The organism is Rhabdobacter roseus (assembly GCF_014202275.1).
Lineage (GTDB): Bacteria > Bacteroidota > Bacteroidia > Cytophagales > Spirosomataceae > Rhabdobacter > Rhabdobacter roseus.
Genome location: NZ_JACHGF010000009.1, coordinates 1 through 115,343, shown reverse-complemented (window position 1 = coordinate 115,343; position 115,343 = coordinate 1). Strand labels below are relative to the sequence as shown.

93 protein-coding genes, 1 tRNA gene and 1 pseudogene (1 of these 95 running past the window's edge) are annotated in these 115,343 nt (G+C 54.1%); 56 read left to right on the top strand and 39 right to left on the bottom strand.

Annotated elements, in window-relative coordinates; genetic code table 11:
* From HNQ92_RS22055 to HNQ92_RS22045, 3 genes are all read right to left on the bottom strand, one after another.
* On the bottom strand, positions 1 to 189 hold the 5' end (the start) of the coding sequence (locus tag HNQ92_RS22055; protein ID WP_184177408.1) for a GMC oxidoreductase. It extends 1,527 nt beyond the left edge of the window; the window shows 189 of its 1,716 coding nt (coding positions 1-189); its start codon is at positions 187 to 189; the stop codon falls past the left edge of the window.
* 53 nt (positions 190 to 242) lie between these two features.
* Positions 243 to 776, bottom strand: a complete 534-nt coding sequence (locus tag HNQ92_RS22050) for a gluconate 2-dehydrogenase subunit 3 family protein (RefSeq protein WP_184177406.1) — start codon at positions 774 to 776, stop codon at positions 243 to 245.
* 273 nt (positions 777 to 1,049) lie between these two features.
* Positions 1,050 to 2,192: a winged helix-turn-helix domain-containing protein gene (locus HNQ92_RS22045; RefSeq protein ID WP_184177404.1), complete on the bottom strand. Its 1,143-nt coding sequence runs from the start codon at positions 2,190 to 2,192 to the stop codon at positions 1,050 to 1,052.
* 112 nt (positions 2,193 to 2,304) lie between these two features.
* On the opposite strand from HNQ92_RS22045, the gene HNQ92_RS22040 reads away from it, so the two are divergent.
* Both HNQ92_RS22040 and HNQ92_RS22035 read left to right on the top strand, forming a co-directional pair.
* Positions 2,305 to 3,318: a WD40/YVTN/BNR-like repeat-containing protein gene (locus HNQ92_RS22040; protein ID WP_184177402.1), complete on the top strand. Its 1,014-nt coding sequence runs from the start codon at positions 2,305 to 2,307 to the stop codon at positions 3,316 to 3,318.
* 61 nt (positions 3,319 to 3,379) lie between these two features.
* Complete coding sequence (locus HNQ92_RS22035) at positions 3,380 to 3,934, top strand: hypothetical protein (protein WP_184177400.1); 555 nt, start codon at positions 3,380 to 3,382, stop codon at positions 3,932 to 3,934.
* A 133-nt stretch (positions 3,935 to 4,067) separates the two neighbouring features.
* On the opposite strand, the gene HNQ92_RS22030 is transcribed toward HNQ92_RS22035, so the two are convergent.
* Positions 4,068 to 4,805 (bottom strand): LytR/AlgR family response regulator transcription factor, encoded by a 738-nt coding sequence (locus tag HNQ92_RS22030; RefSeq protein WP_184177398.1) that lies wholly within the window; start codon positions 4,803 to 4,805, stop codon positions 4,068 to 4,070.
* On the bottom strand, positions 4,802 to 5,845 hold the full coding sequence (locus HNQ92_RS22025) for a sensor histidine kinase (RefSeq protein ID WP_184177396.1): 1,044 nt from the start codon (positions 5,843 to 5,845) through the stop codon (positions 4,802 to 4,804). Before HNQ92_RS22025 ends, HNQ92_RS22030 begins: the two co-directional genes overlap by 4 nt.
* A gap of 351 nt (positions 5,846 to 6,196) precedes the next feature.
* Here HNQ92_RS22025 and HNQ92_RS22020 point away from each other — a divergent pair, with 351 nt between their 5' ends.
* Complete coding sequence (locus tag HNQ92_RS22020) at positions 6,197 to 8,746, top strand: TonB-dependent receptor (RefSeq protein WP_184177394.1); 2,550 nt, start codon at positions 6,197 to 6,199, stop codon at positions 8,744 to 8,746.
* Between the two features lie 203 nt (positions 8,747 to 8,949).
* Here HNQ92_RS22020 and HNQ92_RS22015 read toward each other — a convergent pair whose 3' ends face one another.
* The 4 genes from HNQ92_RS22015 to corA form a co-directional block, all read right to left on the bottom strand.
* Positions 8,950 to 9,498, bottom strand: a complete 549-nt coding sequence (locus tag HNQ92_RS22015) for an REP-associated tyrosine transposase (RefSeq protein ID WP_246440624.1) — start codon at positions 9,496 to 9,498, stop codon at positions 8,950 to 8,952.
* 98 nt (positions 9,499 to 9,596) lie between these two features.
* The gene (locus HNQ92_RS22010) at positions 9,597 to 9,995 is read right to left on the bottom strand and encodes a DUF6157 family protein (RefSeq protein ID WP_184177392.1); all 399 of its coding nucleotides are present in this window, start codon (positions 9,993 to 9,995) and stop codon (positions 9,597 to 9,599) included.
* A gap of 65 nt (positions 9,996 to 10,060) precedes the next feature.
* Positions 10,061 to 12,532, bottom strand: a complete 2,472-nt coding sequence (locus tag HNQ92_RS22005; protein WP_184177390.1) for a bifunctional UDP-N-acetylmuramoyl-tripeptide:D-alanyl-D-alanine ligase/alanine racemase — start codon at positions 12,530 to 12,532, stop codon at positions 10,061 to 10,063.
* Positions 12,533 to 12,588: 56 nt separating this feature from the next.
* Entirely contained in the window at positions 12,589 to 13,677 is a 1,089-nt protein-coding gene (gene corA, locus HNQ92_RS22000; protein ID WP_184177388.1) for a magnesium/cobalt transporter CorA, read from the bottom strand.
* A 122-nt stretch (positions 13,678 to 13,799) separates the two neighbouring features.
* On the opposite strand from corA, the gene HNQ92_RS21995 reads away from it, so the two are divergent.
* On the top strand, positions 13,800 to 15,065 hold the full coding sequence (locus HNQ92_RS21995) for an SGNH/GDSL hydrolase family protein (RefSeq protein ID WP_184177386.1): 1,266 nt from the start codon (positions 13,800 to 13,802) through the stop codon (positions 15,063 to 15,065).
* 199 nt (positions 15,066 to 15,264) lie between these two features.
* On the top strand, positions 15,265 to 15,561 hold the full coding sequence (locus tag HNQ92_RS21990; protein WP_221307519.1) for a hypothetical protein: 297 nt from the start codon (positions 15,265 to 15,267) through the stop codon (positions 15,559 to 15,561).
* Between the two features lie 78 nt (positions 15,562 to 15,639).
* On the opposite strand, the gene HNQ92_RS21985 is transcribed toward HNQ92_RS21990, so the two are convergent.
* The 3 genes from HNQ92_RS21985 to queG all read right to left on the bottom strand — a co-directional run bounded on the left by HNQ92_RS21985 (position 15,640) and on the right by queG (position 18,078).
* Entirely contained in the window at positions 15,640 to 16,470 is an 831-nt protein-coding gene (locus tag HNQ92_RS21985; RefSeq protein ID WP_184177384.1) for a universal stress protein, read from the bottom strand.
* 150 nt (positions 16,471 to 16,620) lie between these two features.
* Complete coding sequence (locus HNQ92_RS21980; protein ID WP_184177382.1) at positions 16,621 to 17,040, bottom strand: DUF1761 domain-containing protein; 420 nt, start codon at positions 17,038 to 17,040, stop codon at positions 16,621 to 16,623.
* Between the two features lie 93 nt (positions 17,041 to 17,133).
* A complete protein-coding gene (queG, locus tag HNQ92_RS21975) occupies positions 17,134 to 18,078 on the bottom strand; it encodes a tRNA epoxyqueuosine(34) reductase QueG (RefSeq protein ID WP_184177380.1) in 945 nt (314 codons plus the stop codon).
* A 137-nt stretch (positions 18,079 to 18,215) separates the two neighbouring features.
* On the opposite strand from queG, the gene HNQ92_RS21970 reads away from it, so the two are divergent.
* From HNQ92_RS21970 to dnaJ, 3 genes are all read left to right on the top strand, one after another.
* Positions 18,216 to 19,586 carry a sensor histidine kinase gene (locus tag HNQ92_RS21970; RefSeq protein ID WP_184177378.1) on the top strand — a complete coding sequence of 457 codons (1,371 nt, stop codon included), beginning with the start codon at positions 18,216 to 18,218 and terminating at the stop codon, positions 19,584 to 19,586.
* Between the two features lie 140 nt (positions 19,587 to 19,726).
* Positions 19,727 to 20,302, top strand: a complete 576-nt coding sequence (locus tag HNQ92_RS21965) for a nucleotide exchange factor GrpE (RefSeq protein ID WP_184177376.1) — start codon at positions 19,727 to 19,729, stop codon at positions 20,300 to 20,302.
* A gap of 82 nt (positions 20,303 to 20,384) precedes the next feature.
* The gene (dnaJ, locus tag HNQ92_RS21960) at positions 20,385 to 21,551 is read left to right on the top strand and encodes a molecular chaperone DnaJ (RefSeq protein ID WP_184177375.1); all 1,167 of its coding nucleotides are present in this window, start codon (positions 20,385 to 20,387) and stop codon (positions 21,549 to 21,551) included.
* Positions 21,552 to 21,635: 84 nt separating this feature from the next.
* On the opposite strand, the gene HNQ92_RS21955 is transcribed toward dnaJ, so the two are convergent.
* On the bottom strand, positions 21,636 to 23,111 hold the full coding sequence (locus tag HNQ92_RS21955) for a S41 family peptidase (protein WP_184177374.1): 1,476 nt from the start codon (positions 23,109 to 23,111) through the stop codon (positions 21,636 to 21,638).
* A gap of 598 nt (positions 23,112 to 23,709) precedes the next feature.
* Between HNQ92_RS21955 and HNQ92_RS21950 the strand changes: the two genes are divergently transcribed.
* From HNQ92_RS21950 to HNQ92_RS21940, 3 genes are all read left to right on the top strand, one after another.
* Positions 23,710 to 25,737 carry an FAD-dependent oxidoreductase gene (locus HNQ92_RS21950; RefSeq protein ID WP_221307518.1) on the top strand — a complete coding sequence of 676 codons (2,028 nt, stop codon included), beginning with the start codon at positions 23,710 to 23,712 and terminating at the stop codon, positions 25,735 to 25,737.
* A 358-nt stretch (positions 25,738 to 26,095) separates the two neighbouring features.
* Positions 26,096 to 27,049: a DUF808 domain-containing protein gene (locus HNQ92_RS21945; protein WP_184177373.1), complete on the top strand. Its 954-nt coding sequence runs from the start codon at positions 26,096 to 26,098 to the stop codon at positions 27,047 to 27,049.
* Positions 27,050 to 27,188: 139 nt separating this feature from the next.
* The gene (locus HNQ92_RS21940) at positions 27,189 to 27,755 is read left to right on the top strand and encodes a dihydrofolate reductase family protein (protein ID WP_184177372.1); all 567 of its coding nucleotides are present in this window, start codon (positions 27,189 to 27,191) and stop codon (positions 27,753 to 27,755) included.
* Positions 27,756 to 28,406: 651 nt separating this feature from the next.
* Here HNQ92_RS21940 and HNQ92_RS21935 read toward each other — a convergent pair.
* The 7 genes from HNQ92_RS21935 to HNQ92_RS21905 all read right to left on the bottom strand — a co-directional run bounded on the left by HNQ92_RS21935 (position 28,407) and on the right by HNQ92_RS21905 (position 38,148).
* Positions 28,407 to 28,982 (bottom strand): hypothetical protein, encoded by a 576-nt coding sequence (locus tag HNQ92_RS21935; protein WP_184177371.1) that lies wholly within the window; start codon positions 28,980 to 28,982, stop codon positions 28,407 to 28,409.
* Positions 28,983 to 29,159: 177 nt separating this feature from the next.
* Positions 29,160 to 29,948 carry a DUF3223 domain-containing protein gene (locus tag HNQ92_RS21930; protein WP_184177370.1) on the bottom strand — a complete coding sequence of 263 codons (789 nt, stop codon included), beginning with the start codon at positions 29,946 to 29,948 and terminating at the stop codon, positions 29,160 to 29,162.
* Positions 29,949 to 30,008: 60 nt separating this feature from the next.
* Positions 30,009 to 31,625 carry a DUF4435 domain-containing protein gene (locus HNQ92_RS21925; protein ID WP_184177369.1) on the bottom strand — a complete coding sequence of 539 codons (1,617 nt, stop codon included), beginning with the start codon at positions 31,623 to 31,625 and terminating at the stop codon, positions 30,009 to 30,011.
* A gap of 368 nt (positions 31,626 to 31,993) precedes the next feature.
* Positions 31,994 to 34,963 carry a glycosyltransferase family 117 protein gene (locus HNQ92_RS21920; protein WP_184177367.1) on the bottom strand — a complete coding sequence of 990 codons (2,970 nt, stop codon included), beginning with the start codon at positions 34,961 to 34,963 and terminating at the stop codon, positions 31,994 to 31,996.
* Between the two features lie 221 nt (positions 34,964 to 35,184).
* A complete protein-coding gene (locus HNQ92_RS21915; RefSeq protein WP_184177365.1) occupies positions 35,185 to 36,516 on the bottom strand; it encodes an ABC transporter permease in 1,332 nt (443 codons plus the stop codon).
* Between the two features lie 60 nt (positions 36,517 to 36,576).
* Positions 36,577 to 37,491 carry an ABC transporter ATP-binding protein gene (locus HNQ92_RS21910; protein ID WP_184177363.1) on the bottom strand — a complete coding sequence of 305 codons (915 nt, stop codon included), beginning with the start codon at positions 37,489 to 37,491 and terminating at the stop codon, positions 36,577 to 36,579.
* A gap of 207 nt (positions 37,492 to 37,698) precedes the next feature.
* Positions 37,699 to 38,148, bottom strand: coding sequence for a hypothetical protein (locus HNQ92_RS21905; protein WP_184177361.1), 450 nt, complete (start codon positions 38,146 to 38,148; stop codon positions 37,699 to 37,701).
* A gap of 272 nt (positions 38,149 to 38,420) precedes the next feature.
* On the opposite strand from HNQ92_RS21905, the gene HNQ92_RS21900 reads away from it, so the two are divergent.
* Together HNQ92_RS21900 and HNQ92_RS21895 are read left to right on the top strand one after the other, a co-directional pair.
* Positions 38,421 to 39,716, top strand: coding sequence for a dicarboxylate/amino acid:cation symporter (locus HNQ92_RS21900; protein WP_184177359.1), 1,296 nt, complete (start codon positions 38,421 to 38,423; stop codon positions 39,714 to 39,716).
* Between the two features lie 160 nt (positions 39,717 to 39,876).
* The gene (locus tag HNQ92_RS21895) at positions 39,877 to 41,331 is read left to right on the top strand and encodes a dicarboxylate/amino acid:cation symporter (protein ID WP_184177357.1); all 1,455 of its coding nucleotides are present in this window, start codon (positions 39,877 to 39,879) and stop codon (positions 41,329 to 41,331) included.
* Here HNQ92_RS21895 and HNQ92_RS21890 read toward each other — a convergent pair.
* Positions 41,301 to 41,744 (bottom strand): SRPBCC family protein, encoded by a 444-nt coding sequence (locus HNQ92_RS21890; protein WP_184177355.1) that lies wholly within the window; start codon positions 41,742 to 41,744, stop codon positions 41,301 to 41,303. The two genes, HNQ92_RS21895 and HNQ92_RS21890, sit on opposite strands and share 31 nt — an antisense overlap.
* Before the next feature lie 53 nt (positions 41,745 to 41,797).
* Positions 41,798 to 42,130, bottom strand: a complete 333-nt coding sequence (locus HNQ92_RS21885; protein WP_184177353.1) for a hypothetical protein — start codon at positions 42,128 to 42,130, stop codon at positions 41,798 to 41,800.
* Positions 42,131 to 42,300: 170 nt separating this feature from the next.
* Between HNQ92_RS21885 and HNQ92_RS21880 the strand changes: the two genes are divergently transcribed.
* Together HNQ92_RS21880 and HNQ92_RS21875 are read left to right on the top strand one after the other, a co-directional pair.
* The gene (locus tag HNQ92_RS21880) at positions 42,301 to 42,660 is read left to right on the top strand and encodes an ArsC family reductase (RefSeq protein WP_184177351.1); all 360 of its coding nucleotides are present in this window, start codon (positions 42,301 to 42,303) and stop codon (positions 42,658 to 42,660) included.
* A gap of 65 nt (positions 42,661 to 42,725) precedes the next feature.
* The gene (locus tag HNQ92_RS21875) at positions 42,726 to 43,727 is read left to right on the top strand and encodes a glycosyl hydrolase family 18 protein (RefSeq protein ID WP_184177349.1); all 1,002 of its coding nucleotides are present in this window, start codon (positions 42,726 to 42,728) and stop codon (positions 43,725 to 43,727) included.
* Between the two features lie 45 nt (positions 43,728 to 43,772).
* Here the strand turns inward: HNQ92_RS21875 and HNQ92_RS21870 are convergent, their stop codons facing one another.
* The gene (locus tag HNQ92_RS21870) at positions 43,773 to 44,972 is read right to left on the bottom strand and encodes a THUMP-like domain-containing protein (protein WP_246440621.1); all 1,200 of its coding nucleotides are present in this window, start codon (positions 44,970 to 44,972) and stop codon (positions 43,773 to 43,775) included.
* A 116-nt stretch (positions 44,973 to 45,088) separates the two neighbouring features.
* Here HNQ92_RS21870 and HNQ92_RS21865 point away from each other — a divergent pair, with 116 nt between their 5' ends.
* The 3 genes from HNQ92_RS21865 to acs all read left to right on the top strand — a co-directional run bounded on the left by HNQ92_RS21865 (position 45,089) and on the right by acs (position 49,074).
* The gene (locus HNQ92_RS21865; protein ID WP_184177347.1) at positions 45,089 to 45,349 is read left to right on the top strand and encodes a DUF4212 domain-containing protein; all 261 of its coding nucleotides are present in this window, start codon (positions 45,089 to 45,091) and stop codon (positions 45,347 to 45,349) included.
* 51 nt (positions 45,350 to 45,400) lie between these two features.
* On the top strand, positions 45,401 to 47,101 hold the full coding sequence (locus HNQ92_RS21860) for a sodium:solute symporter family protein (RefSeq protein ID WP_184177345.1): 1,701 nt from the start codon (positions 45,401 to 45,403) through the stop codon (positions 47,099 to 47,101).
* Between the two features lie 83 nt (positions 47,102 to 47,184).
* On the top strand, positions 47,185 to 49,074 hold the full coding sequence (acs, locus tag HNQ92_RS21855; protein ID WP_184177343.1) for an acetate--CoA ligase: 1,890 nt from the start codon (positions 47,185 to 47,187) through the stop codon (positions 49,072 to 49,074).
* Positions 49,075 to 49,159: 85 nt separating this feature from the next.
* Here acs and HNQ92_RS21850 read toward each other — a convergent pair whose 3' ends face one another.
* The gene (locus HNQ92_RS21850; RefSeq protein ID WP_184177341.1) at positions 49,160 to 49,837 is read right to left on the bottom strand and encodes a hypothetical protein; all 678 of its coding nucleotides are present in this window, start codon (positions 49,835 to 49,837) and stop codon (positions 49,160 to 49,162) included.
* 227 nt (positions 49,838 to 50,064) lie between these two features.
* Here HNQ92_RS21850 and HNQ92_RS21845 point away from each other — a divergent pair.
* The 12 genes and pseudogenes from HNQ92_RS21845 to HNQ92_RS21790 all read left to right on the top strand — a co-directional run.
* Positions 50,065 to 50,442, top strand: a pseudogene (locus HNQ92_RS21845) (AMP-binding enzyme); the annotation flags it as partial.
* A 413-nt stretch (positions 50,443 to 50,855) separates the two neighbouring features.
* Positions 50,856 to 51,377, top strand: a complete 522-nt coding sequence (locus HNQ92_RS21840; protein WP_184177339.1) for a hypothetical protein — start codon at positions 50,856 to 50,858, stop codon at positions 51,375 to 51,377.
* A gap of 191 nt (positions 51,378 to 51,568) precedes the next feature.
* Positions 51,569 to 52,144: an ATPase gene (locus tag HNQ92_RS21835; protein WP_184177337.1), complete on the top strand. Its 576-nt coding sequence runs from the start codon at positions 51,569 to 51,571 to the stop codon at positions 52,142 to 52,144.
* Positions 52,137 to 52,289 (top strand): hypothetical protein, encoded by a 153-nt coding sequence (locus HNQ92_RS21830; RefSeq protein ID WP_184177335.1) that lies wholly within the window; start codon positions 52,137 to 52,139, stop codon positions 52,287 to 52,289. Before HNQ92_RS21835 ends, HNQ92_RS21830 begins: the two co-directional genes overlap by 8 nt.
* Positions 52,290 to 52,519: 230 nt before the next feature.
* Positions 52,520 to 53,281: a hypothetical protein gene (locus HNQ92_RS21825; RefSeq protein WP_246440613.1), complete on the top strand. Its 762-nt coding sequence runs from the start codon at positions 52,520 to 52,522 to the stop codon at positions 53,279 to 53,281.
* Positions 53,282 to 54,061: 780 nt separating this feature from the next.
* The gene (locus HNQ92_RS21820; protein WP_184177331.1) at positions 54,062 to 55,915 is read left to right on the top strand and encodes a mechanosensitive ion channel family protein; all 1,854 of its coding nucleotides are present in this window, start codon (positions 54,062 to 54,064) and stop codon (positions 55,913 to 55,915) included.
* Between the two features lie 238 nt (positions 55,916 to 56,153).
* Positions 56,154 to 57,524 carry a vanadium-dependent haloperoxidase gene (locus HNQ92_RS21815; protein ID WP_184177329.1) on the top strand — a complete coding sequence of 457 codons (1,371 nt, stop codon included), beginning with the start codon at positions 56,154 to 56,156 and terminating at the stop codon, positions 57,522 to 57,524.
* A 92-nt stretch (positions 57,525 to 57,616) separates the two neighbouring features.
* On the top strand, positions 57,617 to 58,153 hold the full coding sequence (locus HNQ92_RS21810) for a GNAT family N-acetyltransferase (RefSeq protein WP_184177327.1): 537 nt from the start codon (positions 57,617 to 57,619) through the stop codon (positions 58,151 to 58,153).
* Positions 58,154 to 58,231: 78 nt separating this feature from the next.
* Entirely contained in the window at positions 58,232 to 58,621 is a 390-nt protein-coding gene (locus tag HNQ92_RS21805; RefSeq protein ID WP_184177325.1) for a hypothetical protein, read from the top strand.
* A 339-nt stretch (positions 58,622 to 58,960) separates the two neighbouring features.
* Entirely contained in the window at positions 58,961 to 60,178 is a 1,218-nt protein-coding gene (locus tag HNQ92_RS21800; protein WP_184177324.1) for a dipeptidase, read from the top strand.
* Positions 60,179 to 60,320: 142 nt separating this feature from the next.
* Entirely contained in the window at positions 60,321 to 62,321 is a 2,001-nt protein-coding gene (gene glgB, locus HNQ92_RS21795) for a 1,4-alpha-glucan branching protein GlgB (RefSeq protein WP_184177322.1), read from the top strand.
* Positions 62,322 to 62,440: 119 nt separating this feature from the next.
* Positions 62,441 to 63,106, top strand: coding sequence for a hypothetical protein (locus HNQ92_RS21790; RefSeq protein ID WP_184177320.1), 666 nt, complete (start codon positions 62,441 to 62,443; stop codon positions 63,104 to 63,106).
* Here HNQ92_RS21790 and HNQ92_RS21785 read toward each other — a convergent pair.
* Positions 63,096 to 63,566, bottom strand: a complete 471-nt coding sequence (locus tag HNQ92_RS21785; RefSeq protein WP_184177318.1) for a DUF2721 domain-containing protein — start codon at positions 63,564 to 63,566, stop codon at positions 63,096 to 63,098. The two genes, HNQ92_RS21790 and HNQ92_RS21785, sit on opposite strands and share 11 nt — an antisense overlap.
* An 84-nt stretch (positions 63,567 to 63,650) precedes the next feature.
* On the opposite strand from HNQ92_RS21785, the gene HNQ92_RS21780 reads away from it, so the two are divergent.
* From HNQ92_RS21780 to HNQ92_RS21770, 3 genes are all read left to right on the top strand, one after another.
* Positions 63,651 to 64,322 (top strand): NUDIX hydrolase, encoded by a 672-nt coding sequence (locus tag HNQ92_RS21780; protein WP_184177316.1) that lies wholly within the window; start codon positions 63,651 to 63,653, stop codon positions 64,320 to 64,322.
* A 107-nt stretch (positions 64,323 to 64,429) separates the two neighbouring features.
* Positions 64,430 to 64,501: transfer RNA gene (locus HNQ92_RS21775), tRNA-Arg, on the top strand.
* A 287-nt stretch (positions 64,502 to 64,788) separates the two neighbouring features.
* A complete protein-coding gene (locus tag HNQ92_RS21770; RefSeq protein ID WP_184177314.1) occupies positions 64,789 to 65,229 on the top strand; it encodes a hypothetical protein in 441 nt (146 codons plus the stop codon).
* A gap of 51 nt (positions 65,230 to 65,280) precedes the next feature.
* Here the strand turns inward: HNQ92_RS21770 and HNQ92_RS21765 are convergent, their stop codons facing one another.
* The gene (locus tag HNQ92_RS21765; RefSeq protein ID WP_184177312.1) at positions 65,281 to 66,552 is read right to left on the bottom strand and encodes a replication-associated recombination protein A; all 1,272 of its coding nucleotides are present in this window, start codon (positions 66,550 to 66,552) and stop codon (positions 65,281 to 65,283) included.
* A gap of 189 nt (positions 66,553 to 66,741) precedes the next feature.
* Between HNQ92_RS21765 and HNQ92_RS21760 the strand changes: the two genes are divergently transcribed.
* Positions 66,742 to 66,969, top strand: coding sequence for a hypothetical protein (locus HNQ92_RS21760; protein ID WP_184177309.1), 228 nt, complete (start codon positions 66,742 to 66,744; stop codon positions 66,967 to 66,969).
* Between the two features lie 87 nt (positions 66,970 to 67,056).
* Here the strand turns inward: HNQ92_RS21760 and HNQ92_RS21755 are convergent, their stop codons facing one another.
* The gene (locus HNQ92_RS21755) at positions 67,057 to 68,781 is read right to left on the bottom strand and encodes a thiamine pyrophosphate-dependent enzyme (protein WP_184177307.1); all 1,725 of its coding nucleotides are present in this window, start codon (positions 68,779 to 68,781) and stop codon (positions 67,057 to 67,059) included.
* Positions 68,782 to 68,911: 130 nt separating this feature from the next.
* Here HNQ92_RS21755 and HNQ92_RS21750 point away from each other — a divergent pair, with 130 nt between their 5' ends.
* Positions 68,912 to 69,799, top strand: coding sequence for an SDR family oxidoreductase (locus tag HNQ92_RS21750; protein WP_184177304.1), 888 nt, complete (start codon positions 68,912 to 68,914; stop codon positions 69,797 to 69,799).
* Positions 69,800 to 69,908: 109 nt separating this feature from the next.
* Here the strand turns inward: HNQ92_RS21750 and HNQ92_RS21745 are convergent, their stop codons facing one another.
* The 3 genes from HNQ92_RS21745 to HNQ92_RS21735 form a co-directional block, all read right to left on the bottom strand.
* Entirely contained in the window at positions 69,909 to 70,490 is a 582-nt protein-coding gene (locus HNQ92_RS21745; protein WP_184177302.1) for an RNA polymerase sigma factor, read from the bottom strand.
* 158 nt (positions 70,491 to 70,648) lie between these two features.
* A complete protein-coding gene (gene ade, locus HNQ92_RS21740) occupies positions 70,649 to 72,280 on the bottom strand; it encodes an adenine deaminase (RefSeq protein WP_184177300.1) in 1,632 nt (543 codons plus the stop codon).
* A 109-nt stretch (positions 72,281 to 72,389) separates the two neighbouring features.
* The gene (locus HNQ92_RS21735) at positions 72,390 to 73,580 is read right to left on the bottom strand and encodes a PQQ-dependent sugar dehydrogenase (RefSeq protein WP_184177298.1); all 1,191 of its coding nucleotides are present in this window, start codon (positions 73,578 to 73,580) and stop codon (positions 72,390 to 72,392) included.
* A 215-nt stretch (positions 73,581 to 73,795) separates the two neighbouring features.
* On the opposite strand from HNQ92_RS21735, the gene HNQ92_RS21730 reads away from it, so the two are divergent.
* Together HNQ92_RS21730 and HNQ92_RS21725 are read left to right on the top strand one after the other, a co-directional pair.
* On the top strand, positions 73,796 to 74,569 hold the full coding sequence (locus HNQ92_RS21730; RefSeq protein WP_184177296.1) for an SDR family NAD(P)-dependent oxidoreductase: 774 nt from the start codon (positions 73,796 to 73,798) through the stop codon (positions 74,567 to 74,569).
* A gap of 79 nt (positions 74,570 to 74,648) precedes the next feature.
* Complete coding sequence (locus HNQ92_RS21725) at positions 74,649 to 75,506, top strand: fumarylacetoacetate hydrolase family protein (protein ID WP_184177294.1); 858 nt, start codon at positions 74,649 to 74,651, stop codon at positions 75,504 to 75,506.
* Positions 75,507 to 75,605: 99 nt separating this feature from the next.
* Here the strand turns inward: HNQ92_RS21725 and HNQ92_RS21720 are convergent, their stop codons facing one another.
* From HNQ92_RS21720 to HNQ92_RS21710, 3 genes are all read right to left on the bottom strand, one after another.
* The gene (locus HNQ92_RS21720) at positions 75,606 to 76,022 is read right to left on the bottom strand and encodes a lipocalin family protein (RefSeq protein ID WP_184177292.1); all 417 of its coding nucleotides are present in this window, start codon (positions 76,020 to 76,022) and stop codon (positions 75,606 to 75,608) included.
* A 564-nt stretch (positions 76,023 to 76,586) separates the two neighbouring features.
* On the bottom strand, positions 76,587 to 77,465 hold the full coding sequence (locus HNQ92_RS21715; RefSeq protein ID WP_184177290.1) for a hypothetical protein: 879 nt from the start codon (positions 77,463 to 77,465) through the stop codon (positions 76,587 to 76,589).
* Between the two features lie 46 nt (positions 77,466 to 77,511).
* Entirely contained in the window at positions 77,512 to 78,942 is a 1,431-nt protein-coding gene (locus tag HNQ92_RS21710; protein ID WP_184177288.1) for an MBOAT family O-acyltransferase, read from the bottom strand.
* 141 nt (positions 78,943 to 79,083) lie between these two features.
* Here HNQ92_RS21710 and HNQ92_RS21705 point away from each other — a divergent pair, with 141 nt between their 5' ends.
* The 6 genes from HNQ92_RS21705 to HNQ92_RS21680 all read left to right on the top strand — a co-directional run bounded on the left by HNQ92_RS21705 (position 79,084) and on the right by HNQ92_RS21680 (position 84,186).
* Positions 79,084 to 79,917: an amidohydrolase family protein gene (locus HNQ92_RS21705; RefSeq protein WP_184177286.1), complete on the top strand. Its 834-nt coding sequence runs from the start codon at positions 79,084 to 79,086 to the stop codon at positions 79,915 to 79,917.
* 102 nt (positions 79,918 to 80,019) lie between these two features.
* Positions 80,020 to 80,787: an L-fucose dehydrogenase gene (locus HNQ92_RS21700; RefSeq protein ID WP_184177284.1), complete on the top strand. Its 768-nt coding sequence runs from the start codon at positions 80,020 to 80,022 to the stop codon at positions 80,785 to 80,787.
* Positions 80,788 to 80,882: 95 nt separating this feature from the next.
* Positions 80,883 to 82,247 carry an L-fucose:H+ symporter permease gene (gene fucP, locus HNQ92_RS21695; RefSeq protein ID WP_184177282.1) on the top strand — a complete coding sequence of 455 codons (1,365 nt, stop codon included), beginning with the start codon at positions 80,883 to 80,885 and terminating at the stop codon, positions 82,245 to 82,247.
* Positions 82,248 to 82,256: 9 nt separating this feature from the next.
* Complete coding sequence (locus tag HNQ92_RS21690) at positions 82,257 to 82,598, top strand: L-rhamnose mutarotase (RefSeq protein ID WP_184177280.1); 342 nt, start codon at positions 82,257 to 82,259, stop codon at positions 82,596 to 82,598.
* Positions 82,599 to 82,625: 27 nt separating this feature from the next.
* Positions 82,626 to 83,408, top strand: a complete 783-nt coding sequence (locus HNQ92_RS21685) for an endonuclease/exonuclease/phosphatase family protein (protein ID WP_246440610.1) — start codon at positions 82,626 to 82,628, stop codon at positions 83,406 to 83,408.
* Between the two features lie 43 nt (positions 83,409 to 83,451).
* The gene (locus HNQ92_RS21680; protein WP_184177278.1) at positions 83,452 to 84,186 is read left to right on the top strand and encodes a (Fe-S)-binding protein; all 735 of its coding nucleotides are present in this window, start codon (positions 83,452 to 83,454) and stop codon (positions 84,184 to 84,186) included.
* 86 nt (positions 84,187 to 84,272) lie between these two features.
* On the opposite strand, the gene HNQ92_RS21675 is transcribed toward HNQ92_RS21680, so the two are convergent.
* Positions 84,273 to 84,674: a T9SS type A sorting domain-containing protein gene (locus HNQ92_RS21675; RefSeq protein ID WP_184177276.1), complete on the bottom strand. Its 402-nt coding sequence runs from the start codon at positions 84,672 to 84,674 to the stop codon at positions 84,273 to 84,275.
* A gap of 244 nt (positions 84,675 to 84,918) precedes the next feature.
* On the opposite strand from HNQ92_RS21675, the gene HNQ92_RS21670 reads away from it, so the two are divergent.
* From HNQ92_RS21670 to HNQ92_RS21610, 13 genes are all read left to right on the top strand, one after another.
* Positions 84,919 to 86,310 (top strand): lactate utilization protein B, encoded by a 1,392-nt coding sequence (locus HNQ92_RS21670; RefSeq protein ID WP_184177274.1) that lies wholly within the window; start codon positions 84,919 to 84,921, stop codon positions 86,308 to 86,310.
* A gap of 37 nt (positions 86,311 to 86,347) precedes the next feature.
* Positions 86,348 to 86,776, top strand: a complete 429-nt coding sequence (locus HNQ92_RS21665; RefSeq protein ID WP_184177272.1) for a nuclear transport factor 2 family protein — start codon at positions 86,348 to 86,350, stop codon at positions 86,774 to 86,776.
* Between the two features lie 6 nt (positions 86,777 to 86,782).
* Positions 86,783 to 87,388, top strand: a complete 606-nt coding sequence (locus tag HNQ92_RS21660) for a LutC/YkgG family protein (RefSeq protein ID WP_184177270.1) — start codon at positions 86,783 to 86,785, stop codon at positions 87,386 to 87,388.
* Entirely contained in the window at positions 87,389 to 87,901 is a 513-nt protein-coding gene (locus tag HNQ92_RS21655; protein ID WP_184177268.1) for a GNAT family N-acetyltransferase, read from the top strand. It begins immediately after the preceding gene.
* A 62-nt stretch (positions 87,902 to 87,963) separates the two neighbouring features.
* Positions 87,964 to 88,695, top strand: a complete 732-nt coding sequence (cmk, locus tag HNQ92_RS21650) for a (d)CMP kinase (protein WP_184177266.1) — start codon at positions 87,964 to 87,966, stop codon at positions 88,693 to 88,695.
* Positions 88,696 to 88,707: 12 nt separating this feature from the next.
* Entirely contained in the window at positions 88,708 to 89,769 is a 1,062-nt protein-coding gene (locus tag HNQ92_RS21645) for an NAD(P)/FAD-dependent oxidoreductase (RefSeq protein WP_184177264.1), read from the top strand.
* Between the two features lie 18 nt (positions 89,770 to 89,787).
* Positions 89,788 to 93,003 carry a hypothetical protein gene (locus tag HNQ92_RS21640; protein ID WP_221307517.1) on the top strand — a complete coding sequence of 1,072 codons (3,216 nt, stop codon included), beginning with the start codon at positions 89,788 to 89,790 and terminating at the stop codon, positions 93,001 to 93,003.
* A gap of 864 nt (positions 93,004 to 93,867) precedes the next feature.
* Positions 93,868 to 104,382 carry an SdrD B-like domain-containing protein gene (locus tag HNQ92_RS21635; RefSeq protein ID WP_184177262.1) on the top strand — a complete coding sequence of 3,505 codons (10,515 nt, stop codon included), beginning with the start codon at positions 93,868 to 93,870 and terminating at the stop codon, positions 104,380 to 104,382.
* A 4-nt stretch (positions 104,383 to 104,386) separates the two neighbouring features.
* Entirely contained in the window at positions 104,387 to 105,391 is a 1,005-nt protein-coding gene (locus HNQ92_RS21630) for a PorP/SprF family type IX secretion system membrane protein (RefSeq protein WP_184177260.1), read from the top strand.
* 138 nt (positions 105,392 to 105,529) lie between these two features.
* Positions 105,530 to 106,426 carry a PorP/SprF family type IX secretion system membrane protein gene (locus tag HNQ92_RS21625; RefSeq protein ID WP_184177258.1) on the top strand — a complete coding sequence of 299 codons (897 nt, stop codon included), beginning with the start codon at positions 105,530 to 105,532 and terminating at the stop codon, positions 106,424 to 106,426.
* Positions 106,427 to 106,545: 119 nt separating this feature from the next.
* Positions 106,546 to 109,305: a 2-oxoglutarate dehydrogenase E1 component gene (locus HNQ92_RS21620; RefSeq protein WP_184177256.1), complete on the top strand. Its 2,760-nt coding sequence runs from the start codon at positions 106,546 to 106,548 to the stop codon at positions 109,303 to 109,305.
* Positions 109,306 to 109,374: 69 nt separating this feature from the next.
* The gene (odhB, locus tag HNQ92_RS21615) at positions 109,375 to 110,982 is read left to right on the top strand and encodes a 2-oxoglutarate dehydrogenase complex dihydrolipoyllysine-residue succinyltransferase (protein WP_184177253.1); all 1,608 of its coding nucleotides are present in this window, start codon (positions 109,375 to 109,377) and stop codon (positions 110,980 to 110,982) included.
* A gap of 151 nt (positions 110,983 to 111,133) precedes the next feature.
* Positions 111,134 to 111,931: a hypothetical protein gene (locus tag HNQ92_RS21610; protein WP_184177251.1), complete on the top strand. Its 798-nt coding sequence runs from the start codon at positions 111,134 to 111,136 to the stop codon at positions 111,929 to 111,931.
* A gap of 12 nt (positions 111,932 to 111,943) precedes the next feature.
* Here the strand turns inward: HNQ92_RS21610 and HNQ92_RS21605 are convergent, their stop codons facing one another.
* The 5 genes from HNQ92_RS21605 to HNQ92_RS21585 all read right to left on the bottom strand — a co-directional run bounded on the left by HNQ92_RS21605 (position 111,944) and on the right by HNQ92_RS21585 (position 115,115).
* The gene (locus HNQ92_RS21605; RefSeq protein ID WP_184177249.1) at positions 111,944 to 112,774 is read right to left on the bottom strand and encodes a mechanosensitive ion channel family protein; all 831 of its coding nucleotides are present in this window, start codon (positions 112,772 to 112,774) and stop codon (positions 111,944 to 111,946) included.
* Positions 112,775 to 112,793: 19 nt separating this feature from the next.
* Positions 112,794 to 113,120 carry a nucleotide pyrophosphohydrolase gene (locus tag HNQ92_RS21600; protein WP_184177604.1) on the bottom strand — a complete coding sequence of 109 codons (327 nt, stop codon included), beginning with the start codon at positions 113,118 to 113,120 and terminating at the stop codon, positions 112,794 to 112,796.
* Between the two features lie 26 nt (positions 113,121 to 113,146).
* Positions 113,147 to 113,599 (bottom strand): D-aminoacyl-tRNA deacylase, encoded by a 453-nt coding sequence (gene dtd, locus HNQ92_RS21595; protein WP_184177247.1) that lies wholly within the window; start codon positions 113,597 to 113,599, stop codon positions 113,147 to 113,149.
* 97 nt (positions 113,600 to 113,696) lie between these two features.
* Positions 113,697 to 114,065 (bottom strand): hypothetical protein, encoded by a 369-nt coding sequence (locus HNQ92_RS21590; RefSeq protein WP_184177245.1) that lies wholly within the window; start codon positions 114,063 to 114,065, stop codon positions 113,697 to 113,699.
* 495 nt (positions 114,066 to 114,560) lie between these two features.
* A complete protein-coding gene (locus tag HNQ92_RS21585; protein WP_184177243.1) occupies positions 114,561 to 115,115 on the bottom strand; it encodes an alpha/beta fold hydrolase in 555 nt (184 codons plus the stop codon).
* Between the last annotated feature and the right edge of the window lie 228 nt (positions 115,116 to 115,343).

Genomic DNA, 115,343 nt, shown 5'->3' with positions numbered 1-115,343 from the left:
TTGCCAGGGCGCTTTCAGGGCATTTTCGTAGCCCGTGACGTGTTCGAGCTGCTTGCCGCGCTCCAGCATAAGTACCTTGAGGCCCTTTTCGGTGAGTTCCTTGGCGGCCCAGCCACCCGACACGCCCGAGCCCACCACGATGGCGTCGTAGGTCATGTCCTTGACGGCATCAATATTTAAATACGACATAATGCTTGGGAATCTTTAAATGACAGATAGAGAGAGAATAAGTAGGGGTACTTTTAGCCCAGCGCCCAGGCTTTCTGGCCGGGTTTGTACGGAATACACGCCTCGAACCGGCCGGGCACGGGCAGGTACTCCAGCGCCTGCGTAGCACCGATCTCGGAGGTAAAGTAGCCCGTCACAGTGAGCTCCTTGAGGCGGCGGAAAAAGGCCGTGTCTTTGGTGGTGAGTTGTTTTACCAGCTGGTTTTTCTGGGCGGCGTCGAGCTCCGTGAAGCTTTTCCCAAAGGTACCTTTGCTGTCGGTGTTGAGCTGGGTTAGGCTCGTGTAGAATTTTTCCTGGTCGGCCAGGGGGTAGCAGTCGCGCAGGACGCGGATGATGAACTGCTCGGCCCCGGCGGCCTTGGCTCCGGGGGTACTGGTAGTAGGGATAATGACGTCGGCCACTTCAGCCAGCAGGGCTTCCTGCTCGGCCGTAATCTGGAGGCTGGGACCGGCGTTGAGCTTTTCGCCCAAGATACCCGCCATGACGGGGGCCGAAAGCATACCTCCCATCAGGAAGGTGATTTTCTGAACGGCTTCTCTACGGTTCATTCGTTATTGTTTTAGAAGAGGTTAATTACGTAGTTTGATAAACGCTGCCAACGGACGGATATTTTTAAAGTAAGTACCTCCCCGCCGGAATCTACTCACTCTCATAGACGAGCCTACGGCCAAGTACCCCGAACGACGTGTAGCCTGGGGTACTTTGTCGCTGTGCATTCGCGTTGGAAACGCGAGTGGAGGCAACCGCCGATTGGAAATCGGGGTTAGCTTGAAAAAAAACGCACGAGCCAAGACAAGGGGCAGCGACAAACGCTTTGGATTTTAAATAATCTGTTTTTCAGGTATTTCCAACTTATACCCCTTCCCGTGAATATTCGTGATTCTGAGCTCAGGATCAAGGCTTAATTTCTTTCGAAGTTTCGATACAAACATGTCTAGGCTGCGACCGGTGATGACCCCCTCGTTGATCCAGACTTCCTGCATCAGCGTTTCGCGGGGGATCAGTTCCCCGAAGTTTTGGTGAAGCAATCGCAGAACCTGGCATTCTTTGTCGGTGAGACTTATCATCTCGCTTCCCAAAAGCAAGCGCTGCCCCTTTACATTGAATAAAAATTTTCCGAGCGCAGCCAATTCCGGAGCCGACTCCTTTGTGATGGTGTGGTTGTGATTCTGCTCGGGCGCGGGTTTTACAATTTTCCCAAAACGCCCAATCAGCAAGGTAACACCCAGCAACACCAGAATACCGCTAAAAACCACATTGATGAATGGGTAGCCAAAAGCTGTCGGTTTTAATGCTTCAGGAGTTGGATTGACTTCCTCAGTGTCCGCTCTAACTGATTTAAGCTCCTTAGCCCGCTGGCTGTTGGTATAGTTAAAGGTTGTCGTTTTTGCTTCTTCTAGTGTTGGATTGGCTCCCTGAGAATCTACCTTCACTGATTCCATCAGCGGGTCGCTGTCAGCTTTTTTCTGTTTTGTATTCTCATAAAAATCCGGAAAGGCAAATTCAATGGTGTAACAACCTGGGGGCTGGCTTCTGCCCGTGCAAGCCAGGATGTCTGGTGAGGTATTATTTACCTGAAAGCCATAAACGATGCCGCCTTTCAGGCAATCATGTACCGTAACGGTGTAACCCGAAGGGAACTGTGTTTTGGGAAGTAAGCCCTGGGACAGCGCCAGGAGGGAGTCGTGGTTAAAAACGAATTCTTTTTCGAACCGGAGCAGAAAGGTACCTTCCTTACTCTCGGTAACGGGCAATACCCGGGAGGTTGAGTCACCGGCCTGTAGCAGCAACCGATGGCCCGTTTGGCGGATGATGAGGTTCACTTGCTTCGCCCGTACGTCGCGGTCGGGTAGTTCAGTGAACGATGAGGCGCTAAAAACAACCGCAAGCAACACCATCACAAGGCCAGACCCCACCGCCAACCGGTTGGTGAAAAAGCCAGTAAAAGCAGAATTTACACGCATTTACATTTCTTTTTACGATTGATTTACAAAGAGTGGCCACGCAGGCACCTACATTTGGCTATGTGAAGTTAAAACAATTTTACGCTATTATTTCACCAAACCAATTTTAGTCATGAAAATCCATAACCTTGCTTTTTTGCTCTTTTTTCAGTTCCCATTGGCCAGCGATCACGCTTTAGAAAGTCTACAGTCAGCTCCTCTCCCGGATAGTCAGCAAAAGCAAAAAAGTGATAAGACCGTAGCTGCAAACATCATTTTTAAGTCCACCGATGGCGGACAGACCTGGCAGGACATCAGCGAAGGGCTGCCCGTACATTTGCAGGCGGATGGTATTCAGAGGGATGGTTTCGTTGAAAAAGACAATGAGCTCTATGTACGTGCTGAAAATGGGATCTATCGCAGTAAACCCAATTCCACAACTCCTTTTTGGGAAAAAGAAATTTCCCCTGAGGTACCTAGCAGCCTCGCTCCGGGTAAAACTGGGCTATTTGCCTACAATTACGGAGGGTACTTCTTACAAAAAATAAACGCAACAAGTGCCTGGTTGCCCATGTTCACGAATTTACAGGAGACACAGGTACGTACCGTTTTTGAAACGTTTAAAGGTACCGTTTTCGTCGGCTCCGACCGGGGCCTTTTTAAATCCACAAACCGTGGAAAAGATTGGAAGCAAGTCCATACCGGAGGCTGGGTCATGAAAGTGGTAGAGTCAAACGGGGTACTTCTGGCGACGAGCCAGGAGGGAATCATCCGATCGACCGATGCGGGAGAAAACTGGAATTTGGTGATTAGTGAGGGCGGGGTAGGCATTGCTATTGAACGCATCAAGGGCGGATTCGCGGCCATCACTTGTAATACCGAGTCAGAAACCAGAAGGGTGCGGACTTCCTACGACGGCGGTAAAACGTGGCAGTCCATTGACGAGGACCTTCCGGCAAGCCTTTTCATTGCCTCCATTGTTCAGAGTGGTGAGTACCTCTTTTGTGGTCATCCTACCGGCATTTTTAGATCATCCGACCAGGGAAAAACGTGGAAACTGATCCTTCCTTCCCTAGAAGAGAAGGTCTTTAATTTATATGTTTCGGGCAACGTGATTTATGCCATACCCAGATATGGAGGATGTTGAAAAATTGGGATTAACCGATCAAGTAAAAAGTTGAAATATTAAACCTTTAAAGCCATTATTTATGAGCTACGGCCAAAAAATTGTTACAAAATTTGCAGGTATGAAGTCGGTGCTCTTGTTGACCGCTGCGTTCTTTACATTATCAAGCATGACCGCAGATCGGGCCAACTTTTCCGGTGAGTGGAAGTTGAATGCGTTGAAAAGTGAAATTACACAGTTTCCTGTTTGTATTTTCGCAGAGGAAGATCATGTATTGTCTGAAACAATGAAAATAGCCGGACATGCGGATTTTCTAACTGTAGAAGTCGCAAGCGCGTTTCATGACGGTACGCTGGTTGCAAGACAAGAAAAACTAACCTTCGACGGTAAGGCGAGTGAAGTAACTCTTGTCGGGACCCCAAGGGAGAAGTCTGCCGCAAGGTGGTCAGACGATGGCGAAACGATGACTGTTAAATCGGTTAAAAGATTTGATATGAATGATGGGGAAGAAACAGAAATAAAAATAACAGAGGTTTGGAAGTTGATCAATGAGGGAAAGTCTATTTCTGTCCAGGTCAATTTGAACTCAATCTCCGGCGAGCATACGATGAAGCTCGTATATGATAAAATCAATTAGTACTCAAAAACGTTTTTTGATAAAGCCTGACCTAAGTCGGGCTTTATCATTTTAATAGGAATATAGGTTGGAAAGAAAGAACAACGGGGCTTACTAAAAAGTACCTCCAAACTACCCCCTGCTCAAGTACCCCTCAGTAGCTGCTGCCCAGGTGGTGACGGTCGATAAATTCCTTGAAGGACTTGCGGTAGGTGTCGCTGATGGGCAAAAAGATACTCCCGATCTGGACTTTCTCTTTGTCAATGGCGTCGATGGCATCGAAGGCCACGATGTACGAATTATGAATCCGGATAAACTGCTCCTCGGGCAGCTGCGTTTCCAGCGCTTTGAGGGTTTGCAGGGTCACGATTTTCTTCTCTTTCGTGTAAATCCCCACGTAGTCTTTCAGGCCTTCGATGTAGCGGATGTCGCTAAGCCGTACCTTCACGAGCTTGGTACCGTCTTTGACAAAAATAAAAGCTGACGCGCCGTTTTCAGGCTTGGTACTTTTGTCGGGGGCGGGGCCGCGTGAGCTACTTAGCCGCTGCGTCACTTTCTCAATGGCCTTCAGGAAGCGCTCAAACGTAATGGGCTTAAGGAGGTAGTCGGCCACGTCGAGCTCGTAGCCTTCCAGGGCGTAGTCGGAGTAGGCGGTAGTGAGTACCACGAGCGGCTTTTTTTGCAGGATTTTGAGCAGCGTAATCCCCGTAATCTCGGGCATGTTGATGTCCAGAAACAGCATGTCAACGGGCGTTTGCCGAAGTACCTCGATGGCTACCAGGGGGCTGGCGCAGGCCTGCACTAGGCGCAGGTCGGGTACTTTCTGCACGTACTGCTCCATGAGGCTCCGCGCCAGCGGCTCGTCTTCCACAATCAGGCAGGTGTAGCTCATTCCAGGCTTAAGGTCAGTTGTACGCTATAAAGCTCGGGCGTGTCTTCGATCCGGAGCTCGTGCTGGTGCGGGTAGCTCAGCTGCAGGCGCCGCTCCAGGTTTTGCAGGCCAATGCCCGATTTTTCCCCCAGGGCGTCGGCGGCGGGTAGTTTGCTGTTCTCGACCCGGTAGGTACATTGGGTACCTTCGATCTCGATCCGGACGTTTACCCAGGCTTCGGCAAAGTTATTACTCACGCCGTGTTTAAACGCATTTTCCAGAAAGGTAATAAAAATAAACGGTACGATGAGTACCTGGCTGGGGTTGCCCAGTACCTCAAAGCCAATCGGGATTTGGTTGTTGAGCCGGAGCTGCTCAAGGCTGATGTAGTTTTGCATGTACTCGATTTCCTTGCTCAAAGGTACCTTGGGGTGGTTGGAGTCGTGAATCATGTAGCGCATCATCTGCGAGAGCTTGGCGATGACCTCCGTGGTATTGGGCGACTGCGTAAAGGCCAGGTAGTAAAGGTTGTTGAGGGTATTGAACAAAAAATGCGGATTGATCTGGGCTTTCAGGAAGCGCAGCTCGGCGTTCAGTCGCTCGTTTTCGATTTCTTTTTTGTTGGCTTCCAACTCAAACCAGCCCTCAGCGAGCTTCAGGGTACTTATAAAAGCCACAATAAACAGGGTACTGATGACGTGCTGCACCACAAAACGACTGGTATAAAGAAAGCTCGCCGCGGGCAGCGAGGTACCTCCGTAAATGAGCCGTTTCACCGCGATATTTAACCCAATGAGCAGCACCAGCGGCCCGATGAATTCGAGCAGGTACCTGCCTGCCTTTTTGTGGGCCAAAAAACGCGGCAGAAAGTAGAAGTAGTTGACGTAGGCAATGAGTGCCATGAAAAGCACGTGCGTGAGGGCGTCCCAGAAAGCGCGTTGGAGGTCTACGACGTGGCCGGGCCGCACGGAGGTGATCTGGTACAAAAAGAACGAGAAGTACAGGCACCAGAACGAAAGGTGCAGCAGGAAGATACGTTTGCGCTGCGTGGGCAAGGCCATAGCGGTAGTGAGTCAGGTCGCGAAGGTACCTGGGTTGGTCAGGGAGGTACTTTCGATAAAGGTACCAAATCTCCGCAATGTCGGGGGTACTTTGCAAGTCTTTCTCCGCCAAAGTACCCCAGCGGGGCGGCCTTTTCGACAACTCGGCCCATGGGCTCTTTCAGTTGGCTGGTTTTTTCTATACGTCCGGAAAGTCGAGTACTTGGGCGAATCGTCGAGCCAAAGCGCCGGACGGTCTATTTCCTGAAAAAAGAATAAAAAGGGAGTGTTGCTTTGGGGTACTTTTTCGGCTGTCCGCCCGACCGCCGATACAAGGGAAAAACTCTAGAACACCAACATCGAATCAATACCATGAAAAAAAACGGATACCTCCTCAGCTTGCTACTCCTCGTAGTGGCAGCGCCGCTGGCCCTGGCGCAGTTTCCTGGTGGCCCCGGCGGCCCCCCTCGCTCGGGCGACGGCAACGGGCGGCCTTCGCGGGCCGCTGACCCAGCGCCCACGAACTTCGAAATGACGACGCCCAAGGGCAACTCCAAGATCACGGGCTACGTGGTAGACTCGTCCCTGACCCAAGCCGTTGAGTACGCTACCATTGCGCTCGTGGATCTTGCTACCAGCAAGCCCATCGACGGTACCGTGGCCGACGAGAAGGGGAAATTCTCCCTAACCCGCGTACCGGAAGGTACCTACCGTCTGCTGATCACCTTCATTGGCTACCACGACAAGGTACTTGGTCCCATCAAAATTGAAAAAGGCAAAGACCTGGATGTGGGCGTGGTGAAGCTGTCGGTGAACGAAATCCAGCTGGAGGCCGTCACCGTGACGGGCGAAAAACCGCTGATCGAGGAAAAGGTGGACCGCCTGGTGTACAACGCCGAAAAGGACATGACCTCGCAGGGTGGCGACGCGGCCGACATCCTGCGCAAAGTACCCATGCTGTCGGTGGATCTCGACGGCAACGTGAGCCTGCGGGGTACTTCCAACGTCCGGGTACTCATCAACAACAAGCCGTCTACCATCGTGGCCAGCAGCATCGCCGACGCGCTCCGGATGATCCCGGCCGACCTGATCAAATCCGTGGAGGTAATCACCTCGCCCTCGGCCAAGTACGACGCCGAAGGCTCGGGCGGTATTATCAATATCATTACCAAGAAATCGACGCTCCAGGGCCTGACGCTCAGCCTGGATACGGGCGTGGGCTTGCGCGGCTCCAACCTGGGCCTGAACGGTAGCTACCGTAAGGGGAAGCTCGGCATTACGCTGGGGGGTAATGGACGCGCTTTTTACAACAAAGCCTTCGTAACGCTGGACCAAACAACCTTGCAGGAGGGTACTTCGGTCCTGACGCGCCAAACCGCCGACGCCTTCGACAACGGCCTTTTTGGTCGGTATAACCTGGGCTTCGATTATGATTTGGGGAAAAACCAGTCGATCACGGCGGGTGTCAACTTCGGCAAGCGCAACTTCTCCCGCGACCAGGATTTTACAACGAATATTTTCCGCAATAACGTGCTGAGCGGTACTTCCTACCGCAACGTAGACAGCCGCGATTTGTCCAATTCCGTGGACTTCAACCTCGACTACCTCCGTACCTACAAACCGGGGCAGGAGTGGTCGGTGTCGACGCTCTACAGCGTGAGTAACCTTACCAATAACTTCGACGCCGACATCCTGAGCGAAGGCGGGAGCCTCTCCAGCCGCCAGCGCAACATCAACGGCAACCTGAACCAGGAAGTAACACTCCAGACCGACTACGTGCACCCCATCGGCAAGCGGCAGCAGCTGGAGGTGGGCGTGAAGGGGATTTTTCGCCAGGTCAATAGCGATTTTGAGTACCAAACCGCCGGACCAACGGGCCTCTTTGCTTCGGACGTGACCAACCCTTCGGGCTTTCTGAATTACAGCCAGAATATCGGCGCAGGGTACTTGTCGTACACCTACGCCACGGCCAATAAGTACACTTTTAAGCTGGGCTCGCGCTACGAGTACACGAGCATCAGCGCCTACGACCAGAACGCCGACATCGCCATTCCGGCCTACGCCAACCTGGTACCCAGCTTGAATATTTCCAAAAGCCTGAGCCAAAGCTCAACCATCAAGCTGGCTTACAACAAGCGGATTCAGCGGCCGGGACTACAGCAGCTCAACCCGAATTTCAACGCGGCCAACACGCAGAATATCAACATCGGGAACCCGAGCCTGCGCCCCGAACTGACCGACAACCTGGAGCTGAGCCTGAGCACCAATTTCAAGAAAACGTACCTGAACGTGTCGCTCTTTGGCCGCCAGACCAACAACGGCATCACGCGCATCGCCATGCCGTCGGACACGCTGCTGGGCGCCATCGTCACGACCTGGGAGAACATCGGGCAGGAGCAGGCCGTGGGCGCCAACGTATTCGGGAACGTGTACTTGACCTCCAAGTGGACGCTCAACGGGGGCGTAGATATCTTCTACAACTACCTCGAAGGCCTGCAGCAGGACCTGAGCGGGTTGTCGGTACCCGTCAGCAACGCGGGCTGGGTAGTAGGAGGACGCCTCCAGTCGCAGCTGCAGCTACCCAACGGCTGGGGGATTCAGGCTTTTGGTGGCTACCGCGGCAACCGCGTGCAACTACAGGGCTCGCAAAGTGGTATGGGTATGTACTCGCTGGGCTTCCGCAAGGAGTTTAATAACAAAAAAGGTAGCCTGGGGCTGGCGGCGGAGAACTTCTTCGGCGGCATGAAAATGCAAAGTACCCTGACGTCGCCGCTGTTTACGCAGGTGAGTGTCAATAACATCTATAACCAGAACATCAAGGCTACCTTTAGCTACAAGATTGGTAAAATGAGCTTCGTGGAGAAAAAACGGACGAAGTCGGTGCGGAACGATGACGTCAAGAGCGGTGGCGAGGCTAACTAAGGTACTTGACGGAGATTGACTAATAGGTTGGATATTGGAAGCAAAGTACGGGTAAATTTATCCGTACTTTCTTTATTGAAGGAGAGGCTGGTTTGCGTTTGAAATTGATAGTTCGCGTTTGCAATCGATAGTTGACCGATCGTTCGCGTTTGCAACGCGAACTCCCCCGAGCCAAGCGATTGCATCGCGCAGTATAAAAAAGCTCAAATCAGCTCGACTTGTACCAACCCTTTTCGCCCGGCGTAGTCCGGGGCACTGCTGTAAAGGTACTCTTCGGGATTGGCCACCAGCTCCTGCCGTACCGGATTGTCGTGCAGATAGTGTAGTTTTTGCAAGAGGAATTTTTGGCTTTCCAGCAGGATGGCGTGGTTCCCGTCCTGCCATACTTTGAACTGCTCAGCCCGGTGGGTACGTCGGGCTTCAAATGAAAATTTGTCCAGCAACCAGAGCCGACGGCTTTCGGGGGTACTTTCGATGGCCGCTACGATGGCTTTGGAAGTAAATTTCTTAAAATCCCGCAGAAAGGCCGTCATCGTGTGCGGCTCATCCACGCGGGCAATCAGATGCAGGTGGTTGCTCATAAGTACCCAGCCGAAAAGTACCAGGCCTTTTTCCCGAACGCAGTAGTTCAACGAATCACAAATGATGTGCTTGTAAACGGGTCGCGTAAACACATCAATCCAATGGATGACGGTCATGGTGAGAAAATGTACCATGTGCTGATCCTGGACTACGTAGCGGTCTTGGGACATCTATCTGGTTTTGTTTGGTTTTAGCGCGTTAAAAACGCCGCGCTCGGGAACGATCGGTCAAACGCGAACTAGCACAACTACCACAAAACGAGCCCGTACTACCGTTTGGTCTTCATGCCGTTGAGTTTCTTCACCGCCGGGTCGTTTACAAAATCCTGATACGCGGTTGATTCCCTGGGGTAAAGCGCGATTTTTCCCGCATCGTTGTAGTGCGCGCCGAAGCCGTAGCGCTTGACCAGGGCCGAGGCCCGCAGGCAGGGTTGGCCTTTGGATAAAAGTACCCGGCGGGCTTCTTCCCGCTCCGGCTCGGCGACGTCTTTCTGGATGGCGAATACCTCGAACACGAGGTCGTCATGATCGTAGTGGTAGGGCTGCTGCGTCAGAAGCTCGTACTGAACCAAGTGCGCGGGCTTTTTATCGCCTTTGGTGGCAGGTACTTCACTTTCCAGCACGGGGCAGTCTTCGGAAACTTTGATGAAGGTGTTGAGGTAGCTCATGGTCGTAAAGTTAGTTCGCGTTTCAAACGCGAATTCCGGGAGTATCGCGTTTCAAACGCGAACCATCATTCTTTAAAAAACACCCGCTTGACGCGCTCGCTGAGGCCGGTCAGGAGCTCGTAGGGGATGGTTTGGAGGCGCTGAGCCATGTCGGTGATAGGTACCTGCGGGCCAAAGACTACCACCTCGTCGCCCTCCTGGGCGGTAGCCCCGGTCAGGTCCACCATCGTCATGTCCATGCACACATTGCCCACGGTGGGGCACAAAGTACCGTTTACCCATACCTGCCCCGTGCCGTTGCCCAGGCGGCGGTCGTAGCCGTCGGCGTAGCCAATGGCCAAAGTACCTATCACCGAGTCGCGTTCGAGGCGGCCCCGCCGACTGTAGCCGATCGTCTCGCCCGCGGGTACCTGCTTGATCTGGGAAATAACCGTTTTCAAGGTACCTACGTTTTGCAAAAACCGCTGCTCCGTGCCGGTAGCTTCGACGCCGTAGAGGCCAATGCCCAGCCGCACCAGGTCGAGGCGGTGTTCGGGAAAACGTACGATCCCCGCCGAATTCAGGATGTGCTTGATCACCGGGTACCCCAGCGCCTGCTCGATGAGTTGGGTACCTTCCAGAAAGCGCTGGTACTGCAGGCGCGAAAAAGCGTTGTGCTCGCCTTCGTCGGCCCCAGCCAGGTGACTAAACGCCGACGCCACGCGTGGAGCCGATGGGCTACTTAGCTGCCCGATGAGCCAGGAGTAGTCGGTGGGTACGAAGCCGAGGCGGTGCATGCCCGTATCCAGCTTTAGGTGCACGGCGGGTACTTTATCGGGCTTGCTTTGCGTCGCCACGAACTCCAGCCAGTCGGTAAAGATCCGCGGACTGTACAGCTCGGGCTCCAGGTTGTACTGAACGAGCGTCTCGAAGGCCGGCCGCGTGGGGTTCATGACCATGATGGGCAGCGTAATGCCGTTTTGCCGCAGGCTCACGCCCTCGTCGGCGTAGGCCACGGCCAGGTAGTCTACCCGATGAAACTGCAGCAGGTTGGCTACCTCGGCGCTGCCGCTGCCGTAGGCAAAGGCCTTCACCATCGCCATGATTTTGGTGCCGGTACCGGCCTTTTGCCGGTAGTAGTTGAGGTTATGCGTAAGGGCATCCAGGTTTATTTCCAGCACCGTTTTGTGTACTTTTTGCTGCAGCCGGTTCACGATCTGCTCGAACGAAAACGGGCGTGCTCCTTTGACCAGAATGACGCTGTCGGTGAGGGTGGAAAAGGGAAATTCGCGCAGCAGCGTGGCCGTGTCGGGGTAGAAGGTACTTTGCAAATCCCCAAAACGCGCCGCCTGACGCGTCAGCTCCGGCCCCACGCCAATGAGCCGTTGCACGCCCTTTTCGCGCAGCAGCTCAGCCAGGGTTTGGTACAGGACGTCCTGCGACTGCCCCGTTTGCAGCACATCCGAAAGCACCACCACTTTGCGGCTGCGTTGCTCCTGCTGGGCCAGGAAGTTCAGCGCCATGGTGAGGCCTTGCAGGTCGTTGTTGTAAGTGTCGTCGATGACGTAGCTGCGGTAGGTACCTTCTTTGAGCTCCAGCCGCATGGAGACAGGCCGTAGCCGGGCGATCCGCCGCTGAATTTCGTCGGGCGCCAGGCCGTGGTTGAGCAGAAATACCAGCCCGTGCGTCAGGTTTTCGAGCGAGGCTTCGTCGCGGAAGTGGGTCTCGAAGGTATGCTCGCCCAAGGTACCTGCCAGCACGATGGAAGTACCCGCCGCCTGCGGGAGGTACTTTACCGCTACCTCGGCGGGCGCGGAAGTACCCCAGGTGAGCAGCCGCAAAGCCGGGTTGACGGGCCGCAGAATGAGCCGTACTTCTTCGTCGATCTCGGGGTAGTCGGTGCGGTAGATGAGCGTTTCCACTTTCGTGAAAAGGCGCAGTTTTTCGGTAATTTTTTGTTTCAAACTCCGAAAACCCTCGGCGTGCGCCGTACCGATGTTAGTAAAAATACCCACCGTGGGCCGAATGATGGGCTGGAGGTACTCCATCTCGTGCGGGCGCGAAATCCCCGCCTCGAAGAGCGCCACGGTGTGCTGCTCGCTCAGCGTCCAGACCGACAAAGGTACCCCCACCTGCGAGTTGTAGCTTTTGGGGCTGGCCGCCACACGCTCGCTGGGGGCGAGCAGCTGCGCCAGCCACTCCTTCACGATGGTTTTGCCGTTGCTGCCCGTGATGCCCACCACCGGCAGGTCAAAGCGTTTTCGATGCTGCGTAGCAACCTGCTGCAGGGCGCGCAGGCTGCTGGGTACTACCCACACGCGGGCGTGGGGCCAGGCGGCGATCTGCGCTTCGAGCTCGGGCGTGAGGGCGCTTTCTTCCACCACAAATTCCCGCAGGCCGCGCTGGTAGAGCTCGGGCAGGTAGTGGTGGCCGTCGTGCCGCTCGCCCCGGATGGCAAAAAAAATACTTTGCTCGGGGAAGGTCAGCTGGCGGCTGTCGGTGAGTAAGTACCGGGCGGTGGTGGCGAGGTGGGAAGGGGGTGTTTCGATCAGACTCATGGGGGTACTTGATGAATGTCTTTCTGAGGACAAAAGTAGGAAATTATATACCTTTCCTACATCCATTTTTTCCACTTAAAGTACCTGGCCAGCCCAATGGTGATGGCCACCATCACGCCCCAAACCACAAAGTACCCGTAGCGGGCGCGCAGCTCGGGCATGTAGTCGAAGTTCATGCCGTAGACGCCCACGATGAAGGTAAGCGGCATGAAAATGGCCGAGAAGATCGTGAGCGTTTTCATGACCTCGTTCATGCGGTTGCTGAGGGTGGAGAGATGTACCTCCACGAGGCTGGCCACGAGCTCGCGGTAGGCGTCGATGGTTTCGATGGCCTGCATGGAGTGGTCGTAGAGGTCGCGGAAGTAGGGAAGTACCTGCGGAGAAATGAGCGGACTATCGTCGCGGATGAGCTGGTTGATGATGTCGCGCAGGGGCCAGATCAGCCGCCGGGCAAAGGTAAGCTCGCGCTTGAGGGTATAAAGCTCGCTGAGCGATTCCTGGCCCGCGCCGCTGATGATGCTATCTTCGAGGGCGTCGAGCTGCTCGCCAAATTTTTCCAGAATCAGAAAGTAATTATCCACCACTACGTCCATCAGCGCAAAGAGCAAGTAGTCGGCACCGTGGCGGCGGGTTTTGCCCACGGACGCTTTCAGTCGCTCGATCACGGGCACGAAGATGTCGCCGGTGCGCTCTTCCTGAAACGACAGCAGGTACCTGGGCCCCAGCACAAAGCTCACGTGCTCGAAGTTCAGATCCAGCGTATTCGGGTTATCCAGGTGCAGCATCTTGAGCGTTACGAAGAGCCGCTGGTCGTCGTAGGCTTCTACCTTCGGTTTTTGTTCGGTGTTCATGATGTCCTCGAGCAGCAGGGGGTGAAGCCGGTAGTACTGCCCCACCTGCTCGATGACCTTCGGCTCGTGAATGCCGTCCACGTCGAGCCAGGTGACGTGGGGCTGCTTACCGCTGGGGTGATCCGGCTCGGTGAAGGCGGTTAGGTTATGGATGATTTTCTCTTCCTGAAAATGCTCGTTGTACCGCACCCGCTTGAGGTGGGTGTGGAGCTCAATTTCGGGCCCTACGTAGGTGAGGGTACCGGGTGAAGTCAGCAGGTTTTTACGTTTACTACGATTTCGGCGTCGCGACATGAGGTAGTTTGAGCTAGGTACTCTTGGGAAAGTAATAAAAAAAGATAGTATTGTGTTTTTTTTATATATTTGATTGCCTTTTGTTAACAAAAGCACGTATCCACTTTAAAAATAAGAGTAGCATGAAATCTACGTGTAAAAAGTCCTATTTGTTTCTGCTGGCAGGGTATTTCCTGTTAGTAGCCTGTCATCGCAGCAAACACGTAGATGACATAGCGCCCCAGCTGGCCGAGCAACTGGCCGATACATCATCAAACGCACCGCTGGGCATGGCGATGGATCAATCCCTGTACGGCCTCCTTTTTAATCAACTGCTGGTGAGTGAAGAAGCCTTGGCTCCCAAGTCCGATCCTCACTTGCCCGGGATTGAGGCATCACCCACCCGCTGGGGTACCCTTCCGGTCAGCAATGGCCGGGAGCCGATTTTATTGACAATAGGTACTTCTATTTCAGCCGGTTTTCGCGACGGTGGGCTCTTTCGCCAAGGCCAGCTAACGGCCTTTCCTTCTTTGGTAGCCCACCAGATGGGTCTTAAAGAGTACAATGTAGGGGCTTTTCCGCCTTCCATGAGCAACGGAACGGGCTACCTGGTTTTGGCCAACACCGCCGGAAAACCGCAGTACAAAAAGATAACTAATAATCTGGCTCAGATTAGTGACAGCCCACTTAGATTTCAGAAAGTACCGGCGGCATCGACAAACCTGGCTTTGCCATACTTAAATTACTCCGGAGTGTATGCACAACCGAATAAAGCTGCCGAGCGCATTCAGAACAACGGTTCAGAATCGATGAGTATGCCTTTCCTGATGCGGCTCCTACCGGCTGATGAAGAAATAGCGGAGGTATCTGTCTTGAAATTAGCCGGTCAGTTATCGTACGACATTAGCCTGCTGGAATTTGGCTTCACAGACTACCTAGGCTTTTACCAGCCGCAAAGTATCCAAACGGATTACCATTTTATCAATAATGGAGTTTACCCGCATAAAATGCTGGCCGAAAGAATGGGAGCAAGGGCAATTCTGCTGACCGTGCCCGAAGTACGTGATCTTCCTTACTTTCAGTTTTTTCCTGCTAACAGTGTACAAGGCTTTTGCATTGATTTCTACAACGGATTGATTCGTACGTGGGCCAGTGAATACGGCGCTTCGGTGTTTGACCTGCACGGGCTTTATAAACAAGTGATGAGCAATACTTATACTACGGACGACGGTTACCGAATTGACCCTAGCTTCCGTACGGGCAATTTCTTTTCCTCCGATGGGTTGCACCCCTCAGCCATTGGCCACGCGGTCATTGCCAACGAGCTCATCAAGCATATCAACAGTCGTTATACGGCCCACATTCCGTTGATTCATGTAGGGGACTACGCTCGTCAATTTGAAAAGTAAGGTGTCCTGCCAGCTCATTGCCAAAAAAACGAGGAAGCAAAAACCGCACCGGTGGCTATTTTCTACGGCCTGATCCTTAGGGAAGTGCTTTTTCAAAACGAAGGCTGCCGATAAAAAAGATACAAAACAGCACGCCAAAACTCGCCGGAAGCGGGTATATTGCGCACGTAACTTTTAGTAAACTCTTTTCTTTCTACTTATGAAAAAAATGGCAGTGTATGGGCTGGCGGTACTGATGGCCGCCTCTTTGTCGGGTTGTGCAACCATTTTTGGGGGGCCGGTAACGGAATGTCAAAAGACCAAACCAGCTCCTGGAGAGCCCCAGCGGGAAGTACGGGTAGGTGCTCTTCTGGCCGACATCATCATTTTCCTGCCCAGCCTCATCGTGGATTTTGCTACCGGGGCTATTTACAAACCCTGCGACAAAAGGACCACGGAGCTGAGCGCTCCAACGCTCGTGACCAAAGCCGGACAAGTGGTTAACACGGCCCGGTAGAACGCAAAAAGGTACCTATCAGAAAAGCCAAAGGCCCGGTTGCAATGCAGCAGCCGGGCCTTTGGTATAGCGGGGTACCTAGTCTCTAATATGAAATACCAGCAGCGGAATGTGGGTATCGACCACCAGTTTTTTGGTGACGCTGGGGTTGGTGATAAATGCTTCGATGAAGCCGCGCTCGCGCGAGGCCATGATGAGCAGGTCGGCCTGTACCTCGTCGCAGTAGGCTTCGATACCCGCCCGCACCGAGTCGGCTTCGCGCAGCACGAAATCCTGGGTCGGGATAGCAAACTCGGTCTGGATCTGGTGGATGTACTGCTGGTCGGGCTGGATGTTGGGCTGCGTGGACGAATCTACCTTCAGGAACGTGAGGCGCGCGCCCAGCCGGTTCACGATGGGAAGTACCCGCCGGATGATGTGGTTTTCGTCGTATTCGAGCTGGGTGGCGTATACTACTTCTTTAAACGCTTTGGGGAGCGCGTAGGGCGGCACTACCAGCACGGGGCAGGGGGCGTCCAGCGCAATGCGCGTAGCCGAGCTGCCGATGAGCTTGTCCAGAAAACCGCCCGTACCCGTGCGGCCCAGTACCACCAGGTCGGGCTGGTGCTGCTCAATGGCCTCAAAGACCGACGGATGAATGCCGCCAATGGCCCAGATACCCTCGGCCTGGTAGCCCTGCTGGCGGGTTTCGGCTACGTACTCATCCAGGCGATGCTGGAAAGCCTCCTCGGTTTCGGGGGAGATGGGAGGTACCCCCACCGCCGATGGCACCGTCATGTCCGGGATGTAGGGCTGGTACGCGTGCAGAATCAGCAGCTGGGTACTTTCTTGGTCGGCCACCAGCTTGGCCGCGGCCAGGGCGCGGTCGGCATTTTCGGAGAAATCTATGGGAACCAGGATTTTTTTCATGGGTAGGTCAAGGGTTAAGCATGATTTGGGAGCAAATTAAGTCATAATCCTTAGTTCGTTGTATTACCAATACATGAAATAAGTCATGCGAGGAGTAGAATAATAATCATGCCAACGTGCCCGCTGCCACTCCAAAGTACCTGGCCGGCCTCAAACATACACGTACTTGCGCCACGCCCCCAGGATCAGCCCGATCACGGTGTACACCACTACGCTCACGCCGCCGTTGATGAGGGATAAGGTGAGCTCCCGAAACGAGAACATGTCCTTGACGAGGGTTTCCAGCAGCACGAAGACGGTACCCAGCCACAGCCCGGTGGCCGCGCCCTGTCCCGCCGAAGTGACCGGGATCTTGGTGAAAAGCCACGCCAACGTATAGGCTACCGCGGCCGTGGTCAGGATGCTCACCATGTACGGCACAGGGCTGGGGTTGGCTTCGACGTCGGCCAGGGAGATGCCACTCGTCGCCATCCAGGGCTCGGAAAAAAGCGTGTACCAAAGCGCCGGGATGACTTGCCCCAAAATGATGCAAAGCAGTACCGCCCGATGACTGATCGTTAGCGTTTTCATAAGAAAGAGCGTTAGAAAAAGATAAGAAACCGGTTGAAGTACTAATGTAACTAATTCTGCGTTGCCAAGGTACTTTTCCGAGAAAAAATTTCCTTATTCGTCTTTTACAAAACCAACGTTACGTTTCAGGCCTTCCAGCTTGGTACGCTTTACGGGTGAGCGCCGAAATAGCTCCCGAAATACTTCCTCGGTAATTTCCTCCCAGTCGCGGTTGGTGAGCTGCTGGAGCTCGGGCGAAAGGGCAAAGGCCGGCGTGTGGTGCGGGCGGGCGAAGCGATTCCAGGGGCATACGTCCTGGCAGATGTCGCAGCCAAAAACCCAATTCTCAAATTTTCCTTTCACCTCCGTCGGGATCGCCTCCTTGAGCTCAATGGTAAAGTAGCTGATGCATTTGCTGCCGTCTACCACGTAGGGCTCGGTGATGGCGTCGGTAGGGCAGGCGTCTACGCAGCGGGTGCAGGTACCGCAGTAGTCGGCCATGGGGCCGTCGGGGGCCAGGTCGAGGTCCACGATGAGCTCGGCAATAAAGAAAAAACTACCCATGCTGCGGTTGAGGAGGTTGGAGTGCTTGCCTACCCAGCCCAGCCCGCTGCGGGCGGCCCAAGCTTTGTCCATGACGGGTGCCGAGTCCACAAACGCCCGCCCGTATACGTCCCCGATCTCGGCCTGAATGTGGGCGAGCAGCACTTTGAGCTTGTCTTTCAGCACGTAATGGTAGTCAGTGCCGTAGGCGTATTTCGAGAGCTTGTAGTCGTCGGCGCCTTCGGGACGGCGCTGCTCGGGGTAGTAGTTGAGCAGTACCGAGATCACCGACCGTGCGCCGTCCACGAGCTGGCGCGGGTCGAGGCGCTTGTCGAAGTAGTTGGCCATGTAGGCCATCTGGCCGTGGTAGTTGCGGCGTAGCCATTCTTCCAGCCGCGGCGCTTCCTCTTCCAGGAAATCGGCCTGGGCAATGCCGCAAAAGTCAAAACCCAGCTCGGTGGCTTTGGCCTTAATGAGCGCGGAGCGTTCCTGGCGTATGAGGTCGTCGGTGGTCATGTAGGTACTACAAAAAGGTAAAGTTACTACCCTTAGGCGGGAAGTGGTACACTCATAACGACAGAATGATAAATTCCTGTTGCGAATGTGTGCTCACTCTCTTTATTTTACGGAATGGAAGTAGGTAAACCTGAACTATGCAAGGCGAGTTGAACGCTTATCCGGCGCTACGGATTTTTCTGGACGGCATGCTGTACATGATGGCTCTGTACGCGCTGCTGAGCTATCTGCAATTGCGCAAAGCCATCTACTGGCAATATGCCCTCTACATCGTCTGCGTGACGCTGACTTTTTACCTCAACGACCTCGACTACCAGCGGGCCAACTACCTGCCCGGTACCAACTTCCCGATTACGCTCCTGGAGTCGCTGGCCTTCGTGATGTACATCAGCTTTGCTATTCAGCTCATTGGCATCAAAGCGCGCGATCCTTTCAGCTACCGCATCATCCGGGGGATGATCGTGCTGCTGGCTATTGAAACGCTGGCCGACTGCCTGCTGTTTACGTTTCCTACTTCCGACGAAGTCAAGAGCCTCAGCTACACATTTTTCCGGAGCATCCTGGCCCTGGGCGCGCTGGTGGTGGTACCCCGCATTCTGCGCCTGCGGCAGCCGGTAGTCTCCTACTTTATTGTGGGTACTTTGTTCTTTGTACTGGGGTGTGTGGTAGCGCTTTCCATCAATTACATTCCGAGTATTTTTACCCGCTCGGCCGACAGCCCCCTGAGCTACCCGGTGTTCTACATGGAGCTGGGAGTAGTGGCGGAGGTACTTTGCTTTTCGCTGGGGATGTCGCTGGAAAATCAGAAGAATGAACGCGAAAAAATCAGGTTTCAGGAGGAGCTCATCGAGCAGCTACAGGAAAACAAGCTTAAGCAACAGCGGCTGCTTCGCATCCGGGACGATATTGCCCGCGACCTCCACGACGAACTGGGGGCCGATTTGGCGGGGATTAGTATGCTGAGCCAGGCAGCCATCAACCAGCTTCCCACCGACCCGGCCCTGACCCGGCATTCGCTGGGGCAGATCAGCGAAATGGCCCGAAAAGTAATCAAGGTAATGCGGGAGATTGTGTGGAGCCTGCACTCTGCCCACGACTCAGCCGATCATTTTGCCTATCGCCTGCGCGAAACCGCCCACGATTTGTTTGTGCACCATCCCACTCAGCTACACTTTGTGGTGGAAGAAAGCCAATTTCTGGTTCCTTCCGCGGCCCGGCGTGAGCTTTACCTGATCTACAAGGAGCTACTGCACAACGTACTGCGCCACGCCGGAGCCCAAAACGTGTACGTACGCCTGTCGCCCATTCCGGATGGCCTTAAACTGACCGTACAGGACGACGGACAGGGCTTCGACCCGGATGGGCGTTTTCACGGAAACGGCCTCATCAGCATTCAGCAACGGGCCCAACTGCTGGGAGGTACCTTCAGGATTCAGAGCGACCACAGCCAAGGTACCACCATGACGGTGGAATGCCCGCTTTGGGAAGAGAGCCTGGCGTCGGTATAGTTATTCTTCAAAGTACCCAATCGTATCATGAATTTGCCAGAAGGCAGGTACTTTGAGTGCCATCTTGTCAGTATTTAGGAGCTGGCAAAGTAATTTTGCGCATGAATGGCTGGTAAAAATCAGTAAAGTACAAGAAAATTATGTCGGAAAATACACAACATCAAGCGGAAGCAAGCGCCGAGGAGCCGGAAATTAATAAAAATACTGACAACGAGGCGCAGGAGCCAGCCGTAGCGGCTACCGAAGAAACTCCAGCGGCAGCCGTGGATGAAACGGAAGCGTTGAAGGCCGAGCTGGCCGAAATGAAAGAAAAGTACCTACGACTGTACGCCGATTTTGAAAACTTTCGTCGCCGTACGGCCCGCGAAAAAATAGATTTGATTGCCAATGCCAACGCCGACCTGATGCGGACCATTCTTCCCATCGTCGATGATTTTGAGCGCGCCTTGCAGTCTTTCGAAAGTACCTCCGAGCTACAACCGATCAAGGAAGGCGTGGAGCTGGTAGCCCATAAATTTTTCAAAACCCTGGAAGGCAAAGGCCTCAAACCCATGGCCGCCAAGGGCGAGGTATTCGACGCCGAGTTGCACGAGTCGGTGACGCAGTTTCCGGCCCCTTCGGACGATCTGAAAGGAAAAGTGATTGATGAAGTCGAGAAAGGATACTACCTCAACGATAAGGTACTTCGCTACGCCAAAGTGATAGTGGGAGCCTAGTATTGGGCTGGGCCCAAGCGATTTCTATTGAATTATACCAAGAACTGCTGGCTAACCAGAGTCAGTTGTCGACTCAACCATAATGGCAAAGAAAAGAGATTATTACGAAGTACTAGGGGTGGATCGCGGTGCGCCGGTCGAGGACATCAAGAAAGCCTACCGGAAGCTGGCGATCAAGTTTCACCCCGATAAAAACCCCGATGACCCGACGGCCGAGGACAAATTTAAGGAGGCCGCCGAGGCCTACAGCATCCTGAGCGACGAAGACAAGCGCCGCCGCTACGACCAGTTTGGCCACGCCGGGGTAGGTGGAGCGGCCGGAGCCGGAGCGGGTGGCTATGGAGCCGGTGGTTTCACGATGGAAGACATCTTCTCGCAGTTCGGTGATATTTTCGGTGACAGCAGTCCCTTCGGCGATATTTTTGGCCGGGGTGGCAACGGGGGCGGCCGGCGCGTGCGCCGGGGTTCTGACCTACGCATTAAGCTCAAGTTGGACCTGCACGAAGTTGCCAACGGCGTAGAGAAGAAGATCAAGGTAAAGCGACACGTAGCCTGCGGTACCTGCGGCGGCAACGGCGCCAAAAACGGTACTTCCCTCACCACCTGTACTACCTGCAACGGGCAGGGCCAGGTCCGGAAGGTGGTAAGTACCATGCTGGGCCAGATGGTCTCTACCAGTACGTGCCCTACCTGTAACGGCGACGGCAAGATCATCAGCGAGCGCTGCGAAGTGTGCGCCGGTGAAGGACGCCAGCTCCAGGACGACCTCATTTCGCTCAACATTCCCGGGGGCGTGGCTGACGGTATGCAGCTCTCCATGAGCGGCAAAGGCAACGTACCCGCCCGCGGTGGCGTGGCCGGTGACCTGCTGATCGTGATCGAAGAAGAGGAAGACCCGCACCTGAAACGCGACGGCAACAACGTGGTGTTTGACATGCACCTGAGCTTTGTGGACGCCGCCCTCGGTACGGCCACGGAAATTCCGACCATCGACGGCAAAGCGCGGATTAGCATCGAGCCGGGTACCCAGGCGGGCAAAATCCTGCGCCTGAAAGGCAAAGGAATCAAAGACCTGAACGGCTACGGACGCGGCGACCAGCTGGTCCACATAAGCGTCTGGACGCCGCAGCAGCTGTCGTCCGACGAACGCGCCACGCTCGAGTCGCTTCGCCATTCCCCCAACTTCCAACCCAAGCCGGGTAAGAACGAAAAAGGGTTTTTTGATAAAATGAAAGACTTCTTTCATTGATCGCCCGATCGCTAAGTCACTAAAAACCCCCGAGGCCGTTAGGCTCGGGGGTTTTGTTTTTTGCATCTTCTCCCAAGGGTACTTCTACGGAAGTACCTTAAATCCCTTCGCTTTGATCATCCGTTTGTCGCGCTCCTGGAGGTTGTCTTTCCAGTGCTGGGTACTTAGGGTGCTTACTTGCCTGGTAGCGGCCAGGCGGGCGGTAGTACCGGTGGGCACGCCCATCACGTCAAGTACCTTGCGGAGGAGCGTCTCGTTTTCGTCGCCAAAGGCTTGGAAGGGAATGGCCGTATCTTCCAGGTAGTGCGTGGGCGTCAGGCCATTTACGGTACCGTAGTCCGACTGCCCCCTGGCGTTGACGGTGCGGCCCAGCATCACGTAAAGGCCCCACTTCCAGCGGTTCTGCTCGTCGTCGATGAGCGTGCCGAAGAGGTTTTTGCCGTAGGTATTTTCACCCACCGTCACTACGTTCATGTAGGGCGTCAGGCCGTTGATCACCAGCTCGCTGGCCGAGGCTGTGCCGTTGGAGGTAAGCACAAATACCCGCTCGAGCTGGCTTCCGATGTTGTTGGGCTCGTTCTGAAACGGGTAGCTCAGGGCGTTGGTGCCGCCGCTGCGCTGCCAGTAGGCCGTGTACTTGTCGTTCCATTCTTCTTTATAAAATACCGACGAGGCCGTGGCATTTTTGACGATCAGCGATGCCAGCGTATTGGCCGAGCTGATGTACCCGCCGCCGTTGAGGCGTAGGTCCAGCACCAGCTCATTGACGCCCTGGCTTTTAAAGTTGGCAAAGACCTGCCGCAGCTCGTTGTCGTACTTTTGGGCGTCGCCACCCTCCAGGCCGGGGATAAACTGCGTGTAGAGCAAGTACCCGATCTTCTTGCCGTAGGCCGACTTGTCAATGACGGTCGAGAAGGCCACCGGGTCTTCGGTCACTACGGCTTTGCTGACGGTGAAGGTACGTTGGGTGTTGGCCACGAGGGTAGTTCCCTGCAAAGTACCTAGCGTGAACGAAAGCGTTTCGTTGCTGCCCAGCAGCGAAGCGTAGTTGGCGGCCGTGAGCGGCTGGCCGTTGACCCAAAGAATCACGTCGCCGCGCTTGAGGCCCGCTAGGTCGGCCGGACTTCCCTTCACCACGTAGCTCAAAAAAGCGCCGATGTTCGACTGGCTCTCGTCGGTAAAAGCCAGCACGTAGCTGATCCCGAAGATTTTGCTGACGCCGTCAAACTCCGACTGCAGGGCGTCGATGTCGTCGGTAAGGCCCGAGAAGCGGTCGAGGGTTTGGGGTTCGTACACCAGTTTTTCGAAGTAGTCGAAGGGGCTTTGCGAGGCATCGAGGCTGGCCTGCGCGGGTAGTTGGCGGTACCAGTAGTAGGCGTCGTTCATGACCTCGTACACCCAGGCATTGACGGCGCTGTAGTTGCGCCCGCTTTGGCTGGTGGAGGTAGAGTCGGTGAGGGAAGTGTCAGGAGTTGGATCGATTTCATTTTTTTGGCAGCTTGCCAAAAGCCCAAAGAGCAGTGCCAGGGCAGCCAGGCCACGTTTTCCAGAGAGATACATACTGATTAGCTAGTTTAGATGAAGTAGAAGGTATTATCAGGGTACTGTCGTGAGAGCATCTGTTTTCTAACCCACTAATACGTAGAAAGCGGGTACTATGTTGCTGCCGAAGAGTAGAAAAAGTAGATTATTCACAATTCAACAAAATTCGTAACGGAAGAGGTACCTCCAGAAAAGGATCAAGACCGGATGAAAGTAGTTTAAAAGAGACTTGCTGCGTATTCAATAAGGATTTACACAACTACCCTGCGAGGGCGTTTGCGTTCCGTAGGCTTTCTAAGGTTGTACCAAACCACATGGTATGATGTGGTTGAATGGGTAGGGGCATAGTCTTAGAAGCTGTTTTAAAGGTATACTAAGGTAGGGGTACCGCCGGGGCGGAAAAGCGCCTTTTTTTGAGGTACCTTTTATCACGGATCAGGTCGGAACTTCGGTTGGCCGTCAAGCGCCCAGGTAGGTGTGCAATGTACGGTTTCTGACTCCCCGGCGGGAGCGGGACATCCTACGGCCCTGGTTCAAAAGCCTGGCTGCTGATGCCCGGTAGAGTAAAAAAGTAACTTATGTTAGTTCTATGTAAATTTAACTTCTTGTGTGTGTGATGAAGACCTTCGTTCAGTGCCTGTCCTCGTTTCTGGTTATGGTACCTCTATTTGTCTTTTCACAATCGGCACCCACGGTTGACGTCCTCGTGTACGGGGGTACGGCGGGGGGCGTTACGGCCGCCATTGCCGCTGCCCGCGAAGGAGCTTCCGTACTGCTAGTGGAGCCCGGACGGCACCTGGGGGGCATGGTGACCGGAGGACTTTCCCACACCGACTACGGCGACCGGGCGGTAATAGGCGGGCTGGCGCTGGAATTTTATGAGCGCGTGGCCAAAGCCTACCAAAAGCCGGTTTTTTTCTGGCGTGGACCGGAACCTACCCTCGGCGAAAAAATCCTGCGCGACTGGCTCAAGGAGACCGGCGTAAGCGTCCGGTACGGCGACCGGGTCAAATCCGTGCAAAAAGAGGGGCGGAAAATCACCGGCCTGCAACTCCTGTCGGGCGTTAAGCTGACGGCCGCTGTGTTCATTGATGCCAGCTACGAAGGGGATCTGATGGCCCGGGCCGGGGTGGGCTACGCCATCGGGCGCGAAGGCATCAGCGATTACGGCGAATCCTGGGCCGGACGGCAACCTTTTTACCCCGACAAGCATAATTTCCCCTTGCCCGTTTCCCCTTTCGTGAATGGAAAGAACGGTGAATTACTACCGCTGATCAATGCCAGGCCGCAGGTCGGCTTTGGGGAGGCCGACAGTGCCGTGCAGGCGTATTGCTTCCGGGTGATCATGACCAACAAGCCAGAAAACCGCATTCCCATCACCCGTCCGGTTGGCTATGATTCCACGCGCTACGAGCTGCTCCGGAGGTACCTTAAAGTGCGCCAGCCCACGACCCTGGCCGAAACCGGGGTGTTCAGGGCCAGCATCAACCTCCCCAACCAAAAAGCGGAAATCAACTCGGCGGGTCCCATTTCCACCAATCTCTACGACGGCACTAACTGGGCCTATCCCGATGCCGACTATGCCCTCCGGGATAAGATATGGAACGATCACCTGCGATATACCCACGGGCTGCTGTATTTTATTGCCAACGATCCGGAGGTACCCGAGCCGGTCCGAAAGCAGGCGCAGCAGTGGGGACTGTGCAAGGATGAGTTTGAGGACACCGGCCACTGGCCGCACCAGTTGTACGTGCGGGAAGCCCGCCGTATGCGGGGCGAGTACATCATGACCCAGCATGATCTGCTGCGAGACACGCTCAAATACGACGCCGTGGCAATGGGTTCGTACAACATCGACGTTCGGCACACCCAGCGTACTTACCACCTGGTTTCGCGGTTTCCGGAGCTTCTGGCCGAAACCATCAACGAAGGGTACCTTTCCATCCCGGTGTCACCCTACCAGATTCCCTACCGGGCTCTGGTGCCCCGGTACGAAAACTGCACCAACCTGCTGGTGCCCGTCTGTGTGTCGAGTTCCAGCCTGGCGTTTGCCTCGGTGCGCATGGAGCCGCAGTACATGGCCCTGGGGCACGCATCGGGCGTGGCGGCGGCCCTGGCCACCAAGCAGCAGGTGGCGGTGCAACACGTCGACATCGCCGTTCTTCAGAAAAAGCTGCGGGAGCAACGGCAGGTCCTGAGTTTTGAAGAAAATCCAAACGGGATATTTGGCCAGGGCAATTCCGTGGTGGTAGATGACGACATGCGCCGGTTTGTGGATCGAACGGGTACCTGGAACAGCTCGGAAAACCCCCTGATGGCCCGCCATGCCATTACCTACCTGTCCAGTCCACAATCAGCGCCTTCCTCCCTTGTCTACCGCCCCTACCTTCCCGAAGCGGGGAAGTACAAGGTGTATGGCTGGTGGCCACTGGGCCCGGGTTTTGCCACGAATACACCCCTGACCATTGAACATGCTGCCGGAAAGAAGCCGTTGACCGTTAACCAGCGGGATCAGGGCGGACAATGGATCGAGTTGGGTACCTTTCAATTTGAGAAAGGCTACCGGGGTTCGATCACGGTGAGCAATCAGGCGGCAGATGGGGTAGTCGTTGCGGACGCCTTTCGGTTCGAACGAATCCATTAAGGAGAGCATAAAAAGCAGCTTCTTAAACCTACCTTCCCAGTACATTCTGTACTACTTTGCAAGGTACCTGCCTGCTAGCTACGCATCGCTTTATGGCTTGGTAGCAGAGGTACCTTCTTTCTTTTTAACGGGCACTGTGGCGGTACCCATCAAGCTGTAAAAACAGAGTGTCGGCTCCCGGTTTTCCTTCACCGGGAGTACTCCTGCGCCCACCCTTCGATTTTTTTTTACTTTACGTGAACCTCGCGTGATAATTTCACATCTTTGGCCTACATTTAGGATTCTGGAAAAGAGTGCAGAGGCCTTTTTTTGCAGTAGCCGCAGGATCTTAATTCAACTTTAAACGAAACGCTCTATCATGGCGACAGGTCTTCTCGCCCTTTTGGATGATGTGGCCGCCCTGGTGAAAGCCAGTGCCGCCAGTCTGGACGATGTTCCGACGCAGGTGGCTAAAACAACGGGTAAGGTGTCCGGCATCGTGATCGATGATACGGCGGTCACACCCAAGTACGTGGTGGGCCTGGATCCCAAGCGCGAAGTCTCCATTATTTATCAGATTGCGAAAAAGTCGCTCATCAACAAGGTGCTTTACTTAGGCCCGGCGGCCCTGCTGCTGGGGTACTTTGCGCCCGGTGTTATCCCGTACCTGCTCATGGTAGGCGGGGCCTACCTGTGCTTTGAGGGCTACGAAAAAGTACATTCCCTGTTTAGCAAGTCGGCCCACGTCGCCGCTGACGGCCCCCCGGAAGACCTGAAGGTCATTACCCCTCAGGAGCTGGAGAAAGAACGCGTGGGCAGTGCGGTGCGAACCGACTTTATCCTGTCGGCAGAGATCATGGCCATTGCCTACGCCACGGTAACCCAAAGCCCGTTGGCTAACCAGATTGTGGTGCTGGTTGTGGTAGCCATCTTTATCACCTTGGCTGTATATGGCTTTGTGGCTCTGATCGTGAAAGCGGATGATCTGGGCGTGCACATGGCGCAGGAGCGATTCAGGCCCCTTACCCGGAAGATTGGGCGCGGGCTAGTGAAGTCGATGCCCACGTTCCTGGTCGTATTGGGGTATATAGGTACTGCGGCCATGCTGTGGGTAGGGGCGGAGATCATTGCGCATGGGCTGCCCTTTTTGCACCATCCGCTGGAGTCGCTGACGCATTCCCTGGAGGATATACCGGTGCTTGGCTGGCTGGTAAAAGTGCTGGTGCTAGCGCTAGGCGGTACCGTATTGGGGGCGATCATAGCCCAAGTGATAGGTCTGGGCAGCAAGCTGTTCCGGCGTTCAACCGAAAAGACGGCGCATGAAAAGCCTTGATCCGAATTGCCTAAAATACAACCTGACGCAAGTACCCCCTCATTCTGCCGGATTTGCCCTATCCGGTTCGGTTGTTCAATAGGTACCTTTGTACTAATCAAAGTACATTTGGATAATCTAGGAGAACACGAGCGGAAACATGGCAGCCAAGTTGATTTATTTGATGCTCACGTCACTGGACGGCTACACAGAAGATGAACGCGGTCAATTTGGCTGGGCTACACCCGACGACGACGAGGTACATACCTACGTCAATGAGCTGGGGGCTTCGATAAGTACCTACCTCTACGGCAGGAAAATGTACGAAACGATGGTATATTGGGAGACCGCCCACCAGGTACCCAACCAGCCGAAGCTCGTGCTGGAGTGGGCTCGTCAGTGGCAAGCCGCCGAAAAGATCGTTTACTCCCGGACGTTGGCCGCGCCTACCAGCGCCCGGACGCGCCTGGAGCGGACGTTTGATCCCGAGGCGGTTCGCTTACTCAAAGCCAGCGCGGAGCAAGACCTCGCCGTAGCCGGTCCGGAGCTCGCGGCGCAGGCTTTGCGGGCCGGGCTGGTCGATGAAATGCAGCTGATACTTTTTCCCGTGGTGGTCGGGGGCGGCAAGCGGTTTTTTCCGGCCCATTGGCCGGCTAGCCTTACGCTGATCGAGGAGCGCCGGTTTGCGAATGGGGTAGTGGCGATGCGGTACGCGGTTGGCGGCTGATCAAGCGAGAAGCGTGGTATTTCTCACCTCTCTACAAAGTAGCCAGAATAGGTACCAACAGAAAAGCGCTATTGAGGCTTGAAATGGCAGGTAAAGTACCTCATGTCGGTCTTTCAAGATTCCGGAGGAATCCCACGTTATAGCCCAAAGCCGAGCCAGGCCTACCGCTGATTCCAGCGGAATCATACGGTTCTACGGTCGATACGACCACGCGGTGGGCTATTCGCCAGGGTACTTACTTTTTCTCCATAAATGATGTAACGCCTTTGCAGGCATGATCTGGCAAAGTACCGAGGTACTTTCTTCTGACCACGAGTAAACCTTTTGTAGCCATTTGGTCTTTGTAATTCAATTCATGGATCAGGTTTTACTTATAAAAAGAGCAACCCTGAAAGGGTGCCATGTTTATAGAAATAATAGGAATTCAAAACTGGCAGAACCCCGAATGGGGTGACACCATGCACTACTACCGCCCCATTCGGGGTTTCAAACGAGGTGTCTTGAATAGATTTATAATCCTAACATGCCTTCAGTATTTTTATAAGAAAGCCCTTTATCAATAACTGAGTGATTGCTAATTATAATTCCATCATTAAGTTGCTTTGGAACTGTATATGTGTAATTTTTATTTTTAAAGAATTGTTATGAATATCAAAATGTGGTTGCAAAAGATAAAAAACCAATAAGCAGTCCAACTATCCATCCATAAATTACTTCTTTTTCAGTGTGTCTTTTCAAAACAATTCTTGACCACGAAATAAAGAATATAAAAAATAAAAATATAATCCCAAGCATTAGACTAATAGGTATAATCAAAAATGTTAAGAAAATATTTAAGGAGACGTGTAATGAACTTTTAATATAATAGTTTAAAAACTTTGAGATAAGTAAAAGAAGAAAGAAAAAGAGTGCATTCCACTTTACTACTTGTGATTGATTTGTGATAAAAAAGATCACAGTAATAATTAATAGCAAAAACAAGACAAATATGTACCAAGATTGTCGTTGGGCTTTATCAGAAATATCAAAGTTGGTGTAAGTGCCTCTTTTTGAGCCTTTATACATTTTTATTGAGAGGGGAAGAATCACACAAACCATTACCAAAATAGAAACTATGGCGGCATTATCAAAGTCTTCGTAATTGAAAAGTGCAATTATTATAGAAGTAGGGATTGTCAAAAGTGGATGGCCAATTGTAGATAGTATTTTTGCTAATTTTAAATTCATTTTTTTGGAATTTGTCGATTCTCATTAAGCTGATCGCATAACGGTTCGGGGCTTGGCTAAGAAGCGGATTTCGAAGTACTAAACTTTCTTTCAGTACTGGACTAGAAACGAAGTACAAAACTTCATTTAAGCACTGAACCCGCTTTTTTGCCAAACGCCTGTTATGGGGTCGGTTTTTCATTTGATTATTAAGTCTTTTGATGTTCGTTTAAGTCTCGCTAAACCAGTTCTACTTGAATTACATTCTGTTCGAACAATTCTCAAACTTGCCTTTTCCATATGATACTTTCTAAATTGTCCTGTCCAAGTATCGTCTTTAAAAATTATATGATTTTGGTCGTTTGAAATATATTTAATCAAATTCAATTCAACTCTATTTACTTCTTTAAACCTGTCAACTATAACCGAAAATGTGTTTGGCTGTCTGTGGTCAACGGCTAATTCAGTCCATTTTGATAGTATTCCAGTTTCTTGACATTTAACTTGCCCTTTCACTGAATTTTTGTCAAAATACTCTTGTTTTACTGTTTTAATATCATCGTGAATAGAGTTTCTACAAGCTACATAAAATAATTTTTCAGGAGTGTATTTAGTGTTATTTATTATCATCAGGTATGAAATATATACACTTGTTTTGTCGCTGTAAAAAATTTCAAAACATTTAGTATTAAACTGAACTCTTGCGATTTTTATATCTTCAATTGATATTTCCGCTTCATTGTTTTCATTACCTACTTCACTTTCATCTTCATTACTTATTTCTTCTTCTTCACTATTTTCATCAGCCGTTTCAAGTTCAGCTAAATAATTAAAATAGTCATAATCCAATAAGTCAATAAGGTCGTCATAATCGGAAGCATTTAGTGATTGTCCAAAGTCGTAAGAATTTAAAATAGTTCGATAATGCGTAATTGCATCTTTTTTGAATTTGTATTCTTTCTGTCCTATTTTAAATGGTTTTCTCATTGTCGTTGTCGATTTTAAACTGCCCCATAACGGTTGGGCTAAAAAGCGTTTTAATGATTTTTAGCTATTGTTATGTAGCGTTTTTATAATTTTCAAGTCAATCCCTTTGCTTATTTGCTCACTAACTATGTCTTTTCTTTTTAAAATAGTTATTACTAATCTTTTATATTCTTCCTTATTTCTAATACCAGTCAAATCACAAACTTTTGAGGCAGGAATTAAAGCATTTTTAAGATTAAATAACTGTAATATGGAATCATAGTTTTGTGTTGATGCCGCTTTCTCAAAATCTAGCTTTATGTTTTCAAATAAGTTTTGCTTGTCAATAGATTGATACATTGTATTTAATTCTGGTAAAACATCATCTAAATTTTTTTTAGTAAAATTAGTCAGTGATAGAAACTTCTTTCTTAAAGACTCTTTAAAATGCAATAAAATTTGAGCTTCCATTTGGTCAGAAAAGAATGAAATCAAATTTCTTTTAACTTGGTCGAAAACATCATTTGCATCTCTGCCCATATGGCTTGCCACTGCTTTAACTATATCCTCGATTAGGAGTAAATTCTCAGCTTCAGCTACATCTAATACCCAAACTCCTTTTGAATTCAATTTAACTATATCATCAACTTGACGCCTGTCTCGGTCGATAATCCCAAATGAATCAATATGATGGAACCCCTTTTGCTCATTAAATGACTTTACAGATTGAATAACCTTTTCACAACTACCTAATGGTTTAAGTGTATAAGTTGGAAAGACATGCTCATATATTTCATAGTCAATGCTGCTATTGTCCCCTTCTAGAAAAATTACAGGTTTTCGACTTCCTAAAACTTCTAAATAAAGTTGTTCAGGAATAGGCATATCACCTTCTAGAATCTCATAATCCCAAATACTATTTCCTTCATAAGCTTTCGCCCAAATTTTAGCCGCATTTTGCCTTGTAAATGCAAAGTCTATATCATGTGTCAGATAAATAAATGAACAGTCAGGCCTTTCTATTTCTATTAGGTCAAATAAGGTTTTAACTAGTGATTTATGAATATGCATCTCGGGCTCATCAATGATTATCATTGATTTTTCAGGAGAACAAATTACTTCACCTATTAAGTAAAAGATAACTCTTTCTCCATCGCTCATCTCCGAAGCATTATATTTATTATCCTCTTGACCAGTCGGGTAAGTTTCTATAACACCAGATTTTATTTTTAATTTTCGGTGTGGAAGCACTTTCTCCCAAATTGATTTTACAGTATCTATTTTTGTTATCGGAGAAAGGATGTTCTTTTCTTTAGAGTCTGAAAGAGTTTCATATTCTTCTGTATGCAGCAAGACTAATAACTTTTCATAATCATTTAATAAGTGTGTATTAAAATTATCTCCCCAACGGTTACTTTTTTTGTAACTCAAAGCTTCATTTACATTCTGCTGAGGATGATTGGAGCCAATAAAAAACTCATTTCTAGCAACTTCTAAGGATGTAGGCCTAACCAACTTTGGGATTGATAAGGATTTTTGTGCAGAGATTCTATGTGTTTTTAAATGATTATCTTCTTCAATCTTTGCTCCAAATCTAGTTTTACCTGAACCATTTGCTCCTATTATAACTAATTGTTCGAAATCTATTTCAGGGTTTGTATTTGGAATCCCTTTTTTAGTTGGTAGTTTTATTTTCATTTAGATTTGTAATTTATTAATGCTACATAACATTTGTATAAACGAACCTAGTTTCGTGTATATCCGCTATAGCCGAACCATTTGCAAACGTTTACAAACGACTACAATTGATTTTGATGCTTACATAACTTATAGCAGCGTAAAGCCTATAAGCCAAAGTACCTACACACTCTCACCAAATATTCCATTCTCCCACCAAAAGCGTAGCTTCCAGGCCTTCTCTTTTTCAAGAAGAAAAGAAAATTCCATTCAACGGCCCGTGCCTGTCTTGCCCTGCTGAGTTGGGAACTTTTAAAAGTACGAAAAAAGCCGGAACTACCCCTGGGGCGGTTCCGGCTTTTTTGTTTGGTGAGGGGTACTTTAGGTACCTACTGCCCCATGACGTTGAAGCCCGCGATGTGCTTCTGGAAAATGGCGTCGAACTTGGTGGTCGCCTCCGTCTGGTTGGAGTCCCGGCAGGCCATCACGATGGTTTGCAGGATGTACAGGTCGGTGTTGGTATCGCGCTGGTTGCCGATGCCCGTCTGGCGGAAGAACGTCAGGTTTTCGTCGGCGCGCTTGGCCATGGTTTCGGCAATCTGCAGGGCCTGCTTGTTTTCGCCGAGCTCAAAGAGCGGCCGGATGAAGTTGGCCGAGATCTGGTCGTACGGGATGCTCTTGTCGGGCATGGTGGCCAGACTTTTCTGGAGCGCTTTCTTGGCTTCTTCGGTTTTGCCCTCGGCAATGAGCTGGCCTACGAGCCGCATGAACGCAATGCGGGCCGTAAACACCGGCGAGCCCAGGTAGGTGTTGTCGTAGTAGACGTTGGGGTTGTCGAGCTCCCGCCAGAACATCTTGTTCATGAGGTTGTCATACATGATGTCCGTGTTCACGTAGCCGTCGGTGGCGTTAGGTACCCGTACGGGCAGCAGGCGGTAGGCGTAGCCTTCGAGTTGCATGTACTCCTTCAGGCTGAGGTAGTTGGAGGCCACGAGCGTTGACGAGAAGTAGATCGGGCGTTTCCAGTCGTTGGTCGCGATCAGGTCCAGCATGATCAGATCCGACTTGAAGAGATCGTTCTTGCCGATGGTCCAGCTGATGGAGTCGCGCAGGAAAGGCACCAGGTCGGGCTTGAGGATATTCATGCTCCGCACGGCTTCCACATCTACGGGCAGGAACAGGACCGACGACGGCAGGATGGAGGTCATATCGCCGCTCGTGAGGGGTACCTGAATGGCCCGATTCTCCTGCTTCACCAGCGCTAGGTACTCTTTCAGGTTGATGCCGTTGCGCACGCCCGGAATCTCGTAGAAAGGCACGATGTCGTTTTTGCCGAAGATGTAGTTTTCTTTTTCCAGCGAAATGGGCAGCGGCTCCGACTCGTAGGTCTGGCGCTTCATCTGGCTGATGTACCAGTCGGTACCGAGCAGGCTCAGGTTACACACCCGGACGTCGGTACGGAAGCCCTCTACCTCTTGGACATACCAGAGGGGGAAGGTATCGTTGTCGCCGCCCGTGAAAATAATGGCGTTGGGGGCGCAGGAATTGAGCAGGTTTTTGGCAAAGTCTACCGAATGGTAGCGGTTGCTGCGGTCGTGGTTATCCCAGCCTTTGGCACCCATCAGAATGGGTACTACGAGGGCCAGGGCCGTGGCCAGTCCGGCGCGGGCGGTACCATTTTTCACGAAGCGACCGAGACCGTCGGCGATGGAAAGTACCCCAAAGCCGATCCACATGCAGAAGATGTAAAACGACCCAACGTAGATGTAGTCACGCTCGCGGGGCTCGGTAGGCGGTGAGTTGAGGTAGATGACCAGCGCAATGCCCGTCAGGAAAAACAGCAGCCCCAGGATGAGGAGGTCGCGGCGGCGGCGGAAGTACTGGGCCACGATCCCGAGCAGACCCAGGATGAAGGGCAGCATGTAAAAATTATTATGGGCTTTGTTAATGGCAATCTTGGAGGGGTAGTCTTTGCTGGCACTCCACGGCAGGAGGTTGCCCGCGCCCTCTTCGTCGCTTTCGCGCCCCACGAAGTTCCAGAGGAAGTAGCGCCAGTACATGTGGCCGATCTGGTACGAGAACATAAAGCCCAGGTTTTGGGCCATGGTGGGTTTCTGGCCTTCTACCAGGCCGGTCATCTGGCGGTAGAGCTGCACGTGGTTTTGCTGGGTACTGTACATCCGCGGCAGCAGAATGTTGGCGTTGGGCTCGTATTCGTACTCGGGGCGGTAGTCGTAGATCTCGTACTTGCCGTTTTGTTTGCGGTACATGGCGGCTCCGCGCTTCTGGCTAACGGGACGCGACACAAAGGTAGGGCCGTACAGCAACGGACGGCTGCCGTACTGCTCGCGCTTGAGGTACGATACGAAGCTCAGCACGTCGTTGGGGTCGTTTTCGTTGATGGGCGGGTTGTAGTTGGCCCGTACAAGTACCATCAGGTAGCAGGCGTAGCCTACCAGCACAAAGGCCAGCGACAGCAGCGCTACGTTCAGCACCGTTTTTTGTTTTTGGTGCGAATAGCGAATCCCCCACACCAGGGCTCCCAGGAACAGTATGATGAAGAACGTCACGCCCGACTTGTAGGGAAGGCCCAGCGAATTGACGAAGAAAATCTCAAACTTACCGGCAACACTCGGCAAGCCGGGGATGATGCCGGAGTTGATGATAGCCAGCACAACCAAGCCCGCGCCAAACGACAAAATGCCGCCGAAGAGGCTGGGATTGGGGTACTTTTTGAAATAGTATACCAACGCCAGGGCCGGAATGGTGACGAGGTTGAGCAAGTGAACGCCGATGGAAAGCCCCACCAGGTAGGCGATCAGGATGAGCCAGCGGTTTTCGTCGGCTTCGTTGGTGATGCGTTCCCACTTGAATACCGCCCAGATGACAATGGCCGTAAAGAACGACGACATGCCGTATACCTCGGCTTCCACGGCCGAAAACCAGAACGAGTCGGACCAGGTGTATGCCAAAGCTCCTACGGCCCCAGCTCCCATGAGCAGAATCAGGTCGGACGTGCTGAGGTCGGCGTCGGGCTTGTTGATGATTTTCCGGCCCAGCAGTGTGATGGTCCAGAAAAGAAACAGGATGGTGAACGCACTGCTCAGTACCGACACCATGTTGACCCAGAACGCTACCTGCGTAAGGTCACCGAAGGACAGCAGCGAAAAAAGCCGACCCACGAGCAGAAAGAACGGCGCGCCGGGTGGGTGAGGTACCTGGAGCTTGAAGGCGCAGGCAATGAATTCGCCGCAGTCCCAGAAACTGGCCGTCGGCTCGATGGTAAGGGTGTACGTTAGTAGTGCAATCGCGAATACAATCCAACCGGAGAGGTTGTTGAAACGGTTGAAACGGGTCATTGGTATAAGTGTAAGATGTATAAAGCAAATGAGCGTGGATGGTCACTTTGGGAGCGATGTCATCAATCGTCGGCTCAAAATTAGCAAAATAACCTCAACGGCAAGGTTTGGAAGGTCTTAAAAAGTGTTAAAGCCAAGTACCTCACCGTTTGGCGAGGTACTTGACTCCGAAATGGAATAGAAAGCAAGGTACTTTGGAAGGCTGTTTTTGGAAGACCAAACTACCCTTTGTAGAAAATCCACTTGGCTAATTCCTTGTACGAAACTTTCTTGCCGTACAGCAGAATGCCTACCCGGTAGATGCGCGCCGCCAGCCAGGTAGTACCCATGAAGCCCAGTACCAAAAGTACCATCGAGAGAGCCAGCTCCCAGGCGGGCACCCCGAAAGGTATCCGGACCATCATAACAATGGGCGACGTAAACGGAATGATGGACGTCCAGAACGCCAGGCTGCCGTCGGGGTCGCGGAGGACAAACTGCGCAAACACAAACGACATGATGATGGGCAGCGTGATGGGCAGCATGAACTGCTGCGTGTCGGAGTCGTTGTCGACGGCGGCCCCCACCGCGCCAAACAGGGCGCTGTAGAGCAAGTACCCCCCCAGGTAATAAAACAGGAAGCAACCCAGAATGAGCGGAATGTTGAGGCTATTCATGGCACTAAGTACCTCGCTGACGGGGTTCTGAGGGCCTTGGTTTTGATTCAGCTGCGCCGTGGGGAGGTCCTTGCGTACTTCCTGCATTTGCTGCTCAATCTGCTTGGGATCTTTGGGCATGCGGTCGCCGAGGAAGAGGCCGGCCACCGACGTGAGGGCAATGGTGAGGAAAATCCAGAGCACAAACTGCGTGAGCCCCACCAGCGCCACGCCGATGATCTTGCCCATCATGAGCTGAAAAGGCTTCACCGACGAGATAATCACCTCTACGATGCGGCTGGTTTTTTCTTCGGTGACGCCGCGCATGACCTGGGTACCGTACACAAATACCGAAATGTAGATCAGAAAGGCACAAATACCACCAATGGCCGTAGCCGCTCCCGAGCTGCTGCTTTTTTCGCCTTCTTCGCTCAGGCTGATGGTCTGCGAGCTCACGTTGATGCGTGAGTCTTCCAGTACCTTGCGGGTGATACCCGCCTCGGTAAGCTTAATGTCTTCAATTTGCTTTTCGATGACCTTTTCAATCTCCGATTTCAGCTCCAGGCTCACGTTTTTTTGTGCGTAGATCCGCACCCCTTTGGGCCGCTCCATGATGTCGTCCGGAATGTGCACCAGGGCACTGACTTTACTTTGCCGGAGGTTGGTTTTGGCCGAATCCAGCGAGCTGGTCAGGTACTCAAACCGAAGGGTTTTTGAATCCTTGAATTGCTGGCTGAACAGGCCACTTTCGTCAAGTACCTGCACGGTTTTGGTTTCTACCGAACCTACCGCCACCCAAATGACCGCGGCATAGAAGCCCACAAACAAAAACGGCGTGAGGAGCGTCATGATGATGAAGGATTTCTTCTTCACCCGGACCAGGTACTCACGCTGGAGGACAAGTAGTATATTTTTCATAAAGTATATCTAATAAAAAAGATGATCGAGTAAGGAATGGACTACGCAGCGGGGGTACTTCTAGGTTTCGGGTACTTCGTTGACCACCTGCATGAAGATGTCGCTGATGGTGGGGATGTTTTCGCCAAAAGCCCGGATCTCCACTTGCTGGATGAGGTCCTGCAACAGGTGGTTGGGCGTCAGGCCCGGCGGCAGCTGCAGCTGGGAGCGGTGGTAGCCCGGCTCTACTTCGCGCGTCGATTGTACCTGGTAAATCGTTCCCTGGCTCGGCAGAGTTCCCTGGTGCTCTACAAAAAACGTATTGGTTTTGAATTGCTCCTTGATCTGTTTCTTGGGCCCGTCCAGTACTTTTTTGGAGCGGTTGAGGAGGGCGATCTGGTCGCAGAGCTCCTCCACGGTTTCCATGCGGTGGGTCGAAAAAATGATGGTACTTCCGCGCTGGCGCAGCTCCAGAATCTCGTCCCGGATCAGGTTGGCGTTGATGGGGTCGAAGCCCGAAAAGGGTTCGTCCAGAATGATGAGGTCGGGCTCGTGCAGTACCGTAGACACAAACTGAACCTTCTGCTGCATTCCCTTCGACAGGTCCGACACGCTCTTGTCCCACCAGGTTTTGATATCAAACTTCTCAAACCATATTTTTAGCTTATCCATGGCCTGGTTTTTGGAAAGCCCCTTCAGCCGCGCCAGGTACAGGAGCTGGTCGCCCACCTTCATCTTTTTGTAAAGGCCGCGCTCTTCGGGCAGGTAGCCGATCTGCCGGATGTGGTGCTCGTGCAGCGGCTTGCCGTCAAAAAGTACCTCGCCGCTATCCGGCCCGGTGATCTGGTTGATGATCCGGATCAGGGACGTTTTTCCGGCGCCGTTGGGGCCCAGCAGCCCAAAGATAGAGCCCTTGGGAATGGAAATACTCACGTCGTCGAGGGCACGGTGCTGCGCGTATTCCTTCACGATGTGATGCGTTTCAAGAATGTTCATAGGAGTAGATTAGAATAGGAAGATGGGTTGTGCCCGGCCACGGCGCACGCTACCGAGCCACTGCATGTACCAAAATTGCAAAGGATTAGCCGGATTGCCAACCAGAATTCGGATGAATAACCCCCCGTAGGGATAAATGGCAAATAACAAAAAACGAGCGGGAGTCGCTCGTTTTAGGGAAAATTAAGACGTATACACCCGCTGGGATCAGCGCGTAATCTGAAAGCTATATTTATCACGGATCTGGAAAAGTACCCAGAAGCCCACCAGCCCCCCAATGAGCAGCCCAAAAATGCTGAGCTGGATCAAGCTACTGAGCAAACCCAGCAGCAACGCGTAGTAAAGTAGCTTCCAGCCTTCCCTTTTACGGGCACGCAACGGGCTAAAAGCCATGAAGTAAAGTACTAGCTGCACCCCCGTGAGGGCAATGCTCAACCAAAACTGGAGGGTACTTCCGTAAGCGGCGGCACCCAGGCCCAGCGCCACACCGCCCAGGCCCAGGGCAGCCAGCAGCCCAAAAGCGGTAATGATGGCCCCCAGGAGCATCAGGAACGGACCGTAGTTAACAATGAATTCTTTTACTTCTTCGGGGAAAGCGGGGAATTTTTCCAGAAAAATTGGTTCAAGTTCTTTTTCGAGGGGCAATTTGGGTTCCATACAAAGTTAGGATTTTAGAGAAGAAGACTGTTTTCTGCTGAAAGCTAGAGCAATTCCGGCAGATATTCAACCGCTTAAAACAAAAGCCTTACTGATTGGTCGGTTTGATTGAGTAAACCGCTCGTATGAGTTTGCGGCTTCATGCGGCATGTTTGCCAGTTTTTGCCTATGTTTAAAGTTGCGAACAGCGACGGGGCGTGGCTATTCAAAAAATTCAGCAATTTATCTTTTCAGTTCAATTCATTCACTCTCACTCTACTTAATCGAAACGTATGAAACGATTGGCTCTACACTGGCAAATTCTGATCGGCATGGCGGCGGGTGTGCTCGTCGGGTACCTCCTGTCCGGGTTTGCCGGAGGAAAGGAATTCGTGGCGGATTGGATCAAGCCCTGGGGTACCATCTTTATCAATTTGCTGAAGCTGATCGCCATTCCGCTCATCGTTGCTTCCCTCATCAAAGGCGTCTCGGACCTGGACGACATCCGGCAGCTCTCACGGCTGGGTACCCGCACCATCGGGCTGTACCTTGTCACCACCTTCGTGGCTATCACCATCGGGCTCCTGATCGTGAACGTGGTCAATCCGGGCAACCTGATCCAGGAAGCCACCCGTACCGAGCTCATGGCGAGCTTCGGGGCCAACGCCGACCAAAGCATCGCCAAGGCCGATCAAACCAAAACCCGCGGCCCCCTGAGCGCGCTGGTGGACGTCATCCCCGACAACATCATGGGCGCGGCCAGCTCCAACGGCAACATGCTGCAGGTCATTTTCTTCGTCATCTTTTTTGGCGTGGGGCTCATCCTGATCAATCCGGAAAAAGCCGAGCCCGTGAAGCGCTTTTTTGACGGCGTTAACGAGGTAGTCCTTAAAATGATCGACCTCATCATGCTGGTAGCGCCCTATGGAGTGTTTGCGCTGCTGGCCGCCCTGGTGGCGGAGTCGCCCTCGCCGGATGTCTTCAAGGCGCTGGGAGCGTATGCCTTCACGGTGCTGGCCGGGCTGGCGCTCATGGTCTTCCTGTTTTATCCCACGCTGGTGCGGTTGTTCGGGGGCATTTCCTACGGCGATTTCTTCCGCGGCCTGGCCCCGGCCCAGCTGCTGGCCTTCTCCACCAGCTCGAGTGCCGCCACCTTGCCCGTGACCATGGAGCGCGTGGAGCAGATGGGCGTCGAGAAAGAGATTACGTCCTTTGTGCTTCCCGTGGGAGCCACCATCAACATGGACGGCACCAGCCTCTACCAGGCCGTGGCGGCGGTATTTATCTCCCAGGCCTTTGGCGACGTGGTTACGCTGGGCGAGCAGCTCACCATTGTCCTGACGGCCCTGCTGGCCTCCATCGGGACGGCCGCCGTGCCGGGGGCCGGGATTCTGATGCTTGTCATTGTGCTGGAATCCATCGGTGTCAATCCGGCCGGAATTGCCCTGATACTGGCCATCGACCGGCCGCTGGATATGTGCCGTACCGTGGTCAATATCACCAGCGACGCCGCCGTGGCCATCATCGTGGGCAAGAGCCTGGGTAAGGTTTCGGCGCCCGTTACTCAGCCGGCAGGTGTTGCTAAGTAAAATCTTTTCTATTGTTTCTTAAAGGGATCCTATTTTTCTCAGGTACAGCCAGATAGAGAAACTATTTTTTGTTGGTTTAACCAAGCGATGACTTTTTGTTCATCGCTTTTTTTTAGGTTTACCCTTTACAAGAAAGAAAAAAGCTCTACAAAGAAACGACATGAAGAAAAAATTGATCCTTCTCAACGGGGGGCTGATCACGGTAGCGCTGGTGGCCACCGTCCTGAACGAATACCTGATCGCGCTGCCCGGCTCCCTGCTGCTGGGATTGCGCTGGCTGGCCCTGACGGGCCTGCTGGCGTACGCGCTACTGCGGCAGAATCTGACCACCTCCATCCTGGTCGCGATGCTCATCGGCACCGAGGTCGGCTATGATTTCCCCACCCTGGCTACCCAGCTCACGTTTTTACGGAAAATTTTCCTGCAAATGATCAAAACGATCATTGCGCCGCTGCTTTTTGCCACCCTGGTGGCGGGCATTGCCGGTCACTCCGATCTCAAACAAGTGGGCCGCATGGGCTGGAAATCGCTGCTGTACTTCGAGGCCGTGACCACCATTGCCCTGTTCATCGGCCTCTTTTTTGCCAATTGGTTCAAGCCGGGCGAGGGCATCATTCCTCCCACTACCCTGGAGAGTGAGCTCCCCACGGTGGCTCCCCAAAGCTGGCAGGCCATTATCACCCACGCCTTTCCGGAAAACATCGCCAAATCCATCTACAACGGAGAGGTGCTGCAAATCGTCGTGTTCAGCGTTATTTTTGGGGTGAGCCTGGCTATGTTGCCCCACGACCGGAAGCAGAAGCTGGTAGGAGGCATCGAGAACCTGGCCGAGGTGATGTTCAAATTTACCAAGATCGTGATGCTCTTTGCGCCCATTGGGGTTGGGGCGGCCATCGCCGAGACGGTGGGACACATGGGTATCGACGTACTGCGCAACCTGGCCATGCTGCTGGCTACGCTCTACTGCGCGCTGCTGGCTTTTCTGGGGCTGGTGTTGGTGCCGGTGGCGCTCTTCGCCCGCATCCCGCTGCTCAAATTTGCCAAAACCATCGCCGAGCCGGTCTCGATCGCCTTTGCCACCACCAGTTCCGAATCGGCCCTGCCCAAGGCCATGGAAAAGATGGAAAAGTTCGGCGTGCCGCGCCAGATCGTGTCCTTTGTGATGCCTACGGGCTACAGCTTCAACCTCGATGGTTCCACGCTCTACCTGGCCCTGGCGACCATCTTTGTGGCCCAGGCGACGGGGCACGATTTTCCGCTCAGTCAGCAGCTGGCGATGGTGTTTCTGCTGATGCTCACCAGCAAGGGCGTGGCGGGTATTCCCCGGGCTACGCTGGTAATCCTGCTCGGAGCGGTGGCCAACTTTAACCTGCCCGAATGGCCCGTGCTGCTGATCATGGGCATCGATGAGCTCATGGACATGGCCCGCACCTCCGTGAACGTGATCGGCAACTGCCTGGCTACGGCCGTGGTGGCGCGGTGGGAAGGGGAGCTGGACGATGTCAAAATGCAGCGTTCGGACCAGGTACCTGAGGAAGATGTCGTAGCGCAGCTGCTCGAACCTGATGAGCCTAAGCCGCTCAGCTACCCCTCCGGATCAAATACTTTTTTGTAAATGGGTTTTCGGTACGCAAACTGCGCGTACAGGAGCGGGTACAGGAGGTAGTCAAGTACCCGGAGCGGCGTGCGGTATTCGATCTCATCCCGGATCAAAGTACCCTGGCCGTGGCGGATCAGCCGGTGCTTGTGCCGCCAGTAGGTCAGAAAAAACGGCAGCCGGGTACCTTGGTCCACGAAGTAGATTTCGTCGGGTACTTCGGCCTGCTCCGTGATCTCGCTGATCCAGCGTTGCTTGAAGAAGAGGAAATTCAGCTCCAGACTGACCACGTCGCCGCGCTGGCTGCCGTCGAAGCGCAGCAGCCGCACCGGCGGAAATGGCGGACTGAGTTTCTGAAAAAGCGTGGCGTCGAAGCCCCGCCAGACGCGGGCCAGCGGCGCGGCCACGGAGGTACTTAGGGTGAGTTTCATAGCCCTACAACCGGCTGTGCTGGCTCAGGGTTTTAGCGACGACGCCCAGGTACCTACGGAATCGGCGTTTCTTGGCTTTTTGGCGTTTGCTGGCTTTGGGGTACTTTGGGTTGTAGCGGGTTGGGCATCGGGGCCGGGCGGCGGCGGCGGGTGGTATCCAGCGACAAGCCACCGGCGTTTGGCATGGGCTCTACGGGCCTCACCAGCAAAATCGGCATGTTGTCCTGCTCGGCGTAGGCCACACGGTCGTTGGGCTGGGTACCTCCTTTGGGCTGGCCGGGCAGGTACTTGGGAGCGGGCTGTACTTTAGGTACCTGAGGTACTTGCTGGGCGTGGGCCAGGCTGCTTAGTCCGAGCAGCAGGGCGAGGCATAGTATCTTCTCCATGTATCGTTTTCTTTTATATTCAAAGATTAGAAAAAATCTTTTATAAAAGATCATTTTTCTGGAGAAATGTTGCACGGAAAAGGTAGAAAGTACCCTAACAGGATATTTTTAAATATGTTTTTAAAAATATTTAAAATGGATTCTTATCATTGTAATAATAATTAAAAACGATGGCAACGCTTACGGTCTACGGCATTCCTAATTGCAACACGGTGAAAAAAGCCCTCCACTGGCTGGACGAGCAAGGGGTAGTTTACCGCTTTCATAATTACAAAAAGGAAGGCATAAGCCGGGAAAAACTAACGAACTGGCTGGCGCAGGTACCTTGGGAAAAGCTCGTGAACCGGGCCGGAACAACCTGGCGGCAGCTCCCCGACGCGCAGAAAGCCAGCATTGACAGCGCCGAAAAAGCCACCGAGCTGATGCTCGAAAAGAACTCGGTCATCAAGCGCCCGCTCATTGAAGACGAAGCCGGTACCGTGCTGGCCCTGGGTTTTGACGAGTCGCACTACCAAAGTACCTTGTTGTAAGGAATGCAAAGTACCCTATTCAAGTACTCCTTTTTTATAAGTACCCTTTATTTCAATTACCTATCATGAAGTTTAAGCCCGTTCAACTCCTTGTTTTTGTTACGCTACTGGTCGCGGCGGCTTGTGCTCCGGCTTCCCGGAATCAAAAAAGTACCTCGCGCCAGGGCGACGAATTCAAGGTGATCGGGTACTACACGCCGGGCTCGGCCGAGCCCGAAAGCCTGCCGATGGAGTGGCTGACGCACGTCAACTACTCCTTTGCCATTCCAGCCCCCTCGGGCGACACGCTCATTCCGCTCAAAGACGACGACCGGCTCAAAAGGCTGGTGAAGCACGTGCACAGCCACGGCAAGTCGGTGTTTATTTCCATCGGAGGCTGGGGCATCGGCGACGGCGGTGGCGACGACACGCGCTTTCACCGCATGGCCGAGCGGCCCGAGGGCCAAGCCGCTTTCATAAAAAGTACCCTGGCTTTTGTGCGGAAGTATGAGCTCGACGGCGTGGATCTGGACTGGGAGTACCCTGACGAAGACAGCCCCTCGGCCGACCAGTACGTAACCCTGGTGCAGGAGCTGGCCCGCCAGCTGCACGCCGACGGCAAAAAACTGACGGCGGCCGTGATTTCCTACGGCAAGAAAGGCTACGGCGTGAAGAAAGAGGCCTTTGAAGCGATGGACTGGATCAACCTCATGGCCTACGACGACGACTACAGCAAAGACTACCTGGCCGCGCACGCGCCCTACGCCCTGGCCGTGCAGAGCCTCGACTACTGGATCAACGAACGCGCCCTGCCGCCCGCCAAGGCCATTCTGGGCCTGCCGTTCTACGCCAAAAAAGGTTTTGGCCAGTACGGTCCCGGCTACAAGCAACTCCTGGCCGACGGTGCCAGTGCCTACGACGACTTCTGGAAGGGTTCGTTCTACAACGGCATCAACACCATCGAGGCCAAGACCCGCCTGGCCCGGCAGCGCGGCTGCTCCGGCGTCATGATTTGGGAAATAGGCCTGGACGTGGCCGACGAACGCTCGCTCCTGCGCGCCATCGACCGGGTGAAGCGCGGGCAGTAGGGTACTTTTAAAGTACCCAATGAAAGTACCTTCTACAGGTACCTGTTACATTTTCTCCGTGACCAACACTACCTTGTGGCCGTCGGCCAGGGTGGTGGCAAAAAGGTAGGTACTTCCGCCTTCCTGCAAGCGCCATTTCTTGCGTAGCTCCTGCACCGAGCCCGGAAAATTCCGGACGGTGAGGTTGGCTTTGCCGCCGGGTACCTGGCGGGCTATTTCTTTGGCGTCGGCTTTGACTACCGCTTTTATCTCAAAACTACGTCCGGGAAAGTCAACGACGGGCTGCTCGGAGCTGTAAAAATGGCTGTTGGGCGCTAGCTTCGTAAGTAGGTACTTTACGGACAGGTACTTGAAGGCCCCGGCCTTGAGCACCGCCGCCTGCGGCTCGTACAGGTACCTGAGCGGCGGGCCGTAGGTAGGCTCGGCCTGCGCTTCCTGCGCGCGGCTGAAGTCAAAGCCGTGAGCTACCGTGCCGTCGGACCGAAGTACCCTTACGTTGATAAGTACCTCCGCCGCCGGTACCTGTTCCGCTTCTACCCAATAAAGTACCTCTTTGCACTCCGAGCCCAGCCCTAGTACGTGTACTTCCCGTACGCCCGGTAGGGCCTGGACGGTGTGGTCGATGTCCAGCAGCGGGGAGGTCTTGATCAGCAGCCGGGGGGCGTGCTGCAGCAGGGTAGGGAGGGTAGCTATGAGGTCGGGTGTGCAGTCTTCCAGCCGCACTACCTTGCGCTGGCGGTCGTCGCGGCGGGCCGGGTCGGCATAGATCCAGTCGGCGCGCAGGGACTGCTGCGCCAGCAGGTGCAAGGCTTCGCCCTCAAGTACCCGGATGCGACTCGCCCCCAGCACGCCGAAGTTATAGGCGGCCGCGTGGGCCACCTCGGGTTGCTGCTCCAGGTAAGTACTTTGGGCAAAGCGCTGGCTGAGGTAGTAGCAGTCTACGCCCATGCCGCCGGTGATGTCGATCAGGTGCTCGCCCTGCATCAGGCTGGCTTTGTAGCGCGCCGTAGCCTCCGACGACCCCTGCTCCACCGACAGCGGCGGCGGAAACAGCAGGCGCTCGTTGGCGTACCAGCTGGGTAGCTTGTGGCGGGCCTTTTGCCGGGCGGTTAGTTGCAAAACAACCTTTCGAAGGTCCAGGTCGGGCTGGGGGCGGGCTTTCAGGAGCAGCGTGGCGGCGTCGTCCTGGAGGTGCTCCCGGATGAACGTCTGCTCGGCTGCGGTAAGAGGCTCAACGGCATTCATGCACCAAAAATACGGGCCTTCGTGCATAAACAAAGAAAACCTGCTACATTAGCTACCGGGATTTTTTTGCTTTTAGTCCCAATCCTAACTACCTATCCTACTACCCTTACTGTTCAATGGAAGAAAATAAAACACGAGCCCACCAGTACTGGAAAGAAAACCTGAAGTACCTGGGGATTTTGTTAAGTATCTGGTTTTTGGTTTCTTACGGGGCGGGAATTCTCTTCGCCGATGCCCTCAACGGCTTTCGGCTGGGCGGATTCAAGCTAGGCTTCTGGTTTGCGCAGCAAGGCTCCATCTACGTTTTTGTGGTACTTATTTTCGTCTACGTGCGGCTCATGAACAAGCTCGACAAAAAGTACGGCTACGACGAATAGCTCCCCAAGTACCTTTCTTCAAGTACCTCATTTTCTTTCCTAAATCCTGACATGGACGTTAAAATCTGGACCTATATCATCGTGGGGCTCACCTTTGCCCTCTACATTGGCATTGCCATCTGGTCGCGGGCGGGCTCGACCAAGGAATTCTACGTAGCCGGTGGGGGCGTGTCGCCCGTGGCCAACGGCATGGCTACCGCTGCCGACTGGATGTCGGCGGCCTCGTTTATCTCCATGGCCGGGCTGATTTCCTTCATGGGCTACGACGGTGCCGTGTACCTCATGGGCTGGACCGGCGGCTACGTGCTGCTGGCGCTGCTGCTGGCCCCCTACCTGCGCAAGTTCGGCAAGTTTACGGTACCTGACTTCATCGGCGACCGCTACTACTCCAACAGCGCCCGGTCGGTGGCGGTGATCTGCGCGCTGCTGGTGTCATTTACCTACGTGGCGGGCCAAATGCGCGGCGTGGGCGTCGTTTTTTCCCGCTTTCTGGAAGTCGACATCAATACGGGCGTCATCATCGGGATGATCATCGTGCTCTTTTACGCCGTGCTCGGGGGCATGAAGGGCATCACCTACACCCAGGTGGCGCAGTACTGCGTGCTTATTTTTGCCTTCATGGTACCGGCCATTTTTATTTCCATCCAAATGACCGGCAACCCCATTCCGCAGCTGGGCATGGGCAGCCGCCTGGCCGACGGCTCGGGTACCTACCTGCTCGACAAGCTCGACGGCCTCTCCACGGAGCTGGGCTTTACCGAATACACCCAAGGTACCAAAAGCCTGGCCGATGTCTTTGCCATTACGCTGGCGCTGATGGTCGGGACGGCGGGGCTGCCGCACGTCATCGTGCGCTTTTTTACGGTAAAGCGGGTCAAAGACGCCCGGAAATCGGCGGGGCTGGCGCTGCTGTTTATTGCCATTCTGTACACCACAGCCCCGGCCATCTCGGTGTTTGCCCGTACCAACCTCATCGAGACCGTCCGCGACCAGCCGTACAGCAACATGCCGGGCTGGTTTAGCAACTGGGAAAAAACCGGGCTGCTGGCTTTTGAAGACAAAAACGGCGACGGGCGCATCCAGTACGTAGCCGACAAGGCGCAAAACGAGCTCACCATCGACAACGACATCATGGTACTGGCCAACCCGGAGATTGCCCGGCTGCCCAACTGGGTCATTGCGCTGGTGGCGGCGGGTGGGCTGGCGGCGGCGCTCTCCACGGCGGCGGGGCTGCTGCTGGTTATTTCTTCTTCGGTCTCGCACGATTTGATCAAAAAAATGATTCGTCCCAACATCACCGAAAAGGGCGAGCTCATTGCGGCCCGGCTGTCGGCGGTGGTGGCGGTGTGCATTGCGGGGTACTTTGGCATTCACCCGCCGGGCTTCGTGGCGGCGGTAGTGGCGCTGGCCTTCGGGCTGGCGGCGGCTTCGTTTTTCCCGGCCATTATCCTGGGTATTTTTTCCAAACGCATGAACAAAGAAGGAGCCGTGGCCGGTATGGTAGTGGGTATCGTGCTGATGCTCTACTACATGGTGAAGTTTAAAATGGGCTGGCTGGACGACAGCGTACCCACCCAGGACGCGTGGTGGTTTGGCATTTCACCCGAAGGCTTCGGCTCGGTGGCGATGCTGGTCAACTTTGCGGTATCGTTGGCAATCAGCTATTTCACGCCTCCGCCCCCGGAAGAAGTACAGCAGATCGTGGAGGAAATCCGCTTGCCGATGGGCGCGGGCGAGGCGTCGGATCATTAGTGCGATTGGTCAATCTTTCTTAATTTGCCGATCGTTTTACTAGAAGGAATCGTAGAATCGCTATTCATTAACCCTGATTAACTATGAGAATCAAGACCTTTGAACAATACCAAACCGCCTACCAGCAGAGTGTAGAAGATCCCGAAGGTTTCTGGGCGGAGGTAGCCCAGGAGTTCCAATGGAAAAAGCCGTGGAAGCGCGTATTGGATTGGAACTTTACCGAACCCAACGTAAAATGGTTTGAAGGCGGTAAGCTCAATATTACCGAAAACGCCCTGGACCGCCACCTGGCCGATAAGGCCGACCAGCCCGCCATCATCTGGGAGCCCAACGACCCCGAAGACGAAGCCGCTACCATTACCTACCGGGTACTTTACGACCGCGTGTGCCGGTTTGCCAACGTCCTCAAAAAGTACGGTATTCAAAAAGGCGACCGGGTGTGCATCTACCTGCCCATGGTACCGGAGCTGGCCATTGCGGTGCTGGCCTGTGCGCGCATTGGGGCCATTCACTCGGTGGTATTCGGGGGCTTCTCGGCCCGCTCCATCGCCGACCGCATCAACGACGCCGGTTGCAAGATGGTTATTACCTCCGACGGCGCCTTCCGGGGGGCCAAGGTGATTCCGATGAAAGAAACCGTAGACGACGCCCTCGAAAAATGCTCGACGGTGCAGCACGTGATCGTGATGACCCGCACCCGCACGCCCATCTCGATGCTCAAAGGCCGCGACCATTGGTGGGAAGAGGAAGTGAAGCACGTAGACGCCAATTGCCCCGCCGAAGAAATGGACGCCGAAGACGTGCTCTTTATCCTGTATACGTCCGGCTCGACGGGTAAGCCCAAGGGCGTGGTACATACCTGCGGCGGGTACATGGTATACGCGACCTACACCTTTGCTAACGTGTTTCAGTACGAACCGGGCGAAATTCATTTCTGTACGGCGGACATCGGCTGGATCACCGGCCACAGCTACATCGTGTACGGGCCGCTCTGCTACGGAGGTACTTCGCTGATGTTCGAAGGGGTACCTACCTGGCCCGACGCCGGGCGCTTCTGGCAGATCGTCGAAAAGCATAAGGTGGATATTCTGTACACGGCCCCCACGGCCATCCGGTCGCTGATGAGTTTTGGCTTACAGTACGTGAAGGATCACGACCTGTCGTCGTTGAAGAAGCTCGGCTCGGTAGGAGAGCCCATCAACGAGGAAGCCTGGCACTGGTTCAAGCACAACATCGGGAAGGATCGGTGCGCCCTGGTGGATACCTGGTGGCAAACCGAAACGGGCGGGATCATGATTACGTCCCTGGCGGGCCTTACGCCCGAAAAACCCACCTACGCGGGCCTGCCGCTGCCCGGCGTACAGCTCATGCTGGTCGACGAAAACGGGCAAGAAATAGAAGGCAACGACGTGAGCGGAAACCTCTGCATCAAGTACCCCTGGCCGGGCATGGTCCGGACTACCTACGGCGACCACGAACGCTGCCGACAGGCCTACTTCTCGACCTACCCCGGTAGGTACTTTACGGGCGACGGCTGCCTGCGCGACGAAGACGGCTACTACCGCATCACGGGGCGCGTCGACGACGTCATCAACGTGTCGGGGCACCGCATCGGTACGGCCGAGGTTGAGAACGCCATCAACATGCACCTGGGCGTGGTGGAGTCGGCGGTGGTAGGGTACCCGCACGGCATCAAAGGGCAGGGTATCTACGCGTACATCATCACCGAAACCAAGCCCGACGACCCGGAGATGTTCCGCAAGGATATTGCGGCCACCGTGACGCGCGTGATCGGTCCCATTGCCCGTCCCGACAAGGTACAGTTTGTGAGCGGGCTGCCCAAGACGCGCTCGGGCAAGATCATGCGCCGCATCCTGCGCAAAGTAGCCGAAGGCGATATTACCAACCTGGGCGACACCTCCACGCTGCTCGACCCCGCCATCGTGGACGAAATCAAGGATGGGGCTTTGTAACAAAAATTGGGGACGCGTAGCAGAACGCGTCCCCGATTTTTCTAAACTTACCTAATTGGGTTAAAAGCCCAAGGTGTAGGCGGGCCTATGCCTCCTCATCGACATTTTCCTTACTTTCCACCACGTCACTTTCAAAGGTCTGGCTGGTAAAGTCCTCCTCGCTCAGCCAGTATTCGGAGGTGATCAGCTGGTAGCCCGAATTCCCCCGACTTTTCAAGTCCCACACAATGGCATCCGCTTCCGGGAAAGGTACCTTGCCCACGAGCTGATCGGCAAACAACCGGTTTAGTAGGCTGCGGTCCGAAAGGCCTCCCGACAGCGCTTTCAGTGCCAATTCTTTGGTGAGCGCGATTTCTTCCCCGCTTTCGGGCTTCGTTTCGAACGCAATGAGGCTGGCTTTGGCGTGGGGAAATTTGCCGTTAAAGGCTTTGTACAACAGCTGATTGATGTTAAAAAGCGGGTGATGCAGGGGAATTTCGGGATATTCTTCCGAAATTTTATCCAGCTGCATATCGTGCGAAATCTGGCTGATCTGCCCCTCGTTCAAGTACTCCGATAGTTTGTACTCCAACAGGATGGCCGCTGCCTCCGTAGGCTCTTGGTCGGCAATGGCCATGTAAAGAAATTCCTTCGGGTCCACGTTTTTGTAGTCCTCCTCAGAAAAACCATACCGCTTGAGCAATTCTACGTAATCTTCTTTCGTCCAGGCGCCCTCAATCTCGTCTACGCTGGTAATTGGGCCGATCGTGGTTTGGTATTTCATTTTGGTTCCTTCCTTTTAGTTTGTTTGTGGCAAGGTACACTTTAAATAGCCAATACTCGGGCTTCTGGATTTATTGTGTGGTTGACTCCTCGGACGATGGCCCGATTAGGTTGGCATTGGAGTTGGGTTGAAAGGCAGAGTGGGGAAAGTGACTGCGTTCGGAAATTGCTTTGCGCCCGGGCGTCGTTTACAAATACATCCAGTTAGTCAAGTCACAGACTTGCTTTATATCCTGCCACCGGTTGCAAACCGGCGGCAGCGGCAGATTCAACTACTATCAGGATGGCGTGGCGGAGTCGGCGGTGGTAGGGTACCCGCACGGCATCAAAGGGCAGGGTATCTACGCCTACATCATCACCGAAACCAAGCCCGATGACCCCGAAATGTTCCGCAAGGACATCGCTGCCACCGTGACGCGCGTGATCGGTTCCATTGCCCGTCCCGACAAGGTACAGTTTGTGAGCGGTCTGCTCAAGACGCGCTCGGGCAAGATCATGCGCCGCATCCTGCGCAAAGTGGCCGAAGGCGATACCACCAACCTCGGCGATACCTCCACGCTGCTGGACCCCGCCATCGTGGACGAAATCAAGGACGGAGCACTATAAGGCTAGGTACCTTTAAAGTACCTTTGGACGGAGACTGCGTAAAGTGATCTCCGTTTTTGTTGTTGGGGGGGGGAGGGGGCGACTCGCTGGCTTCAACGAATAGGTACCTAGGGTACCCTTACAATCCAAGCCAGCCGGAGATGGACCATTGGATGACATTTTCTTTTTGGGAGGAAAAGGAAAAAACCGGGAAGCTACGCTTTTGATGGGGTAAATGGTATATTTGGCAAGCAGCCGCAGGTACTTTTGCTTATCGTTTTTACGCTACTAAAAGTTAGAAACGTATCAAAATCAGCTATAGTCGTTTGTAAACGATTGCAAATGGTTCGGCTACAGGAGATATACACGAAACTAGGTATGTTACGCATACATAGATGTTAGCTGCAAAGCTAAAACAGACCACACTGTAAACAATGACAGCAAATAAAACAGACTTCTTTAACGACCTTTCAAGTCAAATTTCAGAGCCAATATATCTGACTGACAAGACAGACGAAGTAAATGAAGAAATTAAACACAATCATTGGGTTTTGACAGCTCCATCGGACATTGTTGCTCAAACGACAACGGCTGACTTTTTAGAGTTTATTCAAAAAGTAAAGGACAACTATAAAAGCCAACTCGACAAATCTTCGCTTGACATTGACCTAACTTTTTATTTGTGGTTTGAAGAACCAGGCGAACTATGTTTCAATTTTATTAATTCAAATCACGAAAGACTTCCATTTGGTTGCAAGTTAAAATACACGGACAGACCAGAAGAAATAGTTGACGAGTATTTGAAATCAAAATATCACGACCAAGTAATTTTGTGGGACGAACTTCAATCAGTTGAAACACTAGAAGAAATAGCAGAAGCGGACAGACTTGAAAAAGAATTGCATGACAATTTTGTGCTTACAGTTTATCAAGAAGAAATCAAGCAACAACAATGAAGGACAGAAGCTCAGCCGCTAACAGCACCTACCCAAAAGGCGGGGTTTTGTGCACTAAAGATACATTTGTGCTAACAGGAACTTTTGTACATTTAATCAACATTTGTGGTGACTCGTCCGCCCTTCGGGTAGCTGCAAAACGTTATCATTATGCAGAAAAAATCATGTCTTAAGTCAAAAATAAAAGCTGAATGCCAAATCTTTATATAATTTCTGGATGCAACGGGGCAGGAAAAACAACGGCTTCTTATACCATACTTCCTGAAATTTTGAATTGTAAGGAGTTTGTGAATGCTGATGAAATTGCAAAAGGGCTTTCTCCATTTCAGCCGGAAAAAGTTTCTTTAGAAGCTGGAAGGATAATGTTGCAGAGAATTGATTTCTTATTGAATATAAAAGCTAATTTTGCCTTTGAGACAACTTTGTCTACCAGAAGTTACGTGAATACTATAAAACGGGCTAAAGAAAATGGATATGAGGTCACCCTTTTGTATTTTTGGCTGAACTCTCAGGAACTTGCAATAGAAAGAGTAAAAGAGAGGGTGAAAGAGGGGGGGCATAATATCCCTGAACAAGTTATAAGGAGAAGGTATCACAAAGGGATTAAAAATTTGCTTGACCTGTTTATTCCTATAGTGGACAACTGGATGATTATAGATAATTCAGAGAATCCATTTATAGCTGTTGCTGAAGGACAACAAGGAGAGAACATGGTAATTCATGATAAAAATATTTGGAACAGAATAATAGAAATTTCAAATGGATAATAAAGAATTAAGAGAAAAGATAATTTCAGGATTGGAGTTAAGCTTTAAAAGACTGGTAATTTCAAAGAGCAAAGAGGATAAAGAGCTGGTTTTTTCAAAGGACGGGAAAATTGTGAAAATAAAAGCCAGGGACCTTGAAAAATGAAATGCACAAGGTTGCATCAATAAGTGAGTAAAGCAATTCTTTCTATTTCATGTACCCCGCTGGGCGGCACCCCGCTATATCGGAAACTACTGCCTAGTATGAAAAGCGAACAAACGACTTCATCTTCTCATAAAAGACATACGCGAAGCATTTCGTACTTTTAGGGCTCAAACGCTTCCTTTCCTCCAACTGCTATGTATCGTCAGGTGCCTTTTCTGTTTGTTTTGTTCATGGTTCCATTCGTTTTTTCGGCGGCTTTTGCGCAATCAACCATTCGGGAATTTCAGGTCGAGGAAGCCAAGCAGGCGGTGGCCGTGGATGCGCGGCATTTTTACGTGATTAACAACAGTACCATCCGGAAGTACCGGAAGGATTCCGGGGAATTGGTAGCTACCTGGGATGGTACGAAGCAGGGCATTGTTCACCTCAATAGCGGCGTGGTGCTCAAGGGCAAGCTCTACTGCGCCAACTCCAACTACCCCGACCAACCCATGACCAGCTCGGTCGAAATCTTTGAGGTAGGTACCCTGCGCCACACGGGTACCCATAGCTTTGGCATTGCCCAGCACGGCTCGCTCACCTGGCTGGACCAAAAGGACGGGTACTGGTACGTGGGCTTTGCCGAGTACAGCGGCCGCCAGGCCAGCGCGGGGCGGGATGGCCGCTGGACGAGCCTGGTTAAATACGATCGCCACTGGCGACAGCTGGAAGCCTGGGTCTACCCCAAAAATATACTCGACCGCTTTGCGCCCATGAGCAATTCGGGAGGTACCTGGGGGCGTGATGGGCTGCTGTACATCACCGGCCACGACCATCCGGAAGTGTACGTACTGAAGCTACCCGCCTCCGGCTATACGCTGGACTACCTGCGCACCATCCCTTTGCCCATCGCCGGGCAGGGCATCGCCCTGGACCGTACCGAAAAAAACAAGCGGGTACTGTGGGGGATCCATCGCGCCAAACGCACGGTATTCCGTATCGAGCTGGAATAATCAACCCATCGTCGGTATGAAACCAACCCCATGCGGCTGGACTCCAGTCCTGGTGGACGAGATCAAAGACGGAGCCTTATAGTTCCAGGTACCTTTAAAGTACCTCTGGGTGCATAGAGCTTCGTACAAATTTGGTTTTATATTAATATTCCCTTTTTGTAAAAAACAACTAAGGTACTTATGTGCTTAGGCCTTAGTATGCTGTTGCTACCAGTAGCCAGCATCTACCTACGTACGGGGCGGGTCTAGCTCTGGTCGGGAGGTACCTTCGGGGCCTAAGCGGACCTACTTCAGGAACCATTTTTTTAGGTACCTTTCTCTTTCGGGCATTCCGGCCGGAAACCGGGGGATTCTGCCTCAATCGCCGAAAATAAGTCAAGATGGCATACTGCGCTCTTTTGTACAAAAGGAAGAAGAAGTTTGGTGATGAGAAGTAATGAACGCCTGGGTACTTTGCAGTAAAGTACCCCCGCTTTTTTAAAAGTACCTTGACTTCTAAGAAAGACTAGCTAAAGAATGATAACAGATCTTCGTGATCTAATAGCGCGTAAAAGCCGATAAGAGGCTTATTTTTTCGGCGTAAGCCAAGAATAGGCCATGCTAGAGGTACTTTGAATTTGAAGTAGTAAGGTACGTTATTTACCCTCAACAACCAGCAGTGCGCTCAAAGCTAATGGTCCGATTTTTTTAGATAAAACCGGGAAAAGCATTGGTTCGGACGAGCAAAGAAATTATAGCAACTTTTTTTGCTCCGGCCAGGAACAGTAATATGCTCTCAAAATGATTATAAGAAAAAATTCATTCAAAGCAATACCCAGCCCGCTAGGGTGTCTTCAAGTCCCATTCAGGGCGTTTTCCGTACTTTGCGCACTAGTCTTTTTTTTAACGCTGGCAGCTCCTGCTGCGAATGCGCAGCTCTGGCCTACGGATACTGCTAGCCAGGGAAGCAACGGCCCCAAGTGGCCCGCCGACTCGCTGGACCGCCGCACGCCCCGCGGTACGGTGGTGGGTTTTATCAAAGCCGTTGCCTCCGAAAACTACGGCCGGGCTTCCCGTTATTTAAGCCTTGAGAGAAAACTCCAGGGCAAACCAAAGGGAGCCGAGCGGGCGCTGGCGCTCCAGCGTTTGCTTGACCAGCGAGGTACCATGGTGCCTTATTCCCGGATTAGCAACAGCCCCAATGGCGACCTGGACGACAACCTGGGCCCTAACCTGGAACGGGTGGGGATCGCAACGGTGAACGGCGAAACTTTTGACTTGATTCTAGAAAGAACGGAAGCCCCGGAAGGTGGACCGCTCTGGCTTTTTTCATCCCAAACGGTGCAGCAAATCCCCGTCATCACGGAGCAGGAAGCGCTTGTCCCCCTTACGGATCGGGTTTTGCCTACCTTTCTGAAAAAAAACCGCTGGGGAGGGGTACCGGTAGGGCACTGGCTGGTGATGCTAGCCCTGGCAACGCTGGCTTACCTGCTAGCCTGGATCATTACCTTTGGCTTGCGGGCGGGCATCCGTACTTTTTGGCACAAAGCCCGCACCGATCCCACGTCGGGTATCATCAAAGCCTTTGAGCTGCCTTTCCGGCTCTACCTGGCCGTGTGGCTGTTGGTCGTTTCCAGCCGGGCGGTGGGTATTTCCATCATCGTACGGCAACGATTCAGCGAGCTGAACGTCATCGTGGGGCAGGTGGCGCTGATCTTGCTCCTGTGGCGGCTCATTGATTTTATCACGGGTTTTAGCGAAAGACGACTGACCCGAATCGGCAACGCGTCGGGTCTTTCGGCGGTACTTTTCCTGCGGCGTGGCCTCAAGATCGCCCTGATGTGCTTCGGGATTATTGCCGTGCTCAGCACCATTGGTTTCGACGTCACGACCGGGCTGGCCGCGCTGGGGATTGGGGGTATTGCGCTGGCGCTGGGAGCCCAAAAAACCGTGGAAAACTTTGTGGGTAGCGTGACCCTCATCGCCGACCAGCCCGTGCGCGTGGGCGACTTTTGTAAGGTGGGTGATACCGTGGGAACGGTGGAACAGATCGGAATGCGCTCGACCCGCATCCGGACCCTCAACCGCACCATCGTCACCATTCCCAACGGCGAGTTCTCTTCGCTCCGGATCGAAAACTTTGCGCACCGGGATCGTTTTTGGTTTCACCCGATCTTGGCGTTACGTTACGAAACTACTCCCGAGCAGATCCGGTTTCTGCTGGTGGAGCTGCGGACCATTCTCTACTCGCACCCCAGCGTAGACCCCGATCCGGCCCGGGTTCGGTTTATAGAAATGGGTTCACATTCGCTCAACATAGAGATCTTTGCCTACGTACACGCCAAGGATTTTAGCGAGTTTCTGGAAATCCAGGAAGACCTCTACCTGCGCATGATGGACATCGTGACCGCCAGCGGAACGGGCTTCGCGTTCCCCTCGCAGACGTTGTACATGGCCCGGGACTCAGGTACCTCCCAGGAAAAAACCCAGGCCACGGAGGAGCAGGTACGTCAATGGCGCGACAACGGCGAGCTCCAGCTCCCCAATTTCAGCGAAGAGCGGATCAATGCGCTAAAAAATTCTATTCCTTATCCTACGAGCGCTCCTAATCCGCCCCGAAACGGTACGGGGAAATCGTCCCGAAGTAAGAAATAGGGAAAGTACCTTTCCCCGTTTTGGATACAACAACCAGCAGAGTAAGTACCTTCGCAGGGCTATCCCAGGTACCTGCGGAGGTACTTATAGTTAGCCAATAGGGTGGTTCGTGTCTTTTATTCCCTTTTTATAAAAGAGTAGAAAGTATTTGCCCCGACTGTTTCGTATATGCGGCAAAGGCGTTAATTTTGGCCTTCTGTTTGCACATACTATACTGATAATTACTTCTCTACCCTTCATGAAAAAGGTTTACTCACTACTATACGTAGCCTTGCTCGGTAGCTGGCTGGCTGGCTGCGGCCCTACCGAAGAAATTGCCCCCATCCCCAAAGAAAACGCGTTGTCGGCCTATTCGGCTGATTTTCTGCGCGAGTGGTTTAAGCTGGAATGTCGTATTGTAAAAACAACGCCCGGTTTCCTGCCGCCGCAGGCGGCGCGGGCTTTTGGGTACACGGGCATCACGGTCTACGAGGCCGTGCACAGTGGTATTCCCGGTGCTCGATCGCTGGCCGGGCAGATTAATCAGCTTTCGGCAGGGGTACTTCCCCAGGCCGATCCGCTCGGGATTCGCTACCACTGGGGCCTGGTGGCCAACGCCGCCATGGCCGAAATGATGCGGTTGATGTTTGAAAAACGCATTACCGAGGAGAATCTAGCGCTCATCAACGAGGCCGAAAGCCGTTACTACGAAGAGCTCAGCCCGCAAGCCGCCAGCAAGTACGTGGCGGAGCTGTCGGTGCAGCATGGCAAGGCCGTGGCGCTGGCCATGTACGCGTTTTCTAAAACCGACGGTGGGCACGAGGCCTACCTGAATCCGTTTAGCAGGCCCTTTACCCCCGTCACGGGCGTGGACAAATGGGTACCTACTGACGGCAATAACCTCACGCCGCTCAGCCCCAACTGGCCCAAGTGCCGACCCATGCTGGCCTCTAACATGGTGTATGCCAACCCGCCCAAGCCCATCGCTTTCTCCACCGACCCGCAGTCGGCCTTTTATAAAGAAGCCCGGCAAGTGTACGATAAAGTCATCCACGGCACCGACCAGGAACGCGACATCGCCCGGTTTTGGGCCGACGATCCCTTTGCAACCTGCACCCCTACCGGCCATACGTTCAACATCCTGACCCAACTCCTGGAAGAAACCGGTGCCACGCTGGAAAAAGCCGCCGTGGGCTACGCCATGCTGGGCGTGGCCGAAAACGACGCCTTCATTGCCTGCTGGAAGGCCAAGTACGACTACTCGCTCATTCGCCCGGTGTCGTATATCCAGCAGTACATCGATCCCAACTTCCGGACGGTCATTGGCACACCGGCTTTCCCGGCTTACACTTCGGGCCACGCTACGGAGGCCGCGGTGGGAGAGCGCGTCTTCACGAAGCTCTTTACGAAGGGCGACGGCATATACCCCTTCACGGACCGGTCCCAGCTACAGCACGGTTTTTCGGTGCGAAATTTTCGGAGCTTCCAGGAGGCCGCCGAAGAGTGCGCCGACTCACGACTCTATGGAGGTATTCACTACAACATGGATAACCAGCAGGGCTTGCTCATGGGGCGTGGCATCGGCGATAACGTCCTGAAAGCCATTCAGTGGCCCACCGACATCCGGTAGGTTTCCTTAATGAACCATTGAAACCAGCCTTAGCCCGAAAAAAAGACGTTAAGTTTTCCAAGTTCGTTTCTTAAAGGTACCTTGCCGTTGTTATGACAATTCGCTTTGCTACCCCCGCCGACACACCCGCTTTGCTGGCTATCTACGCGCCTTACGTCACGGAGTCGGTTATTTCGTTTGAATACGAAGTACCTACAGAGGCCGAGTTTGCGGAGCGCGTCCGGACCATTCAGCGGCAGTTTCCGTACCTGGTAGCCGAGGCCGACGGGCGGGTACTTGGCTACGCCTACGCCTCCGTGCACAACGAGCGCACGGCCTACCGGTGGTCGGCCAATAGCTCCGTATATGTACAGGCGGAGGCGCACCGGCAGGGCGTGGGGCGAGCGCTGTACACTAGCTTGTTTGAATGGTTGGGACGGCAGGGGTACATCAATATCTTTGCGGGAATTACTTTGCCCAATCCTAAGAGCGAGGCATTTCATCGTAGTTTCGGTTTTGAGCCCATAGGTACCTACGCCAACACGGGCTATAAATTCGGGGCCTGGCATAGCGTAGCCTGGTTTCAGCGGGTACTTCGGCCGTATCCTTCCCAGCCTGAGCCGCCGGTACCCATTGGCCAGCTGGTGTAGGGGTACCTGGGAATGTTGTTTTTTTAAATTCAAAGGTGCCTGATCGGGCCGGTAGGGTACTTTATCAAAGCAAGCATCATGAAACTGATTCTTAAACTAACCCCGGTACTTTGGCTAATGGCCCTGGCCTGCCAGTCGGCCTCGGAGCAAAGTACCCTCGACACGGACGCCCGCCTGCTGGCGTACCTCCAGTGCGAAGCCCGCCAGCTCAAAGAGCAGCGGTTCCGGGTAGCCAACGACCTCCGGTTTCGGGAAGATTCGCTGCTGCGCCTGCACCTGGCCCTCACCGAGCTGGAAAAGAAGCAGGCCGACTCGGTCAAGCAGGTACTTACGGCGCAAACCGAGCAACTGGCCGCCAAAATTACTCAAACGATGGATAGCCTCTTTGCCGCGCACTACCAGAGTCTGGAGCGCCGCCGCGAGCTGGACGTAGCTACCGAAAGGCTGGTGCAGGAAGTGTGCCGCTAGGGTACTTGGTGCCCTTAGCCCAAGGGGTACTTTAAGCTCCGCCAGGTACTTACACATCATGCTAAACCCTTTTATACTACCTGACGTCTAGGTACTTTGTATGTTCTTTTTTTGCAGAATGCCTCCCCGGCGTTCTGTTTTTTTTGGCCAGGTACCTCCACACGCCCAAGTACCCGCCCGCCTCGGGGTGGAAAGATTTTCCGAAAAATGGGGCAGGAAAGTAGTTTTTGGTTAATTTGCTCGTTGGGGCTGCGCCGCACAGTCCCGAGGTACTTTGTCCGTAGTCGCCGCCCAGAGGCAGCGGGCTACTTTTTAACCAACCAAACTTTCGCAGTACTCATGAAAAAAATCTTCCTCCTGCTGGCACTTCCCCTTTGGGCTTCGGGCCAAACCACGGACAGTAAGCTGGCGCAGAAAGTGGCCAAAATTCACGCGAAGGCGTTTACGGTAGACACCCACGCCGACGTCCCCATCAACATGATGAAAGACGGCTTCGACGTGGCCGTGGAGCACGACTTCGAAACCGACGGCAGCCAGATCGACTTCCCACGCATGAAAAAAGGCGGCATGGACGCCATGTTTTTTGCGGTGTACCTGGGGCAGGGCCAGCGCACGCCGGAGGCTACCGCCGAGGCCAAGCAGAAGGCGCTGGCGATTTTTGACAAGATCCACGAAGCCGTGCGGCTCAACCCGGACGTAGCCGGGCTGGCTACCTCACCCCAAGACGGCTACCGCCTGCAAAAGGAAGGGAAACGGGCGGTGTTTATTGGTATGGAAAACGGCTGGCCCGTGGGCCATGACCTGGCTAACCTCAAGCAATACTACGACCTGGGCCTGCGGTACATCACGCTGTCGCACTCGGCCAATAACGATATTTGTGATTCTTCCATGGACCCCGACGGCCCCGAATACAACGGCCTAAGTACCCTGGGCGAGCAGTTGGTGCAGGAAATGAACCGGCTGGGCATCATGGTGGACATCTCGCACGTGTCGGATTCTACCTTTTACGACGTCATTAAGCTCACCAAAGCCCCCGTTATTGCGTCGCATTCGTCGTGCCGGGCCTTGTGCGCTCACCCCCGCAACATGACCGACCACATGATCCGGACCCTGGCCAAAAACGGCGGTGTGATCCAGATCAACTTCGTGCCCTCTTTCATCAAAGCCCAACCGCAGGAGCAGGAGGTATCCATGCGGGCGCTGCGCCTGAAGCTCCGGCAAACCGACCTCTCCGAGGAAGATAAAAAAGCATTAAATGAAGAAATGAAAGCCATCCGCGCAAAAAACGCCGCCAACCTACCTACCGTGAGCGACGCCGTGGATCACATCGAGCACGTCATTAAACTGGTGGGTGTGAACCACGTGGGCATCGGGATGGACCTCGACGGAGGCGGACAGGTAGCCGGTTGTCGCGACGTGAGCGAGATTGGCAGCATTACTGAAGAGCTGGTACGCCGGGGGTACTCCGCCCAGGCCATCGAGAAAATCTGGGGCGGGAACATCATGCGGGTATTGGGCGAGGTAGAAAAGATTGCCGCGAAAAAAACAAGAGAATGAGAATTAACGGAAAAGGGTACGGATATTAAAACTAAATTTGCGACGCTAAGAAAAGCTATTTACATTGGAAAATAGTTTGATAAAATTGTACTTCAATCGGTCGATGCGTACTACTTGTTTTTTGTAAATTGAATGTGAACCAATGGCTAAGTCAACCAGTAAGAAAGATAGTAAGCAAACGCCCAGCCCGCCGGACTCTCAGGAACTCGCACCCGCCGAGGTACCTCAGGCCCTGAAGCCCGTCGAGCCGGTGAGTCGTTTTACCGAGTTTGACATCTATTTGTTTAAAGCAGGCCAGCACTACAAGCTGTACGAAAAATTGGGCTCCCACGTCATGGAGCACCAGGGGGTGGTAGGTACCTACTTTGCGGTATGGGCCCCCAATGCCCGCGCCATTTCGGTGATTGGTAACTTCAACGGCTGGAACAAAGAAAGCCACCCCATGATAGCCCGCTGGGACAGCTCGGGAATCTGGGAGGGCTGGATTCCAAACATCGGTAAGGGTGAGGTATACAAGTACTTTATTGTATCAAATGAAGGCCAGCCGCTCGAGAAATCCGATCCCTTTGCGCTCTGGTGCGAAGTAGCCCCCCGTACGGCTTCCATTGTGTGGGACACCTGGTACGAATGGGACGACGCCGAATGGATGCAAAACCGGAAGGAGCACAACAAGCTCAATGGGCCTATATCGGTATACGAAGTACACCTGGGCTCCTGGAAGCGCGACCCGTCCGATCCTGACCGCCACCTGACCTACCACGAGATCGCCGACGCGCTGGTACCTTACGTGAAAGAAATGGGCTTTACCCACGTAGAGTTCATGCCGGTGATGGAGCACCCGTACTCGCCCTCCTGGGGATACCAGATCACGGGCTATTTTTCGTGCGCCTCGCGCATGGGTACCCCTCAGGAACTGATGTACCTCATTGAGCGCCTGCACCAGGAAGGCATCGGCGTGTACATAGACTGGGTACCTTCTCACTTTCCCGGCGATGCCTACGGGCTGTACCGCTTCGACGGCACGGCGCTCTACGAGCACGAAGACCCCCGCAAAGGGTACCATCCGGACTGGAAAAGCTATATTTTTAACTACGGACGCAACGAGGTACGCTCTTTCCTGATCAGCAACGCCATTTTCTGGCTCGACCGCTACCACACCGACGGGCTTCGGGTGGATGCCGTGGCTTCGATGCTTTACCTAGATTACTCCCGCAAGCACGGGGAGTGGATTCCCAACGAGTTTGGCGGGCGCGAAAACCTGGAGGCTATCTCGCTGCTACGGGAAATGAACGTAGCTGCTTACCGCGAATTTCCCGACATCCAGACCATCGCCGAGGAGTCTACCTCGTTTCCGGGCGTTTCGCGGCCGGTCTTTGTGGGTGGGCTGGGCTTCGGCATGAAGTGGATGATGGGCTGGATGAATGATACCATCAAGTACTTCGAAAAAGATCCATCTTTCCGCAAGTGGCACCAAGACCAGCTCACGTTCAGCATCGTATATGCCTTTGCCGAGAATTTCATGCTGCCCCTCTCGCACGACGAAGTGGTGTACGGCAAGGGCTCGTTGGTGAACAAAATGCCCGGCGACGAATGGCAGCGGTTTGCTAACCTGCGGCTGCTGTTTGGGTACATGTTTACGCACCCCGGTACCAAGTTATTGTTTATGGGCGGTGAGTTTGGGCAAACATCCGAATGGAACTACCAGCGCAGCCTCGACTGGCACTTGCTGGATTTTGCGCCGCACCACGGCGCCCGCGAGTGCCTAAAGGCGCTCAATAAACTTTACCGCACCGAACCGGCACTATACGAGCATACCTTCTCCTCCGAGGGCTTCGAGTGGATCGATACCCAGGACCGTGAGAACTCGGTACTGATCTATGCCCGCAAAAGTACCCGCCCCGAGGACGCCGTGGTGGTGGTGTTGAGCCTGACGCCCGTGCCCCGGTCCGGCTACCGTGTGGGGGTACTTTCCGAAGGTACCTGGCAGGAGATTTTTAATAGTGATGCGGCGGAGTTTTACGGCAGTGGCACGATCAATCCTGAGCCCATGGCTACCGAAAGTAAACGATGGCACGGCCGGGCGTACTCGGTACAGATCAGCCTGCCGCCGCTGGGGGTAGTTGTTCTCAAAAAAGTCAAGTAGTACAAAAACGAGGCCGAATACAAAATTCGGCCTCGTTTTTTGGGTCTTTTTCCTACCTTTGAGCGGTAAAAATCGACTTTGACCACATGAGGAAAGTAAGTTTCGTAGTCTTAATATCATTGCTATTAAGTGGAGTAAGCGCGCAGGCCCAGCGTATCTCCCGGCTGTCGTCGGGGTTCGATATTGGGACGGGCTATGCAAAGGAAGCCTGGGCTCCCTCTTTTTTGTACTATCAGATGATCAATCCTCCCCGGCAGTCCTGGCTTCAGCTAGGCTGGGGAGTACGGGGCTGGGGCTACTATACCCAGCGAAATACCTCTTTTTTAGCACCTAATGGAGCGGGTAGTCAGGATACGCTCCGCCTGGGCCAAATCTCCGCCAACGGCGCCAGCTTCGTGTTGGCGGTTAATTTCAGGCTGGGGAAGATCGACATCGGTGCCAACGCCGATGTAATAGGACTGGCTTTTGGGAAAAAACGCAACGGATTATACGTGCTGTCTAATTTGGGGATGGCGTCCGATTCGGCCCTGAAGTACCAGGGTACCTTGCTGCCCACGGCTCCCCGAAATATCAACGCCCTGCCGTTTATTTATAAAAATGCCAACGGACAGGCCGAAGCCTACGTACGGATCTGGTTCAGCGAGCAGGTGGGCCTTAAGTTAGGCTACGTGTTGGGGCAGTCGGCGTACCGTTTAGACATGCGGCTCAACAACAACCAGCGGTACTTTGGCCATGCGTACGGCATGCCCTACGTGGCGCTGGCGTTGCCGGTGTTCAATCAGTAGCGGGCGGGGTGCGGCTTTCCATCTCGGGCTTGGAACGAAGGTTGAAGAGCTCAAACCGACGCTTTCCTAGCTCATTTTCCATGTCGTTGAGCTCAATCTGCAGCGCCTTGATCGAAATGGATATTTCAAATACTGAAATAGCCAGCGCCAGAATTTGCAGCACCAACGCCCCGATGAACAACAGCCGGGCAATGGCAGGCTCGTCTTGCAGCAGTACCAGCATACAGACGGCACTCAGCAGCAGACTCATCACGGCCAGCGCCTGAATGGTACGGATGAGCCGCAGCCGCGTGTGCAGGTTTTTGATCTGGTCCACCACGACCCGGTCGGGGTTTTGCTGAAACTGCTTGTGGAGGTCACGGATCAGGTTGGCAATGGCCAGAAAACGGTTTGTGAACGCGATCATCAACAGGGAGACCGTAGAAAATAAGAGGGCCGGGGTACTCAGCGTAAGTTCCATCTTGAAGAGCTGGCTAGTAAGTTAGAGCGGGTTTTCGAACCTTTATCAAGAGCATTTGTATAGCTCAAGTCAAGTAACAAAAAAATGTCCGAAAAGCTTACTGATTCGCATAAATACAATCTTTGGAAACAACGATTGCAACGCAACGGCTTGGAGATTCACCGGGTAGATGAGCTGTACTCAAGGCGCAACGGCCACGGAGAAATCCTTTTCTCCCTTCTCTATACCGACGCCACCACGCCCGAGGGCGACAAGATTCCGCCGCTTTGCTTCATGAAGGGCGAGGTCGTGAGCGTGCTGATCTGCCTCATCGATGCCCAGTCGCGGCAAAAGTACCTGCTCCTGGTGAGGCAGCGGCGCATCTGCGACGGCTCGCCCACCTACGAGCACCCGGCGGGCATGCTCGACAGCGAAACGGACCCGGCCCTGGTGGCGGCCCGCGAAGTGTGGGAGGAGACGGGGATGCAGGTACCGGCCGGAAAACTGGTAGCCGTGAACACGGAACCGTACTTTCCCTCCACAGGTACCAGCGACGAAGCCATGTACTTTTTCTACTGCGAGCTGGAGCTCCCGGCCGAGCAAATCGCTGCCTACCACAACCAGGCTCAGGGCTTAGCCTCAGAGCACGAGCGCATTACTACCTTCGTCGCTCCCTTTGCCGAAGCGCATCGGCTCATTACCAATACCAACTGCGTGTTGCTGGACTTCCTGTACCTCAAAGACGTAGGTGACTGGGAATTAATGCAGAAGCTTTAAACAAGATTGCCAGACCCATAGCCTGGGTAGATAATTTTGACAAAAGCTTGCCTGTTTCCCAATTTACAAACTATATTTGCAGCCCGTTACCGCTCAAAAAGCATTCTGCACCCGTAGTTCAATGGATAGAATTTCGGTTTCCGGTACCGACGATAGGGGTTCGAATCCCTTCGGGTGCACACTAACAAACTACCGCCGACTACCAGCTAGTCGGCGGTAGTTTGTTTTTTGGGGTATCGGCAATAATTTTCTATCTCCTGCCTCTTCGGGAAGTTTTTATCGAAACTCGCCGTTGGCTAAAAATACTACATTCGCTAAAAAATCGTTAGCTAATCAAATTGCTCCGTGCGCGTCCAATGATTATCTTTGAGTAATGATTTTAAAAATCGGCATGATTATTGAGCGGCGGACTTGTGGAGCATTTTTATATCCATTTATTCATTGTAAACTCATACTATTTTACTACATGAAGAAGTACTTCTGTTTTCTGCTGTTGCTGGGTCTGCTGGTGGGCTGTAAGTCCAATGAAGTGCCGGTGGTTGATCACGCCTCCAATTTTACGGGCTCCTACAAAACCGTAACCACGAAAAACGGAGATACGAACGAGCACGTATGGATCGTGACGCGCCGCTCCACCAACGTCCTGGAAATTGCCTATACCATCACCACCTACTACATCGAGCGGGGTACTCCCCGTACCATCGTGGACGTGGTCACGTTGACCAAAGTGCAGGCCATCAACGAAAATACCTTTGAAATTGACGAGACGATCACGGTCAATAACCACGGCTACAACATACAGGGGACCGGTGTGAAGTCGGGTGATCAGATTGCTATTACGACCAAGTGGACCTCCACCGAAACCAGCCGGGAAACGTCGGAGTACCTTGAGTTCAAAAAACAATAGTGATTTTCGCAAGTAGGCGGTAGGTCGGCGCTTAGGTACTTTGGGTACTTCCTAGTACCCGTACCATTCACTCCACCATTGGTGCAGTTTTCGTCGAATTTCCTCCTCACGGGCATTGGCACCGGGCTCATAGAGTCTGGTGCCTTTTAGTTCGTCGGGTAGGAAGTTTTGCGGCACAAAGTTTCCCTCGTAGGCGTGGGCATAGCGGTAGTCTTGTCCGTAGCCGATCTCCTTCATGAGCTTCGTCGGTGCGTTGCGTAGGTGCAGCGGCACGGGCAGGTGAGCGGTTTTTTCGGCCAGGGCCATGGCGTCATTGATGGCCGCGTAGCTCGCATTGCTTTTGGGCGAGGTAGCCAGGTACACCGCTACCTGCGACAGAATGATGCGGCTTTCCGGGTACCCAATCATCTTCACGGCCTGCATGCAGGCATTGGCCATGATCATGGCCGTAGGGTTGGCGTTGCCGATGTCTTCCGATGCCATGATGAGCATCCGCCGGGCAATAAAGGTCGGATCTTCGCCCGCCACAATCATGCGGGCCATCCAGTACAGGGCGGCGTTGGGATCGCTCCCCCGCAGGGACTTTATAAAGGCCGAAATGATATCGTAGTGCTGTTCTCCCGATTTGTCATACCGGGCTATGGTTTGCTGGGCCACTTCCGTTACTACCTCGTCGGTAACGCGGATTTCGTCCGTATGGCCCGCTCCCAGTACCACCAGCTCTAGCAGGTTCAGCAGCTTGCGCCCGTCCCCGCCCGACAGCCGAAAGAGCGCGTCGTACGATTCCACCGTGATGGTTTTCTGCCGCAGCCACTCGTCCTTTTCCAACGCCCGCTGCACCAGTTCTTTCAGTTCTTTTTGTCCAAACGCCTCCAGAATGTACACCTGACAGCGCGACAGCAACGCCGAGTTAACCTCAAAGGAAGGGTTTTCGGTGGTGGCGCCGATGAGCGTCACCTGGCCCTTTTCGACAGCGCCCAGTAGGGCATCTTGCTGGCTTTTGTTGTAGCGGTGAATTTCGTCGATGAAAAGCACCGGTGGAAAAAGCCCAAGTGGCTTGGTAAGTACCTCCCGAAGTTCTTTGACACCCGAGCTGATGGCGCTCAGGCTGTGGAACGGGCGCTTGGTGGCTTCGGCAATGAGGAGGGCGAGGGTCGTTTTGCCAACACCCGGCGGCCCCCATAAGATCATGGAGGGGATGGTATTATGAGCAATGGCCCGCCGCAAGGGAGCCTTCACGCCCAGTAGTTTTTCTTGACCTACGTAGTCGTCGAGGGTGCGGGGGCGAAGGCGCTCCGCCAGGGGCGTAGTGGGGGGAGTCATGGCTGAAAATCTTTTAAACAAAAGAAAGCGATCGCGCGCACAAAACCAATTTGAGAAGCGGACAGCAGGTACCTTTCCGGATAATAAAAAGGTCGATCGGGCTGACGGACGAACCGTTACCAGGAGGTACTTCCTAAACAAAAGAGCCTAGGGATGGTTAGAAAAAGAGTCAACTAAACCACAAAAGGTATGAAAGTGAAATCATGGATAGGCGGAATGGCCTTGGTCTTGCTGGTAGCTACCGCGCCGATGGGCTGTAAATCCGAGACCGAAAAGAAAGCAGAAAATGTACAAGATGCTTATAAAGACGTCGTAGACGCCCGCGAAGAGGGTGATCCCGATGTGGCCAAAAAACAAGCCGAACTAGACACGGCCCGGCAAGAGTACCGCGACTTAGCCAAGGATACCCTTCGTTAGAAGGTACTTTGTTCAGACCCAAAAGGGCCCCACGCTGGTAGCGACGAAATGGCTACGGCGTGGGGCCCTTCTTTTGTTTTCGTCCCCTTATTCAAAGGTATTTTCAAGTACCTTGTCCGGAGCCGCCGGTGCCTGGTCGGGGTCTACCAGTACTTCGATGACGGCAGGCTGGGTGTTGCCAAACGCCTTTTTTAACGTAGGGACTACGGCTTCTTTCTGGGTACACCGGTAGCCTTCCGCACCGCAAGCCTCGGCTATTTTCACGAAGTCGATGGTTGTCAGGTCGGCCCCGAAGTCTGGGTACCCCAGAACCTTTTGTTCGTAGTAGTCCATCGAGAGGCTGTTGTTTTTAAAAATAATGATCTTAACGGGCAATTGGTAGCGGACGGCCGTCGCCAGTTCCCCCATCAGCATGGTAAAGCCGCCGTCGCCGACCATCGCCACGCACTGCCGACCGGGGTAGGCCAGTTGGGCGGCGATGGCGTAGGGCAAGCCCGGAGCCATGGTGGCGAGATTGCCCGAGAGCGCCAGCTGCTGAGCGGGGCGGATTTGCCAGTGCCGGGCCGCAAAAACCGTATGCGCGCCGGTATCAAGGGCTACCACGGCATCGGCCGCCAGCAAACGGCTTACTTCCGCTACCAGAAACTGGGGTTTGATGCGCTTGGCGTCTCCTGTTTCTACTTCCGAGAGGGATTGGCGCCAGTCGGCCATGCGCTGCTGGGCCACCTCTAAAAAGCGGCGGTCTGGCTGGGTCTGTAGCAGCGGCAGCAGGGCTTTCAGCGTGGCCCGTACGTCTCCGCTCAGACCAATCTCCACGGGGTACCTTAGCCCAATGCGCTTGGGATCGTGGTCAATCTGGACGGCGCGGGCCTGCCCGGCCTTGGGATAAAAATCCACGTAGGGCATGTTACTACCCAGTATCAGCAACGTATCGCATTCCTCCATCATCTGTTGGGAAGGCAAAGTACCCAGGTGACCAATGCCGCCGGTGGTATAGGGGGAGTCGTCGGGTAGGACAGCCTTGCCCAGGAGTGCCTTTGCTACGGGCGCGGCCAGTTTTTCGGCTACCTGCTCTACTTCGGCACGGGCATCCAAAGCCCCGCGTCCGGCCAGAATCATGACGCGTTTACCTTCGTTGAGGAGCTGAGCTACCTCGGCCAGGTCATCCGGTGAAGGTACCTGGACGCGTGGCATGAACGTAGAAGAGCCACGTAGATTTTCACCGTCCTTGGAGGCTTCATCCTTGGCTAAGGATTGCTTTTGTACATCCTTAGCCAGGCACAGGTGCGCGACGCCAGGATTCATGAGTGCCGTGCGGCAAGCCAGGTCCACCACGGTTTGGGCCTGTTGGGGGCCATTAACCATTACATTATATACCGTTATGTCTTTCAGCAGCGACACCATGTCAACGTCCTGGGTGTATTGCGTACCCAGGACATCGTGAAAGGGAGCGCCCGTAATGGCTAGTACGGGGGTACTTTCCATGGCGGCGTCGTAGAGGCCATTGAGCAGATGCACGGCCCCAGGGCCCGAAGTACCCAGGCAAACGCCCAGCTTACCGGTGTACTTGGCGTAGCCAGCCGCCATGAAAGCCGCGGCTTCTTCGTGCCGTACGGCAATGAATTTGATCTGGTCCTGGCGCTGGCGCAGGGCTTCCATGATGGGGTTGATGCCATCGCCGATCAGGCCAAAGACAAACTCGACCTTCCAGGCGATCAATTTGTCGATCAGAATTTCGGCGGTACTGGGCGACTGATCAGTCGTGAGCTCCTTGACGGTCGTGACGGCTTTTTGAAAAAGGTTTGATTCCATAGTACTTAAAAAAATTTGGGAGTGGATGGTAAAAGCTACCCGAGAGGAACAATTTTTTATTCCTACCTCTCGTGCAGTTGGCCTCCAGACCAACTTCGACGAAACTTCATCACTAAAACCATACCTTATTATGAATTCACAAAACCAAAACCCCGCCGACAAGTACCCGCAGCCTCCTTTCCCTAAGCAGAGCCAGGAAGTACCCGGCCGGGAGGATTTGCTGGAACCCCGAGCCGATCACGGAGAAAAAACGTACCGGGGTACTGGTCGGCTCAAAGGCAAGAAAGCCCTGATTACAGGTGGCGACTCCGGCATCGGGAAGGCCGTGGCCATTGCGTTTGCCCGGGAAGGGGCGGATGTACTGATTAGCTACCTTGATAGCGTAGAAGATGACGACGCCAACGACACGGCCCACTACGTACGGGAGGCGGGGCAGAAGGCCGTACTCGTGCGGGGGGACATCAGTAAAGAAGCGCATTGTCAAGAAATCGTGGCCCGGGCCGTGGAGGAGTTTGGCCAGATCGACATTTTGGTCAACAACGCGGCTTTTCAGATGGCCCGCGAAAGCTTGCAGGAAATCCCGTCGGAGGAGTGGGAATATACCTTTGCTACCAACATCCATAGCATGTTTTACCTCTGCAAAGCGGCCGAGGCCCATATGCCACCCGGCAGTAGCATCATCAATACGACTTCCGTCAATGCCTATTCACCCAAGCCGTTGCTGTTGCCCTACGCCGCCACCAAGGCCGCCATTCAGAACTTCTCGGCCAACCTCAACCAGGTACTTTTGGAAGCCGGGAAGGGCATCCGGGTGAATGCGGTAGCGCCCGGACCGGTGTGGACACCGTTGATTCCTTCAACCATGCCCGAGCCCGAAAATTTTGGAGAAGATACGCCCACGGGCAGGCCGGGCCAGCCGGTTGAGATTGCTCCCGTATACGTTTTCCTGGCGTCTGATGAAAGTAGTTACGTAGCGGGGGCTACCATCCCCGTTACCGGTGGTCGGATTACCATTTAGTAGAGCAAGCTAAGGGGTACTTTAAAGTACCCTACTAAAAAAAGCGCAACCCTGAAGAGGGTTGCGCCAGGCATTGGATAGCATGTTATAGTGATAAAGCGAGGGTTTGTTATACCGTTACGTATTCCAGCGTCATGTGCTTTTTCAGGTTGCTTAGGGCTCCAAACACCAGGTTGTATACCGACTGAATGTTGATTTTCATGAGGTCAGCGATCTCCTGGTTATTCATATTCATGTAAAATTTTAGGAAAATGGCTTCGCGCTGGCGACGGGGGAGGCGGTTAATGGCGACGTTGAGGTGCTGGTTTGTCGCGTCGAATTCTTCTTCGGAAATCAGGTGGTGCTCGTAGGAGGGGGTATTAATGTGCCAATATTCTACGGGGATGTCTTCGTTACTGGTATGCTTTTGCTGGGCGTTGAGGTGGCGAACCAGCTTTCGTTTGATGGAGGCCATCAGGTAGAAACGAACCGAAGTAGTGTCTCCAATGGTAGTGCGGTTGCGCCAAAGCTCGACAAACAGATCGTGGATGCAGTCTTTGATGAGCGGTTTGTCAATCGTAAACTGGGAGCAATACTGGTAAAGAATATGCACGTAGGACTGGTAGAGACAGGCGTAGGCGTTTTCGTCGCCCTTTCTGAACTGGTTCCAAAAACGCAGCTCTTCTTCTTGTTTGTATCGTACGTGTGCCATCCGGAGGATTAAAACAGTAAAGGTTAGGAATAGGAAGAATAAGGGTCATTAATACACTTGTAAATATATTCATAAAAAAACATTAAAAAAAAATATTATTAAGTAAAAATTTATAAGTCCTACCCGTATATTCTTCAATTTGTTCAATTTGATAGTATTTATTCTGCAATCGGAATAAATACAAACTGGTTACCATCAAATAGCCCTTTGTCGCTGATTTTGAGGGAGGGAATCACCAGAAGGGCCATGAAAGAGAGCGTCATGAAGGGTGATTGAAGGGAAGATCGCAGCTGTTCTTTGGCAAAAAGATCCAACTTTGTGTAGTGTTCAGCCAGGGCATAACCATCCTGGTCGCTCATCAAGCCCGCGATGGGTAAGGGCAATAAAAGCCGTTGATCCGCTCCGACGGCCGCTACTCCGCCCCTGGCTCCAATGATCAAATTGACGGCTTCGCAGAGGCTGTCATCGTCACAGCCCACCACGATGATGTTGTGTGAATCGTGCGCTACCGAAGAAGCGATAGCGCCTTCTTTTAGGCCAAAGTTTCGGATAAAAGCGATTTGGGGCGGCGCATCCAGGTACCTGTTTACTACCGCAATTTTGAGGATGTCGCGAGCCGGATCAGCCACGATAAAACCCTGGCTGTTGGCTGTGTAGGGCTCGAGCAGGGCATTGGTGATAAGCTGGCCTTCGAGAGCTTCCATGAGGCGGAGCTGCGAGGTACCTGCCGGAGCCGGGCAAGCGAAGTCGGTAGGTACCTTGGGCAGGCACTCAAAGTAGTTGGGGTGCTCGCTGCGGAGGTTGGGTAGGAGAGAGCGGCCATTTTGGGCTACTTTTTCTCCGTTGAGGTATGTTTCAAGAATGGTGAAATCGGATAGATTATCTACCACGATAAAGTCGGCGGGATCGCCTTCGCGCAGCATCCCGACCGGCAAGCGGTAGTGCAGCACCGGATTGAGGCAGGCCGCCCGAAGTACCTTCCACAGGTCGTGGCCTTGGGCCAAAGCGCGCTTGACGAGTAGGTTGATGTGGCCTTGTACCAAGCTATCGGGATGCTTGTCGTCTGAGCAGAACATGATCCGCTCCGGAAATTCGTCCAGCAGCGGAATGAGCGCTTCAAAATTGCGGGCCGCGCTGCCTTCCCGGATCAGGATGTGCATACCGTATTCTATCTTCTCGCGGGCTTCGTCGTAGGTAAAGCACTCGTGGTCGGTACTGATGGCGTGCTCGGCGTAGCGGTGGGCGTCGGCTCCCCGCAGGCCGGGCGCGTGGCCGTCGATGGGCTTGTTAAATGCCTGCGCCAGCCGGACCTTGGCCATCAGGTCCGGGTCTTCCTGAAGTACCCCCGGAAAATTCATGACCTCGGCCAGATACCCTATCTCTTTCAGGGCCAGCAGGCGGCGTACTTCCTTGGGCCCCAACGTAGCTCCGGCGGTTTCGAAGGTCGTGGCGGGTACGCACGAGGGGGCACCGAAGCAAAACTTGAAAGGTACCCTTTGTCCGTCCTCAATCATGTACTCTACACCCGCTACGCCCAGTACGTTCGCGATTTCGTGCGGGTCCGAGACGGTCGAGACGGTACCATGTACCACCGCCAACCGCGCAAACTGCACGGGCGTGAGCATGGAGCTCTCGATGTGCACGTGGGCGTCGACGAAGCCCGGCAGTACGTAGGGCAGGGTAGGGTTGGCTTTGCCCACCGGGCTGAGGGCCGCAATGCGGCCATTCTCGACCCGCAGGGTAGCTTCCTGAATGGACTGATCAAAGAGGTTTAGGAAATTAGCGCGCATACATCAGGTAGGGGGGCGGAGCAAAAAAGAATGACTAAGCGAACAACCTTTCAAAGTACCGAAAACGGTTCAGATTATCCAATACCCCTCTACCAGATTATGAATGCCCTCAAGGTACTTGCTGGGTTTTGAGCCGCATGATTTTTCCGCCGCCGTATTCGCAGAAATAAAGCTCCTGCTGGGCGTCAACCCCAAAGGCTGAGATACGTCCGGCGTTACTGACCAGCAGCCGGTTGGTACCCGCCTGGCCGTTATTGACCTCCAGCGCCCAAACACGCCCGCTGACGTAGTCGCCGTAAATGTACTTACCTACCAGCGCCGGGAGGGCCGTGCCGCGGTACACAAAGCCACCCGTGATGGATTTGTCGCCATCCGCTTGCGAGTAGTCATACACGGGCCCCACCAGGCCGTTCTGGTCGCAGTTGCTGGCGGGGTTGTAGCAGTCCTTTCCTTCCTTGAGGCGCCAGCCGTAGTTGCCGCCTTTGGTAATGATGTCGATTTCCTCCCGGCTATTTTGTCCTACATCTCCCGTCCAGAGCTGATCCGTTTCGGGGTCGAAGCTAATGCGCCAGGGATTGCGCAGGCCGTAGGCGTAGATTTCCTCGCGGTGGCCGTCCTGATTGCCCCGGAAAGGGTTATCCGTAGGAATGCCGTAGTTGCCTTTATCGGTCCCGTTGACGTCCAGGCGAAGGATCTTACCCAACAAATTGGCGCGATTTTGCGCGTTATTTTGCGGGTCGCCGCCGCTACCGCCGTCACCGGTTGAGATATAAAGGTACCCGTCCTTACCAAATTTCATTCCGCCGCCGTTGTGGTTGGAGTAGGGCTGGCTGAAGGTCAGCAGCACTAGCTCGCTGGCCGGATCGGCCTGGTTGGGGGTGGCGAGATTGGCCGTATAGCGCGCTATGATTGATACCAGCGGGCTACGCCCCGTATAGTTGACGTAAAAGTACCCGTTGGACGAAAAGTTAGGATGAAAGGCCAGGCCCAGCAATCCGCGCTCACCGCCGTCGGTCACTTTTGACCGGATGTCGAGAAAAGTACTGGCCGAAGGGGTACCTGCCATGGGATCAAAGACTTTAATGGTACCGGCCTGCTCCACCACAAAAAGGCGCGGGCTTCCGTCGCCTGCGGTCGTCAGATCAACCGGGGCGCTGAACGACAAGCCCGGAAAGGCTTCTTCGGTCTGGTAGGCCACTTCCTCGTCTGGGGGAGTCATGTCCTGGTCGGAGGAGCTGCAACCTACCAGTAAGAATAAGCCCAGAAAAATCTTTTTATAGGTTTGTTGATGCGTGTTCATAGCTAAGGATCTTTTTTGTGGTAAACCCGGCAATGACGCTATTTGTTATCGTGAAGCAAAATGAAATCAGGTACTTTGGGGCAATCCAGGCTCGCCGGGGCACTACTTCCACCTCAGATTAAAACCCGGTATTAGGCGCTAGTTTGCGGCATTATGCCGAGCGCCTCCTATCTTTACGCCGCAGTAGTGTGTGTTCTATTCCAACCCCAAAAAATATGTTTCGCTTAGATCATAAAGTAGCCCTGGTCACGGGGGGCGCCAGCGGCATCGGACTGGCCATTTCCCGGATGTTTGCCCGGCAGGGAGCCTACGTCCATATCCTGGAGCTCAACGTGGAGCAAGCCCAGCGGGCCGTCGACGAAATCCGGGCCGAGGGCGGACAGGCCGAGGCCCACGCGGTGGATATTGCTCAGCAAGCGGTGGTACTTGGGGCCATCAACGAAATCGCCGCGCGGCAGCCATTTCATATTTTGGTCAATAACGCGGGCATCGCCCACGTGGGCAAAGCCCACACCACGCCCGAAGCCGACTTTGACCGCATCGTGAACGTCAACATCAAAGGCGTGTACAACTGCCTGTACGCTACCATTCCGCACTTTCTGGCGGCGGGCGGCGGCGTAATCCTGAACATGGTTTCCATTGCCGCTACCGTCGGTATTCCGGACCGCTTTGCGTACTCCACCAGCAAGGGAGCGGTATACACCATGACGCTCTCGGTGGCCAAAGACTACCTCGCCGAGGGCATCCGGTGCAACAGCATCTCGCCCGCGCGGGTGCATACGCCCTTTGTGGATGGCTTCCTGGCCAAAAACTACCCCGGCCAGGAAAAAGAGATGTTTGAGAAACTTTCCAAAACCCAGCCCATCGGGCGCATGGCCAAGCCCGACGAAATTGCCGGCCTGGCGCTGTACCTGTGCTCAGACGAAGCGGCCTTCATCACCGGCTGCGACTACCTCATCGACGGCGGTTTTGAGAAATTGAACAATTAATCCAGGGGTCGTTTAGCGTCTCGGCAAGTACCTTTTACCAGAGCCATTTTTTATTTCCAATACCAAACCTGAATCCCGCATGAAACTGATTCGCTTCGGCGCTTACGAACAAGAAAAACCGGGCGTTTTGCTCCCCGATGGTACCATGATCGACGTGTCGGCCTTCGGTGAAGACTACAACGAAAAATTCTTCGCCACCGATGGCCTTAATCGCCTGGCCGACTGGCTCACCACCAACGCCGACGCCAGCCCCGTGGTGGAAGAGGGCGTGCGGCTGGGCTCCTGCGTGGCGCGGCCTTCCAAGATCATCTGCATTGGGCTCAACTACGCCAAGCACGCCGCGGAGTCGGGCGCGGAGCCGCCCAAGGAGCCGGTAATTTTCTTCAAATCGACCACGGCACTTTGCGGACCCAATGATCGCGTGATTATCCCGCGCAATTCGGTTAAAACCGACTGGGAAGTGGAGCTGGCGGTGGTGATAGGCCGCCGGGCCAGCTACATCACCGAGGCCGAAGCCCTGGACTACGTGGCGGGCTACGCCCTGCACAACGACTACTCGGAGCGGGAGTTTCAGCTGGAGCGCAGCGGACAGTGGGTCAAAGGCAAGAGCAACGATACCTTCGCGCCGCTCGGTCCCTACCTGGCTACCAAAGACGAAGTACCCGATCCGCACAACCTGCGCCTGTGGCTGTCGATCAACGGCCAGACGCTCCAGGACTCCAATACGTCCGACATGATTTTCTACATTCCGAAGATCGTGAGCTACCTGAGCCAATTCATGACTCTGCTGCCCGGCGACGTGATCTCGACGGGTACCCCCGCAGGTGTAGGTCTGGGCCTGAAGCCGCCCGTGTACCTCAAGCCCGGCGACGTGGTAGAGCTGGGTATCGAAGGCCTGGGCGAACAGCGACAAGTAGCCGAAGCCTGGAAGCCTTAGAGGTACTTTAATTCGCAGCAACTACCTACCGTATAAAGCGTCTGTCTAGAAGGAAATCTCCTTTCTAGACAGACTGTATTTAACGTGTGTGTATATGATTTACTTTCTAAAAACGAGCAGCATCTGCTCACCATTTACCGTAACGGGTAGCTGTAGGGTTTGGTTGTTGTCATTCAATTGAATGCCCGAATCCTGGCGCTGTCCGTCGCTGATCATGTAGTACTTCCCATCCGTTTTTTCCCACGTAGCCGACTGTGACTGCTGCTGGCAGTTGCTACTACCCTGTTGTGCGGGAACCGAGACCGTCAGGAGAAGATTATTTTCGGTTATCTCAAACCGCGTATCACGGTAGCAAGCCAGCTCGGTGACGTCGGCGGTTTGGCCCCCAGCCTGCAAGGCTCTTAGCTTCCAGACACCCACCAAAGGGTCTTGCTCGGGTTGTACAGAATCCTTGTCTTTACAGGAAAAAGAAAGTCCCAGGATGGTCAAGAACAATACTAAGCGGTACGTTTTCATGATCGTTTCAGTTTTGTTGATGAAAAAAAGACTAACACGCGTCCGGGTACAGCCGAGGTAGCAGCTTCGTTCGCGTTTTTGTCTGGGGCAAAATTCGGGGGCTTTGCGGAGGTACACAATCCACGAAAACCAGGAATTTGGCAAAAAGAGGGCCTTGGAGATCTGGGTAAGCAGTGGCAAGTGGCCGAAGACCGAGAAGGTACCTTGAAGAAAAAGTACGCCAAAAGCGGGTAGGGGAGGCTCTTAACCGCTTTTTTGTTAAAGTATCTTCCCGTGGAATTGAAGGTACTTTACGCGTTTACTCACACACTCACATTACTTTGCACGAATGATGCGCTTCTTGGCCGCGTAGCGGTCTAATGTTTATAGAGAGTTCTTTTATTGTAGATGAATCTGGCGTGCCTTTTGGTACGCAAGAATACCGGTAGCCCAAGTACCCAAGGCCACGCGGCCGGATGTTGGTGGACTTTTCAGCTATAAACATTGCGTGCCCACGGCACTTCATCCGTTTCCTAATTAGGGCAAAAAATCTTCTAATCTGTGCTAGCTTTAAGCACAGGCTTTTCACATAATCCCCTGCCGTTTCAGCTCTGACTGAAAGTACCTCAGGTACTTGTACACGCTGATTTTTTCGAGGTGCGTACCGTCGGTCGTGAAGTAGTCGTCGCAGGGCGGCATTTCGATTATAGGGTACCCCAGCGGCTCCAAAGCCGCCTTGATCTTGGTGCGTAGCTGCACGGGCTGGGCCACGTTGCAGAGGGCGGGGTCTACGGGTACTTCAAAGAAAATCACCTGGGTACCTTGCTTCCGAAAGTAGTCCGCAAAGCCTTTCAGTTTCTCGATCTGGTCGTCGATGGCGTAGTCGGGCAGCGGGTTGCTCTGGTTGGTCACCTGGATGTCGCGCATGGCCTGGTAGCTCTCTTCGGCGCGTTCGAGGCCCGTCACGGGTGGGGCCGGGCGCAGGTCCGGGTTGCCGTCCAGGGCCAGCGGCAGGCGAGCCAGCACACCCATGGGTTGGTTGCGTTCGCGCAATGAGTAAAGTACCCGCTTGAGGGGGTACATCACCGGCGAAAACAGCGACGCCTGCAGGTCTTTGTCTTCGTTGCGCATCAGCACGTTCATTTCTACGAAAAGGCGCTTGGGCCGGTACCCCATGTTTTGCAGGATCAGCATCCCGTCGAAAATGGATTGCCCACCGAACGACAAATTATAAAAACTGGGCGGCAGGCTGTCCTTAGGTACCTTGGACGTGATGCGGTTGCCGATGGAGGAACCCACCATGATGTTGTCGTAGGGCTCGGTGGCGTAGATGAAGTCGTGCGCCCGCACCACACTACTTTGGGGCGCGTTCTGGCCCGTCGACCACCAGGCATCGACCCGCCGCATCAGCAGTTCGTAACCTACCAGTAAGACCAGCGCCGTAAGCAAGGATTTTTTTAGCATGATAAAAAAGTACGTAAAAGCGGCTATATGTTTGGCGGAAAAGTACCTAAAACTGGAAGTAAATGAAGTCGGTACCGATACCGCTGTTGGTCAAGATAAAAAAGAGCATCAGGGCATAGAGGTACGGCTCGCTGCGCACGATGATGGCATCGCCACGACCACTGTTGCTGCGGTTGGCCTTGTAGAGGTAGTAGAAATGGTACAACACCACGGGCGTGGAATACAGCGCCACGTACACCACAATGGCCATGTAGGAGGGCATACTGACGTTGCGGGTGATGGCCTGGAGGTACTTGATGACGTGCGCAAAATCCGTAAGCTTGAACAGCAGCCAGGCCAGCGTCACGAAGCTGAACACCACCACGCCCGACACGATGCGTCGGAAAAGCGACGGCTGCCCCGCCGTCGGAAAGCGATCGTTCCAGAAGCGCTCCAGCGCCAGCGCTACCCCGTGAAAAGTACCCCACACGGCGTAGCTCCAGGCCGCCCCGTGCCAGAGCCCGCCCAGGATCATCGTGACCATGAGGTTGAAGTAGGTACGGCCCTGGCCCTTGCGGTTGCCACCCAGCGGAATGTACAGGTACTCTTTCAGGAACGTAGAAAGCGAAATATGCCAGCGCCGCCAAAACTCCGAAAACGAGCTGGAGATGTAGGGGAAGTTGAAGTTTTGCATGAGCCGGTACCCAAAAAGCCCCGCCACGCCGATGGCAATGAGCGAGTAGCCCGCGAAGTCGGCGAAGATCTGGATGGAGTACCCAAAGAGCAGCACGATGAGCACAAACGACGAGTGGCTCTCGAAGTAGGGGTACTGGATCCAGAAGGTGTGGTGGTTGAGCTGGTCGGCGATGACCATCTTCAGAAAGTACCCCGTCACGAGCGCCTTGTAGCAGTAAGTCCAGTCGATCTGCCGAAGGTACTTTTCCTTGATCTGGGGAATGAAATCGTGGGCTTTCAGGATGGGCCCCGCCACCAGGTGCGGGAAGAACGCCACAAAAAAGGTGGTATTACGGGCGTGGGTAAAAACCGACTTGGCCACCAGGCTGCGGTACTCGGGGATGTTGCGGCCCCGGTAGGCATCCACCACCAGGCTGATCCCCTCAAACGTAAAAAACGAAATCCCGATGGGCAACGGAATGTAGGCCAGAAACTCGCCCACGCTGTTGCCCTCCGGAAAAAAAGTACGGCCAAAGAGGGGGCTGTACTTGAAAAAAGCCAGTATAAGTAAATTGATCACCACACCCACGGTAGCGTAGAGCTTCCGGCGGCGCTCCTGCCCGTGTACCACCAGGTAGCTGGTAGTGACGTTGATAATCACCGATATAATAAACAGCAACAGGAGTTTGGGGTTGGTGTAGCCGTAAAAAAACAGACTGGCGGCAATCAGGAGCTGGACTTGTAGGAAACGAAAAAAAGGAAGGTAATAAAGAGCCAAAGTCACCAGGACCAAAGCGACAAATTCGAGACTATTGAATAACATATCCTACAAGAGTGGTTAGAAAAGGAGGTGTTTCTGGTTTATGGATTAAATACTTTGCCGATATTCGCTCCCCAGGCGACTTTCCATGACCCGACGAATGACCCCAAAAGTAGAAACTCCTAACGTATCAGCAAAAATACAATGATAATAGATGCCCACCAGCATTTCTGGGTGTACGATCCCGTGCGCGACGCCTGGATCACCCCCGAGATGCAGGCTATTCAGCGCGATTTCCTGCCCCAGGACCTCCTGCCGGTGCTGAAAGCCAGCGGCATAGACGGCTGCGTGGCCGTTCAGGCCGACCAATCCGAGCAAGAAACGGACTTTTTAGTGCAGCTGGCCGAGGCCCACGACTTCGTGAAAGGCGTGGTAGGCTGGGTGGATCTGCGGGCCGACAACCTATACGACCGGCTCAGTTTTTATTCCCAATTTGAAAAACTCAAGGGTTTTCGCCACGTGGTGCAGGCCGAGCCGGACGACTTCCTGCGGCGCGACGATTTTATCCGGGGCGTGCAGCAGCTGGCGGCTTTTGATTTTACGTACGACATCCTGATCTACCCCAGCCAGCTCGAAGCCGCGGGGTACTTTGTGGGCCAGCTCCCCGAGCACCTTCCTTTGGTTCTGGATCACATCGCGAAGCCTTACATCAAAACCGGCGACCTCGAAGCCTGGGCCCAAGGCATAAAGTACCTGGCCAAGTACCCTCAGGTCCATTGCAAGCTCTCCGGCCTGGTGACCGAGGCCGACTGGAACCGCTGGAAAGCCGCCGATTTCCGGCCCTACCTGGACGTGGTCGTGGAGGCCTTTGGTACGGATCGGCTTATGTTCGGGTCGGACTGGCCGGTATGCCTGGTGGCGGCTTCCTATCCCGAAATCAAGGCGATCCTGGACGACTACCTCGCGGCCTTTTCTGAGGGAGAGCGCCGGAAAATCTACGGCGACAATGCCGTACGCTTTTACCAATTGAATGACTAAAAATTGCCCCAATCCTGAAAGTAGGGGTACTTTCGGCGCAGTTTTTGATCCGAATCAGGTACCTTGCATCATTCTTCCCATAGCCTATTTATAAAAGAATTAATGGACTTAAAACTAAACGAAAAAGTAATTATTGTTACGGGCGGAGCCAAGGGAATCGGGGCAGCCATTGTGCGCGGTTTGGCGGCGGAAGGTGCCATCCCGGTTGTTTTTGACCTGGACGAAGACGCCGCCTGGACTTTGGTGAGCGAACTACCCTCCGGCTACCACCTCTCCTTTGACCTCATGGACCTGGACTTTTGCCACAAGGCCGTCAACACGGTGCTGAAGAAATTCGGGCGCATCGACGGGCTCGTCAATAACGCCGGCACCAACGACGGCGTCGGGCTGCTGGAGGGCAATCCGGTCGCGTTTCAGAAGTCGCTGGAAAGAAACCTTTACCACTACTACAACCTCACGCACTTTATTGCTCCCGAGCTCAAAAGTACCCAAGGGGCCATTGTGAACATTGCTTCCAAAACCGCCCTGACGGGGCAGGGAGGTACTTCGGGCTACGTCGCGGCCAAGGGGGGGATTTTGTCGCTCACCCGCGAGTGGGCGGTGGAGCTGCTTCCTTATAATATCCGGGTCAACGCCGTAATTCCGGCAGAAGTCATGACGCCCATGTACGAAAACTGGCTCAAGACCTTTCCCGACCCTGCCGCGCAGCAGCAACTCATTGAAGGACGGGTACCCCTGCAAAGACGCATGACCACCCCGCAGGAAATTGCCGATACGGTCATTTTTCTACTTTCGGCCCGCGCCTCCCATACCACGGGCCAGTGGCTGTTTGTGGACGGCGGCTATACCCACCTCGACCGCTCCCTCTAGTTTTTGGGCGGTGCCCAGGTACCTGGGGCGCGTTAAAAATTCAGAAGTAACCCTTTATTCCTTTTTTTACCATTCTATTCTTACATTTACCCTCTATGGCACAAATACCCTCTTCGGCGAAGGCATCCCTCAAAAATGCACCGGGCTCGGGGCGCAGCTACTTACTACCGCTCATCCTGGTCACGAGCCTGTTTTTTCTGTGGGGACTGGCCAACTCCCTCAACGGCTCGCTCATCAAGCAGTTCCAGATTGCCCTGGACCTGAACCGCTTTCAGGCGGGCGTGGTGGATCTGGCCTTTTACATGGGGTACTTTTTCTTTGCGCTGCCCGCGGGGTACTTTATGCGTCGGTACGGGTACAAGAAAGGCATTCTGCTGGGGCTGCTCCTCTACGCAGGCGGCGCTTTTCTGTTTTATCCGGCGGCTTCGGTGCGGGTATACGGCTTCTTCCTGTTTGCGCTTTTCATGATCGCCAGCGGGCTGGCTTTTCTGGAAACCGCCGCCAACCTGTACGTAACCGTGCTCGGTGACCCCGAAAAAGCCGAGTGGCGGATTAACTTCTCGCAGTCGTTCAACGGCATCAGCATCATTCTGGGGCCCATCATTGGGGCACTGTTTATTTTTTCTCAAACCGAATATACGCCCGAAATGCTGGCGGCCCTGCCCGCGGCCGAAGCGGATCAGATCCGCGTGCAGGAGGCCCTTTCCGTCCAGGGACCGTACCTGTTTATCGGGGCGTTGGTCCTTTTTGTGGCGGTCCTTTTTGCGCTGACGCGCATGCCCGAGCCCGAGGTAGTTGATGAAGTGGGGGCGTCCGAGAAAAATATTTCCATCTTGTCGCTTTTCCGGCATCGCCACCTGCGGTTGGGTATTTTGGCGCAGTTTCTCAACGTAGGTGCGCAAACCGTGCTGTGGGGGTACTTTGTGGACTTCAAGCTGGACTTTGCCCGCGAAATGCACTGGGCGCTGGCCGAAGGCTATATGAACCTGATCAACTCCATCACCGGTACCAGCAGCGAAGCCCTGAGCTCCACCCAAATCGCCGGCTTCCACGCGTCGTTCGCGCTAGTACTTTTCATGTTGGGGCGCTTCATAGGTACCTCACTCATGACGCGCTTCTCGTCCAGCCAGGTACTTACCTGGTACGCCGTCAGTGCCACGGTGCTGGTCCTGATCGGGATGGCGACGGGCGGCCTCACGGCGGTGATCTGCCTGAGCCTTACGTACTTCTGCCAGTCCATCATGTTCCCGACGATTTTTGCCCTGGCTACCAAAGGCCTGGGAGCGGAGTCGAAGCTGGCTTCGTCGCTGGTGATCATGGCCATTGTGGGCGGGGCGTTCATGCCGCTGATCGCCGGGGCTTTGTTCAAGTCCGGCCCGGCTTTTGCGCTCATCGTACCTATGGTGTGTTTTGCGTACGTGGCCTACTACGCCGCGCGCGGGTACCGTATTCAAGCCTAGCTACCGCCTATGAAACGCTACTGCTTAGCCCTAGACCTGGTCGATGACCCCGCGATGATGGCCGAATACGAGGCGCACCACCAGGCCATCTGGCCCGACATTGCCGCTAGTATCACCGGTTCGGGTATTCTCCAAATGGAGATCTACCGGCTCGGCAACCGGCTGTTCATGATCATGGACACGCAGGATGATTTTAGCTTTGAACTGAAGGCCCAAATGGACGCCGCCAACCCCACCGTGCAGGAGTGGGAGGGCCTGATGTGGAAGTACCAGCAGGCGCTTCCAATGGCTCAGCCGGGCGAAAAATGGGTACTTATGAAAAAAATATTTGATTTGCAGGAGAGTAAATGACAGTGTCCCAACCGTAACCCGCTACTTTTGAAAAAGGTACTTGTGCTCTTCGTACTGGGGGTTTGTTTGGTCGTGATTACGGCCTCTCAGCCTCGGCGCGCGGTCGAGATCCGGATACTTAGTTTCAATATCCAGCACGGGGAAGACGACCAGGGCGCGTCTAACCTGCGCACGGTATTGCGGGTCATTCAGGAAAACGAGCCGCACCTGGTGGCTCTGCAGGCCATCGACAGCGTGGGTAACGAAGACCGGGTCCGTTTTCAGCTCCGGCAGCTAGCTGCCCAAACGGGCATGTACTACGCCTACGGAGCGGCCGACGGACAAGACGCCGCCAGTCAGGGTATTGGTATTCTGTCGCGCTGGCCGTTTGAAAAGACCCAGAAGCTGAGTCTTCCGCACTCGCCGGGGGCCGACCCCAGGGTACTTTTGTGCGGGCTGATCCGGTACTCGCGCTGGTTTACCTTTCGGTTTTGCAACGCGCGGCTGGAGTACGCCTCCGTGTTCGACCGGGCCTTGCAGGCGGCCTTTATCAACCGGGCGCTGGGCGAGAGCGTGCAGCCGGTTTTTCTGGCCATGGACATGGGGGCCCGGCCCAACGAGCAGCCCTATTTTTCCTTCCAGACGAAGTGGCAGGACGCCGCCAAGGGCTCGTTGCTACCCACCTGGACGGAAGGGATTTCCGGCGACCGGCTGGACTATATTATGGTTTTAGAAAACAAACGTGTGCAGATAAAAAATTATAAAGTAATACGAAACTACCCGCAGGCGTCGGATCATTTCCCGATCATGGCCACCATCGAAGTGTGGTAGTTTTTTAATAATACATTTTAGCGCTGCTATACTGATTTTAGCTTTGAAAGTAGGACTATTTATCCCTTGCTACGTAGACCAATTCTACCCTCAGGTAGGAGTGGCTACACTGGAGTTGCTCGAGAAGCTGGGCTGTGAAGTGGAATACCCCCTCAACCAGACCTGCTGCGGACAGCCCATGGCCAACTCGGGCTTTGAGCACCTGGCCGACTCCTGCAATACCCTTTTTCTGAATGGTTTTTCGGACTACGAGTACATCGTTTCGCCGTCGGGTAGTTGCGTGCTGCACCTGCGGGATCATCTGCACGTAGAAGGCCGGGAAGAAGCGTCTGACCAGCTGCGGGTGCGGGTGTACGAGCTGGTGGAATTCCTGACCGATGTACTGAAAGTCACCAATCTCAAGGCCCGCTTCCCGCACCGGGTGGGGCTGCACCAGAGCTGCCACGGGCAGCGGGGGCTGCACCTCTCCCAGATGTCGGAGCTGAACGCCCCTTTCTTTTCCAAGCCCCGCCAGCTGCTGGATCAGGTAGAAGGCCTGGAGCTGGTACCGCTGGCCCGGCCCGACGAATGCTGTGGCTTCGGGGGTACTTTCTGCGTGAGCGAGGAGGCCGTGTCCGTAAAAATGGGCAAGGATCGCGTAGCCGACCACGAGCAGCACGGGGCGGAGTACATTACCGCCGCCGACATGAGTTGCCTCATGCACCTGGAAGGAATCCTCAAACGAAAGCATTCAACCGTACAGGTGAAGCACATCGCCGAAATCCTGAACCAGGCCTAAAAAAAGGGAAGGTACCTAGCCTCGTAGGTACCTTCCCTATACAAAGTTTCACGGAGATCAGAATCTGAGAAGCAAGGCGTCGGTCGTTAGTTTTTGGCTGCTACGATGCGACGCGTTTGCGTCATGATGTCAAACGACTGGCTGTACTTCTCGTTACCGTCCGTGATCTCGAAGGTATAGGTACCATCCAGAAGGGGCGAGAGGTCGAAGTATTTGAGGTAGTTGGTCGACACATTTTTATTTTCCGAAAACAACACGCGCTGCTCCGCATCAACAATTCGAACGGACAATCTGTTTGTTTTGGGATTTGTATATGATACTCGGAATTGCATGGGCTTCATCTGCAACACGTGCAGGTCGGAGGTGGCCTTGGCTACCGGGCTCTCTGCGGATGTTTCGGACGACACCTGCGCCGTTGCTTCCAAAGCAAGGCCGGTGGTCAGGGCGCTCATCAGCGCGGCTAGAGTAAGAATGTTTTTTGTTTTCATGTGAGTTTAAATTTAAGAGTTTCTAAAAAAAGTTACATAGAACCAATTTTCAGACTCAGGACTCTCGTTTGAAAAACTTTGCGATTCAAAGGTATAACATATTGCAATACAGAAAAATACCCAAATGTTGTTTTGTTAACAAGTTGTTTATAAAACAAATGGCAACCTTTGAATAATTCAATGATTGTTAACAAGTCCATGAAGATTGTTCAAAAAGTACCATTACCTATTTGTGAAGAAACCCATGAAACCAACCGAACTAGACCACGCCGGGGCCTCCGAGGTATTTAACCAGGACGAACCCTACGTCAATTGGCACGACGAAACCCTGTGGTTTGTGCGGCAAAAACGGGATAAGGCGGCTTTTAAACTACCCGAATGGGAGGCGCTGCGTGAGCGGGCGTCCCAGATCAAAAGCTACGGACTATCGCACATGGACGAGCTGCTGGAGGAGTTTGAGCGCAATGCCATCCGGAACGGCATTCAGGTACATTGGGCCGCTGACGCCGCCGAGCACAACCAGATCGTGCTGGAGCTGTTGCGAAAGCACCAGATCACGCACATGGTGAAGAGCAAGTCCATGCTCACCGAAGAGTGCCACCTCAACGAGTACCTAACCGGCAACGGCATCGAGGTCATTGATACCGACCTGGGCGAGCGGATCGTGCAGCTGCGGCAGGAGCCGCCCAGCCACATTGTGTTGCCCGCCATTCACCTCAAGAAAAAGGACATTGGGGATCTGTTCCATGAGCACCTGGGTACCGAGGCCGGCGCTACTGACCCACAGTACCTCACGGAGGCCGCTCGCCAGCACCTGCGCGAGAAGTTTCTAACCCGAAGGGCCGCACTGACGGGCGTTAACTTTGCGATTGCCGAAACGGGCGGCTTTGTGGTGTGTACCAACGAGGGCAACGCCGACATGGGAGCCCACCTGGCCGACGTCCACATTGCCTCCATGGGTTTTGAGAAGATCATCCCTAAAGCCAAAGACCTGGGGGTATTTCTGCGGTTGTTGGCGCGCAGCGCCACCGGGCAGTCCGTCACGACCTACAGCAGCCACTTTCAGCGCCCCCGGCAGGATCGGGATAGTAAGCCGCAGGAGATGCACATCATCATCGTGGATAACGGGCGAAGTACCCAGCTGGGCCGCGCCGACTTCCGTAACTCGCTGAAGTGCATCCGCTGCGGAGCCTGCATGAACACCTGCCCCGTGTACCGCCGCAGCGGCGGGCATAGCTACCACAACGCTGTGGCCGGGCCCATTGGGTCTATTTTAGCCCCCAACCTCGACATGCGCAAGCACGCCGACCTGCCCTTTGCCAGTACTTTGTGCGGGAGCTGTTCCAACGTGTGTCCGGTCAAGATCGACATCCACGATCAGCTGTACAAATGGCGGCAGGTACTGGCTAAGGAAGGCCACGTGCCAGCCTCCAAGAACATGGGCATGAAAGTAATGACTACGGTACTTTCCCGGCCGCGCTTTTATCAATGGTCGGGCAAGGTGGGCCGGGCTGTGATGCGGGCGTTGCCCGCTACGGTAAGCAACTCTTTGAATCCCTGGTACAAGCAGCGGGAAATGCCGCAGCCGCCCACGGAGAGTTTCCGGGAGTGGTACCTGCGCAACCGAAAAAAATAAAAACTACATCCTGATCAACCCCAACTCCCTATTTATCATGAAAGGAACAATCTTTTTACTTAGCTTTTTTACCTTCATAAGTACCCTGGCTATGGGCCAGGCAGCGGAAGAAAAACAGGTACTTGCCAGCCTGGACCGCTGGAAAAACGCCCTCTTTGCCAAAGACGAAGGTACTTTGAAAAGTGTACTGGCCGACGAGCTCACCTACGGGCATTCCAGCGGGGTGATCGAAACCAAGGCCGATTTTATTCACTCGATCACCAGCGGGAAGTCCGCTTACTACGAACTGGAATTGACCGACATGCAGGTGACGCTGGTAGGTGCTACTGCCCTGGTACGCCACAAAATGACCGGTGATATCGTAGACAACGGAAACCGCGTGAAGCCCAACCTGGGGGTACTTCAAGTGTGGGTTAAAAAGAAAGCGGGCTGGCAGATGGTGGCTCGGCAGGCTTTTAAGCTATAAAGTACAATGGATTCGAGAAAAAAAATACTTGATCAGATCAAAGCCAACAAACCGCAGCCCCTGCCGTCCCCGGCCGAGGAACGGTTTGATGCCAGGTACGCCGACCTGGCCGAGACTTTTGGCGAGATGGTGAACACGGCCGGGGGCGTGGCGGTACTGACAAGTACCTGGTCGGACATAAAATCGCATCTGTTTGCCACTTTTGGACAACTGACCAACCGCGCAACGACTATTCCGTTCCTGGCCGACTGGGCGGATTTTAGCCTGAATGTTTCTGATCCGCACGAGCTGGAAATGATCAACGTGGCGGTGATCGAGGCCGACTTTGGCGTGGCCGAAAACGGCGCGGTGTGGGTGTCAGAAAAGCACCTGACGCACCGGGTACTTCCGTTCATTGCGCAGTACCTGGCCGTGGTTATCCCCAAGCACGCTTTGGTAGATACCATGCACGACGCCTACGAGCGCGTGAACATTCAGGATACGGGCTGGGGGTGCTTCATCGCGGGGCCTTCCAAAACGGCCGATATAGAGCAATCGCTGGTCATCGGAGCGCACGGAGCGCGCGGTCTTACGGTATTTCTGCTCGATGAGCAACCCAACCCAGCTTTGTAAATGACCGTAATTAAGCTGCGGCCTTACCGCCGGGAAGACGCCGAAAACCTGGTTCGGTACGCCAACAATCCGGGCGTAACCCGGGGCGTTCGGGATTCGTTTCCCTCTCCCTATACCTCGGCTGACGCCCAGGTGTGGATTGCGCAGTGCCTGGAGGAGCCCGCGGCGAGCAGGCAGCTCAACCGCGCCATTACCCTGGCCGATGAGCTGATTGGGGGGATTGGCGTGATCCCCAATGGCGACGTATTTCGGTACAGCGCCGAGGTAGGCTACTGGCTGGGGGAGCCCTTTTGGGGGCAGGGGTACGCTTCTGACGCCTTGCGGCAAATCACCGCCCTGGCGTTTGCTCAAACCGACCTACATCGCCTTTACGCGGGGGTGTTTGCTTTCAACCAGGCCTCCATGCGCGTGCTGGAAAAAGCCGGTTACCACCGGGAAGCCATTCATCAAAGCGCCGTATACAAAGAGGGGCAGTTTTGGGACGAACACTTGTTCGTGAAGTTTAGGGGCTGAAACGATGCATCCCACGGCTTCTTTCGTTTACTTTGCAGCCTATCTTTTACCTTTAGTTGCGTATGCCAAAAATAATTGTGGCCCTCGATGGCTTTTCCAGCTGCGGCAAAAGTACCACTGCCAAGCTGGTAGCCCGACAGCTCCATTACGCCTACATCGATACGGGTGCCATGTACCGCGCCGTGACACTTTACTTTTATAACCACCACCTATCGCTGACCAATCCCCGGGATGTAGAGAAAGCGCTGCGGGAAATCCAGATCACCTTTCGGTACCAGCCCGAAACCGCCACCAACGAAACCTACCTCAACGGCCTGAACGTAGAGAACGAGATCCGAAAAATGTACATATCCGAGCGAGTGAGTGAGGTGAGTGCGGTGGTGGAAGTACGGCAGGCTATGGTGGCTCAGCAACAGCGCATGGGCCGCAGCAAGGGCGTCGTGTTGGATGGCCGTGACGTTGGCACGGTGGTTTTTCCGGAAGCCGAGCTTAAAATATTCATGACCGCCGACCCGCTGATCCGGGCGCGGCGGCGGCAGGATGAACTCCTGGCCAAGGGCGAGCTGGTAGGGCTGGAAGAAATCATGCAGAATCTACAGAAGCGCGATTACATCGACACCCACCGCACGGAAGGCCCCCTGCGCCAGGCCGAAGACGCCCTGCTGCTGGACAACTCCTTCATGACCGTCGATGAGCAGGTGGAAATGGTGGTGAGGCTTGCCGACGAGCGGATTGGGCGTGCTCTGCGTGGCAGCGGCCCGAGGGGTACTTCTACTGAGCAAGCAGGTACTTAACAAACAGCGCGCATGATTGACTACCTCGTGGTTGGGCAAGGGCTGGCGGGAACTACCCTGGCGTGGCATTTGCTCGCAAAGGAAAAGACGATTTTGATCCTGAACGACTCGTCGCGGCCTTCGGCTTCGGGAGTAGCCGCGGGTATTTTCAATCCACTCACGGGTAAAAAACTCGTCAAGACTTGGCTGGCCGATGAGCTGTTTCCCTACGCAACGGAATTTTATACCCAACTGGAACAAACCTTGGGTACGCCGCTGCTGCATCCGCTCAACATCTACCGGCCCTACCGCTCCCTTCAGGAACAAAATACCTACCTGGCCCAAACGGCCGAGCCGGGTATCCAGAGGTACCTAGCCCCGTCGGCCCCGGAAGATCCCGCCCTCCACGCACAGATTCAGGCACCCTACGGCGGGTTGGAAGTAACGCAGTCGGGCTGGGTGGATCTGCCGTCGTTGCTGGAAAAAAGCCGGGCGTACTTTCAGCGCGCAGGGTGTTATCAGGAAGGTACTTTTGACAGCCAGGAGCTAGCGATTCAGGACGAGTACGTGGAATGGAACGGCCTCCGGGCCCGGCAAGTGGTACTTTGCCAGGGTTTTGATGCACGCGAAAGTACCCTATTTGACTGGCTGCCTTTCGAGCCCGTCAAAGGGCAATTGCTGGACGTGCGGCTGGAAGGGTACCCTTTGCCCCACATCGTCAACCAGGGAATATTCATTTTGCCCACGAGTAACGGACAGCACAAAGTAGGGGCAACCTACTCCTGGCACGATTTGGATTGGTCTACCACGGAGGAGGGGCGCAGGTACCTGGAAGAAAAGCTTCGGCCGTTGCTCAAGGTACCTTATGAGGTACTTGGCCAGCGGGCGGGGATTCGCCCGGCTACCCAGGATCGGCGGCCTTTTGTGGGTACTCACCCTCGCTACCCGCGCGTTGGGATATTTAATGGATTGGGCACCAAGGGGGTTACCCTGGCACCCTATTTTGCCAACCAGCTTACCGAGCATTTTGAAAACAGGAAAGATTTAAATTTGTTAGTGAATATTGGTAGGTATTTTTCGTTATATTACCGTTAAAGAAAGCCAGTGTACCCAATGAAGTTACTTTTCCTATATAAAGCGGCGCTTGCTGCCGTCTTTTTTGTGATCTTACTACCGGGGCAAACGGCTCATGCCCAGCGCTATCCGTCGCAGGAGCGATTCGGTAAAAACCGGGTACAGTACCGGACCTTCGACTGGAAAGTACTGAAAAGCTCCAATTTCGAAATCTACCACTACCAGGGCGGCACCAACCTGGCGCGCCTGGCGGCGCAGTTTGCCGAGAGCGAGTTTGACCGCATCACGGAGGTACTTGGCTATACGCCCTACAACCGCATCAAGATTTTTCTCTATAACTCGCCGGGCGAGCTCATGCAGAGCAACATGGGGCTGGCTACCTTTGGCGATCTGGACGATCAGGAGCTGGATCTGGCGCAGTCCAGGCTGGAAATTGCGTTCACCGGTGATCAGCTCAGCTTTCGCAAAGAGCTCGTCAAAGAAATTTCGCTGCTTTTTGTGTACGATATGCTCTACGGCGGAAATCTCAAAGACGCCCTCCAGAGCTCCCTGCTTCTGACCCTGCCCGAATGGTTCATGCAGGGTATTGCGGCTTACATTGCCGAAGGCTGGACGCCCGAGCTGAGTGACTACATGCGCGATCTTTCCAACAAGCGCCAGCTGAAAAAGCCCGGACTCCTGACGGGGGCCGACGCAACGCTGGTGGGGCAGTCCATCTGGAACTACATCGCCGAGCGCTACGGGCGGGACAATATTTCCAATATCCTGAACCTCACCCGGATCATCCGGACCGAACAAACGAGTATTACCAGCACGCTGGGCATCCCTTCCTACACGCGCTTCCTGCGCGACTGGCGCGAATACTACGTGAATGTCAGCAAGCAGGCCGCCCAGCACTACCGGGAGCCTTCACCTACCTGGCAGTACCGCCTGCACGAGGCCAATACGCCCGGCAGCAATGCCATCATCAAAATTTCGTCGGATAAAAAATGGCTCGCCATCAGTGAGCTGTACAAGGAAAGGTACCGCGTTCAGATTTTTAATAACGAAACCGGCCGCCGCATGGTCATCCGGCAGGGGACGGTCGTTACCAACAATTCCCGTACCCAGGGTCTGATTCCGCTGATCGGCTGGACGCGGAACAATGCCCTGGCCGTGCTGGTAGAAGAAGGAGGACGGCCCAACTTTTTCCTCTACGAAAACCTGGACACCAAGAAACCGAAAATACGCCTGAAACGTACCATTCGGGGGCTGGATCAGATCGTAGACATGGATATTTCCGAAGACGGTACCATGCTGGCCGTCAGTGCCGACAAGGGCGGGCAAAACGATCTGTACATGGTCAGCGTAGCGCGGGCGTCAGCAATACAACTCACCAACGATCTGTACGACGACCTCACACCTCGCTTTGTGGCGGGTTCGGCGCGGCGGATTGCCTTTGCCTCCAACCGCCCCACCGACTCCCTGGGTACGGACAAAGGTACCTACAAAACCATCCAGGCTTCTTTGAGTATATTTGAGCACGACGGCTCACCCCGCGCTGCCACCGTAGGTCGATTGGTCGATTCACTGGGCACGATCATGCGGCCTATCTACGTCGACGAAGCGGCCGTGTACTTTCTTTCCGATGTCAAAGGGATCAGTAATCTCTTTAAGTTCGACCGTACTACCGGCACCACCGCTCAGCTTACCGACTACCTTTACAGTCTTAAAAATGCCGATCTTAAGATCGGGTCGGGGGGGAGCCTGGCGTACATACGGCTGAACGATGGCAACCTGATGGCTTCCTACCAGGATCGTCTGGACCTGAACGCTTCCTTGTCTACGCCCGGCCTGGGCTCCTCTGCCCGAAGCAACGCGGGTGTCGCGGCTCCCAATGCGGGCCAGCCCAATGCCGAGCAGCCTGATACCACGCAGGAGTCGGCCCGCCAGACGGAGATCACCCTCAAAGAAGGAGAGGTGGATACGGATAACTACCAGTTCGACCCTGATATGCTGAAAGCATTCGAGAACCGGCAGCGCCGGGGTACTTTGTCCAGTGTGCCCAGCCTTACCCCTAAGCCCCGTCGCCGCGAAAATATCGCCATCCGGGGGCCGTACGATTACAAAGGGCTTTTTGTGGCCAACGACGCCACCTCCGACTGGCGCATCGATCCCATCCGGGGCTTTGGGTACGCGCAGTCCATCTCCATGAACGATCTGCTCGAGAACCACGTCCTCAAGGCGGGCTTCTTTGTGTCGACCAATTTTCGGAATAACGACCTCTACGCCGAATACAACAACTACAAGTACCGGGTCGACTTTGGAGCCAGGGTAGACCGTCGTAGCCTGTTCTTTGATGTAGAGGGCGCCGCCCAAAAGTACCGTTTCAACCAGGTTTCGCTTTCGGCGTCTTATCCTTTGTCTACCACCACCCGCTTTACCGTTACACCTACCTATACCCTCACGCGGCTGGTTGATGTATACTTGCTGGCCGAGCCAGATCATTCGTCGCAGTACGGGGGGATCAACAGTGAGTTTGTCTTTGACAATTCGCGCGTCAACGGCATGAACATGATCGAAGGTACCCGCTTTAAAGTACGCTACGAAAACTACATGGGCATTTCCCGCGCTTCTGATAGCTTCAACCGGATCAGTGTGGACCTGAGGCGCTACCAGAAAATACACCGGGATCTGATCCTGGCGGCCCGCCTGGCTTTTAGCCATTCGGGGGGCCGTGCCCCCAAGCAAAACATCATGGGAGGGATGGAAAATTGGATTTTAAACCGGAAGGATGCTCCTAATACAACGAATCCCCTGGCCTTTGGGCCTGGCATCGACAACCGGGACATTTTCTTTGCCGAGTTTGCTACCAACCTGCGAGGCTTCAACCTCAACCGCCTGGCCGGTACCAGCTACGTACTGGCCAATGCAGAGCTTAGGATCCCCCTGATCAAGTACATCTACCGGGGGCCCATTACCTCCAACTTTCTCCGTAATTTCCAGGTCATCGGTTTTACGGACATCGGTACCGCCTGGACCGGCCGCGGGCCCTTCAGCCAGGAGAATAGCCTAAACACGGAAATCGTGGGCGGAGGCTCGGAACCGTTCCGGGCTTCGGTTACGAACTTCCGGAACCCCTACCTGATGGGCTATGGCGTCGGTGCCCGCACCATGCTGTTCGGATTTTACGTGAAGTTTGACTACGCCTGGGGAGTTGATAACGGAATCACGAACAAAGCCATTCCGTACGTAACGCTGGGCTACGATTTTTAAAGAACATAGAGCATTTCAATAAAAAAGCCCCAATGTAGCTACTACATTGGGGCTTTTTTATTGAAAAAATTAGTACTAATAAATAGTATTTTTCTTATAATTTATACATTCCTTCACCTAAGGGTACTTTATTATTTTTAGTTACTTAACAGGCCTTTTCGTTTTTGGCACCTTTTTGGCTATAGGTAGTATGTCTGGTAAATCAGACTCCTTTGCCTAAAAAATAGGGTTTTGAAGCTACTCAACGAAAACGTTATGAAATTTTTTGATTTTTGCCTAAATAGTTCATAGATAGTGTACTACCCGCTTGGATCTACGAGTGAGGTAGTTGCATTTTTTCTTTGGCATTATTTGTGTTGTTAATAATATGTAGATATTTATTCTAATATTCGATTACATTTGTAGTTGAGTACAAGAATATTATTAACGCACACTATACATTAACCATAAAGAGTCAGAAGGATGAAAGATCTCTATTCATCATTGTCTGAGGTCCGCCCCGTTGTTCCTATACAGGTAATAACGAAGTGGCTGATCCGAAAGTATCCTTTCCTTCGTACTTTTTCAAGTACGTTCGCAGCGCAATCCAGTACTTTGTTCAGGAAATTCATGACTAGCCTACCCTCGTGGGTGCAGGTACCTTTTGTGCTTGCCCTGCTAAGGTACCTACCTGATAAAAGGCAACGAGCCCGAATACAAGTCAGCAATGACGGTCCCCCCGGAGAAAGGTACTTCCCTGATTTTGAGAATACAGATTCCCGCCTACCTTTCAAACACAACTTTATGAATACGTTACATCTACTAGTAAACCTTATACATACATTTTGTCTCTCGATGACTCCTCGCGCCAGCAGGGTCCGTCAAGTGGCAAGCCCTGCCCAGAGTACAGGTACCTCCTGGAAAGCCCAGCCACTTTTGGCTTGCCAGCGGGTAGCGTGCCTGGCCGTGCTCTTCATGCTGGCCAGTTTTTCGGGCAGTTGGGCGCAAATTGACCTGAGCCTTCATAAAAATATTGATAAAGCGCAGCCCAGCCTGGGAGATACCGTGACGTATACGGTCATTGTAAAAAATTCGGGCCTTGTGCAAGCTACGGGTGTGGTGGTTAAAGACAGCCTGCCCGTAGGCGGCGTAGAGTATATAAGCAGCAATGTCCTAAGAGGTACGGGTAGTTTTGTGCCCGCCACTAAAGTATGGAACGCCGGAACGGTAGCGGCCGGCGATTCGGCAATTCTGCAAATCAGAGCCAAAGTACTGGCGCAGGGCGTGTTTTTCAACGTGGCCGAAATCATGGAAATGGACGGCGAGGATCAGGACTCCTGGCCGGGTGACGGCGAGCTGGACCAGGACGACATCGCGTCGGCCTGTTTTTCGGTACCTATAGAATGGTACTTAGGCGATGAATTTGAAGTATCTCCCATCGCGGGCTACCACTCCATCCAGTGGCTCTACAACGGGGTACCTATAGTAGACTCGGTCGTAGTGAACGGACTTACGGTAGCCGTCGTCAATGCTGACTCGTCCCTGACCATCAAAGGGCCGGGTTCTTTTTCGTTTACTTCTTTAGTAGGAGTTTCGTGTCCCGCTACGGGCTGTTGTGCCATCCAGGTAGTACCTGGGCCGCTGGGCTCCATTGGTGATTTTGTGTGGGGCGATACCAACGGCAACGGCGTACAAGACCCCGGCGAGTTGGGGATTCCCGGCATTACGGTTGAGCTACAGGATGAGGCGATGGTGGCCATTCGTACGGTCGTGACTGACGCCAACGGAAAGTACCTGTTTGATAGTTTATTCAGTGGCGAGTACTACGTTCGTTTTATTGCTCCCACGGGAAGTACCTTTTCCCCAACCAACCAGGGCGGCGATCCGACCAAGGATAGCAACGCGGGTGAGTCGGGTACTTTGGGGAAAACCAACGTCATTACTATAGATGTTACCAAAGACGAAAGCGATACGCTTCGTAACAACCCGCACATCGACGCCGGGATCGTACCGATCGAAACGCCGATCTTCGATTTAGCGCTGCATAAGAAACTAAGCACTGGCCAGGCTTCCGTCGTGATGCCGGGTGATACGGTGAGCTTCACGCTGACGGTCGTCAACCAAGGCGCGGTAACGGCCACCAACATTTTACTGAGCGACTCACTGCCCGCCTCGCTGACGCTGGTAGATGCCAACTGGACGGCCGCCGGACAGATTGCGACCATGAACGCGCCTTTGGCCGGACCGCTGGCTCCGGGCGATAGCCTGAGCGTATCCATCCTGGTGCGGGTTGACCCCAGCTTCACGGAAGGTACCTTGGTGAACTACGCCCAGATCCAGGACGCCCGCGACGAAGAGGGTGACGAAATAGAAGACGTCGACTCCACGCCGGGCAACGGCTTCAACAAGGGTGAAGATGACGACGACAGCGAGCCGATCCAGGTTGTGCCCACGCCGATCTTCGACCTGGCGCTGCATAAGAAACTAAGCAGCGGCCAGGCTTCCGTCGTGATGCCGGGTGACACGGTGAGCTTCACGCTGACGGTCGTTAACCAAGGCGCGGTAACGGCCACCAACATTTTACTGAGCGACTCCCTGCCCGCCTCGCTGACGCTGGTGGATGCCAACTGGACGGCCGCCGGACAGATTGCAACCATGAACGCGCCTTTGGCCGGGCCGCTGGCACCGGGCGATAGTGTGAGCGTGTCCATCCTGGTGCGGGTTGATCCTAGCTTCACGGAAGGTACCTTGGTAAACTACGCCCAGATCCAGGACGCCCGCGACGAAGAGGGTGACGAAATAGAAGACGTCGACTCCACGCCGGGCAACGGCTTCGACAAGGGGGAAGATGACGACGACAGCGAGCCGATCCAGGTTGTGCCCACGCCGATCTTCGATTTGGCGCTGAATAAGAAACTAAGCACTGGCCAGGCTTCCGTCGTGATGCCGGGTGACACGGTGAGCTTCACGCTGACGGTCGTTAACCAAGGCGCGGTAACGGCCACCAACATTTTACTGAGCGACTCCCTGCCCGCCTCGCTGACGCTGGTGGATGCCAACTGGACGGCCGCCGGACAGATTGCAACCATGAACGCGTCTTTGGCCGGGCCGCTGGCACCGGGCGATAGTGTGAGCGTATCCATCCTGGTGCGGGTTGATCCTAGCTTCACGGAAGGTACCTTGGTAAACTACGCCCAGATCAAGGACGCCCGCGACGAAGAGGGTGACGAAATAGAAGATGTGGACTCCACGCCGGGCAACGGCTTCGACAAAGGGGAAGATGACGACGACAGCGAGCCCGTAGAAGTAGTACCAGCTCCCGTACGCTACGGCTCCATTGGCGACTATGTATGGCGCGACCTTAATGATAATGGTGTGCAGGATATCGGCGAGCCGGGGGTACCTGGCGTTACCGTCGAGCTACAGGATTCGGCCATGGTAGCCATCCGCATGACGGTAACGGATGCCGATGGGAAGTACCTGTTCGACAGCCTGCCGAGCGGCAAGTACTTTGTGAAGTTTTATGCTTCTACGGACGAGTCGTTTGTAGAAACTAACCAGGGCGGTGATCCTACGAAGGATAGCAATGCGGGTGAATCCGGAACGCCCGGTAAAACCAACGTCATTACCATCGACGTAGCCAAAGCCGTAAGCGATACGCTTCGCAACAATCCGCACATTGATGCCGGGTTGAAACCGCTGCCGCAGTGTCCGACGATCCTGTTGACGGTTTCGCCGGATAGAACGATCTGTGTGGGCGATACCGTACAACTGAGCGGTACCACGGACGTAACGGGTACGACCATCAATTGGTACGCCGAGGCCATGAGTGGGGACGCATTTGCGACCACCACCAGCGGACAGCTACTCAGCCTCAGCCCCACCATGACCACTACCTACTACCTGGAAGGTACCTTGGGCGAAAGCTGCGTTAGCCCGCGCCTGCCCATCACGGTCGTGGTGAACGCCAAGCCCGCTACGCCGAGCATTGCCCAAAATACCATCAATGAATGCCCTGATGTGACGGCCGACCTAACGGCTGTGATCCTGCCTCCTCTTTCTACTGTTGGAGGTGCCTTTGAGTGGCACGTAGGACCGAGCGCTTCTTCTGCCCTCGTGACTGACCCTACCCAGGTAGGCAATGGTACCTACTACCTGTTTGAGCGCTCGGCTGCCGATTGCTACAGCAGTCCGGCGGCTATCACGGTCAACATCGAATCGTGCGACTGCCAGCTGGCCCTGGGTGTGTCGGTAGGAGCCGACCAGGAAGTGTGCGCCGGCGACAGCGTGTTGCTGACCGCCACCCTGACGGGCGCAGCGACCAGCGTAACCTGGACCACCAGCGGTACGGGTACTTTCGCTAACCTCGACAGCCTCAAGACGATCTACTTCCCGTCGGCCGCCGATATGATAGCCGGGGTAATTACCCTGACGGCGACCACCAACGATCCCGACGAGCAGGGTCTGTGTCTGCCCAAATCGGATGCCCTGATCCTAACAATCAACCCGGCTCCGACGGCACCGTTTAACGTGGCCTGCGCGGATTCGATCCTTTGTATCGGAAAATCAACCAAGCTGATCGGTTTTGCACCGGGCTCTACCATTAAATGGTACACAACCGCTACGGGCGGTGTGGCCATTGGCACTACGGTGAGTGGCGGCAAACTACCCATCAGCCCCACCACCACCACCACCTACTACGCCGAAGCGGTAAGCGAAGAAGGCTGCGTAAGCGAGCGGACACCGATCACGGTCGAAGTAAAGACCTGCTATACCGATCTGGCGGTGGTCAAAACCATCATTACCCCTGGACCTTACGCGCCGGGCCAGGCCATCATCTACTCGGTGACGGCGAAAAACCTGGGCGGCGTGCTGGCTCATGACGTGATCGTGACCGACGTGCTACCGGCCTCGCTGACGTACGTGAGCTCCATTCCGGCGGGTGAATACAACAACGCAACCGGTATCTGGACCATCGGTAACATGGCCGCTACTGCTAACCGTACGTTGATCATCAACGCCACCATCAAAGCCAACGCTTCCGGGTTTATTACCAACACAGCCATTGTAAGCAGCCCTGATAACGATCCGAATCAGACTTCCAACGATACCTCCAGCGTAACGATCGAGGTGGTGTCATTGGCGGATCTCATGCTGGCCAAGAAAGTGTCGAAAGTAAATCCGGCCCTGGGCGAGACGATCACCTATACCTTAGAGGTAACCAACAAAGGGCCCCAAACGGCCACCAACGTGGAGGTGACGGATCTGTTGCCGGCGGGTCTTGAGTTTGTATCAAGCTCCAACATGACCAAAACCGGCAATACCCTGAAAGGTACCTTTGCGAGCATTGCCAAAGACGAAACCAAAACGCTGAGCTTCCTGGCCAAGGTAATTAGTACCGGTCCGGTCAAAAACGTAGCCCAGATCAGCAAGTCGGATCAGCCCGATCCGAACTCGACGCCGGGTAATGGCTACGACAACGGCGAAGATGACGAAGACGAAGTGACCGTACAGGTAGGTTGTCCGACGATCGACCCACCGGTGATTGCCTGCGCCACGACCAACGTCTGTGCGGGAGCCACGGTGAAGCTGACGGCCGTTGGCTGTACGAACGGTATCGTGAAGTGGTCGAACGGCGAGACGGGATCGAGCATTACACTCGTTGCCACTGAGAACGTCACGTTCACGGCAAAATGTACCAAAGACAGCTGCGAAAGCGCCGTTTCGAATGTGATTAACATTAAAGTGAATACGCCGATCAAACCGGTACTGGCCAGCAACGTGAGCTCGGTATGTAAGGGCGGCAGCGCTACCCTCACGGCGGCTAACTGCAACGGCGTGATCGTGTGGTCAACGGGCGAAACGGGCTCACCACTCGTCGTGACGCCTACCGAAAGTACTATTTATACGGCTTACTGTAAAATAGGTACTTGTGTGAGCGACACGGCAGCGATTGCCATTGACGTAACTACCCCAGGCCCCGCGCCGGTCATTACCAGTGGTAAAAACCAGATTTGCCCCGGTGAGAGCGTAACGCTATCGGCCCATGAGTGCGAAGGCATCGTGAAGTGGTCGAACGGCGAGCAGGGTGCTTCCATTACCGTGAGCCCATCGGCTACGACCAGCTACTCGGCGATATGCGTGGTAGGTACCTGCGAAAGCGAGCGTAGCCAGGATTACACCATCACCATCGTAACGCCGCAGGCTCCGGTTATTTCGGCCAGCCAAACCAACGTATGCCCAGGTACTTCGGTTATCCTGTCGGCTACGGGTTGTACGGGTGAGGTACTTTGGTCCAATGGCGCGTCGGGTAATTCCATTACCGTAACGCCAAACACCACCCGGACCTTCACCGCTACCTGCAAAACGGCTACCTGCGAAAGCGCGGCCTCCAATACCGTGACGATTAACGTTGCCGCCCCGACCGCCCCGATTATTTCAGCCAATAAAACCGTCATTTGCTCAGGCGACAGCGTGACCCTGACGGCCATGGGTTGTGCCAACACGGTACTTTGGTCGAACGGTATGACGGGTGCGAGCATCAAAGTAGCCCCCAACGCCACCACGAACTACACCGCCAAGTGTAAGGTAGGTACCTGCGAAAGCGTAGCCTCTAATACCGTGAAGATCGACGTCAACACCAACGGTCAGGCACCGATCATTACCAGTGCCAACACGAACATCTGTGCGGGAGCCACCACCACGCTCACCTCGGAGGGTTGCGCCGGTACGGTCATGTGGTCGAACGGCATGACAGGGGCCAGCATTCAGGTGTCGCCGGTTACGAATACAACCTACACGGCTACCTGTAAAATAGAGGGCTCTTGCGCCAGCGGTGCTTCCAATATCTTGAATATCAATGTAGGCGTACAGGATGCGCCGGTGATCATTGCCAGCAGCACGGAACTCTGCGCCGGTGACAGCGTGACGCTGATCGCCAGTGGCTGCGCTGCCGAAAATACCCAATGGTCAACCGGTCAGACGGGCCTCAGCATCACGGTAGCTCCGGTAACAACCTCTACCTTCACGGCTACCTGCGTTACGCCTTCTTGCGAAAGTGAGCCAGGGCAGGTGACTCTGACGGTCAACGCGCCAGAGGCCCCCAGCGTACTATGTGCTACCGATTCGGTGTGCATCGGAGAGAGTGCTTCGCTGGTCGTAGAAGGCTGCGAAGGTACCACGTTGTGGTCAACGGGCGAAACCGGCATTGCGATCTTGGTAACACCCACCCAAACGGCCAACTACTGGGCCAAGTGCGTGGTGAATGGCTGCGCCAGCATCGAAAGGGTCTTTACTGTATACGTGATCAGTCCCACCAAGCCTACCCTGGTAGCTACCAAGACCCAGATCCAAGCCGGAGAATCGGTTACGATCACCGCGTCGGGTTGTGAAGGGGATGTTGAATGGAGTACCGGACACCTGGGTGCGAGCATCACCGTTGCGCCTACTCAAACCAAGCTCTACACGGCGATCTGCCGCTTTAACACCTGCGTAAGCGACACCGCCAAGCTGACCATTAGCGTTGGTGAGTGTAATGCTGCTGCTCCGGTGATCGCCGCCAGTGCACCTACTGTATGCAAAGGCAGCGACGTAACGCTCACCGCTACGGGCTGCGTGGGCGAGGTACTTTGGTCGAACGGTCAGACGGGCGCAAGCATTACGGTACCGCTTAGCAGCTCAACTACCTTCACTGCTACCTGCTCAACAAACGAGTGTACGAGTGTAGCGTCCAATGCCGTGACGGTAAGCGTAACCCAGCTTCCGGCACCGACCATCGCCGCCAGCTCGAAGAATATTTGCCTGGGCGACAGCGTAACCCTGACCGCCATGAACTGCGAAGGTACCTTGAGCTGGTCGAACGGAGCAACCGGGGCAAGCATTACGGTACACCCCACCGCTACTACCTCCTACTCGGCGGTTTGTAAGCTGGGTACTTGTGAAAGCGCAGCTTCGGTAGCCTGCGAGATCACCGTAGGAGTGCCTCCAACCCCAGCCATTCAGGCTTCGGCTACGTCGATTTGCTTCGGCCAAAGCACGACCCTGACGGCCACGGGATGCAGCGGTAGTAGCGATGTACTCTGGTCCAATGGTCTCACGGGTGCTTCCATTACCATTGCCCCGTCAGCTACGACCACTTTCACGGCCGTTTGCTGCACGTCGGTTCATTGCAAGAGCGAGCCATCCAACGCCGTGACGGTCAACGTGGCGCCGAAGATTACGCAGCCATTGACCCAAAACCTGGTCAATACTTGTCCGCTGCTAACGGTGGATCTCGCCGCGGGCGTAACCAGCTCACCGAAAACCGAAGGAGGTACTTTCGTGTACCGCACGGGCATGGCTCCAGATTCGCCGCTGGTACAGGATATCACGGCCGTGGGAGCGGGTACTTACTACGTGTTTGAGCAAACGCCGGGAGGTTGCCAAAGCCAGCCCGCCACGATCATCGTAACCATCACACCGTGTGGTGACGCCTCGCCATGCGCTGAGAATCCGGCGGTAGCCGTAGCAGGGCCCGGCAATACGATTTGTGCCGCGCTGTCTTACCAGCTAAGTGGGGCTATCAGTGGCTCGGCCACCAGCGCCATCTGGACCACCAACGGAACGGGTACTTTCAGCAACCCAACCCTGCTAAACGCGCTGTACTATCCATCGCTGGATGACATGGTGAAGGGAATGGTGACGCTGACGCTGACAACCAACGATCCCGACGGAGCCGGTACTTGCCAGGCGGCCTCTGATTCGCTGAAGCTCACGATCGAGACCATCAAGTTCCGTCCGAATATTTCCATCAATGGAGTAGCCAAGACGGACTCGCTGCCGACCTACCTGAATATCTGCGCCGGTGACTCCGTGGTACTGGTTGCGACCGATACCGAAGACAGCCTCGGCCACGCCTACTCGTACAAGTGGAATGGCGGGTCTGCTACTTCCAATAATACCTTTGTAGTAAAAGAAAGCGGTACGTACTACGTGGGCCTCATCAACAGCAACTCTTGCTGCTCGATCCGCTCCGGCCTGGTGATCGTAACCGTGAGCGAGCCGGTTCAGAAGCCCATCGTGACCAACAAGCGGAATGCCTGTCCGGCCACCACGGTTGATCTGGCCTCGACGGTAATCTCCGCCGGAGGTACCCTGGAATACCGCGTCGGGCCTACGCTAAGCTCCGCGCTGGTGGCTTCGCCAGAGGCAGTGGGTGCCGGTATCTACTACGTGTTTGCGCGCTCCGAGGGCGGTTGCTACAGTGCTCCGGCCAAAGTGACGATCACGATTTGTGACTGTGACAACGACACCACCCGGGCGGAGGTCGCCATCGTGAAAACTGCGGATAAACCCAACGTGAAAGTAGGCGAGCAGATCACCTACACGATCACGGTACGCAACAACGGTCCGGATACGGCTACCAACGTCAACGTCGTCGACATCATGCCGGCGGGTCTCCAGCTGGTAGAGGCGGTAGGCTTTGAGGTGAACGGCAACGTACTCCAAAAAGTAATCCCCGTGCTGGCGGCCAACGACAGCGTGGTCCACACCATCGTGGCAAACGTTACCGCCAAAGGTACCATCATGAACACCGCGCTCATCACCAACCTCGACCAGAGGGATAGCGTACTGGCCAACAACGTATCGTCGGTGGGTGTTCTGGTGCAGAAACCGGTTTGCTGTGATTCTACCGGACTGGGCGTAGCGCTGGCGGTAACGAATGTGACCCCGGATGGCGACGACTACCTCGTAACTTACCAGGTAACGCTCAAAAATTACGGCTCGGCGATACTGACCAACGTACAGGTACTGGATAGCCTCTTCAAGGCCTTCCCGTCGCCGGCTGAATTCCAGGTAGAAGGAAACGTAGTGGTAGGACCAAGCAGTACGCTGGTACCCGATCCGAACTTCGACGGCAAGGATAATCGTAACCTGCTGCTACCAGCTAGCACCCTAGCGGCCAACCAAACGGAAAGCTTCCAGTTCCAGGTACGGGTAACTCCGAACGGAGCCACCGGGCCGTTCTACAACTCGGTATACGGCGAAGGTATCATGGGTGAAACCATTGTACAGGATAAATCGAACAATGGCTTCGAGCCAACGCCGCAGGAAAACGTTCCGACTCCGGTTCGCTTCGACGTTCAGAGCTCCATCGGGCTAGCCAAGCAAGTAGGTGATCCGGTTGAAGTTCAGTACGGGGTCTTTGAAGTACCTTATACCATCAAGGTGGTTAACCTGGGTATGACGGATCTCACCAACGTACAAGTTGTGGACGACCTGTCAGCTACCTTCGGCAACGGCGCTGTGATTGTACCGGGTAGTGTAACCGTAACGGCTGACGAAGGATTCGTGGTGAACGACGCCTACACCGGTGAAGGTACCTCTACCAACCTGCTCGTCGAGTCGGAGAGTACGCTGCCTAAAGGTACCACGCGTGAAATTCACCTGATGGTACTGGTAGACGTAGGCTTCGCCACCACAACGGAGTTCTTCAACATCGCGGTAGGTACGGCCAAGGCCAGCGAAACCGAGATGGTGTCCGATACGTCCACGGCCGGTGAACTGCCCGATCCGGACAACAGCCTGCTGCCAGGCAAACACAGCGTACCTACGCCGGTGAGCCTCGCGAGCCAGGGTAGTGCCAAGATTGGGGCGGCCCTCTGGGTGAAAGACCTGGCCCTGCAGTCGGATGGTACCTACAACGTCACGTACCAGGCCATTGTCAAAAACTACGGAAGTACCCCGCTCACCAATGTTCAGCTCACCAATGTACTGGCTGACGTCTTTAATTCCGAAACGGGCGCGACCTTCAAGAAAGTTGGCACGCCGATTGCGAGCGACCTAAGTACCCTGGCGATCAATCCGGACTTTGATGGCGTCAACGACACAGACCTGCTCATTGCTTCTAACAGCAGCCTGGCTGCGGGTGTGATCGACAGCGTGACGTTCACCATCAACGTGACCACCGACGGCCGTCAAACGCCGTACCTGAACCGGGTACTGGCCCAGGCGCAGGCCGGTGACGAAACCGTGACGGATCTCTCGACCAACGGCCTGAACCCGGATGTGAATGGCAACGGCGATCCGACCGAGGATACCGAAAGCGAGTTTACGCCGATTGTGATTCCTGAAGGTGACACGGTATTCATACCGGAAGGATTCTCGCCCAACGGGGACGGTATCAACGACCTGTTCATCATTCGGAATACCGGCGGACAGCGCGTGTCGCTCGAAGTCTACAACCGCTGGATGACCCTGGTGTACAAGAGCGAGGATTACAAAAATGACTGGGATGGAGCGCCGAATAGTGGAGTAAGTACCGGCGCCGCTTCCCGAGGTTTACCGGACGGCACCTACTTCTATGTGGTCACCCTGGAGAACGGCCGACGCTACGTGAGATACATGACCATAATCAGATAATACTATGTTACAGTACTCTAAGATCAAAAATTGGGCTTTCTTCGTGCTGCTGACCCTTGTGGTCGGCGGCACCCAAGTCCAGGCTCAGCAGGACAAAATGTACTCGCAGTACATGTTCAACATGATGGCGCTCAATCCGGCCTACGCCGGAAGCCGCGACGTACTGAGTGCTACGGGCCTCTACCGAAACCAATGGGTGAACGTAGACGGTGCCCCGAAAACCATGACGTTCACGCTGGACGCCCCCATCAATAAGGAACGCGTAGGGCTGGGGCTTCAGGCCTACAACGATCAGATCGGCTTGCAAAACGAAACGGGCGTTTTTGCTACCTACGCGTTCCGCATCAAGGTAGGTGAGCGCTCTACGCTGGCCCTGGGCTTGCAGGCCGGAGCGGTGAGTTTTCGCTGGGATCTGTCGGAAGCGCGCTTTACACCGGGGGGCAGTTTTGATCCGGCAGCTACGACGAATATTTCCAAAATACTGCCCAACTTCGGTACCGGTATTTACATCAGCAACGATAAGTCCTACCTGGGTGTGTCGGTACCTCAGCTGATTGCCAACAACCTAAGCGACTACAATACCGGCGAGAACCGTGCCAAGCAGCGCCGCCACGCCTACTTCATGAGCGGTTTCGTGATTGGGCTGGGAAGTACCCTAAAGCTGAAGCCGTCCATGCTTCTTAAGTACTCCAATGGCGCACCGCTGGCCTTCGACGGTAACCTGAACCTCTGGATCAACGACCGCGTGGCCGTGGGTACTTCGTACCGGAAAAACCAGTGGAGTACCCTCAACAACAGCGCGGGTACCAGCGTTTACACCAGCGACGCCGTGGTAGGGCTCGTGGAAGTACAGCTCACCGACCAAATTCGCCTGGGCTACGCCTACGACATGATGCTCAACGGCTTGCGTCAAAGCAACCTCAGCATCAACTCGGGTAGCCACGAAATCATGCTTCGTTATGAGTTCGGGTTTGGCCAAAGCAAAATCCTGACACCAAGGTACTTCTGATCCAATTAAGAGTTTAGCATATGATCTGATTGATACGAGCTACCAGGCATTCAAAAAAAGGGCGGAGAAATTTCTCTGCCCTTTTTTTGCTTGTAACACCAAGGATTACTACCATTGACTACGAATAAATCCGGACGAATGAGAAAAGCGTTTAGAATAACCCTCGCAGCCAGCCTGATCATGGCGCTCCTGCCCACGGTACTTTTTGCCCAGCGAGAGGTACTTTACGAGCAGTACTTACAAAATCCCATGGCCATCAACCCGGCCTTTACGGGCGTTCGGGAAGACTTCAATATGACGCTGCTGCTGCGGCGGCGCTGGTTCTCGCTGCCCAACTTCCCCATTACGCAGTCGTTCGCCATGGACGGTACCCTCGCCAACGGTCGGTTGGGGCTGGGGCTACAGGCCCTCAACGACCGCATGAGCCCCTACGGTACCACGGGTATTTACGGCTCCACGGCCTACCATTTTACGCCCTGGGGTACCTGGAAGCTATCCTTGGGTGCGCAGGGCGGCATCAACGTGCTACCCGTCTACGATCCTTCGACCAATACCTCCCTCAACCGCGCCCTGGGCAGCCTGGGAGTAGGAGCCTGGCTGCGGTCGGAGCATTTCTACGTCGGTGTTTCCAAACCCGAGCTGCTCAACAAAGGCTTTGGGCAGCGCACCATCCCGCTGGCTTACCGTACCCCGCTTTACGTCATGGTTGGAGGCAGCTACGCCCTCGCGGAAGAATGGCAGCTGCACCCCTACGCTTTGGTGGTGCAGGAAAGCAAACAAAAACTACGGGTCGACCTGGGTACCCGGCTGTGGTACGACGAAAAAATCGGGGTGGGTGCTTCGTATCGAATTGTCCAGAGTCCGTACTTTCAGCTATCGGCCGAGGCACAGGTATCCAAAAATATCCGGTTGGGGTACTTGTTCAATTCCAAGCCCATCGAGGGTGCTTTTAATCTGAATCCCAACGCCCCCCTGGGTATCCACGAGCTCATGCTGAAATTCGTGCCTAGCCCCACGGCTTTTCACACAAACTGAACCAATGGCCAAACAAAGCGTTAGTAGAGAAGGTATCCTTTTAAGAAAGGACTTTTTTTGTGTTTTGTTTTAATAACATCTCGTAACTTTGCCAACCAAATAGAAAAATCACATTTGTGATGGACAAATATTCATACATAGCTAATTCTGGAAGCGCTTATATAGAAGAATTATACAATTCTTATAAGCAAGACCCCTCCTCGGTTGAGGAAGGGTGGCGTACGTTTTTTGAAGGTTTTGAATTTTCTCAAAAATATCCGCTCAATGGACACCCCAACGGAGTAAATGGCGTAGCCGCCAAAGCCGCTCCGGTTGAAGGTAAAGCCGATATCTCCCTGATCCGCAAGGAAATGGAGGTAGTGCACCTCATTCGGGGCTACCGGTCACGGGGGCATTTGCTGGCTACGACCAACCCCATCCGGGAGCGTCGGGACCGCAAACCACGCCTGGATCTGGCCGATTTCCACCTCTCAGAGGCCGACCTGGACACCGTTTTTGAAGCGGGCGTGGAGGTGTTTGGCCGTCCGGCCAAGCTCCGGGAGATCGTTGACGCGCTTAAAAAAATCTATACCGGCGATATAGGGTTCGAGTACCTCTACATCCGCGACCGCGAGCAAAAAAGCTGGCTGCGGGAGAAGATTGAAAAAGAAGCCCTGGACATGAAGTTCTCGACCGAGGAAAAGAAGCACATTCTTTCCAAGCTCAATGAGGCCGTCGTGTTCGAGAATTTCCTGCATACCAAGTACCTCGGCCAAAAGCGTTTTTCGCTCGAAGGGGGCGAAACGACCATCCCCGCGTTGGATGCGATGATCAACCGGGCCGGAGAGCTGGGAGTCGTGGAGGTGATGATCGGGATGGCGCACCGCGGACGGCTCAACGTACTGGCCAACGTCATGCGCAAAACCTACGAGCAGATCTTCAATGAGTTTGAAGGCAACCTGCCCGACCAGGTCTGGGGTGACGGCGACGTAAAGTACCACATGGGCTTTTCGAGTCAGATCGAACTACCTTCCGGTGAGAAAATGTACCTCAAGCTGGCCCCCAACCCCTCGCACCTCGAGGCCGTCAATCCGGTGGTGGAGGGAGTGATTCGCGCCCGCGCCGACAGCATGTACGAGAGCGACTACGACCGGGTACTTCCCGTGCTGATCCACGGCGACGCCGCCCTGGCGGGCCAGGGGATCGTCTACGAAGTCACGCAGATGTCGGGCCTGGAAGGCTACTACACCGGAGGTACCATCCATTTTGTCATTAACAACCAGGTAGGTTTTACCACCGACTTCGACGACGCGCGCTCCAGCATCTACTGCACCGACGTGGCCAAAATCGTGGATGCGCCGGTACTGCACGTCAACGGGGACGATCCCGAGGCGGTGGTGTACTGCATGCGCCTGGCCGTGGAATACCGCCAGAAATTTAACAAAGATATCTTTGTGGACATGGTGTGCTACCGCCGCCACGGCCACAACGAAGCCGACGAGCCGAAGTTTACGCAGCCGGTACTTTATAAGTACATTGAGAACCACCCTAACCCCCGCGAGCTGTACCAAAAGCGGCTCGTAGAACGCGGCGACGTGGATGCAGCCCTGGCCGAAAGCATGGACAAGGAGTTTAAGGCTCTGCTGCAGGAGCGGCTGGATATGGTGAAGCAGAAAACGCTTCCCTACGCCATGCCAAAGCTCGAAAAGGAATGGACGGCTCTGAAGTACGCTACCCCCGAAGATTTTGAACAGTCGCCGGAAACCGGCGTTTCCACCGAGGTACTTGAGCGCATCGGGCAGTCGTTGGTGCAGGTACCGGAAGGCTTCAAAGCACTCAAGCAGATCGACAAGCTGCTCAAGGATCGGAACAAGATGATCTTTGAGAAGAAGGAAGTCAACTGGGCTACCGCCGAGCTATTGGCCTACGGCTCGATCCTGGCCGAAGGCAACGTAGTGCGCCTAAGTGGGCAGGATGTGCAGCGGGGTACTTTCTCGCACCGGCACGCCGTACTGCACGACGCCGAAACCAACGAGCCCTACAGCAACCTGGATCACATTCAGGAGCAGCAGGGCCGGTTCATGATTTATAACTCGTTACTTTCCGAGTACGGGGTACTTGGCTTTGAGTTTGGCTACTCCATGGCCAACCCCAACGCGCTGGTGATTTGGGAGGCGCAGTTCGGCGACTTCGCCAACGGTGCCCAGGTCATGATCGATCAGTTCATTACCTCCAGCGAAACCAAGTGGGACCGCTGGACGGGGCTGGTGATGCTGCTGCCCCACGGCTACGAAGGCCAGGGACCAGAGCACTCCAACGCGCGCCCGGAAAGGTACCTACAGCTCTCGGCCAACAACAACGTCATTGTGGCCAACGTCACTACGCCGGCCAACTTCTTCCACATCTTGCGGCGGCAGCTCAGCTTTCCGTTCCGCAAGCCGCTGATCATCATGTCGCCTAAGTCCATGCTCCGGCATCCGCTCTGCGTATCGCCATTGGATGATCTGGCCCAGGGACGTTTTCAGGAAACCATCGGGGATACCTACGCTGATCCCAAGAAGGTCAAAAAAGTACTGCTGTGTACCGGGAAGATCTACTACGAGCTGTTTGAAAAGCAGCAGGCCGACCAGCGTACCGACGTGGCAATCATCCGGGTGGAGCAAATGCATCCTTTCCCGAAAAACCAGCTCAACGCGTTGATTGGCCAATATAAGAAGGCAAAAGTATATTGGGTGCAGGAAGAGCCTTTCAACATGGGAGGTTGGACGTTCCTGCTTCGGATGTATTCCGAGCAGCCATTGGAAGTAATTGCGCGGCGTTCCAGCGCTTCGCCATCCACTGGATTTTCCAAAATTCACGCGCAGGAACAAGCCGAAATCATCCAGCGGGCTTTTGAATAAGCCTGACGGAAGGAAGCTCCTAGACTGTACATTGACCACTTAATCTTCATAAGCGAGTAGATAAATAACATGGCTGAGATAGAAATAAAAATACCGCCCGTGGGCGAATCCATTACCGAAGTTACCGTAGGCAACTGGTTTAAGAACGAAGGGGACTACGTCAAGATGGACGAGGTAATCTGCGGGCTGGATTCTGACAAGGCTACCTTTGAGCTCACCGCCGAAGCCGAAGGGGTACTTCATATAAAAGCCGAAGAAGGGGATACCCTGGCCATCGGGGATCTGATTGCGACCATCGATACGGCCGCCGGTACTTCTGATAACGGCTCGGCCGCTCCGGCGGCTGAAGCCACCAAGCCCGCTCCCGTTGAAAAACAGGAAGAGCCCGCGCCGGTAGCGAAGCAGGAACCGGCTCCGGCCGCCAGCGCTCCGGCCAAAGTGGTAGAAATGACCGTCCCGACGGTAGGGGAGTCCATTACCGAAGTAACGATTGCCTCCTGGAGTAAAAAAGACGGCGACCGGGTAGAGATGGACGAAATTCTTTGCGAACTGGAATCCGACAAGGCTACCTTCGAACTACCTTCGGAAGCCGCCGGAATTCTGCGGATTGTAGCGGCCGAAGGCGAAACCCTCGCCATTGGGGACGTTATTTGCCGCATCGAAGCCGGTGAAGGAAGTACCGCCGCTCCGGCGGCTCCCGCTCCTACCTCTTCGGATGAGACCGCCGAAGCGGATGCAGAGAAAGGATTTGCCGTGGGGCATGCCTCCCCGGTAGCGGCTAAAATCCTGGCCGAAAAGGGCATCGATCCCAAAGACGTGAGCGGAACCGGCTCCGGCGGAAAAATCACCAAAGAAGATGCACTGAAAGCCGAAAAAGCCGCCACCAAGCCTGCCGCTGAACCCGGAAAGCCCGGCGACGCGACTCCGGCCAAAACGGCTTCTCCCGCCGCAAAACCTTCGGCTGCCGGAACGGAACGTCCCGGACAGCGCCGCGAAAAAATGTCGTCGTTGCGGCGTACCATTGCCCGCCGCCTGGTAGCCGTGAAAAACGAAACGGCCATGCTTACTACCTTTAACGAGGTAGACATGAAGCCGATCATGGATCTGCGCGGCAAGTACAAAGATAAGTTTAAGGAAAAGCACGAAGTAGGCCTGGGCTTTATGTCGTTCTTTACCAAAGCCATCTGTGTAGCCTTGCAGGACTTCCCCGTCGTAAACGCCTACATCGACGGCGACGACGTGGTCTATAACGACAGCTGTGATGTTTCCATTGCCGTATCCACCGACCGCGGCCTGGTAGTACCGGTGATTCGCGGTGCCGAGAAGCTGTCTTTTGCCGAAATCGAAAAAGAGATTATCCGCCTGGCCAAGCGTGCCCGGGACGGCAAATTAGGCTTGGACGAAATGTCCGGAGGTACTTTCACGATTACCAACGGCGGTATTTTCGGGTCCATGCTTTCTACGCCGATCATCAACGCACCGCAGTCGGCCATTCTGGGTATGCACAACATCGTGGAGCGGCCCGTGGTAGTCAACGGCGAGATCGTGATCCGGCCCATCATGTACGTGGCGCTTTCCTACGACCACCGTACCATCGACGGCCGCGATTCGGTTAGCTTCCTGGTGCGCGTCAAACAGCTCCTGGAAGACCCGGCTCGTTTGCTGCTGGAAATATAATTTTTCTGCATATAGTGCTCCAAAGGAAGCCCCGGCCTGCGCTGCGGGCTTCCTTTTTTTATAAAGTACCTACGGCCTGGACGCTGGCTTTTTGCGTCGAATTATCGTAAATTCGGCATTATTCTTGCACACTATTTCGAAAAAAAGCACCATGAAGAAGAGCTTGGTTTTTTTGAGTCTGCTGCTGGCAATCCTAGTATTGGATTGTAAAAGGAAGAAAGAAGACGGCCCCAACCCGCAGGTAGAGGGCTGTTTGATGATGCTCGAGACCATCGACGGCAGGCTCTACCGCCGGTACGAATACAACGAGGATAAAAGCCTTTTTCGGATTCAGCAGTACCAAACGGGCGGCGAAGGCAAGCTGGAAAAAAGGTACACCTTCGAGTACGATGCAAATGGGTTCGTGAAGCTCTTCCGCGAAACCAACCTGCTGCCTCCCTACCAGAATTTTCAGTACGAGATTTTTAATTCCACCCAGGATCGGGCCGAGGGCATTGTGCAAAGCCTCATTCAGAACTCCGGGCCGCGCTTCGTGCAAAGCTACGCCCTGCAATACGACGACCGCGGCAACGTGGTGCAGTACGACTGGGCCGATAGCTACTGGCGCTACGAGTACGACGACCGCGGCAACGTGACCCGCTGGTACATCAAAGCCGGAAGTACGCCGGAGCAGCTCACGGCTGAGTACGCCAACTACGACGACAAGCGGAATCTGTACTATTACAGCGAAGGCCCCCGCCTGATCAACCTCATCATCGGAGGCGGCACGAGCGCCCAGAATCCCGGTAGTTTCAAGTTTTTCGGTACGGGTGGCATCGTGGCCCAGACGGGCATCGTCACCTACCAGTACAACGAAAAAGACATGCCGGTACAGGCCAGCGTATCTATCTTTGGGCCGTCGGGTGTTCCCGCTACGCAGGCCTACCGCTTCGAGTACGAGTGTTTGTAAAGGCAAGTACCCCTAAGGTACTTCGCTGGAAATCTCGTAACCCGCTTTGGTAAGTACCCCCACCACCGCCTGAATGGCCTGATTCTTGACTTTGACCCCGTCGGCGTCCGGGTTGAAGCTGTGAATCCAGAAGGTCGACTTCACTTGAACCACGTCGGCCCCGATGCCCGTAATCCCTACTTCCGGTTTCCGGTTTTCTTCCTGTAAAATATCCGGAACGCCGTTCAGCGCCCGGAGCATGAGGGCCACGGCCTGCGGAAGGTCCGTTTTGCAGGCCAAGCAGAGTGTAAAGTCAATTCGCAGGTACCCATCGACCGAGTAGTTGATCAGCGGACTTTTGATCAGCAGGCCGTTGGGCATGTATACGTCCTTGCCGTCCAGGGTTTTGATGATCGTCTCGCGCAGCGTTACGCTGGTCACGTGGCCGTTGATGCCGTTGCTCTCCACGCGGTCGCCGATGCGAAACGGCCGCTGAAAGGCCAGCAAAATGCCCGCCAGGAAGTTCTCGCCGATGTCTTTCAGGGCAAAGCCCAAAATAAAAGCCGATAGTCCCGCCCCGGCCAGCAGCTTCGAAACCACGCCGTCGAAGCCCAAAAAGCCCAGTGCCATCGAGATCCCGATCATCATGATGATCCAGTACCCCAGTTGGGCCAGAAAGCCCGTCAGGAGCGTATCTTTGGTTTGGGTGAGAATGCGCGGCTGTAGCCAGCGCTTGATGAATATCGCCAGGCCCAGGGTGAGTATAAACACCAAAAGTGCGAGCATGATCTGGGGAAGCAAATGCAGGAAGTTCTGGTAATGCTCCCGCATGGCGCTCCAAAAGCCGTTGATGAGTCTCTGCATGGGTACTTTAGGAAAGGTCTTACTGTAATTTAGGATTTTCTTTGTGCCGGTTCTGGTCGCGCTGGGTTTTCTTCTCCAGGTTTTTCTGGAAGGCCTCGGCCAGGTCCACGCCCGTCTGGTTGGCCAGGCACAGAAGTACCCACAGCACGTCGGCCATTTCGTCGCCCAGGTCCTTGCCGAGATCCGATTTTTTAAACGACTGGTCGCCGTAGGTACGTGCCATGATCCGGGCCAGTTCGCCTACCTCCTCGGTAAGGATGGCCAGGTTGGTCAGTTCCGAAAAGTACCTTACGCCGTAGGTCTTTATCCACTGGTCTACTTGTTGCTGCGCGTCTTCGAGGGTCATGGGGGGGTAGTTAGGGGTACTTGGGTTCATACGCGGTTTTTTGAGTCAATAATTAGCGTCACGGGGCCGTCGTTGAGGAGCTGCACCTGCATGTCGGCCCCGAAGGTACCGGTCTCGATGGGCTTGCCCAGCTCCTGCTCCAGGAATTGGATCATCTGCTCGTAGAGCGGAATAGCTACCTCGGGCCGGGCCGCCTCGATGAACGAAGGCCGGTTTCCTTTTTTGGTACTGGCATGGAGCGTAAACTGACTGATCAGCAAGATCGTCCCGTCAACGGCTTTCAGGTCCAGGTTCATTTTGCCTCCGGCGTCGCTAAATACCCGCAGGCCTACGATCTTGCGCCCCAGCCAGGTCAGGTCTTCAGGGGTGTCGGTGTGGGTAATGCCCAGCAGCACTAAAAAACCCGTTCCAATGCGGGCTTTTACCTGACCTTGGATGGACACGGACGCTTCGCTGACGCGCTGAATCACGGCTAGCATAGGGGAGAGGGGGTAGTTTGGTTCGACGGGTAAAAATAGGCATAGCCGCGCAATAAGTACCTATCCTCGGTCAGGTACCTACCCGCCCCAAGGTACCTCACACGTCCCGCTCGGGCCGGGTGCGGGTGTCTTTCACGATCAGGTAAAAATCGTTGTCGAGCTCCAGGTACCCGTAGTCGTACACGAAGTAATATACGTTTCCCTTCTGGGTAGGGCGCACGCTGGTCAGGAGCGTAAAGTCAAAGCCCTTGGCCAGCAAGGTATTTTTGGTCGTTTTGGCTTTGTCGTCCGGGCAGAGCTCTTCCAGGATCCGGCGGTTGCGGCGGAGCTGGTTGTTGGTATTCCGCACTACGTTGTAGCTGTAGGAATTGATCTTGTTGTTGTAGGCGTTGCGGCACATATCCGAGCAGAACTTCTTGTCGGCTCTGCCCATTATGGTACTTCCGCATTCCAGACAATACTTCATGCTGTGTCAGGGGTCATTTTAGGTACTTTATGCTGAAAAAAATCGTTCCTTCGTGGGGTTTGCGTATGCGTGATTAGGCTTCTTTTCCTTATTTATTGTCAACCCAAAAGAAGCTAAAGATAACGTGAATTATACGAATAGACGAGTAAAAATTAATAAGTAAAGCCGTTGATTCCGCTGGAATCAGATAAAGGTATAGCTCGACTTTTGGCTATACACGTGGGATTCCTCCGGAATCTTGCTAAATGCCGCACAAAGTACTTTATAAATCCGTAAGTGGCCCTATAAAGACCCAAGTGCTGCGAAAATCTTGTTTTCATTTCGGGACAGCAAAAAACCAGCAGGTACATTACCACCTAATTCACGCTTCAATAATAACACCCCACCAAAAAGTTTTCTGGAAAGCTCGTCAAGGCGATCGGCTGCATGCCTAACGGCCGCATCATTCAAAGCGCTTCATTAGCTTCCCCCTTGCTGGCAGGGTCCCTATTCGTTTTAAAGTACCTTGATATCCGCTGCTACGGGTGCTAAGTCGTAATTCAGCTGGTGGCCTCCCTGATCGATTTCCCGCCTCGTCGCTTGGGGTAGAAGCTTCGCATAGAGCGCCATATGATCAAAAGGAACTACTTCATCATCGTGGGTATGGTAAAGAAATACCCGCGCCTCTTTTGGGAGTTTTGAAGCTATATCCTTTGGCAACTCCAGCTCCTTGTACCCTTCGTACAGCCAACCTTCACCGCCCCAAAAAGGAGCATTGAGCAGGAAAACGCCGGTGATTGGGGTAGGTGCCTCGATTTCGGTGAGGATTTTAGCCAGGTGAGAGGCACCGACTGAATGCCCAACAAAAACAACCGGCTTTTGGAGTTGATGTAGCTCGTTCTCTATTATTTGCTTCCATGCATCATAGGGAGCATTGTCTTCATCCGGCATCTCCAGGTAACGAACGTCGTAGTCCGGGCCAAGCTCTTTTTGCAGACTTTTTGCCAGTAAAGCATCTTCTTGATACGCACCTTCACCGGCCCCATGTATGAATATCACCTGCTTGTTCATTGTGGAAGTTTGCTACATTAGTAAAAAGTAGATTTAAATAGGTACTTAGTTAATTGACTTTTACTTAATTATTAAACGAAAAACTTTTTTCTCTACGCAATTTTAATTACAAATTCTATATGAATCTTCTTCCCATGGTCTAACCCCCTATTTCTTGGAGTCGGATTCTACAAATTGGTACAAGTTAATATTCTTTGAATAATCTACTATCACAGTGCTTTCTTGGTA

Coding starts and splice junctions, on each gene's coding strand:
- HNQ92_RS22050 (WP_184177406.1), bottom strand. CDS start 776: ATGAACCGTAGAGAAGCCGTTCAGAAAATCACCTTCCTGATGGGAGGT.
- HNQ92_RS22045 (WP_184177404.1), bottom strand. CDS start 2,192: ATGCGTGTAAATTCTGCTTTTACTGGCTTTTTCACCAACCGGTTGGCG.
- HNQ92_RS22040 (WP_184177402.1), top strand. CDS start 2,305: ATGAAAATCCATAACCTTGCTTTTTTGCTCTTTTTTCAGTTCCCATTG.
- HNQ92_RS22035 (WP_184177400.1), top strand. CDS start 3,380: ATGAGCTACGGCCAAAAAATTGTTACAAAATTTGCAGGTATGAAGTCG.
- HNQ92_RS22030 (WP_184177398.1), bottom strand. CDS start 4,805: ATGAGCTACACCTGCCTGATTGTGGAAGACGAGCCGCTGGCGCGGAGC.
- HNQ92_RS22025 (WP_184177396.1), bottom strand. CDS start 5,845: ATGGCCTTGCCCACGCAGCGCAAACGTATCTTCCTGCTGCACCTTTCG.
- HNQ92_RS22020 (WP_184177394.1), top strand. CDS start 6,197: ATGAAAAAAAACGGATACCTCCTCAGCTTGCTACTCCTCGTAGTGGCA.
- HNQ92_RS22015 (WP_246440624.1), bottom strand. CDS start 9,498: ATGTCCCAAGACCGCTACGTAGTCCAGGATCAGCACATGGTACATTTT.
- HNQ92_RS22010 (WP_184177392.1), bottom strand. CDS start 9,995: ATGAGCTACCTCAACACCTTCATCAAAGTTTCCGAAGACTGCCCCGTG.
- HNQ92_RS22005 (WP_184177390.1), bottom strand. CDS start 12,532: ATGAGTCTGATCGAAACACCCCCTTCCCACCTCGCCACCACCGCCCGG.
- corA (WP_184177388.1), bottom strand. CDS start 13,677: ATGTCGCGACGCCGAAATCGTAGTAAACGTAAAAACCTGCTGACTTCA.
- HNQ92_RS21995 (WP_184177386.1), top strand. CDS start 13,800: ATGAAATCTACGTGTAAAAAGTCCTATTTGTTTCTGCTGGCAGGGTAT.
- HNQ92_RS21990 (WP_221307519.1), top strand. CDS start 15,265: ATGAAAAAAATGGCAGTGTATGGGCTGGCGGTACTGATGGCCGCCTCT.
- HNQ92_RS21985 (WP_184177384.1), bottom strand. CDS start 16,470: ATGAAAAAAATCCTGGTTCCCATAGATTTCTCCGAAAATGCCGACCGC.
- HNQ92_RS21980 (WP_184177382.1), bottom strand. CDS start 17,040: ATGAAAACGCTAACGATCAGTCATCGGGCGGTACTGCTTTGCATCATT.
- queG (WP_184177380.1), bottom strand. CDS start 18,078: ATGACCACCGACGACCTCATACGCCAGGAACGCTCCGCGCTCATTAAG.
- HNQ92_RS21970 (WP_184177378.1), top strand. CDS start 18,216: ATGCAAGGCGAGTTGAACGCTTATCCGGCGCTACGGATTTTTCTGGAC.
- HNQ92_RS21965 (WP_184177376.1), top strand. CDS start 19,727: ATGTCGGAAAATACACAACATCAAGCGGAAGCAAGCGCCGAGGAGCCG.
- dnaJ (WP_184177375.1), top strand. CDS start 20,385: ATGGCAAAGAAAAGAGATTATTACGAAGTACTAGGGGTGGATCGCGGT.
- HNQ92_RS21955 (WP_184177374.1), bottom strand. CDS start 23,111: ATGTATCTCTCTGGAAAACGTGGCCTGGCTGCCCTGGCACTGCTCTTT.
- HNQ92_RS21950 (WP_221307518.1), top strand. CDS start 23,710: ATGAAGACCTTCGTTCAGTGCCTGTCCTCGTTTCTGGTTATGGTACCT.
- HNQ92_RS21945 (WP_184177373.1), top strand. CDS start 26,096: ATGGCGACAGGTCTTCTCGCCCTTTTGGATGATGTGGCCGCCCTGGTG.
- HNQ92_RS21940 (WP_184177372.1), top strand. CDS start 27,189: ATGGCAGCCAAGTTGATTTATTTGATGCTCACGTCACTGGACGGCTAC.
- HNQ92_RS21935 (WP_184177371.1), bottom strand. CDS start 28,982: ATGAATTTAAAATTAGCAAAAATACTATCTACAATTGGCCATCCACTT.
- HNQ92_RS21930 (WP_184177370.1), bottom strand. CDS start 29,948: ATGAGAAAACCATTTAAAATAGGACAGAAAGAATACAAATTCAAAAAA.
- HNQ92_RS21925 (WP_184177369.1), bottom strand. CDS start 31,625: ATGAAAATAAAACTACCAACTAAAAAAGGGATTCCAAATACAAACCCT.
- HNQ92_RS21920 (WP_184177367.1), bottom strand. CDS start 34,963: ATGACCCGTTTCAACCGTTTCAACAACCTCTCCGGTTGGATTGTATTC.
- HNQ92_RS21915 (WP_184177365.1), bottom strand. CDS start 36,516: ATGAAAAATATACTACTTGTCCTCCAGCGTGAGTACCTGGTCCGGGTG.
- HNQ92_RS21910 (WP_184177363.1), bottom strand. CDS start 37,491: ATGAACATTCTTGAAACGCATCACATCGTGAAGGAATACGCGCAGCAC.
- HNQ92_RS21905 (WP_184177361.1), bottom strand. CDS start 38,148: ATGGAACCCAAATTGCCCCTCGAAAAAGAACTTGAACCAATTTTTCTG.
- HNQ92_RS21900 (WP_184177359.1), top strand. CDS start 38,421: ATGAAACGATTGGCTCTACACTGGCAAATTCTGATCGGCATGGCGGCG.
- HNQ92_RS21895 (WP_184177357.1), top strand. CDS start 39,877: ATGAAGAAAAAATTGATCCTTCTCAACGGGGGGCTGATCACGGTAGCG.
- HNQ92_RS21890 (WP_184177355.1), bottom strand. CDS start 41,744: ATGAAACTCACCCTAAGTACCTCCGTGGCCGCGCCGCTGGCCCGCGTC.
- HNQ92_RS21885 (WP_184177353.1), bottom strand. CDS start 42,130: ATGGAGAAGATACTATGCCTCGCCCTGCTGCTCGGACTAAGCAGCCTG.
- HNQ92_RS21880 (WP_184177351.1), top strand. CDS start 42,301: ATGGCAACGCTTACGGTCTACGGCATTCCTAATTGCAACACGGTGAAA.
- HNQ92_RS21875 (WP_184177349.1), top strand. CDS start 42,726: ATGAAGTTTAAGCCCGTTCAACTCCTTGTTTTTGTTACGCTACTGGTC.
- HNQ92_RS21870 (WP_246440621.1), bottom strand. CDS start 44,972: ATGAATGCCGTTGAGCCTCTTACCGCAGCCGAGCAGACGTTCATCCGG.
- HNQ92_RS21865 (WP_184177347.1), top strand. CDS start 45,089: ATGGAAGAAAATAAAACACGAGCCCACCAGTACTGGAAAGAAAACCTG.
- HNQ92_RS21860 (WP_184177345.1), top strand. CDS start 45,401: ATGGACGTTAAAATCTGGACCTATATCATCGTGGGGCTCACCTTTGCC.
- acs (WP_184177343.1), top strand. CDS start 47,185: ATGAGAATCAAGACCTTTGAACAATACCAAACCGCCTACCAGCAGAGT.
- HNQ92_RS21850 (WP_184177341.1), bottom strand. CDS start 49,837: ATGAAATACCAAACCACGATCGGCCCAATTACCAGCGTAGACGAGATT.
- HNQ92_RS21840 (WP_184177339.1), top strand. CDS start 50,856: ATGACAGCAAATAAAACAGACTTCTTTAACGACCTTTCAAGTCAAATT.
- HNQ92_RS21835 (WP_184177337.1), top strand. CDS start 51,569: ATGCCAAATCTTTATATAATTTCTGGATGCAACGGGGCAGGAAAAACA.
- HNQ92_RS21830 (WP_184177335.1), top strand. CDS start 52,137: ATGGATAATAAAGAATTAAGAGAAAAGATAATTTCAGGATTGGAGTTA.
- HNQ92_RS21825 (WP_246440613.1), top strand. CDS start 52,520: ATGGTTCCATTCGTTTTTTCGGCGGCTTTTGCGCAATCAACCATTCGG.
- HNQ92_RS21820 (WP_184177331.1), top strand. CDS start 54,062: ATGATTATAAGAAAAAATTCATTCAAAGCAATACCCAGCCCGCTAGGG.
- HNQ92_RS21815 (WP_184177329.1), top strand. CDS start 56,154: ATGAAAAAGGTTTACTCACTACTATACGTAGCCTTGCTCGGTAGCTGG.
- HNQ92_RS21810 (WP_184177327.1), top strand. CDS start 57,617: ATGACAATTCGCTTTGCTACCCCCGCCGACACACCCGCTTTGCTGGCT.
- HNQ92_RS21805 (WP_184177325.1), top strand. CDS start 58,232: ATGAAACTGATTCTTAAACTAACCCCGGTACTTTGGCTAATGGCCCTG.
- HNQ92_RS21800 (WP_184177324.1), top strand. CDS start 58,961: ATGAAAAAAATCTTCCTCCTGCTGGCACTTCCCCTTTGGGCTTCGGGC.
- glgB (WP_184177322.1), top strand. CDS start 60,321: ATGGCTAAGTCAACCAGTAAGAAAGATAGTAAGCAAACGCCCAGCCCG.
- HNQ92_RS21785 (WP_184177318.1), bottom strand. CDS start 63,566: ATGGAACTTACGCTGAGTACCCCGGCCCTCTTATTTTCTACGGTCTCC.
- HNQ92_RS21780 (WP_184177316.1), top strand. CDS start 63,651: ATGTCCGAAAAGCTTACTGATTCGCATAAATACAATCTTTGGAAACAA.
- HNQ92_RS21770 (WP_184177314.1), top strand. CDS start 64,789: ATGAAGAAGTACTTCTGTTTTCTGCTGTTGCTGGGTCTGCTGGTGGGC.
- HNQ92_RS21765 (WP_184177312.1), bottom strand. CDS start 66,552: ATGACTCCCCCCACTACGCCCCTGGCGGAGCGCCTTCGCCCCCGCACC.
- HNQ92_RS21760 (WP_184177309.1), top strand. CDS start 66,742: ATGAAAGTGAAATCATGGATAGGCGGAATGGCCTTGGTCTTGCTGGTA.
- HNQ92_RS21755 (WP_184177307.1), bottom strand. CDS start 68,781: ATGGAATCAAACCTTTTTCAAAAAGCCGTCACGACCGTCAAGGAGCTC.
- HNQ92_RS21750 (WP_184177304.1), top strand. CDS start 68,912: ATGAATTCACAAAACCAAAACCCCGCCGACAAGTACCCGCAGCCTCCT.
- HNQ92_RS21745 (WP_184177302.1), bottom strand. CDS start 70,490: ATGGCACACGTACGATACAAACAAGAAGAAGAGCTGCGTTTTTGGAAC.
- ade (WP_184177300.1), bottom strand. CDS start 72,280: ATGCGCGCTAATTTCCTAAACCTCTTTGATCAGTCCATTCAGGAAGCT.
- HNQ92_RS21735 (WP_184177298.1), bottom strand. CDS start 73,580: ATGAACACGCATCAACAAACCTATAAAAAGATTTTTCTGGGCTTATTC.
- HNQ92_RS21730 (WP_184177296.1), top strand. CDS start 73,796: ATGTTTCGCTTAGATCATAAAGTAGCCCTGGTCACGGGGGGCGCCAGC.
- HNQ92_RS21725 (WP_184177294.1), top strand. CDS start 74,649: ATGAAACTGATTCGCTTCGGCGCTTACGAACAAGAAAAACCGGGCGTT.
- HNQ92_RS21720 (WP_184177292.1), bottom strand. CDS start 76,022: ATGAAAACGTACCGCTTAGTATTGTTCTTGACCATCCTGGGACTTTCT.
- HNQ92_RS21715 (WP_184177290.1), bottom strand. CDS start 77,465: ATGCTAAAAAAATCCTTGCTTACGGCGCTGGTCTTACTGGTAGGTTAC.
- HNQ92_RS21710 (WP_184177288.1), bottom strand. CDS start 78,942: ATGTTATTCAATAGTCTCGAATTTGTCGCTTTGGTCCTGGTGACTTTG.
- HNQ92_RS21705 (WP_184177286.1), top strand. CDS start 79,084: ATGATAATAGATGCCCACCAGCATTTCTGGGTGTACGATCCCGTGCGC.
- HNQ92_RS21700 (WP_184177284.1), top strand. CDS start 80,020: ATGGACTTAAAACTAAACGAAAAAGTAATTATTGTTACGGGCGGAGCC.
- fucP (WP_184177282.1), top strand. CDS start 80,883: ATGGCACAAATACCCTCTTCGGCGAAGGCATCCCTCAAAAATGCACCG.
- HNQ92_RS21690 (WP_184177280.1), top strand. CDS start 82,257: ATGAAACGCTACTGCTTAGCCCTAGACCTGGTCGATGACCCCGCGATG.
- HNQ92_RS21675 (WP_184177276.1), bottom strand. CDS start 84,674: ATGAAAACAAAAAACATTCTTACTCTAGCCGCGCTGATGAGCGCCCTG.
- HNQ92_RS21670 (WP_184177274.1), top strand. CDS start 84,919: ATGAAACCAACCGAACTAGACCACGCCGGGGCCTCCGAGGTATTTAAC.
- HNQ92_RS21665 (WP_184177272.1), top strand. CDS start 86,348: ATGAAAGGAACAATCTTTTTACTTAGCTTTTTTACCTTCATAAGTACC.
- HNQ92_RS21660 (WP_184177270.1), top strand. CDS start 86,783: ATGGATTCGAGAAAAAAAATACTTGATCAGATCAAAGCCAACAAACCG.
- HNQ92_RS21655 (WP_184177268.1), top strand. CDS start 87,389: ATGACCGTAATTAAGCTGCGGCCTTACCGCCGGGAAGACGCCGAAAAC.
- cmk (WP_184177266.1), top strand. CDS start 87,964: ATGCCAAAAATAATTGTGGCCCTCGATGGCTTTTCCAGCTGCGGCAAA.
- HNQ92_RS21645 (WP_184177264.1), top strand. CDS start 88,708: ATGATTGACTACCTCGTGGTTGGGCAAGGGCTGGCGGGAACTACCCTG.
- HNQ92_RS21640 (WP_221307517.1), top strand. CDS start 89,788: ATGAAGTTACTTTTCCTATATAAAGCGGCGCTTGCTGCCGTCTTTTTT.
- HNQ92_RS21630 (WP_184177260.1), top strand. CDS start 104,387: ATGTTACAGTACTCTAAGATCAAAAATTGGGCTTTCTTCGTGCTGCTG.
- HNQ92_RS21625 (WP_184177258.1), top strand. CDS start 105,530: ATGAGAAAAGCGTTTAGAATAACCCTCGCAGCCAGCCTGATCATGGCG.
- HNQ92_RS21620 (WP_184177256.1), top strand. CDS start 106,546: ATGGACAAATATTCATACATAGCTAATTCTGGAAGCGCTTATATAGAA.
- odhB (WP_184177253.1), top strand. CDS start 109,375: ATGGCTGAGATAGAAATAAAAATACCGCCCGTGGGCGAATCCATTACC.
- HNQ92_RS21610 (WP_184177251.1), top strand. CDS start 111,134: ATGAAGAAGAGCTTGGTTTTTTTGAGTCTGCTGCTGGCAATCCTAGTA.
- HNQ92_RS21605 (WP_184177249.1), bottom strand. CDS start 112,774: ATGCAGAGACTCATCAACGGCTTTTGGAGCGCCATGCGGGAGCATTAC.
- HNQ92_RS21600 (WP_184177604.1), bottom strand. CDS start 113,120: ATGACCCTCGAAGACGCGCAGCAACAAGTAGACCAGTGGATAAAGACC.
- dtd (WP_184177247.1), bottom strand. CDS start 113,599: ATGCTAGCCGTGATTCAGCGCGTCAGCGAAGCGTCCGTGTCCATCCAA.
- HNQ92_RS21590 (WP_184177245.1), bottom strand. CDS start 114,065: ATGAAGTATTGTCTGGAATGCGGAAGTACCATAATGGGCAGAGCCGAC.
- HNQ92_RS21585 (WP_184177243.1), bottom strand. CDS start 115,115: ATGAACAAGCAGGTGATATTCATACATGGGGCCGGTGAAGGTGCGTAT.